This window comes from Bacillus thuringiensis, from assembly GCF_022095615.2.
Lineage (GTDB): Bacteria > Bacillota > Bacilli > Bacillales > Bacillaceae_G > Bacillus_A > Bacillus_A cereus_AG.
Window position 1 is genome coordinate 2382369 of record NZ_CP155559.1, and the last position, 115343, is coordinate 2497711.

Sequence of the window (115343 nt, forward strand, 5' to 3'; positions counted from 1 at the left end):
AAACATTTCGAGAACGGTTTCCTAACATTCAGCTTATATTACGCGAGATGACAACAGACCAGCAAATAAAAGCACTCTATGAAAAACAAATTCATATTGGATTTATTCGTTCTAAGCAGAATAATGAAATATTGTCTTCTGAAGTTTGTTCTAAAGAACGTTTAAAATTGGTTTTACATGAAGACCACTCATTAGTTTCGTTACCTAATATTTCTATTAAAGAACTAGTAGATGAACCATTTGTTTTATTTCCTCGTCATTTCGGTACTAACTTTTATGATTTAATTATTAGTTACTTTTGGGAACATGGAGTAAGTTTAAATATTGTTCAAGAAGCAATTCAAATGCAGACGATTGTTAATTTAGTTGCAGCAAGAATGGGGATTTCTGTCGTTCCATCATCGGTGGAAAGTTATAAAAAATCGGGTGTCATGTATAAAGACATTCAGGAACATACACCGGAGATAAACTTATACGCTGGATGGAGACAAGATGAAAAGTCTGTCGTTCTCGAGAACTTCTTAGTAGTTGTTAGAGAGATTTATAAGACTTCACAACTTGAATTTGAAAAGTAAAGGCCCATCTTGATTGGATGGGCAGTAGTGAATTTGGAAAGATACTATATTTATTGTTAAGTCACTGATGATTTAACCTGTTTTACTTGGATCATACTCAATGAAGCCTTTTAGCACACTATCAATTTGACCCATAATTTCAGGTGACAATGTAACACTAGAAGCAATTACATTTTCTCTTATTTGCTCCGGATTGGAAGCGCCAATAATAGCAGAGGAAACAGCTGGATTTTGTAGTACCCAAGCAACTGCGAGTTGAGGTAGGGTGAGATGGTTTTCTTGTGCAATAGGATTAAGTTTTTGTATAGCGGTAAGTACATTATCACTCATCCAACGTTGTACGAGTTTGTTAAAAAACGGTTTTCCTGCATCTGAATTAGCACGTGATTGGGCAGGGATTGGTTTACCTGGTTGATATTTTCCAGTGAGAATACCTTGTGCGAGGGGAGACCAAACCACTTGACCAAGTCCTTCACGTTGACATGTAGGTATTATGTCTGTTTCGATCACTCGCCACAACATCGAATATTGAGGCTGGCTAGCAATAAGAGGAATGTTCAATTCTCGGGCAAGTGCTGCACCGCGTGTGATTTGTTCCGATGTCCATTCACTTATACCTAAATAAAGGACTTTACCTTGTCTTACAAGATCTGAGAAAGCTAACATTGTTTCTTCAAGAGGAGTTGTTGTATCGAATCGATGTGCATAATAGACATCAATGTAGTCTGTATGTAGCCGTTGTAACGATGCATTACAATTTTCTATAATATGTTTTCGTGATAAACCTCGATCATTTTTTCCAAGTCCGGTCGGATGGCATACTTTTGTACAAAGTTCTATACTTTCTCGGCGTATTCCTTTCAAAGAGCGACCAAGTACTTCCTCGGCAATAGTGTCCGAATAAACATCAGCAGTATCGAATGTTGTAATACCGACATCTAGTGCGGCTTTCACACAATCATTTGCAGTATCTTCGTTTACTTTTCCACCATGGTTTATCCAGTTCCCGTATGCAATCTTACTTACTGTTAATCCACTGTTTCCGAGTTTGCTAAATTCCATTGTAGAATCCCTCCTTAAAAATGATAACTTTATTATAAGAACTGAAATGTAGTATGTATAATATAAAATTAATCATAAATTTATATAAAAATTATATAAGAGGTAGTGCGTAGAAGTTTATTATTAGGGAAATCTAAAGGAGTAGTACAACAAATGTAATGTATGCTTGTTTAATATGAAGTTAAGAAATGATAAATAGACCTAGAAGAAAGCAATCATTATTACAGCACATATAATTGCATTTACTCATACAGTACTATCATGGTACAATATGGTTACTAACGACGGAAAGGAATGATGGGTGGACGATGATTAACTAATCTTATTTTTAAATGTTGAAATGAAATAAATTTCAATTTCTAAAAAATAGGATTAGTCTGCCCAATTTCCATACAACGGTATTGCTATTTATGTTGCGCAATAGCTTATTTGGGTATAAATATTTTAATGACTAATCCTGCCAAATTTATTTGGGAGGATTTTTTTATTCTCCCTTAATGAAAGGGATCGGTATTATGAAAGAACTATTAAAATTAAATGATGTTTATGTTGAAATAAAAGAAAATACTTTGTTAGAGAAAATGAATGTGACAGTAAGACAAGGGGATGTTATCGGATTAATCGGTAAAAACGGGGCTGGTAAATCAACGTTACTTCAATTAATAAATGGGAAGATTGAACCATCAAAAGGTACTGTTGAATGGATGCAAATGAATATGACAACAGCATATGTTGAACAAGAAAAAGAATCTTTTGTTAGTAAGGATATGATTGCAAAAGAAGCCGAGCTTCTTGCAAAATGGGGCGTGCCAACGAACGATTTTCTAACTTTAAGTGGTGGTGAAAAGCTAAAAGTTCGATTAGCAAAAGGATTTGCCGGAAATCCTAATGTTTTAATATTAGACGAACCGACAAATCATTTAGATGAGATGAGTACGGAATTTCTCATTAAACAAATCAAAAATATGAAAGGTACAGTTATCGTCGTATCGCATGATCGATATTTTTTAGATGTTGTCGCAACAAGAATATGGTCAATTGAGGATAAGAAATTAATTGACCATAGCGGGAATTATACGAGTTATATGAAAGCTCGTGAGCATAAAAGAATGACGCAGCAGCGTGAATATGAAAAACAACAAAAAAAGATAGAACAAGTAGAAACTCATATAAAAGAATTAAGTTCATGGTCACAAAAGGCACATGCGCAGTCTACAAAACAAGAAGGCGTGAAAGAATTCTATCGTGTAAAGGCGAAGCGAATGGATGCACAAGTGAAGTCAAAACGAAAACGTCTCGAAAAAGAGCTGGAGAAAACGAAAGTAGAACGTGTGAAAGAGGAGTATTCAGTTGAATTCTCTATTCAAGCGAGTAAAAAAGTAGGAAAACGTTTCTTAGAAGTAAAACAATTGCGGAAAGAATTTAACAATCGGACATTATTTGAAAACGTTAATTTTACAATTCAGCATGGTGAGAAGCTTGCGATTATTGGGTCGAATGGTAGCGGGAAAACAACTTTACTGAAGATGATAATGGGAATAGAAACTGCCGAAGGAGAAGTATGGATTTCACCATCAGCAAACATCGGTTATTTAACACAAGAAGTTTTTGATTTACCGCTTGATAAAACACCAGAAAATTTATTCTTTAAAGAGACGTTTGAAGAAAGGGGAAAAGTCCAAAATTTAATGAAACATTTAGGGTTTCAAGCTTCTCAATGGAAAGAGCCGATTCAGCATATGAGTATGGGTGAACGAGTAAAATGTAAGCTAATGGCTTATATTTTGGATGAAAAAGATGTACTTATTCTAGATGAACCTACGAATCACCTTGATCTTCCTTCACGTGAACAACTTGAAAATACATTAGCTGAGTACAACGGAACACTCGTTATCGTTTCTCACGATCGATATTTTCTAGAGAAAACAACTAACACAAAACTCGTGTTTTTAAACAATACGATACAAAAGCAGCTAGAAGAACCTACGAAAACAAGAGATGAAATTGAAGAGTTACGTTTAACATTAGAAACAGAGAGACAAGAAGTATTAGGGAAATTAAGCTTTTTAACTTCTAAAGACAAAGAATATAAAGCACTGGATGAACGATTTATGGAACTTACGAAGCAGATTAAGGCGCTATAACGTAAGTAAGGGGGATTAACATGGGAGAAGAGAGTTCAACTAAGTTATTTAGAATAGATTGTGGATATATATACTTGCAAGAGTTTATGGTCAAAGATGTAGAGAGTATTTATAAAATAGCAAATCAACCGGAAATAGAAAAGTTTTTACCAGACTGGAAATCAACGAAAGAACAAAGGGTGGATTGGATTGCAAATTATGAAATACCAGCAAATAAAGCATTTCTTGACGCAGTGACAACTACGACTAACATAGATGATCATATATTAAAACTAGGAATATTTAAGAAAACCACAAATGAATTTGTTGGTTGGTGCTGTACTGGTATGAAAGATGAACCCCCTGCACCGAATAGAGAAATTATGTATGCTATCTCAAATGAACATCAAAATCATGGCTATGCTACAAAAGCGACTAAAGGCTTAATTGACTATTTGTTTAAAGAAACAAATTTAAATGACCTCAACGCAATCGCTTTAATTAACAATGTACCATCAAATAAAGTCATTAAAAAATGCGGGTTTACTTATTTGAGTGAACAGAAGATAGAAAATATTTCTCTGTAAAAGGAATTAAAACGAAATCATTAAAAAGCTTAGAGCTAAAACTCTAAGCTTTTTTACATGCATTTTATACCTGTTAACATATGAAGGATACAATTGTAAGGACATTTTGATGGAATTGCTGTTCAACAAAATAGGGAGATCAAGCTGTACATGTGATAACCAGTTTGAAAAATCATTTATGAAAAGGGAATTGGAATATTTTGTCGAATTCGTGTATCAATGATAATACAAATTTCTTACTCAAATCATCCTACAAACGAATTACTTTAAGCTCAATTAGAAGAATGGAAGGGGAAAAATGGGATGATATAAAGAAGAATTTGGTCTTAGTCAACAAAAAATGCCGGTAAGTCTATTAAAGAGCTGCATATAAAACTTACGGTTGATTGCTAGTAAATTAAATCTTTAAGCCAGGAATTAGTTTAAATGAGGGAGGGGAACACATATTATTATTTGGTTTCGTCACTTACCACAAATAGGTATGGATTATTCAGAATGGACGCCGTTTATACAGAATAATTGGTACCAAAAACATTATATGAAGTTTGTATATTTACTTCAGATTATCATTTTTATGATACCTTATTTTTTTGAAACAAGTTTCACTCATATTAATATATTCTATCTTATCATAATAGGTATCCTAGTCTTCATCATTCACGAATGTCTACACATTTTAGTAATAAGTAAAAAAGGGGATATTAGCTTAACATTTAGTGGGATATTCTTTTGGCTAAATACAAATGCAACCTTATCCAAAATTAGATTTTGGGTCTTTATGAGCTTGCCTGTTATTGTATTATCGGTAGTTCCTGCCATGATGTCTTTCTTTGTATCAGGAAATATTAAATCAATTTTATTATTTATATGTTGGATAAACACATTCATTTCCGCCTCAGATATTTACAATTCGTTTTTGATTGCAATGAAACCGAAGAACTCATTTTTTTGCAGAGGGTATTATCAAGTGAAATAGTATTTAATGGGTAACTCAAATATGCTTCAAATAATGCAATAGTTAAAAATATAATATTTGAAAGCAAAAAGACCGATAAAAAAATCGGTCTTTTGTTATTACTAAAATAAAGATTAGAAAATAGCATTGTAATTTAAACCAATATGCAAATATTATAAGATAGATATGCTTTGTTTATAGATTGAGAATAGGTTTGTTATCAGTTTTTTTAGAAATCTTACAAGCGTGTAAGATAAATGAAAGATGAATCAATATGAGCTGTAAGACAATTCATTTACACTCTATAGTGAGCAGTGGAAATGAAGGGAGAATAGAAATGGAAATTTTACAGGCAAAAAGTATTAGTAAAGTATATAAAGGGAAAGTACCTTATAAAGCATTAGTAGATATTGATTTATCAATTCAAGAAGGTGAATTTGTAGGAATTATGGGTCCATCAGGTAGCGGGAAAACAACGTTATTGAATATGGTATCTACTATTGATTCTCCATCATCGGGAGAAATTATAATTAATGGTACAAATCCTTTTCAATTATCATCAGAAGAATTAGCGTTATTCCGCCGGAAAAAGCTAGGGTTTGTTTTCCAATCATTTAATCTTCTTAGCACACTTACTGTAAAAGAAAATATCGTATTGCCTATGACATTAGATGGTGTTTCTGTGCAAGAAATGAACAAACGAGTGGAAGAGATTGCAGAGAAATTAAGTATTACAGATATATTAAATAAAAGAACATTTGAAATATCTGGAGGGCAAGCTCAGCGAACAGCAATCGCTCGTGCGATTGTTCATAAGCCGCAATTATTACTTGCGGATGAACCAACAGGGAACTTGGATTCTAAATCTTCAAATGATGTAATGGAGATGCTCGATACGCTTAATAAAGAAGAAAAAGCAACGATGATGTTAGTAACGCATGATCCGTATGCAGCGAGCTTTTGCAGCAGAGTAATTTTTATTAAAGATGGTCAACTATATAATGAAATTTATTGTGGCGAAAGCAGGCAAGCGTTTTATCAAAAAATTATGGATGTCCTTTCTTTGTTAGGAGGGAAAAGGCATGACTTTTCGTCAGTTCGCATGTAATAATATTTTTCGTAATAAGCGTACATATGCAGCTCATTTTTTGAGTAGTGCATTTTCTATTATGATTTTCTTCACGTATGCTCTTTTATTATTTCACCCTGATTTACAAGGGGAATTAAAATCGACAAGTGCAACAATAAGTGCATACGGTACATTGGGATTTTCAGTTTCGCAAGGCTTGATTTTTGTATTTTCATTTTTCTTCATTCTATATTCAGTCAGTTCATTTTTAAAGACGCGTAAGAAAGAATTTGGCATATTAATGATGCAAGGTATGTCAATGAGACAACTTAAGAAGTTATTGTTAATTGAAAATATGCTAATTGGACTTGGTTCAATTTGTATAGGGATTTTCATTGGACTCATATTTTCTAAACTAGTCTTATTGATAAGCGCAAGTGTATTAATGATTAATAATGGTTTACCTTTTTATATACCAGTGCAGGCTGTATTTTTAACAGTTATCACATTCCTTTTCTTGTTTTTAATCGTTTCACTTTTTACATTTAAAATGGTAAAAGTAACAGAACTTGTGGAACTTATTCAAGCGGAGGAAAAGCCAAAACCTGAACCGAAATCTTCAATTTTATTATCACTATTTTCTTTAATTAGTATAGGATATGGATATTTTTCAGTATTTCGTTTCATCCCAAGTTCCAATTTTATTACGCTTGGAATAGGTGTGATCCTAGTAATTATAGGAACGTACTTTTTATATACACAGTGTAGCGTTTATATATTGCATCTTGCGAAAAAGAGTGAATCTTTCTTTTTAAAGAGAACAAATATATTAACATTTTCTGAATTAATTTACCGTATGAAAGATAATGCAACGATGTTTTTTATAGTATCTATTGTTTCAGCAGTTGCATTTACAGCGATTGGTACAACAGCTGCAATTGGAAATAGGGATTTGGTAAGGATGACAAATCCCTATACCTTTTTGTATGGAAGTTTTGAAAACGACAAAGTATTAAATAAAAATCTTTCTATTATAAAAAAACACCTTTCTGATGCTAATATTCCGTATCGAATGGCTTCATCTTCAGATATTTACACAGAAAGTGGCGTACAAGTAATGAAGTTAAGTGAATATAACGATCTTGCTAAAGCACTAGGTTATCAACAAGAAACAATCGAAAAAGAAGATGAAATTTTATTAATTCCTGGAGTCGTAGCACAAAAACAAGAATTTAAAAATGGCGAGTATAAAAAGAATATAGAAGTCATTCAAGGTGACTGGACAAAGACATTTCATGTGAAAAAAGCTGTAGAAAATTTAGTTTTACCACATGATTCTAGAACTATTTATATCGCTGTTCAAGATCAGGTATATGATGGAATACCTTTAACTAGTGACCCAGTTAATCAAGATAGTCCATTTCGTACTTACGGATTTGTTGTAGACGATTGGATGAAAACGAAGAAAATTTCAAACGAATTAATTAGTACATTCGAGAAAGATATGAGAGAAGGTAATTTCCAATTTCGAGCTTTAACTATAGACTTGTTAAGTGCAAAGCAAACGAATGGGCTATTACTTATGGCAAGTGTTTTAGTCGGAATCGTCTTCTTTACATTCGCTGCTAGTTTTATTTATTTCAGATTATATACAGATTTGGATCGCGATCAACAGCAATATAAAATGATTTCGAAAATGGGATTAAGTAAACGAGAATTAAAAAAAGTTGTAACGAGACAGTTAGTATTAATGTTCTTCTTACCAATTATTGTTGCAGTAATTCATACTGTAGTTGCTTATATGGCATTACAACAATTAGTAGACTTTTCTATTTTAAATAGTTCTATCATGATTTTAATTTCATTTATATGTATACAAGTTTTATATTTCTTTATAACCCGTTGGCGTTATCTGCAAAAGCTGTATAAGGTTATGGAGCAATAGAGTATAGTAGCTTGTAAGACTACACAAAAGTACGTGAAAAAATGAACTGTATGATGAAAGGAAACGCGATGAGAAGAACTTTAACTATTTTTATGTTAACGATAGTATTTTTAATAAGTTTTAGTGCATGCACTAAAACGGAAAATCCATTTCCTGCAAACGGTTTATTAATCATTGGGGATGAGAATAAAACTTCGCCAATTATTAATCGTTATCAAGAAATTACAAAAGAAAATGAAGTGTTTTCTGTGAAAAAAGGTAAATTTGGAAATGGCCAAGTATTAATTTTAAATGAATCTACTGCACAAGCGATGATTAAAGCAAATGTTTTTCGTAAACGAGATAATGGATCCAATTTAAAACTAATAGATAAGTTACCGGAATTCCCGAAAGAGGGCTCGCTGTTGTTTACACATGAAGATGAAAAGAGTATGAAAAGTATTGAATTAGAAGGAAAAGAGATTCCTGTTTCATACGATAGTGACGCTTGGATAGGTAACACTCGTAAATATCCAACGCAATGGTATGTAATGGTATCAAGAAATAGTGTGTATAAAGAAATAAAGGCAAATGAAACGAAAATGCACCTTCTTCATTTGAAACAATCACTAGGTGACGAAAAGCCTAAAATGTCGACAGATAATACATTAGTTAATGAAAATGTTAAAGCAAAAAAGCTAATTAAAGGTTTGGAAGGAGAAGTATCTTTTCAGTTTGTAACAATTGAAGAAAAATCTTAAAAAAGAGTTCGAGGTTGATAGAAACTTTATCAACCTCGAACTCTTTTTAGTTTATAGGTCCGTTTATTACATTATTTCATTTAAATGGGTCTCATTCGTTTCTTCAATCGTATTTGAATGTTGAATTGAATTATTTTGAGCTTCCTTTTCTTTACGTACTTTTTGTAGCATTTCAAGGATGATCCATAAAGGAACACCTTTATCTTTTAACATTTTCCATAAATCTAATTCGTTAAATTTATGCTCAGGCTGTTTCATGTCTTTTTCAGATGAACGAATTTCGAATTTGATAGGATCATTTGCTTTCTTACCTTCAAGTTTAGTAGAAGAGATAGTATTATGCTCAAGATTAGATGGAGTTATTTTAGTAGGTTGAGATAATGTATGGATGTTTGATCCGATTTGCATGCTTTTCCCTCCTTTTCAAGTATTGAAATTATTTTTCTTATGATTTTTAAATCCTTATATCATGAGGAAACTATAACTAATTATAAATTCAAATAATCAGATTTACAAGTTGTATTGTAAAAAGTAATTGCTTACTTGAATTAATATTTATCAACATTTGTGTATGTTTTCTATATATACAATGTATATAAAATACTTTACATTATGTTTAAGTTATTAACGAATTGTGTTTTTCTTTTTTATAGAAAAATGTAAACGGTTTATTAGGGGGAGGAATCATGGGGAAATTATTATTGAAAATATGTTTATTTGCAATAGGGACTGTGTTTTTATTCACAGCAAAAACAATTTACGCTGAAGAGAGGCAACAAAATAATTATCCTATCATATTAGTGAATGGATTTGCTGGGTGGGGTAGAGAGGAAATGTTAGGGGTTAAATATTGGGGTGGTGTTCATGATATACAGGAAGATTTGAAACGCAATGGTTATACGGTACATACCGCAGCTGTTGGACCTGTTTCTAGCAACTGGGATCGTGCATGTGAATTATATGCGCAAATTAACGGCGGTACAGTAGACTACGGTGCCGCACATGCTGAGAAACATGGACATAATCGCTTTGGCAGAACTTATAGTGGTTTCACGCCGAATTGGAATGAAACAAATAAAGTACATTTAGTTGGGCATAGCATGGGTGGACAAACGATTAGAACATTAGTACAGCTATTAAAAGAAGGCAGTTTTGAAGAAAAAAATCATGTAAAAAATTACCCGAACACCAAAATATCACCACTATTTGAGGGCGAGAAATCATACGTTCATAGTGTTACAACATTAGCAACTCCTCACAATGGGACAACACTTGCGGATGGTAGTCTTCTACTGCCGTTTGTTAAAGATTTACTCATTACAGCTGCAAGTTTTGGAGGAAACAATAATTTATCGTTATATGATTTTAAATTGGATCAATGGGGTATAAAGAAGAATACTGGAGAGTCTTTTTTCCAATATACTGATCGCATCCTAAATAGTTCACTTTGGAAAAATACAAAGGATATAAGTCAATGGGATTTAAGTACAGATGGTGCAAAGGAGCTCAATAATTGGGTAAAGACGCAATCAGATGTTTATTACTTATCTTATAGTGGACATGCATCACAAGCGGCACCTATAACAGGTTTACATCTGCCTCATATAACGATGAATAAAGTGTTAATGGGTAATGCATTTTTCTTAGGTTCCTATGCAAGATATGAAGAAAATCGTCCATTAGTTGATACTTCTTGGTGGCAAAATGACGGTGTAGTAAATACAAATTCTATGATTGCACCCTCTTCTAATACTGCTGTAAATAGTAATGAGTCCTTACAGATTGGAAAATGGAATCATATAGAAACGAAAGCAAATTGGGACCATCTTGATATGGTAGGACTTAGTGTTTCAGACACGTTAGGTTTTTCTAGCATTCAAGAGTTTTATAGAACAATTGCAGAAAAGCTATCAAGATTACCGAAATAGGTAATAATAAAGCGCTCTCGATGGAATTCGAGGGCGCTTTATATTATATTGAAAGAGGGATATGGTAGAAAAATATGGAGGGATATTATGAAAATTCAAGTTGTATTATCAGGATATGGAACAGTAGGCAGAGAATTTATAAAATTATTAAACGAAAAATATTCATATATATATAAAACATATGGGATTCATTTAGTTGTAAGTGGCGTATTAGGGAGAAATATTGCAATACATAATGAAGATGGCTTATCTATTCACCATTTATTGATGTATGGTGGCGGTACCGCTGCAATTGAAAAATATTTAGAGTATCATCCGAAGGAACGTGCAACAAATGAGATAAATGGTACTGTATTAGTAGAATCAACTGTTACCAATCTTAAAGATGGAAATCCAGGGAAACAATATATGAAACAAGCGATTGAGAAACAAATGGATATAGTTGCAATTTCAAAAGGCGCACTTGTTACAAACTGGAAAGAAATAAATGAAGCAGCAAGAGGCGCAAATGTACGAATTCGATATAGCGGTGCAACTGCTGCGGCATTACCGACACTTGATATTGGTCAATTTAGTTTAGCTGGTTGCCATATTGAAAAAATAGAAGGAATATTAAACGGGACTACAAATTATATTCTTTCGAAAATGAATGAGGAAGATATTACGTTTGAAGAAGCATTGAAAGAAGCACAAAGTAAAGGAATTGCTGAGACAAACCCTATATTAGATGTAAGTGGTTCAGATAGTGCGTGTAAATTGTTACTTTTGACAAACAGCTTAATGGAAACAGAGAATACACTTGCCGATATACATATAAAAGGAATCGAGCACGTTACAAAACAGCAAATACGAAATGCTAAGGAACAAAATAAATATATTAAATTAATAGCTTCAGCATATAGGAATAAGGATGGAAAAGTGGCTCTTAGTGTGAAACCACACGAAATAGATAAAGAGCATCCGCTAGCAAAAGTAAATGGGACCGAAAAAGGAATTACGTTCTTTACAGATACAATGGGGCAAGTTACTACAATTGGCGGGGCTTCTAATCCACGAGGCGCAGCAGCTGCAGCTTTAAAAGATGTAATTAACTTATATCGAAAAGATTTGTAAGACCGTACCGCCCTTTATAAAAAATACATATGTCGTGGACCTTTTGAGAATGAAATAAATATGCAAAAATAATTGCAGGGGGTAAGGAATTGTTTAAAGATTTTAAAGTTGTCAAAGATCGTCCTGTTTATATTCAATTGAAAGATTATTTAAAAAAGATGATCATGAAAGGGCATTTGCTTGGGGATCAAAAAATTCCATCAACGAGGGAACTAAGTGATTTACTAAGTGTGAGCAGAAATACTGTACTCGCTGCTTATGCGGATTTAGAGCAAGAAGGACTCATTTATGCAGTTAAAGGAAAAGGGAATTTTGTTGCGAAGGTCGATATATCGAACACTTCGTCTGTTGAAATAGATTGGAAAAATAAACTTAATACGATTACCTTATTAGCGGATGAATTAGATTTAATGAAACATGGTGTTCGCTGGGAAAAAGGAATGATTGTTTTTAATAGTATTGCTCCGGACGAAAAGCTATTTGATGTGGAAAATTTCAAAAGGGCTTTTCTTACTCGTATGTCCATTGAAGGGGATGTCGTATTAAACTACGGATACGCAAAAGGTTATAGACCGTTAATGAATTATCTACTTCATTATATGGAAATGAAAGGTGTAGATATATCCAACAAAGATATTTTAATTACAAATGGATTTACAGAAGGATTGGATATTGTACTATCCTCGTTATCGAAGAAATCAGGGCGGGTTATTTGTGAGAATCCGACTCATCATGCTGCGCTAAAGCTTTTCCGCTTACATGGCATTGAAGTTCATGGTATTAATATGAATGAGGATGGTATTGATACGAATCAAGTAGAAAAAAATTTGCGTGAAAAAGAGTTTGATTTTGCGTATTTAATTCCTTCCTATCATAATCCAACCGGTATTGTTACGAGTTCAGAGAAACGAACGGAACTGATGAGATTATTTTCAAAATATAAAATTCCTATTATAGAAGATGGATTTAATGAAGAACTACGTTATTCAGGTTCACATTTAGCGCCATTATTAACTTTCGCAGGCGCTGGTAATAATGTGATTTATATTAGTAGCTTTTCAAAGGTGCTTTTCCCTGGTTTACGTGTAGGCTGGATCATCGCAGATAAAGAACTGATTCATCATTTAGAAAGTGTAAAAAGAGCTAGAACGATTCACACATCTACATTAGATCAAGCTGTTCTATTTCAATATTTACATGAAGGATATTTTGAAAAATATTTAAAAAAGGCAAGATCTGTTTATAAGAAAAAATATGAGTTAGCTGTCGGCGCGTGTAATCAGTACATTCCTTTCAAAAGAATGACTGGAGATGGTGGACTTCATTTATTTATAGAGCTAGAAGAGCATATGAATGCCCGCACACTTTTACAAAGGTGTTATGAGAAAGGCGTTACGTTTTCACCTGGAGATGTTTTTTACTCTGATGGAGAAGGAGCGAACACTTTCCGATTAGGATTTTCACGCTTGAAAGAAGAAGAAATAGTTCAGGGAATCAAAATCATTGGTGATACATTAAAAAATGAAATTTGGAGTTGAGAAAATGAAAATTGGTGTTATTATGGGCGGGGTATCGTCTGAAAAACAAGTTTCAATTATGACAGGGAATGAAATGATTGCTCATTTAGATAAAAATAAGTATGAAATAGTCCCAATTACATTAAATGAAAAAATGGATTTAATTGAAAAAGCGAAAGACATTGACTTTGCGTTGCTCGCATTACACGGAAAATACGGAGAAGATGGGACAGTTCAAGGAACACTGGAGAGTTTAGGGATTCCTTATAGCGGAAGTAATATGTTATCTAGCAGTATATGTATGGATAAAAATATTTCGAAAAAGATTTTACGTTATGAAGGTATAGAAACACCAGATTGGATTGAACTTACAAAAATGGAGGATCTAAAGCTTGATGAGTTAGATAAGTTAGGATTTCCATTAGTGGTAAAACCAAACTCTGGCGGATCGAGTGTCGGGGTGAAAATCGTTTACAATAAAAATGAATTGATCTCAATGCTAGAAACTGTATTCGAATGGGATTCGGAAGTAGTAATTGAGAAGTATATAAAAGGTGATGAAATTACATGTTCTATTCTGGATGGAAAACAGTTACCTATAGTTTCAATTCGACATGCAGCCGAGTTCTTTGACTACAATGCAAAATATGATGATACTAGTACAGTTGAGGAAGTTATCGAACTTCCAGCAGAAATTAATGAACGTGTAAATAAAGCATCACTTGCTTGTTATAAAGCATTAAAATGTAGTGTTTATGCAAGAGTTGATATGATGGTGAAGGACGGAATTCCATATGTAATGGAAATTAATACATTACCAGGGATGACACAATCAAGTTTATTGCCAAAAAGTGCAGAAGCAGCGGGAATTAGTTATAGCAAACTATTAGATATGATTATTGAAACTTCATTTAGAGTAAGAAAAGAAGAAGGATTTTAAGTAGCGGTAGCATGAATACTTTTGACAGTAACATGAAGTATGTTATGATGAATACAATACGAAAATTAAATATTTATCCACTAGGGGGGCCTATTATAGGCTGAGATCAAATGAAAATTTGAGACTCTTAGTACCTGATCTGGTTAATGCTAGCGTAGGGAAGTGGGAAGACATTGCTATTTTATGAATAAATACTGTCAATTTCACTTTCTTTACGCCTGTAAAGAAAGTTTTTTTGTTTTATAGATTTAATAATTGTGGGTAGATACTTAAATTTTATACATAATTGGAGGGATTTAAATGACTTTTTCACAATCATTACGTAAAGAAGTAGATTCAATTTGGGAAGCTAGTTTTAATCATCCTTTTGTAAAAAAACTTGGTGAAGGAACGTTAGATTTAGCGAGTTTTCGTTATTATGTGCTTCAAGATTCGTATTATTTGAGTCACTTTGCTAGAGTACAAACTTTAGGAGCTGCAAAAGCACTGGAATTAGAAACGACAGCTCGTATGGCACACCATGCTCAAAATACATATGAAGCGGAATTATCCTTACATGAGAATTTTGCGAAGAAACTAGGGATTACACAAGAAGAAAAAGATAATTTTATCCCTGCTCCAACTGCATACGCATATACTTCACATATGTATCGTGCTGCGTATGAAGGACATTTAGGCGATATCATTGCAGCAATTTTACCTTGTTATTGGTTGTATTATGAAATTGGTGAGCGTTTAAAAGGGTGTCAACCAGAAGAGCCGATTTATAACGAATGGATTTCTGCTTATGGATCTGATTGGTTCCGCATATTAGTTGAAGAGCAAATTACACGATTAGATGCAATAGCTGAAAAAGTAACAGAGGCAGACCGAAATCGAATGAAACAACATTTTATTATTAGCAGTCAATATGAATATTCATTTTGGGAAATGGCTTATACATTAGAAAAGTGGCCAGTGAATACAGCAGTGAAAAATGTAATAGGATAAAGTGAAGAGGTATTGCTATTCGCAGGTATGAATAATACTTATATATATGATTTCACAAAAGAAGTATCGAAAAAAGACGCATTAATCTAAGTGCGTCTTTTTTCAATTTATAAAAATGAGCCCAAGGAAAAAATAACCTAAAAATAGGTATATGAACAAGGTGCATCATCTAGTGATAAGTCATACTTTGTTGGTGTACGTATTGAACTTAGTTTATAGCGCTATTTCTACTTAGATATAACGAACAGAAATATAGGGAAGCATTGATGAGGTTATATTTTATAAACGGAGGTTATGAAAATGAATCAGTTTCAACAAGAACTACAAGCGTTAAGCCTTAATGATTACCGGTCTGGAAATATTGTGTATTGGGACCAGCAAAACCAATATCCATATTACTATATTGAAGATGCAGTTCGTCGCTGTGGCGGTTGTGGTCGTTGTGGCGGTTGTGGTGGAGGTCGTTGTGGAGGATTCCGTTGTGGAGGATTCCGTTGTGTTGGTTGCTTTGGTTGTTTTGGTTGTGGCGGTTGCGGCGGCTGTGGTGGCTGTGGTGGTTGCTCCAATTGTTTTAATGGTACTTCTGATACTACTGGTACCATTGTAACATATGAATATTGATTACATTTATCAATTAAAAAACATTAGCTTTATACAGGTATATGGCGACAAAGAATATAGCCATCGCTAATGGATATATTCAATCATTCAAGTGAAAGAGTAACTATTAGATATATAGGTGTAAATCAAGATGGGATAGATAAAGCAATGATTAGATTTAAAATCTAATCATTGCTTTTTTCTTATGGTTTTACCATCAAATGTCTGTCTAATTTAAGGATTGATTTCTTTTAGTTAGTGTGTAGCTCATCAAATTATTACAATTGTGTAAGGTTCATGTAATGTTAATCGATAGTAAATTAAGGTGCTTGAGTGTATTTTAAATAAGATTAAAAAATACTGATTATCTATAGAATATTGGGTAAATAATATTTAATTAGGAAGTGTATTAAAATGATTGAATTTAAATCTATTATCCATTCGTACAAACTAAAGAGAAAAATAGCTAAGGATTTATACGGAAAAAGAGATGAATTGACAATGTTATTAAATGAACTTAATAACATGAAATGTACTGTAACATCTGAAAAAAAGAAAAATAATCTATTATCTCGTTTACAATTCATTTATCAAAATATGAAATTAGATAAGCAGTATCCTCTTCCAGTTGTGTTTAATAATAAATTATTGGAGCGAGTAGAAAAAGAATCTCTACATACTATTGAGGATGGTGTAACATGTCTACATTTCATGTTAGATTTGAATTATGAGAAAATAAAACAATATGGATCGAGTACAAGTAGGTCATTTGTTCCATTATCGCAGTCTTCCATTTGTCTTGCTGATTGTATTTGTTTAACAGGATTTGTATTAGGTTTACTAGGAGCAATTTCAATTGGAGGATTCATGTTATCTATATGTTCAATTACATAATGGTTGATATTTGTAAGGAGAGCACCGACTTAAGGTGTTCTTTTTTAGTTTTATTGTAAAGTTATTGTATTGAAACAAAGATTTTAGGGGTGCTGTATAAGCGATTAAATGTCATTCTATTAGTTTGGTATTCTATTTTGCTTATAAATAATTTTAATCAATTAGGACATCAATTCCAAAAGGATATAAACCAACAGGAATGGTAGCAATTATAGAGTTAGTGTTGGAGTCAATGACAGACACAGTATTACTCCCGGTGTTAGTCACATAAAGAAGATTTGTTTTTGGATCTACTGTCATTTCTACAGGATTTGAGCCGACAGGAATAGTGTTAATAACAGAGTTAGTATTGGCATCAATGACGGACACATTATTACTATCATCGTTAACAACATAAATAAGATTGAATTTAGAATTCACCAGTACACCAAAAGGAGATGAACCGACAGGAATAGTAGTAATGACAGAATTGGTATTGCCATTAATGACAGACACAGTATTACCGCTTGGATTGGTTACATAAAGAAGATTTGTTTTTGGATTTAATGCAACTTCTGAAGGATTTAATCCAACAGGAATGGTATTAATAACAAGGTTAGTATTCGAATCTATAACGGATACATTATTACTGTTATTGTTAACAACATAAACAAGGTTAGTATTGGAATTCACTGTAATTCCTATAGGCATAGAGCCAACAAGAATGGTAGCAATGACAGAATTAGTATTGCCATTAATGACAGACACATCGTTACTACTTGGATTGGTTATATAAACAAGGTTAGTATTGAAATTTAATGAAACCCCTGTAGGATTTGCTCCAACAGGAATGGTAGCGATAACAGAATTAGTATTGGTATTAATGACAGAGACAGTATTACTGCCTTGATTGGCTACATAAACTCGATTTGTATTAGAATTTACGGCTACTCCCACAGGAGCTATCTCAACAGGAATGGTAGCAATGACAGCGTTAGTGTTGGTATTAATAACAGATACATTATTTGAGTTTCGATTTGCAACAAAAATCGTACTAGATGAAACCTCAGTTGGACCGGTAGCACCCGTTGGTCCAGTAAAGCCAGTAGGCCCTGTTGGACCGGTAGCACCCGCTGCACCCGTTGGTCCAGTAAAGCCAGTAGCACCCGTTGCACCCGTTGGTCCAGTGAAACCAGTAGATCCAGTCGGTAGTGTGAATGGTGGGATAGGTGGTAAAGTCGGACCGATTAAACTAGGATTGAGAGAAACGGAAGGTAAGAACTCATTCATCATATTTCACCTCTAATAAAAACGTATTATTAATAGTAAATGTAAATGTCAAACAAGGTGAAACGGACAAGTGAGGAATTAGGCAATGAAATTTCATAAAAGCGTTATTGAGTAACAAATAAAAAGAGCGCATTAGTATATGCACTCTTGGTAAGGTAGGTAAATGTCTCATGAGATATAAAAATTCGAAAATCGTAATCAGATTTTTACGAGTGAATTTTTAATATTGTATGCCTTACTTGGAATAATGGAGCCTGTCATTAAAGAATAAAGAGCGCCGTGGGAGAGAGGCGCTCTTTGACCAAGGAGTATATAGAAAATGATTAATAATGAATCATGATTATTGTATGTATATTTCTAATGTATGTATATTTCTAATGTATGTATATTTCTAATGTATGTGAGGTTTTTATATGCAATCAAAAAGAGCACACATATCAGCATGCTCTTCGATAAGAAAGGTAGATCTCTATGAGCGGAGAGACTACATACAATATCGTATGTTTGTTTCTTTTAAATGTGAAGAAAAAATCAACAAAAGGTCAACGAAAACTCAATGAAAATTCAACAAAAACGCTAATTGAATAAAAAGAAGTTAGATAAGGATGAAGAATAGTCATTTCTTATGTTGGAGAGGTTAACGGGTATCTAAATTAATTAAGGGTGAGTATATGTTAAAAAGTAAAGTGATTAGTTTGCTTTTTGGAATTGTAATGGCAGTTTCATTTTTAAATTCGTTAGATACCAAAGCAGTAAGTATTGATGATCAAAAGTTTTATGATTCTTATAATACTTTATTAGCACCATATGCAAGTCAAGTTATCAGAAAGAAGCTTGGACCAGGTCATCAGTATAGTTTAACTGACACAAAAATTATAAAAATTGAACGTTTCCCAGAAGAAAACTTTAATTTTTATGAAGGAAAACTTCACCGTTTTAGTTTTATTGTAAAGTTATTGTAAATGATAAATACAATACATTATATATATTGTATAATTCAAATGTATTAAATTAACGATTTTGGAGGTGCTGTATATGATAACTACTTTTAATTTTTAAAAGAGTAGTTTTGATAATTTTTTATTTGAATAATAGTTTTTACTTTTCTTTTAAAATACTTGATTTAAATTGATTAGATTAAGTAATTATTTTTCTAGTTTTTTGATAATCAAGAAAAATGAAGAAAGGAAGTAATCATTTTATGGAAAAATTAAAGTTGTTAACATTTGAAAATATAACAGAACCTCTTTTAAATGAAAGTGTATCATTTATATATTTTCCTATTGAATGGCTCGATATTGTAGAGATACATTATAAGACATTTTTATTAACGAGTAAGTTGAAACGATTGAATGAAAGATTATATGATATGTTTTCTGATATATTATTTATTCAGCATAATCCATATGTATTAAATGAAAATACACCATGTATTGTATCTAAAGAACCTATTAGAAAAGAACAACTTGATTATATTTTTCAAAGTTGGTATGAGATTATTCATGATTGGAAACCTAATAAATTAATAGAGTCGCCAAAATATGAATGGCATTACGATTTAATTTCTAATTTAACAGTATTACATGATAATGAAATATATTCTAAGTGGGTGCCCGCTTTAATTTCACATATTTTTTGTGAACAACCTGTACGATTAGAGAATATCAACGAAGAAGATATATATTTTTCTCCTCTTAGATCACAAAATATTTGTGAGGCAATGTCAGAGCCTATTAAAGATGAAAAAACTCAAGATTATTTCGCCTATGTATATCGGTTCGAATGTATCACGCGCGGAGGCGAAAATATTCCGTTATTAAATGTTTCAATAGGAATTCGGAGGTTTTATCAAGAATATAAGATGTTAGGTCAAACAAACCTTGATATAACAACGTTTGTTTGACTTATTTTTATAAAATGCAAACATTTTGCAAACATAAGTTATCCAAAGATGCTTTTACCGAAGTTTTTAACAGCTTCTTCTTGCATATTCGGTAAAATATGCGAATACACACTTAATGTCATTGAAATGTCTGTATGACCTAATCGCTCACTGATAATTTTAGGGTTAACTCCTTGTTTCAATAGTAGGGTAGCGTGTGTATGTCTTAAATCATGGAATTTAATTTCTTTTATACCCGCTTTGTGTGTATCTCTAATGAAGCTCTTTCTGAAATGTGCCTTTTTTATAATTCTTCCAAACTCATTACAATTAATTAAATCTTGATCTTGATAAGCAGAGCCAAACCTTAATTTCTCTTTATTAATTAAAAGCTTATGTCTTTTTAAGGATTCTATAGTTTCTTTAGGTACAGGAATGGTACGCTTTGATGAATTTGTTTTTGCTGTTTTTTTAATTTTATTGTCATGGCCAGATGTTTGGTTTATTGTAACGGTGTGTTTTTCAAAATCAACGTCCTGCCATCGTAAGCCTAGAACTTCTCCCATACGCATACCTGTAGTTATTGCAAGTAGATACCCAATGTGATATCGTGATTCTTGTGAATGCAAAAGAAACTTTTTTACTTCTTCCTCTGTCCAAGTCTGGATAGAGGTTCTTTCTTTTTTCGGTATCTCAGCAAAAGCAGCTGGATTTCGAGAAATAATATTTTGTTTTACAGCTAGGTTTAAAGCGCTCTTTAATATTCTATGCATAAGCAGAATAGAATTGTTTGCAATACCTTTATCTATCGCAGTTTTATAGCATTTTTGAATGTGCATAACATTTAATTTATGGAGCGTGACCATTCCAATGCTAGGTATAACATGTTGGTTGATAAATGCCCTATAGCCGACAAAGGTACTCCTTTCTATACTCATACTTTTAATTTCTAGCCAATGGTTTAGGTATTCTTTTAATGTAACTTTAGACGGTTCTATAAAAGTTCCTTCATTTAATTCTGTAATCTTCTTCGCAACATCAGCCTGTGCTTCTTTTTTTGTCTTATATCCAGAAAACCACTTTTGTCTTCTTTTTCCTGTCTCTGGATCAGGTCCAATGTCGACCACAATACAATATTTATTTCCTCTTTTTCGAATATGTCCTTTCACTTAAAACACTCCTTCATTTTGTTTTGAATCATGGTGTATAAGTCTAGTTGTAATTTTGCTGCTATAAAAATTACATAGTTGGACATATCAGCGATGGATACATTTTACCATATAAAAATAAATTCAGTTATAGAGTAGAGTTTTCATTTATTGTTAAAAAACAGTGAAATATCTATTCTGGTTATCAAATGCAATATTGCATATTTTATTGGATGGGTTAAAAAACAAGGCGTATATTAATATTTTCAACTTTCTCAAGTATTTTCAGAATATGAGAGAATAGATGTTTGGTTTATTTGTGATAGAATATTCTTAATAATATAATTTGACGGAACGAAAAAGACCCATAGCGTGTGTAATTGTGCTGGGAACACGTTTACACCGTTTAACCCTAATTGTAGTAGGGAAAACATTTGCCATGGGCCTTTCGGTTACGAGTTTTCGTAACGTATACGGCTAGTATAACACAGCTTTTGGATGTAATTCATCATTAAGGTGCGTTTTCATGATAGGGAAGTGTGTCTTGTTCCAATAAGGGGGACAAAGCATGTGGAAAGCTCTAGGTCAAATTGAAAAAGAATTATGTGTAGCTGGTATAAGAAAAAATAAACTAGCAGATCATTGGGGTGTTAAGCCAAGTACTGTTACAAAAGTATTTAAAGGTAACACAGATATTAGTTTTGGTTTTCTTTCTAAAACAATTATTCTATTAAATAAAGGCATACAGGTACAAGGGAATATATTAAAGAATTATATCGATGTCACAAATCCGAAATCAGAGAATTTACGTGAAGCGATGGAGGACTTAGCTTTAAGAGGTAAGTTCGATCTTTTGATTGAAGTAATAAATAGTGAAGCACAGTCTAAGGTGTCTGAAAATAAAGAATTTGCAAGTGTATATCTGATTATTTATAAACGATATATCGGTGAGTTGAATGCCAAACTGTATCATAAAGCGTTGCATATAGAAAGTAAATCAGTGAAAACAATTGAGATGGAAGTGTTAACTGAAATTTTATTATGTCAAGCGCAATATCAAACAGGAAATTATACGGCTTTAAATGAGCGTCTGAAATCAATAGAAACTAAAATTGATAAAATTAGTAATAAACATCTTCGTGAGTGCTTCAAATTACGTTACAGAGAAGCGATTGCTGTTACTTCATTGCAAGGAGGAGAAGTAGATGAAGCAAGAAACGTTTGTATTAAATTAATAGATGATCTTGAGTGGGATAACTTTTTTTCTTTTCCAAAAGTAAATGCGTACTTAAAGCTAGGTGAATCGTATGTTTTCTCAGTAGGTGAATATGAGTATTCAAAATATTACCTAGAGAAAACATTACAAGTGATTGGTGATAGAAAGGTTGAAGCTGTAGAGAAGAAGAAAGAAATGGTGCAACATACATTATCATTTTTAAAGATTCACCATGACAAAGAAATTAGTGAAACAGATGTTGTACATCCAAGTGAGCTGGCATATTTAATGATTAAACAAGGTAATACAACAGGAGCGAGGGAAATGTTAAATCAAATAAAAAGTTCTACAGGTGAATTAACAGACATACAGACCGCTTATTTAGCTTTAACATATGAGGGAGCTAAAAGAGAAGAGTTAATGAAACAATCTCTACTAATGTGTCAAAAATCAGGAAATATATTTTATTCGAATTTACCGAAAATTTACTTGGGTTTAATTTGAATATTTGTTATAATTAGCATCGGAAAGAGGTGATTAGGTGAAAAAATTAATTACAATTATTCCTGTACTATTATTAGCAATTACACTAGTTGTTAACACTGATTCTGCGAAAGAAAAGCCTAGTACAAATGACTCAAAACCAGTAGTTCAGCAAATGATGGTTGACCCTGGTGGCGGTTGGTAAGATACAAAATATAGGTTTACATATATAAATTTAAAATGACATCGTCTTAATTGACGGTGTCATTTGTGGTTTTAAGGGAGATTTCCTTTTTAGGTTTATGAGCAAAAAAGAAATTTATGTAAAAAAATAACAAAAGCGATAAGGGGATAAGAGAAGATGAAAAGTAAAGATGGGGAAGTTAATCTGATAAAAAAAGCGCTTTTACTTCTGCAAGAAGAAGATAATCCAAAAGAAACATTATTAGCTATTTGTTTAAGTGAACATGAAAGAGAAAAAGCAATTTAAAAGAGACTATCTAATTTTTTCGGATAGTCTTTTTTCATTAAATATTTCCTTTAGCTTTTTCGTAATTCACAAACATTTCTAGTTGTTCTAATGCTTTTTTTCGTTGTTCTTCAGGTAGATCATTTATGATTTGAAGAATTTCTTGAGCTTCTTTTGTAAGTTGTAGATCTTGGTCTGCTGTTAAATCTGGCGAATCAGATAACCCAAGTAGATAATCAGTAGTAACTTTTAAATGATTAGCTATTTTTTGAAGTGTACGTGTACCTGGTGATTTTTTTCCTTCAACGTAGTTATAAACAGAAACATGACTAACACCAATTGCATCAGCTAATTGTTGTTGGGTAATCCCTCTTTTTTCAATTAACAACTTTAACCTTTCATGAATAAACATAATTAAAACACCCCAAGTTTATTTTATCTATTTTATATGAAGTTATTTCTTCTTTATCACTGTTATAGTGTGACACACGGCACTACACGGCACTACACGGCACTACACGGCACTACACTATGCTACACTGTCATTATATATTAACTATCAGTTAAGTGGAAAGGTAAAATTTTTTAAAAAAGTTTTATAAAAAACTTGAACTTAACTTATGATTAAGTTATTATGTAATTAACAACAAAAACGGAAGAGAGGAGTTGCATATGAAAACTCTAAAACAGCTACGTGTAGAACAAGGATATACATGTAAGGAAGTAGCTGAGGCCGTTGGTATTACCGAAGTGTACTATTGGTACATAGAAAATGGCAAACGCCGTCCTTATTACGACTTAATTGTAAAAATTGCTGATTTCTTAAAAGTGAAACTAGATGCAATTAAAATTTTTTGCCCTAAACTTAACTAATAGTTAAGTTGGAGTTGGTTAAGTTAAATAGAAGGGAGCAAAACAAAATGGGATTAGATCAAATCATTAAAGAGTCAATCCGAGAAGTTGTTCGTGAAGAAATTCAAGCAGCATTAGCTTCACTCCAACTACAAGCACAACCAAACAAGGTATTGCGAGTAAAAGAAGCAGCTGCTTATCTTAACATCGCAGTTTGCAGAGTATATGAACTTGCAAACCATCCGCAATTTCCGGTTATCCGAGAAGGGCGCAAATTACTCTTCTTACAAAAAGATTTGGATGCATGGCTTGAAGCCCAAAAGGAGGCACCAAACGTTGGTTGAAAGTACATTCAGTCTTTTTATCACAGCGGTGTTTATTGTGTCATTCGTGGGTGGCGTAGCGCTATTTGATACATTTGAAAAGCTTATCAACGAGAACGAACAGCTAAAGCAAGAAAATCAGAAATTAAGGAAGGTGAAGAGAATATGAGCATTACAGCACCAGTTTTACAAAAGGACTTACAAAAGAAACAAACGTTAGATGAATTTTTAAAGTATTGCAATACGATGCAAATTGAAGCGTTAAAGCAACATGATCCGATCGCACTTTGCACATGGATTAAAGAAGCACGACTAGCTAGAAGGGAACTTGCAGCACTATATCGAGCGAAAGAAAAGCATGATGACGAGCGTGAAAGAGATCGTAAGAACATCTTAGAAATTATTCGGCGGTTGAAAAGTCAGGGGGTTAATGCATCAGTTGTTGAACGTGCCCATTATATTACCCTTTGTGAGGAGGTGAGCTGAATGTTAGAAAATCCAATTGTAATAGGAAATCAACACGACTCATACAAAAAACAATTCGAACATTATTGTAGCGATTGTGAAGGTGAATTGTACTTTGGGATGACGTATTACGAATTCGAAGGAAGTTTAATTTGTGAAGAATGTGCCGAAAAGTTTTTAGAACGGCATGCAACGAGGTTTGTTGCAGGGGAATAAAAAAGAACCCACGGCAATGGGTTCCCTTTAAAAAAATAAGTTAGAGCTAGTATATCACAGAAAGCGAGTGAATAGAACATGCAAGCAAAAGTATTGGTAAATACACTCAATATGAACCACGCTCAATGGTTGCAAGCACGTACGCAAGGTATTGGCGGTTCTGACGTTTCTGCAATTGCAGGTTTAAATAAATGGAAATCAGCAGTTCAAGTGTTCCTTGAAAAAACACAAGCGATTGAAAAGGAAGATATACAAAGTGAAGCGGCATACTTCGGTAACGTTTTGGAAGAAGTAGTTGCAAAAGAATTTTCCAAGCGCACAGATTTGAAAGTACAACGAAGAAATGCAATCCTTCAGCATCCTGAATATCCGTGGATGTTAGCGAATGTGGACCGATTAATTGTAGGTGAAAAGATTGGTCTTGAATGCAAAACAGCGTCGGAATATTTGAAAAAAGAGTGGGAAGATGAAGAAGTTCCATCAGCTTATCTCTTACAGTGTCAACATTACATGGCTGTAACTGGCTATGAAGCGTGGTGGATTGCAGTACTAATCGGTGGTAATAAGTTCGTTCATAAAAAAATCGCACGCGATGAGGAATTGATTCAGTACCTTATCGATATTGAAAAAGATTTTTGGCTCAACAATGTTGAGAAGAATGAACCACCGATGTTTGACGGTTCGGATGCATCAACAGAATTGCTTAAACATTTATATCCAGAATCCATTGCAGACAGCTTTGTAAGTTTAGGTAAGCAAGAAGAACTTCTCATTGAAGCTCGTGATCAAGTAGACCGAGAAATTAAAGTACTCCAAGAACAAAAGGCAGAGTACGAAAACAAAATCAAAGCCAAGCTCGGCACCAATGAAATTGGTGGAACTGAAAACTACAAAGTGTATTGGAAATCACACACTACAAATCGTTTTGATAGCAAGCGATTTAAAGCGGATCATCCAGATTTATATGAGCAGTATGCAAAAGAATCTCAAGTAAGAAAATTCACGGTTAAATAAGGGAGGAAATAAACAATGGCAACTAATCAAGAGGTGAAAAATCAATTAGCAAATCGTAAGGCGAACGCACCTGCAACACCAGATAAACTGGTTGAAGGTTATATGAAGAAAATGGCTCCACGTTTTGCGGAAGTATTACCAAAGCACATGAGTATGGAGCGTATGAGTCGTATTGCACTTACAACAATTCGTACAAATCCAAAATTACTAGAATGTGAAGTTCCTTCACTTATGGGGGCTGTCATGCAAGCAGTGCAATTAGGATTAGAACCAGGACTACTTGGTCACTGCTACCTATTACCATTCAAAAACAAAAAACAAAACAAAATGGAAGTTCAGTTCATTATCGGCTACAAAGGGATGATTGATTTAGCAAGACGTTCTGGTCACATACAAAGCATTTACGCCCATGCAGTGCATGAAAATGATGAGTTCGAATATGAGCTTGGCTTGCATCCACAGTTAAAGCATAAGCCATCATTCGGTGAACGTGGTGAATTTATTGGGGCCTATGCAGTCGCGCATTTCAAAGATGGTGGACATCAAATGGAATTTATGCCGAAGAGTGAAATCGAAAAGCGCCGTCAACGTTCAGCAGCTGCTAATTCTAGTTATAGTCCATGGGCAAGTGATTATGATGAAATGGCGAAGAAAACAGTGGTTCGTTACATGTTTAAATACTTACCAATCAGCATCGAAGTACAATCACAAGCACAGCATGACGAAGTGGTGCGCAAGGATATCACGGAAGAACCGGAATTTATCGAAGCGGATCCAATCGAAATGGAACAGTCAACTGAAGGAGACGGGCAAGGCGATTTCGTGATTGAAGGTGAGTAACAAATCAAAGGTGCTACTCTCTCGCAAATTGTGGGAGAGAGCACAATCAAAAGATGAGTTGAAACAGTCGATTGCACGTTATATACACAATAATTATCCAGGCTATCGGATAGAGAAAGTCATTAAGGAAAATGAGTCTTACATCGCGATTTGCACAAGGGGGTCATAAGATGGGCATCTTTCGGGTTAAAAAGGATACAAATTACTCGGTGATACACAACACGCCTTTACATGATGAGAATCTAAGTTGGCGAGCAAAAGGATTATTAGCATACATGTTGTCTTTGCCGGATGATTGGACTTTTCATGCAACAGAACTAAGTCAACACGCCAAAGATAGCGAAAAAATAACGACAAGCACTCTCAAAGAATTAAAGGCTGCAGGATATTTGAAACGCTATCCAGTTCAAGATCCAGAGACAGGGAAAATATCACATTGGGAAACTGCGGTTTATGAAGTGCCAACCATAGATAAGGAAAACCACCCTATGGAAAAACCACCAAGTGGTAAAACCAGTGACTGGAAAACCACCCGTATGGAAAACCACTCAGTGGAAAAAGGCCAACTACTAAATACTAATGATTTACTAAGTACTGAAATACCAAGTACTAATCTAACTAATGATGATGTAGATAAGCATCCTCTGATAGATGAAGAATTTCAAAAAAGTTATAACTACCTTTTACAAAATAATATTCCATTAAGCGACACGGCTATGCAGGACCTTGGAGAATTCAGTGATGTATTAGGAAGCCAAATTATTATGGAGGCTGTCGATAGAGCAGTTGATCAGAACGCAAAGCGATGGAAATACATTAGCGGTATTTTATTCAACTGGCAAAAAAGCAACGTGAAAACATTGGCAGATGTTATCAAGCTTGATGAGGATTATAAAAACCAAATAGGTGGTGTTGGAAATGCAACACGTAGGGCACGCACTGGCAGAGGTTATGGTACGAGCAGAAGCTATGAGGAAGAAAATGCAAGCCGAGAGCGCAACATGCCAAGCTTCATTAAACGAGTATAGATGTTTAAAATGTCAGGATTCAGAAGTAGTTTTTTACGAAGAAGTAAATCAGTTTGGTATGCGAGTGTCTATGCAAAAAGATTGTGAGTGCAAAGCGCAACGAGTAATGGAACGCAGATTGAAAAACGCGATGATTCCAGAAGAATTTACAGATGCTCGGTTTGATTCGTACAAACGAAAAACAGAAGAACAAAAGCTTTTATATAGCACAATGGGAAATTACTTGCAGAACTTCAATGAGATCAAGGATACAAAACAAAATAGCCTGGGCTTCATCGCAACATTTGGAGAGTTACGAATTAAGCAATTAGAACCAGCAAAGCGAGCGCAAGCAAAGAGAGAACATAACAGTTTTGGACTTGGTAAAACACATCTCCAAGTGGCTGCAGCAAAGTACCTCATGAAACGAGGGCATAGTGTACTACTTATTTCAGACGGAACTTTCATGGATGATCTCATTGCGGCCAAGATGATGAACGATGATAAAAAAGAATTTAACCGATTGTTAAACCACGCAAAACAAGTAGAGGTCCTCATCTGGGATGACTTAGGGAAGTCAAAATGGTCAGAAGCGAAAGAGAACCTCTACTATCAAATCATTGATTATCGGTATCGTCATAATTTGCCGATTTTATACAGCTCGAATGAAGATGATGAAACATTACCTGAAAAGATTGGTTATGCAGCAAAGAGCCGTTTGTTTGGAATGAGTAAACATTATTTAATCGCTGTAGAAGGCGATGATTATCGTGAGAAGGAGTGAAGAAAATGTGCATGACATGCAGTAACACTGGCGTAGTTCATACAGAAATTTATCCTGGGATGATAACGATTGAGGGTTGTAACTGTGAGGTAGCAGAGCAACAAGCAGCAATGCAAAAAGAAAATTGGGATGCTTGGATAGAAAAATTTGAAGGATGGAAAAGAGGGTTACTGTATGAGCAACGTGTCGGTTGAGAAAAAGCGTGAGTTTATTAAGTGGTTCTTGAACAATTTTCAATGTAAGTGGCGCGAAAGTGTATGGATTTTAAATTACTTAATGAGTCACGATCAGTTATTGCAACAAGTTCATTTCGTTGAAAATGCAAGAGGAAATTATTCAAGAGCTATATTCATTTCAACAACATGTGCGGAAACGAAGCCTTTTGTATTCTATCGAAATGGTTCATCCGGTACTGATCCAGACAAAGCATTTCAACATATCCGACATAATCGTGATGAAGATATCTATATCGAATTAAACTTTGCTGATAAATATAAATTCCCGCAGTTCGTTGATGTATTAGAAGGCGAGGTATCTGATGAAACAGAGCTACCGTTTACTGAACGATTGGAACTGGCACAGGTAGTTAATGATTTGGAGAAACTTGCTAAAGCACAACTCATCGATTACGCACTAGACACAAGAAACGAAAAACTGTTCCGTAAGTTGATTGCGAATTAAGGGGGGAAAGAATGGCGGTCCTTTACAAATTCAAACTCACTACCATTTTCGAACAATGGCCGAACGAGAAAATTATTGTTGCAGAAAATGAAAGCAAAGCAAGTTATCTGTATTGGCAAGAGTTCAGAACCAAATTTTTAACGATGTCGATGGCTGAATTCATGAAGTTTGTAAAGTGTGAGAACGAAGGTGTTTTAGATATAAAGCAATTGTACAGCGCGGAGAAACATTTCAAGAAAATGCAAAAGATTCGAGGGCTAGATTTCGCTTACATGGGTATGCGAGTAAACGTAGCTGGCATGTGGGGTACGATCGTCGGAAACTGGAAAACTAATTTGTTCGTTTTGTTCGATGGGAAAATTGAGAAGCACAACTGCCATCCTTTTTGGGAAATTGCTTACTACGATGATGAGGGCGAATTGGTGCGAAGCTACCAGAAGGGGGAATATGCGATGTAAATAAAAAAGGACGAACAGTCGTACCTGTCGTCCTTTATAGGAGAAAAATTATTCTGGATTAGAACTACGAATAACCAGAAAACGCGCTTTAAAACAGTGTTGTCAAAGATGTAATAATCTATGCAACAAAAACGCTTAGTCGGAATTCAAAACACCAAATGGCTTGCATTGGTAACAGGCTCAAAAGTAGTATATGTAAAATGAAAAATTCCATACAAAAAGCAGACAACATTTTTGGTTGTCTGCCAGTTAGTCGAATGAGTTAGCTAATTGTGATAAATTGCATTCCCATTACGTGAAGAGTGAAGCTGCTAGTTCAAACAGCTTGTTGGTATTATTTTCGATATTTTTAAAAATATACAGAGAAAGCAGATAAGTGAAGAACCTACCTGCCTCTTACTGTAAAAAAGAAGAAAGTACCAGCCGTGGATTAAGCGGCTTGAAAATAGTATGTATTGATTTTTGAAAAATATTCAAGGAGGGAATAAACATGGAATGTTTGATAAACGGTGTCTATGAAATTACTCAGTTAATCAGTAAAGCAAAAGAGAAAAACAATGAGTAAGTACAATAATAAGAAAGTTAAAATAGATGGCCATGTTTTCGATAGCAAAGCAGAAGCAGATTATTACTCCGGATTAAAAATCCGCCAAGCTGCAGGTGAAATTACGAGCTTTGAATTACAGCCGAGATTTACATTGCAACCGGCATTTACAAAGAAGGGTATGAAATTTAAGGCAATTACATATAGTGCAGACTTCATGGTCTATTTGCCAAATGGTGATGTGGAAGTCTTAGACATAAAGGGTATGGTGACGGCAACATTCGCGGTGAAAAAGAAGATGTTCGAATATAAATACCCTCACTTACAACTCATTCTTTTAAAGCATGTTATCAAATATGGCGGATTCATCACACTAGATGAGTACAACAAATTAAAACGTGAAGAGAAAAAACTTAAAAAAGCGAAATAAAGGGAGCGGATCATATGTCATATATCGAATTCAAACCAACTTTAAAGAAAGTGAATCTTAAGCCGGATGGCAAGAAAGAAATTGTTTTGGAAGTAACGGATTCATCATTACGCGGTAAGTTGGATGTACTTTCCGAAATGATTGATACAAAGGTATTTATCTCACTGGAATCCATGCAGGTTAATTTCAATGTTACTGTAAACGCGAAAACGAACGAACCACTAACACAGTATGAAGTTGATGATAAAGGAGTTGTGAAAGAAGTAAAGGCATCGTTTGAACAATTAGAAGCTAATTTCGATATTCCAGAAGAGAAAATTCCAACGCGTGAAGAGAAAGAGCAAGCAGATCGTGAAATTGTAGATGCATTTATCATTAGTGGACTTGCTCCAGGTTTAGATGATTTACCACATGATTTTGCTTACATCGTAAAACGAAAACTCGAGGGAGAGTCTTATCTGAAATTAGCGAATGAGCTGAAAATCTCTAATGTGAAGCTGATTGAAATGATTGATGATTACCGTGCTCGTATTGCGCCAATGGCAATCAAATGGCACGAATGGAAAGAGAACCAGCCGGATGTAGGGGAGCAACCAAAGGTAGAAGAGAAAACGAAGGAAGAAACAGAGACAGAAGAACTGGTTGTAGCGGAAGAAGAGCAAGTGCAAGAACAAGAGTCGAAATCTTCTGATGAATATGAAGTCACTGGTGAGGACAAGCCTTTTGATGAGACATTAGAAGACTAATAAAAATAGGTTGGTAGTATGGCGGTTCTGTTGTGCTACCAGCTTCCTATCTCATATGGGGTGATGGATTGAACAAAAAGGAGAAACGGCAAATCCGACTTAGGATTTTAAATATACAAGATGATGAGTGTAAAGGCTGTACGAAGGTTCCGAAATACAGTGAGACAAGTACAAATCATAAAACTTCTTGGTGTGCTGAAAATTGTGAGGTTGGCAAAAAACTAAAAAGACTAGGTGAAAGCCTACTTGAGGGGAGAACGGAACATATGGCTGAACAAAGAAATTGGGATCAATTATGTGCAACAGCAAATAAGTTACGTGAGGCAGATTCAGTAAAGTGGACTTGGGTAAAAATCGCTAGTTATCTTGGGGTAAGTGAAAAGAACTTGTATTACCATATTTCTAAAAGACGCGAAGCAAACGGAACGTCTATTAAACGTGTAGGCGCATCAAAGAATCCACAGAATACAAAACCATCACCACAACCTCAAAATGTTCAGAAAACGAAATCCGAACCGCCAAAATTAAATTCTGTAGTAGCATCTCATATCCCATCAGACCAGAGTTGGCAGAGACAATTAACTACAATCATTGATGAAAGAGAGGCGCTTCGAAAAGAGTTAAGCGAAGTATCGGAAATGTACGAGGGATTAAAAGGTTTAAAAGAAAAGTTAGCGCAAGATTTTATTGTAGAAACAGAAGCTCGTTTGGAAGCGGAAGATGCACTCAAACTCATGCAAGATCAGCTACAAGCTCGTGAAGAAGATTACAACACATTACTTAACGAATTTAATGCGATTACGGAAAAGAACCATGAATTGGGGCATGACCTGCAAAAGATGCATATCCAAGTTGGCGCCGCAAATGAAACGGCTGCAAAAGAACGTGAGCATCGTTTAGAACTACAAGGTAGAGCACAAGCGCTTGGTATGGCGCTCAAAGTAGTCTTGTAGGTGGGCGATATGAAACTGACAAAAGAAGAAAGAACTCAAATCACATACCAAATTGGCGATATTATCGAGCAGAAATGCAGACGTTGTTATTATAATCGCACATCAAACGAGTGTTTTAGTGTTAATGAATGTAAGGCATGCCCGACAGGTGAAGAATTACGCCAGTTGGGTAGGTATTTCGATACACAGCCTAAAAAGAATGGTGGGCCAAGAAAGAGGATTCCTGTTGGATTAACACCTGAAATTGTAAGAAGTTTGAATCAAAAGGGAATTCCAGATAAGGAAATCAGCATTATGTATGACCGTAGTTTTACTTACGTCGGAAAGCTCAAGCAGAAGTGGGAACGCGAAGGGAAATGGGAAGGTCCAACTAATATGAGAGAAATCAAAAGGGGTGGAGCGAATGCCTGAAACAGTTGATGTGAAAGGGATGTCGGATGATGAATTTATGAAGAAATATAAAAATCTAGTTTATAAGTTTGTATGGAGAAAGTACGGAGCAGTTTTAGAATCGATAAAAATGACTACTGGTTTAGATATAGAGGATTTAATTCAAAGTGGCATGATTGGGTTGCTTAAAGCAAGAAGAGACTTTAATCTTGCATATGGGTGTGAGTTTTCCACTTTAGCAATTCCTAAAATGCATGGAGAAACTACCAAAGCAATTATAAATAATCAAAAAGTTAAGGTAACAAGTGAGATATTCCACTTGAAAAGTAAAATCATTAGAAAAAAATTAACAGAAGAAAAATCGGAGGTCATTAGTCAACAATTAGGCGTATCTGTTGAAGTTGTAGAAGAAGCTTTGCAATATCAACAAATTCCAAGTTCTTTAAATGAATTAGCATTTTCAACAGGGAGTGGAGATACCGATTTAACACTTGAACAGATGCTGATTGATGAACGCTCAACGAATGAATCTGAGAAAGTTGAACATGCAATAATAGTTGGTTCTTTTGTTCAGACATTACCAGATCGAGAAATGATTATATGGGATATGTATTCAAACCACATGTCGCAAGAAAGTATAGGGAAGAAAGTTGGAGTTAGTCAAACTCAAATTGGTCGCATATTAAAACGAATCAAGGGAAGAGCTGCAGCTTTTGGAAAAGCGCAGGGAGTTGCAAAGTAGTATCAATTTTGAATGTTATACAGAAAGGTGGAGTTAGATTATGTTGTGGTTATGGTGTCTTATAGGCTATTTAGCGGTTACAGTTACCGCTTTATGCTTACTATACAAAATAGGGAAAATGAATAAAGCAGAAAGACGTTGGTATGAAATTAACTTTATTGAGCAATCAGCAAAGAAGGAAACGGAGCAACTGAAAGAGAGAAAGAATGATGTGAAGAAAGCACAATAAAATTTGAATTTTATAGAAAAAGAGCACTATTAGAATAGTGCCCAACTTCAATTTGCAGGAGTATTATGAGGAAACTTAAGTAGGTGGCTTAAGTTTCTCTGTAATAATTATGAATTTAGGATTAGAAAAATACCTATATTTTAAAGTGATGTTAGGGGGTATTTGTAAGTAGTGAAATCTTCTTTAAAGATATCTTTAACTAGTTGAATTGTTTCTTCGTCATAAAAACTATCATAGGTCGGATGCCTTGGGAATAAGGGATCTGTAATATCACCATCTGCATAGTTACCTTCGTAATTTGCTAAATTACTTTGGTGGTGCCATGAGTTAATTAATGCGTTTAATGGGGATTTTTTTAAGCGATGTTTGTCTTCTATAGCAGATAGATGGGCGGAGAAGTTTTCAAGATAAATGTAATTTGTAACAAACTCTTCTTCTCCTTGTATATATTGAGGTGTGAAGTGTGGGTTTACACCTTCAAAATTTGGTGAATGCGCTTTTAAATAATATAAATACAGTTTAAAGGAAATTTTTTTATTACAAGATTCATCACCATAAAGATAACGACGGATTGGCTTCCACTCAGTGGATTCGTAATATGGCGCTGGTATAAGAGAAATAAAAGAGCTTACAGCTCTTTTGAAAGGGTTTCTAACCAATTTATAGGTGTCTTTTTCTTTTGCTTGTAATGCGTTGGCTAAATCAGTGAGATATAGTATAGAGTTTTTATAAATTTCAAATTCATAATTATGAACAAAGGAGCTATATTTTACAGCTTCTTTAAACAAATTGATGTGATAAAAGAACCAATATGCGAGTGAAGTACAGCCGCTTTTTTGACTCCAAAATAAGATTAAAGGGAAATCTTTGTGAAAGTGAGGTGGACGCCCGTACTTGGCAATAAAATCATAAATATTTGTGATAGGCATTTTTATCCTCCCTTCATATTTTTTAATCGCATTTTAGTGTATGAAGGAAAATTTTTAAATATGAAAATGCCTAAATGAACTTATGTAAAAGCGTTATTTAAATAAAAAAGCCATGTTTCAATGACTTTTAAAAATCAGGTAAATATTGAAATAGATATGGAACTAAGTATAAAAGAATGCAACCTATAACAGTTAGGGATATAACTTTAGTTAAATCTTTCATTACCTTTCTTTCCAAATGAAAACACCTCCGTATTATTTATTTAATAATATCATTATTTTGGGTATTTATGAATTATTTGGAGTAAATTGTAATTCGGAAACATAGGTGAATACATCGGTAAAGAGTTCGTTATCACTGTTTGTAAGCTGCAGTTAATTTACCTAGAGAAACCTAAGCAAAAGCGTTATTTGAAAATAAATAACCACAAAAACGTCAAGCAACCAATTAAGTTGCTTGCTACGTTCTTGCATGTTAAATGATAGATTTCTCAATAAGAGAGAAAATAAAGAAAAAGGTTTTTAAATGAAATTCATGATAGCTTGATAGGCGCTACCGAGGGAAAATACCGTTGCTACCGCATGGGCAGTCCATTCAGGCATATTTAATTTTAATATAGTTTTGTATAAGATTCCATATACGATACAAATGGTTAACACAAATGCAATTAATTGAAGTGCTAACAGAAATAGTGGCTGTTCTAAAGCACTAAATTCAAGTTGTTCCATTAATTGATCACACCCTTCATTTAATATATTAATATAATTAAATTGAAAGTAAAGGGTTTTTTTCTATAAAGTTCCAAATGTATAGGGTTATAGCGGTGGAAAGTGAATTTTAACAAAAACGCTATTTAAAATAAAAGAACAGCTAGTGAAATCTAACTGCTCAGTTCTTTGAAAAATAAGAATTAGAATTTGTGTTTAAAATGGTTTACATCAATTAACGAAATTGCTGTAGAGAGATTAATAAATCTTTATGAATACGCAATAATGTTTGAACATCATCTTCTTGAAGTTGTTGTAGTGCTAGTTCCATTGCCTTGTAGGAAGTAGAGTTTTTAATGGATTTTTTCGATGCTTCTTGTCCTTGGTTTGTTACCTTTAATTTTATTTCTCTACGATCTTCATCTGATTGTTTTCGCTCGATGAACTGTAGATTAACTAATTCATCTACATTCACACTCACTGTACTTTTAGGAACTGAAAGACGTTCTGAAATCTCTTTAAGAGTAACATTAGGGAGTGCATAAATTGTATTTAAGATACCCATTTGTTGTACTGTTAATCCTAAACTGGAGGCGTTTTGATGTGTGAACTTTATAATTTCTTTGTTTATTGTTACAAATGATTGGACAACTTCTCCTGCTTGTTTGAAACTTTGATTTTTTAAACTCATAATACTCGTCCCTTTTCTTTTTAAATTTAGTTTAACACAGAATAGTTCATCGATGAACTATTTATCTCTAAATTAATTTAGAAAAGAAATCAATATACGTTATTAATAGAAAACTTAATAAAAATTTCATTTTGTATTAATTTAGAACACCAAAAAGAGCACCTTTGAAAGATGCCCTTTAAGAAAAAGTGAAATGTTGAAAAGAAAATTAGGGTTTTTACTTCAAGATAATATATGACCATTTCATCATAATGTGACGATGGATTACAAAAGAGCAGCTAGCAAAAGCTAACTGCTCACCCAAGAAAAACAGAGGAAAGATAACCATGTGACTTTAGTATTTACGGAATATTGAGTTTTATTCAGGGGTAGATGTATATATTGTAAAAAAATTCAAGGTTAAACCCAATAAAAAATAAGCATTGCAGTAAAACAAGATAGAGTCGTCAACAAGGTAAACTTTGCTGCATCTTTCCATTGTTCACGTTTAATATTTGAAGAGGAAAAAATATATTTTCTAGCTCCAAAACCTAATAAACAACCTCCGCATACTAAAGTTAACAGTCCAATGAGAAATCGTGAAGTTGGAAAGTTAGTAGTAGGATCCGTAGCGGTTAAAATCAACATTTTAAATGATAGATGGAGAACGAGTGTTAAGACAAAAAAGTAGCTAATAGCTAGTACTCATTTATTCATACTTTTCATAAAAGCCACCTCATTTCTTTTGGGTTAATAAAGTGAATTCTTCTAATTAACTATATTATATCATCTGGGAACACTCGGCTTTGGGTATGTTTAAAACTTAATAAAATAATCCTTTTAAAGCGAGGTTAGGAGAATGGAAGATAACGTAAAGCTTTTAGGTGAAGATGGGATGTTAGGGATGGAGTTTAAGGAACAAGCGATTCGTGTATATAACACAGAAGGTAATGTGATGGAATTACTTTCAACAAAAGAACAAGTTCAAGAAACTATCGATTATTTACAAGAATGCCAAAAAGAAATGAAGTAATGTCCTAAAGAGTAATTAGATCGAACGGAGGGGAACCGTATCGTATGAATCAACCTTCTAGGCATGTAAATGAAAAGGAAATACGGCCTTTCGTGATAGAAGAGTTACAGGAATACCGCGTGTTAAAAGTGAAATTTAAAAATATAGAAGAGCAAGCGGCGTTCGGAGTTGAACTATTATTTCCAGAACTGAGAAAATGTACGGAAGATGAAATCAGATACAGACAGTTAAAACGAGCATTTGAAGAAGCTTTGGATGAGGACGAGCAACAAATACTCAAAATGAAATATATGAGTCGTAAAGAGTTAAATGATGAATACATTTATACGGTGCTTGGGATGAAGAGAGGAAAGTATTATAGAAAGAGGAAATCAGGTGTTTTACGGTTTGCAAAAGCGCTTAGTATGACATAAGAATGGAACTTTTCGGGTACCATTTAGGGCACTGTTTTGGGCACTAAATCAGGTACCTTTTCACATTGGAATCGGCGATACGATATTCCTACAGTTACTTGTTCTTTGAAAAGAGCATAACGTGGGGATAACGTATCTATGCGCTCATAACCAATGATCATAGCCCCTTTATCAAAACGTTACCGGAGAACGGGCATGGGCGGTAAGAATCCGTAGGAAGGACGAAAAGACAAATTACATTTATATATTCAGCCACGGTGCGTGAGTGTCGTGGCTTTTGTGTTTCTTATTGAGCTCAGTTAAATTGCTGGGGTGATTGGGGACATGAACGTTTAATATTTAAGAGTTTTTTCCATTATTGTTGAGGATTTTTATATTTAACTAAAATATACTTTTGTTAATAATTGTTATATAATGTTTTTATAATTACGAGAAAGAAGGTTTTGATTCTGGAAAACATAGCAAGTTTTTTTATGATTTAACAATGGGGTTACTTTCCGGTTTGCTATCTGGTCTAATAGTAAGTAGGTATTATAAGTCTAAGGCTGATTATGAATTAGTAAGTAAACAAATTAAGGATGAAAGACAAAAATTGGGGAGGTTTTTTGATGCCTTGCAATTGGAGTTAGAGCTTGTAAAAAAAGACTTAATATCTTCTCAGCCTGTAGATTACACTCATATTTTGAGGACAGTAACTAAAGATCGTCCTATTACTCCTAGTTTAGTTAAAGAAAATATTAACGAGATGTCATTAAAACACTTAAGTGGAGCGGTTAATGTAATCGATGAAGTAATCAAGGTAGTAGATGAGGAATCGTTGACAAAGGACAATATTTATCATTTGGAGAGTCGTTTGATTAGAGCAAAAATTAATGTGTTAATGATAGATGAAAAGTAAAGTATGTGTAAGCATCCCAATGGGTGCTTTTTCTTTTGCGCAAAACAAACTCGAACGTGAGGTGCAGGTAAAATGTAGGTGGGGAGGTGTTGTAGCTTTTGTAATCTATATTGAAACAGATAAATTTAAAATGGACTTAATAAAACGGAGCAGTGCTTTAGCGTTGCTTAATAATTGAGAAGAGAATGGCTACTCAGTAAAGAAGATGTGTGAAATAATAGTTGTAAGCCACGCGGTACTTTATAAGAGAGATTAAGTAGGAGGTGCAATACGTGATAAATATAAAGATACCTCAAAATGAATTTAAAATTGACTTAAGCGAAAAAGATTTCGAAAATGGATTAAAGAAAAAGCAGGGTATATACATGTTCCACAACGCTAAGGGTACTCTTATGTATATAGGTAGAAGTCAAGATATTAAGAATCGCATTAAAATGCACATGAGTAAAACATTAAGAAACCCTTTCAAAGCATATAATCATAATTTTCATTATGTATCTGGATTCTACGTTGAAGATGCGCTAGAAGTGGTTTTATATGAAATATACGCAATTAATAAATATAAACCTAAATTAAATCGAGAGCATGTCATTTTATATGAAACGGATTGGTATAACGATAAATGGAAGGATCAGATGTACTTAGAATTAGAAAGACAGAAAGAAAAAGAGATGCAAGCAAGAATGGACAAAATGATGCAAGATTTTAATATCTAAAGTAGCGAATCCGCTGCTTTTTTATTTTATAAAAAAATCACTTTAAACATTTCTCGTTGCATCGAATACTTATGTAAATATGGAAAACAGATTTTGAGTCTTGGAATGAGGGTATCGTTGTGGACATAACTCAAAGTGTGGCAAGAATAGCAGTTAATGGGAAAGACCTTCTATTTACTTCAGTTCAAACCTCTGCATGGAATCATGGACCTGTAAATGATTTAATCGTTTCGACGAATCAGAGAGTGAATGAGCTGTATCAATTGATGTGGTCACAGGTACCAGTTACGCTCCAAATGTATTTCCTTCAGGGGATGGACTTAATGAGATTCGCTAGGATTGCTGGAATTAATGAACGTGTAACGGGACAATATATATATCATTTCATTTGGGGATAAGAAGAATTCAAAGTAGCCTAAAAGCTGCTTTTTTATTTTATAAAGCACTTAGCGCAAGGAAGAGTTAGACAAGTTACTTCCTAATTGTATAGAAGGTGGTGGGTGATATGAATGGCTAAGGAATACGCAAAGAAGTTTTATAAGTCAACAGCTTGGGAGAAGTGCAGAGAGTCATACATTGCTACAACCTTAGATGGTATGTGCGAGCATTGTAAAGAAGTACCTGGTTATATCGTTGACCATATTGTTGAGATAACGCCAGAGACTATAGAGAATACAGATATTACATTGAATCATGAGAACCTACAGTATTTATGCTTACCTTGCCATAACACTAAGACGTTTGGTAAAGCTGTATTGATTAGAGAAGATGTGATGTTTGATGAACATGGTGATTTAATTAGGAGGGATAGCTAATGGAATACTTTGAAGTATTTTTAGTATTCTTTGTATCTACTTTAGGTATGTTAATTCCTTTAGCTTTGCTTGCTTGGTTTATTTTTTGGTTAGTCGATAGATATTGATAGATTGAGATTGAGAAAGTAATTGAGTAAGTTGAAAAAACTATAACCCCCCCTATCAAAAACCAAAACGAGGTGGCTTAGGGGTCCGAATGGGGAGCTTCATAAAATAAATTGGTCAGTTCGCGTGACCCCCCTACCCCAATACGTAAAAGTGAGGTGTTATTGATGGCGATAAAAAAAGAGCTAACAAAAGAAGAGCGTGTTAAAAAGGAAATAAACAGACTTAAACGGATTTATAAAGAGATGCCAAAAGATACTCTCATGGTTGTAGAGGGGTTAATTGTTGAAGCGGCAGACTTACGTGTACGACTAGAAGACATACGAAAAGATCTCGATGAGAATGGCTATGATGAAATGTTCTCGCAATCAGAGAACCAGGACCCATATGAAAGAGAAAGGCCAGCAGCTAGAAGATACATAGCAATGAATAAAAGTTATCAAACTATCATGAAACAATTGGGCGATTATATTCCTAAAAAACCAGTAGAAACGAAATCTCAAAGTGATGGATTTGAGGAGTTTGTGGCGACACGTGATTAGGTATCCTTTGTCATATAACCCAATATTAGAATACTGGTACAAAATCAAAACAGGAAAAGAAGTTGTATCAGACAAGGTAAGACGGGTTTATAAAAAACTAGTTACAGATTTAAGTAGTACTAGAAATGAATGGGAATATAGTTCAAATCGTGCCAATCATGCAATAGAATTTATAGAGAATTTTTGTAAACATTCGAAAGGAAAATGGGGCGGAAAACCAATTGAATTAGAATTATGGCAGAAAGCGTTTATTGCCGCATCTTTTGGTTTTGTCCATAAAATAGACGGGACTCGGAAATATAGAGAAGTATTATTAGTGGTAGCGCGTAAAAATGGAAAGTCAACTGTCGGTTCGGGAATCGGATTATATTTACAAATAGCTGATGGTGAACCGGGTTCTGAAGTTTATGCCGTTGCTACAAAGAAAGATCAAGCAAAATTAGTTTGGTTAGAGTCAAAGCGCATGGTGAAGAAATCACCAGCATTATTAAAACGTATAAAACCTTTAGTTTCTGAGATGGTATCTGAATGGAATGATAGTACATTTAAACCTCTTGGTTCTGATAGTGAAACGTTAGATGGTCTTAACGTTCATGGTGCAATGATGGACGAAATTCATGCCTGGAAAGATAAAAATCTATACGATGTTATTGTAGATGGTACTTCATCAAGGGAACAACCAATGATATTTATGATTACCACAGCAGGAACTATTCGTGAATCCGTATATGACATGAAGTACGAAGAAGCAGAAATGCTTTTGAATGGTTTCGATGACCCAGATGGTTATAAAGATGATCGTTTCTTACCAATTATTTATGAATTGGATAAGCGAGAAGAATGGACAGATCCATCAAAATGGGCAAAAGCAAACCCCGGACTTGGTACTATTAAAAGGATAGATCAACTAGAGACGAAAGTTAACAAAGCTAAGGCAAATTCTCTTCTCGTTAAAAATTTATTAACGAAAGATTTTAATGTTAGAGAAACATCATCAGAAGCATGGTTAACATTTGAACAATTGAATAACATCGCTACTTATGACATAACAGAATTGAACCCTAAATACGGTATTTGTGGAGTCGATTTAAGCAGCACAACTGACTTAACTTCTGCTTGTGTAATTTTTAAAGTTCCTAATGACAAGACGATTTATGCTAAACATATGTATTGGTTGCCGGAGGATTTATTGGAACAGAGAACCAATGAAGATAAAATTCCATACTCAACATGGAGAGATATGGAGATATTGAGAACAACACCTGGTAACTCGATACATTATAAATTTATTGTAGATTGGTTAGTGGAATTGAGAGAAGAATACGGTCTGTACTTACCTTGGATAGGGTACGATAGTTGGTCAGCAAAATACTTTGTTGAAGACTTGAAAAATGAGTTTGGAGCAGATGCGACTATTCCTGTAATTCAAGGGAAACGAACTTTGTCATCTCCGATGAGAAAACTTGGGGCAGACTTAGAATCTAAAATCATCAATTACAGTAACAATCCTATCACAAAGTGGTGTCTTTCAAATACGGCTATTGAAACAGATAAAAATTTAAACATACAACCTTGTAAAACTAGTAATCAGAGACGAAGAATCGACGGCACCGCCGCCCTATTAAATGCCTATGTAGTATTGCAAGATAAATGGAACGATTATCATAACATGATTTAAGAAGGAGGTGAGATATTGGGATTATTCGATAAGATATTCGGAAAGAAACAAGCCCCTACGACAACCCGTTTTGAAATGATAAACGATAATGGAGGGGGATTTTTTGCTTGGAACGGTGACATATATCAGAGTGATATTATTCGAGCTTGCATACGACCTAAAGCGAAAGCTGTTGGCAAACTCATAGCCAAGCATATTCGAGATAACACTAATGAATTTAAGGTTAATCCAGAACCGTATATGAAGTTTTTGTTGGAAGAGCCAAACCCATTAATGACGGGACAAATGTTCCAAGAAAAAATGGCTGTTCAATTGGAACTGAATCACAATGCATTCGCTTATATTAAGCGTGATGATATCGGATACGCTACTGAGATATATCCTATTCCATGTACAACAGTAGAAGTTGTTGAAGGGGCACAAGGAGATATCTTTTTAAAGTTCTATTTTAAAAGTGGAAAGCAAATGACGATACCTTATACAGATGTAATTCATTTACGAAAAGATTTTAATGATAATGACTTCTTTGGAGAACATCCAGGTAATGCTTTGGCACAATTAATGGAGATTGTTACAACTACAGATCAAGGTATTGTTAAAGCAATTAAGAATAGTGCGGTAGTAAAGTGGATTCTTAAATTTAAATCGGTATTGAAGCAAGAAGATATTGATAATCAAGTTAAAAACTTTGTAAACAACTACTTAAATATCGCAAATGATGGTGGTGCAGCGTCTTCTGATCCACGTTATGATTTAGAACAAGTTAAACCTGAAGCGTTTGTGCCGGATTCGAAACAAATGCAAGAAACTGTACAGCGTATTTACAATTTCTTTAATACAAACGATAAAATCATCCAAAGTAAATATAACGAAGATGAGTGGAATGCGTACTACGAGTCAGAGATAGAGGTTTTTGCAATGCAGCTTGCTGGAGAATATACCAGGAAGCTTTTTTCGCGTCGAGAAAGGGGATTTGGTAACAAGATTATCTTTGAATCTTCTTCTCTTCAATACGCTTCAATGAGTACAAAGATGAATCTTGTTCAGATGGTAGACCGAGGTTCATTAACGCCGAATGAATGGAGAGCAATTCTTTCACTTGGCCCAATTGAAGGTGGAGACAAGCCAATTAGAAGGTTGGATACAGCCTTAGTCAAGGAAGGGAATGTTGCAGGTGAAGGAGGTGAAGACAGTGAACAAGACGGAAAAGAGGGAACTACTGAGTAGTGCTCTTGAAATTAGAGAATCTGAAAATGGTCTTCGGACAATCGCTGGATATGCAGTTAAATGGGAAATGAAATCTGTAACAATGGGGTATTGGCAAAGATTCAAAGAACAGTTTAAAAAAGGTGCTTTTACAGATTCTTTAACGCAAGACGATCAATTAGCTCTTTGGAACCATGATACATCACAAGTATTAGGTCGAACAAAAAATGGCACACTTCGACTGTTTGAGGATGAAGTTGGTCTACGATTTGAATTAGATTTAGCTGATACAACGCTTGGCGATGACACATACAAAACGATTAAACGCGGTGATGTTGACGGCGTTTCTTTTGGTTTTCAGATGGTGAAAGAAGAATGGGATGAATCAGATCCAGATAATGTTGTGCGTAGTGTTACAAAAGCAAAATTGCTTGAAATTAGCCCTGTTGCATTCCCGGCTTATCCAGATTCTCAAGTTTCAGCCAGAAGTCATGATCCATATAAACAATTCGTGGATGAACGTAATCAAAAAGATTTACGAAAAAAACTAATTTTAAAAACTTACTTATAAGGGAGAGATTTATTTGAAAACATTACAAGAAATTTTAGTTAGAAAAGCAGAAATTCGTTCTTTACTACAAGGTGACCAAGAGGTAGATTTAGCAGCACTTGAAACTGAATTACGTGAACTTGACGAAAAGCAAAAACAAATTGAAACTCGTCAGCGTTTACTAAAAGAAGCTGAAGTTATTAATAACAATGCTGAACCAGAAACACGTACAGTAGTTGAAACGTTTAATAATGAACCACCGCAACAAGATGTGGAGTTAGAAGCATCAGAAAAACGTGGGCAAGCATTGATGGAAAATCGTGCTGTAACTGTAGGAAGTAGTAATGTAGTGCTTCCGAAGCATAGCGCTTCAGATATTCGCCCTACATTTAACGAAGTATCTACATTAATTGATCGTGTCTCTACGAAAACATTAAAAGGCGGAGAAAGCTACCAACAACCATATATTAATGGATATGGTGAAGGTGATTATACTGCCGAAGGAACTGATTACACATCAGCTGAAACGACGTTCGGATATGCAGACATTACAAAAGCAAAGGTTACAGCTTACTCAGAAGATACTGAAGAACTTCAAAAGTTACCAGCGGCAGACTATGATGCTGAAGTAATGAAAGGTATTACTGTTTCAACACGAAAAAAACTAACTCGTGAGATTTTAATCGGAACAGGCGCAACTAATCGTCTTGTTGGTATCTTCTCTACAGCAGCTAAAGCGATCGATGTAGCAACAGATTTAGAAATTTCAAAGATTGATGCTTCTACACTAGATGAGATCGTCTATAGCTATGGTGGAGATGAAGATGTTGAAGATGCAGCTGTTTTAATTCTGAATAAAAAGGATTTAAAATCATTTGCTAAACTTCGTACTACTGATGGTAAAAAAGTGTACAACGTTGTTTCACAAGGTAATTCAGGAACAATTGATGGTGTACCGTTCATCATCAATAGTGCTTGTAAAGCTGTATCTGATGCAAAAACAACAGCAGGTCAATACAACATGGCATATGGTCCCTTATCAAACTACCAACTTACTATTTTCTCTGACATGGATGTACAACGTTCTACTGATTTCAAATTCAAGCAAGGTATGATTGCACATAGAGGGTCTGTTTTTGCTGGCGGCAACGTAATTTCTAAAAATGGATTCTTACGTGTTAAGAAAGTGACTACTGTATAATAGTCGCTTTTCTTTATGGTCTAAGGAGGTTAAACAGTGAGTGTGAAGCCATTGAATAAATATGTTGTAAAAAGAGCCTTTCGAGATAAATTCACCTTCATTCATTATAGTATTGGAGATTCGTATGAATCTAATGACGTAGAACGAGTGAAGTACCTACAAGATGAAGGATTCTTAAATGAAGAACAAATTACAATTCAACATAAAGAAACCAAAGATCCTGTTCATGTAGGCGGAGGATATTACGAGCTTCCAAATGGTGAAAAAGTCAAAGGGAAAGATGCCGCACTTGAAGCTTTAAAAGAACTAGATCGAGTGGGTGAATAGTCATGATGCTCGAAACTGTTAAGAAAGCATTGCGTGTCTCACATAATGCTTTAGATGATGAAATTGATGATTTGATTGAAGCGGCCCGAACTGATTTAAAGTTATCTGGTGTTTCTGGTTTCAAATCAAATGACGATACAGATCCGTTAATTAAACGAGCAATAATCATGTATACAAAAGCTAATTTTATTGCTGACGTTAAGGAAGCAGAGCGATTTCAATTATCGTATAACATGCTTAAGAATCATCTTACTTTAGCGGGTGATTATAAATGAACGATATTCTACACTTCCCAATAGTTACAGTCATTGAAGATGATTTAGGACAAAAAGAGGAAGTAAAAACGTTTAATAGACAAGTATTTTGTAAAAAGAAATCTGTCCCTCAATCAGAATTCTTCCAAGCTGGTCAAAGTGACATTAAAGCGAGTTGTGTTTTAATCGTCCATGTTCTGGATTATCAAGATGAACGTGAAGTTAAGTACCGCGAAAAAGAATATAACATATACCGCACATACGAAAGAGTTGATGAAAAAATCGAGTTGTATTGTGAGGTGGACATTGGTGGCTAGTATTAATGATTTAGCTAGTGAAATTACTAGGGAATTACAAAGGTACACTCATTTAGCAGAAGAGGACCTTGAGGTTGCTAAAGAAGAAATTTCAAAGAATCTTGTGGACGAATTACAGCAAAAAAGTCCAAAGAATACAGGTAAATATCGTAAAGGGTGGCGTAAGAAGAAAGTTGGCAATGCAATTGTCGTTCATAATGCATTAAAACCACAACTTACACACTTGCTAGAAAAAGGACATGCAAAAGCAAACGGTGGACGCGTACCGGCTCAAGTTCATATTGCTCCAGCTGAAGAAAAAGCAATAAACGAATTTACTGAACTAGTTGAAAGGGCGATTCAGCAATGAATTTAATTGAATTAAAGAAGATTCTTGATGCTACAGGGTGTCCTGTGGCTTATTCTCATTTTACAGCAACACCAAACAATCCAGTTCCAGCGCCACCGTATATTTGTTTTCTTGTGGATGGATCAGCAAATTTAATGGCTGATAACAAGGTCTACCACAAGATAAATGACTTAAACATAGAGCTTTATACAGTCAGAAAAGACTTAGTAGCAGAAGCGAAACTTGAAAAAGTCCTAGACGATCATGAGATTCCTTATGACTCGTATGGGACGTTTATTGAATCTGAGAAAATGTATCAAAAAATATACGAAACGAGGTTGTTATAAATGACTAAAGAAAATAAAGTTACGTTTGGTTTGAAGAATGTACATTATGTCCCAATTGATGTTAAAGATTTTTTAGTAAAGTTTGGTACGCCAATCCCGTTGCCTGGTGGGGTGGAGCTAACATTTGAGCCACGCGGTGATTTAATTGAATTCTATGCGGATGACATGCTTTATTACGCAGCAAGTAATAACCAAGGTTATGACGGAACGCTATCTATTGCAACTATTCCGGAGCAATTCGCTGTTGATGCATTAGGTGAGCAATTAGATGAAACAGACGGTGTATTAAATGAGTTAGCTGATGCTAAAGGGAAATCATTTGCATTACTATTTGAATTCGATGGCGATGTGAACGCAACTCGACACGTTATGTATAACTGTGCAGCGAGTCGTCCGACAATCGCATCTAAAACAAAAACAAATTCAGCCGAACCAAATACAAATGAATTGAAGTTTGTTTCTAGTCCAATTGTTTTAGCGCCTGGTGGAAGACCAATGGTTAAAACAAAAACAACTTCTAAAACAACTCAAGCAATTTACGATAACTGGTACAAAGAAGTGTACGTTAAAAAAACAGCAGCACCAAAAGGAGCGTAAGTAAATGGAAAAGACAATCACAATAGACGGAAAACAAGTCCGACTTAAAAGTACAGCAGCAACAGTCAAACGTTATAAGGCTCAATTTAGACGTAATTTATTTGCAGACTTGATGGGATTAGGAGCAATTAGCGCATTAACTTCATCGGATGGTACGGAACAACCTATTGATATGTCTAATGTTGATTTAAGTAATGTGGATTTTGAACTTATTTATGATTTAACTTGGTTATTCGCTAAAACAGCGGATCAAAGTATTCCTGATCCTATGGTGTGGTTAGATGGATTTGAAGAGTTCCCAATTGAAGAAATTATGCCGGAAATTATGGATTTAATCCAAGTTACTATGGGAGCAAAAAAAAAATAACAGAAAATAATGAAGAACAAGGGACTTTCGGTGATGAAGAATTAACATCCGATACGTTCCTTGCTCTTTGTTATAAAGCTAAATTAACGCGTTGGGATTTAGAAGACATGACAATCGGTGATTGTTTTGATTACATTGCTGAATTCGCTGAAATGGAGAATCCAGACAAAGAAAAAGTTAGAAAAGCAAACCAAAAAGACTTCGATTCATTTTAAGAAAGGGGTGAGAAAATGGCAGGAAGAATTAAAGGGATTACAATTGAAATTGGTGGAGAAACCACGGGACTACAGAATGCTTTAAAAGATGTCAATAAACGAAGTAAGGATTTAACAAAAGAGTTGAAAGATGTTGAGCGGTTGCTAAAGTTTGATCCTGGGAATATTGAGGCACTTTCTCAAAAACAACAGTTACTTACACAACAAATTGAAAATACAACACAAAAGCTAGACAAGTTAAAAGCAGCTGAACAACAAGTACAAGCACAATTCCAAAACGGTAAAATTTCCGAAGAACAATATCGTACTTTTAGGCGCGAAATTGAATTTACAGAAGGATCGCTTAATGGTCTGAAAAATAAACTTGGAAACATGAAAGCAGAACAAGACAGTGTAGCCAGTTCCACCCGACAATTAGAAACATTATTTAGTGCTACAGGGAAAAGTGTCGATGATTTTGCAGGAGCATTAGGAAATCGTCTTGTGAATGCAATTCGAAATGGAACGGCTACAAGTAAACAGTTAGAGCAAGCGATTGGGACTATCGGCCGTGAAGCATTAGGAGCCGAAACAGATATCGAAAAATTACAACGTGCGTTACGATCTGTGGATGACGGCAATTCAATCCGGCAAGTACGAAATGAATTAAGAGATTTACAGCAAGAAGCCGAAAGAACGGAGAAGAAGTTTGAGGGGTTAAAAGTAGGCCTTGAAAATGTTATCGGTGGTTTGGCAGCTGGCGGAGGTATCGCAACAGCTGTTGAACAAGCACTTGATATGTCCAAGCTAAAAACAAAAATTGAAATAGGATTTGATGTTCCTGAGTCCTCAAAAAAATCAGTAGAGGATGCAGTGAGAGGTATTTCGGCCTATGGATTAGATGCAGAAGAAGCACTTGAGGGTGTAAGAAGACAGTGGGCTTTGAATAATGGTGTTAGTGATGAAGCAAATGCTTCTATTGTAAAGAGTGCAGCTGTTATTTCTAATGCTTATGCTGGAATAGATTTTACTGAATTAATTCAAGAAGCAAATGAAATTGGTAATGAACTAGGCATTTCACAAGAAGGCGCTCTTGGTATGGCTGATGCCTTATTAAAAATGGGTTTTCCACCGGAACAATTAGATATTATCGCTGAATATGGTGGTCAACTTACGAGAGCAGGCTACAACGCTGAAGAAGTACAAGCTATTATGGCCGCTGGCGTTGAAACAGGAACCTGGAATTAGATTATAGTTCCCTTGTATGGCGACATACAATGAAAAACTCCTTTAATTCAGTGAAACTCTCAAGTGAGACAATACTGAGCGAAGCCTTTTAATTAAGGAACGTGCAACGACTAGTCGAAAGACGTAGGGTGTAAGCATATGACACTCGAAACGGGGAGCAACTCTAGTAGTTGAAGATATAGTCTAATCTATGCGGTGACGTATAGCAGTTCATAAGAGAACGGGCGTGACGTTGCGAGTTACGTTGAATATAAATGATTGATAATCTCTTAGATGGTCTAAAAGAAGGGCGTGTTAAAGCCGCTGAGTTCGGTCAAGGTGTCGATAAAGCTATGACAGAAGCTCTTGAAGGAACAAAAATTTCAGCAGAACAAGTTGAAAAATGGGGTCAGGCAGTAGCTAATGGTGGTAAAGAAGGTTCAGCAGCTATGACTGAAATTGCACAGGCTTTATCAGAAGTTGATGATGAAACGAAACGTAATGAATTAGGTGTTAAGTTTTTCGGTAGATGATGAATTGTGCCGAAGTAAAATTGCGGTATAAAGCAAAGAGGGTGAGAATCCTAATTTGAACCGAAGGCTATACGAAGTATAGTCAGGGGCAGAGCATAGAGGGTGAAAAGATATAATCCCTCCACGAGACCGCGACACTTATTAGTGAAAACATATGCCGAACTTACAGGAAATGAACTGTAAGAAGTAGAGGATAAAAAGCCTTTACGATAACAAAATGACAATGTATGAAGATCAAGGACAAAACATCATTAATACTTTGCTAGGTGCGAAAGAGAAAACAATTGATTTTGGGAAGCAACAAGATAAACTGAATGATTCCATTAAGAAAATGGATGCAAACCCCGCAGTTAAATTTCAAAAAGCGATGCAGGATTTACAAGTTGCACTTCAGCCAGTTCTTAGTGTCATAGCGGATGTCATTTCTAAAATAGCTGAATGGGTTTCAAACAATCCAAAGTTAGCAGCCACATTAACAGCTGTTGCGATGGCTATTGGTATAATCTCAGGTGCAATTATGGCGCTTGCTCCTATAGTCATGGCGGTCATGAGTGTATTTGAGATTGGAGCGGCCGCAGCACTAGGAATAGTTGCTGTTGTTCCTCTTATTATAGCGGCTATAGTTGCTCTAGGAATTGCCATTTATAAAAATTGGGATGATATTAAAAATTGGACAATAGAAACATGGAATTCTATTAAGGAATATTTAATAGAGCTTTGGGATGGTATTGTTCAATCCTCTAGTGAAGCGTGGATTTCATTTTTAGAAACTATGCATTCATTCTTTGATCCAATAGGTCAGTTTTTTAGTGATTTATGGACAGGGATTGGCGAAATATGCAGTAGTACATGGAATTCTATTGTTGAATTCTTTTCAGGTGCTTGGGCTTCATTCACTGAAATGATGCATAGTTTCTTTGATCCTATAGGTGAATTCTTTAGTAGTTTGTGGTCAGGTATTGTGGAAACAGCGTCTTCTTGGTGGACTTCTTTAGTTACAACGGCTTCAGAATTGTGGGGGACACTCGTACAAGCTTGGCAGGAAACATGGAATACTATCGTTACCGTATTAGATCCAATTATTTCATTTATGGCAGCCGTTTTAGAAGCAGGGTGGTTACTCATTCAAGCAGGAGCGCAAATTGCATGGGCAGCCATTTCACAATATATCATTCAACCTATTCAACAAGTTTATGATTGGGTAAGTACAAAAATAGGTGAATTAGTTACATGGCTCGGTACACAATGGGAAATCGCAAAAGCTGTGGCCCAAGTTGCATGGGGATTATTTAAACAATATATTACCCAGCCTGTACAGGAAGCTTGGAACTTGGTAAAAGAGAAATTTAGTGATTTAATCTCTTGGTTAAGTTCTCAGTGGGAACTTGCTAAATCATACACCCTTATGGCTTGGAATTTGGTTAAACAATATGTAATTCAACCAGTTCAAGAGTTGTGGAATACAACAAAACAAAAGCTTTCTGATTTAGCCAATTGGATATTATCAAATTGGGATTCTATAAAATCCTATACGCTTACAGCTTGGAATTTAGTAAAGCAATATGTGATTCAACCAGTAACAGATACTTATAATCAGGCCAAACAAAAATTTACTGATTTATATAATTCAGCTAGAGAAAAATTTGATTCAGTGAAAAATGCAGCACAAGAAAAATTTGAAGCGGCAAAAAGATTTATTATGGATCCAATAAGAGATGCGGTTGATGGAGTAAAGGGCTTCATCGATAAAATCAAAGGATTCTTTGAAAATCTGAAGTTAAAAATCCCTAAACCTGAAATGCCACCTCTTCCACATTTTAGTTTACAAACTAGTACTAAAAATGTTTTAGGTAAAGATATTACATTTCCTTCTGGACTCAATATAGATTGGCGCGCCAAGGGTGGTATTTTCACTAAGCCAACTATATTCGGAATGAATAATGGACGTTATCAAGCAGCGGGCGAAGCAGGGGACGAAGCGGTACTTCCGCTAAATAAAAAGACACTTGGCGATATTGGGGCAGGAATAGTGGCAGCTATGCCACGTGGACAATTTACTATGCCTGGTGAAATCAATCAATTAATGAGTGATATGAGCCGTGTGATGGCTAGTTCTGTAAGTCAATTATCAGGATTAAAGACTGTCATGAGTGGTGTGTATGGAAGTATGTCAAATAGTAAACAAGCCATGACAAGCAGCGTATCAAATCAAATATTTAATCACTCTTCAGGATCATCTGATGGTGGAGTACTTCCAATGCTTGGTGGCGATTTAGTTGTTGAAGTTCCTGTTGTTTTAGAGGGACGAGATGTGGCGCGTGGCACGTATCGATATACAACCGAGTATCAAGAAAGAGAAACAAAAAGAAACTCAGACTTTTAGGTTTGGGTTTCTTTTATTATATAAAAAAATGAGGTGTCAACATGAGTTCTTTTACATTTAATAACGAACGAAAAGACTTTATTCAAATCGCAAAAGGATGGAAAAGACCAGCTTGGGCGCCATTAAAAAGGAATTTCCTAAGTGTTCCTGGATATCCAGGCGCAAGACTATTAAACACACAAACGGAAATGCGTGTTTTATCTATCCCTGTAGGAATCATTGTTCCTGATGGATCGGATTTAGAAATTATAAAAGAAGAAATTGCAGATTGGCTGATTACAGATCAGCCAACAGAGCTTACTTTCGATGTAGAACCAAATAGAACATATTTAGCTGTTGTGGACGATAGCTTTGATCTAGATGAATTTGTAACGCTCGGAATCGGTACAATCAAATTTGTTTGTCCGATACCTTATAAACTAGGGAAAGTACAAACCCACACATTCACTCAAAATTGGTCTACTGAGATTACTTCTAATTTCACGAATAAAGGTAGTGTAGAATCTCCACCATTAATTGAAATGACTGTAAAAAAACCAAGCACTTTTTTAGATGTATGGTTTGGTAAATATCCTTTAGAACGAAACTATTTCCGTATTGGTTACCCCCTAACTGTGGAGGAATCAACGGTACAAGAACGTGAGCGTGTGTTATGGGATGAAATGGCTTCGCCTATAGGCTGGACTCCTGTTACTGGACAATTTGACGATATGATAGGGACAGGTAGTTTTAAATCAAAAGGCGGTTACGCACTATATTGTGAAGAATACGGAGAAGGGAAAGGGTTTTACGGTGCAATAGCTAAGAAAAGTATTCCAGGCGGTCCATTACAAGATTTTGAAATAGAGGCATGGATGACTTTAAAATCCAAAAATATTGATGAAATGGGTCGTTGTGAAGTTCTCTTATTGGATGAGGCAAGTAATCTGGTAGCTCGTATTAACATGAATGATTTATACGTAACGGCAGAAATTACAAAAGCACATATGAAAATCGGGAATAGCGGAACACCTAATAGCATTCGTAAATTAGTAGATACAAGTGGCTATTACTTATCTACTTTCAATCAATTTCGGGGACGCCTGCGTATTGCTAGAAGAGGGACAAAATGGTCTGTATATGTAGCTAAATTTATAGGTGGTAAAGAGATAGACGGAGCTTCCCTAGTTGAACAATGGAACGATGTTGACAACAGTAATCCAATGACAAACCGAAAAATCGCACAAGTTATGATTGCGCTTTGTAAGTGGGATAATCACCAGCCTATTAACGAAATGCAAATTGATGACTTAAAGGTTTGGAAGGTAAACAAAGTCTCTTCTAATACAAAACCTTATATTTTCGATGCAGGAGATAAAGTAATTATTGATACAGAAAGAAGCCTTGTTACGATTAACGGGAAAGATGCTATTAATATTAAAGATATATTTAGCGAGTTTCCTAAGATCATACGTGGAGAAAATCGTATTGATATTATGCCACCGGATTTTACAGCTACAATCAGTTACAGGGAGCGATATAGATGAGAACGCCAAGTGGTGAATTGCATGTTGTTGATTTTAAAACAGAACAAATCGTAGCATCTATTCAGCCTACAGATTATTGGGATGATAAAAGACATTGGGAAATCAAAAATAACATTGATACATTAGAGTTTCGAGTATTTGATAATACAAGTCATGCATCCACACTTATGCAGCAAAACTTAGTATTAAAAGAAGTGCGTGATGGTCGTATTGTACCTTATGTAATTACTGAAGCGGAAAAGGACTCTAATGAAAGATCAGTAATTACATATGCGTCTGGTGAATGGATTCAACTTGCAAAAGCTGGCATTATTCCTCCACAGAGATTTGAATCGAAAACAGCACATGAATTAACGTCTGTAGCTTTAGTAGGGACTAAGTATGAAATAGGGAATATTGAGTATTCCGGGTTCCGCACAATGATTATTGATGAATTTATTGACCCATTAACCTTTCTTAAAAAGATAGCATCATTATTTGAACTAGAAGTTCAATATCGTGTTGAAGTAGTTGGTTCGAAAATCGTGGGCTGGTATGTAGACATGGTGAAGAAAAAGGGAAGAGAAACAGGGAAGGAAGTCACGTTAGGTAAAGATTTAATGGGGATTAAACGTATTGAGAACTCTCAAAACATCTGTACAGCCTTATTAGGTTTCGTAAAAAAAGAAGGCGGAGAGTTCATTACCATTACAGAAATAAATAACGGTGTCCCTTATCTTGTGGACAACGATGCTTTTCAAAGATGGAGTGAGAAGGGACAGCATAAATTTGGATTCTATAGTCCAGAGACAGAAGACCAAGATATGAATCCAAAGCGTTTATTGACCCTTATGAATACAGAGTTAAAAAAACGTGTAAATTCTTCTGTTTTTTATGAAGTTGAAGCACAATCAATCGGTCGTTTATTCGGACTAAATCATGAATTAATCAATGAGGGCGATACGATTCGAATTAAAGATACTGGATTTAAACCTAAACTTTATTTGGAAGCAAGAGCAATTGCTAGTGATGAATCATTTAAAAATCCATTACAAGATAAATATGTATTTGGGGATTACCATGAAATTGTTGATCCCAATGAAGAACTAAGAAAGATTTACAATCGTATTCTTAGTTCGCTTGGAAATAAACAAGAAATGATAGATCAGCTAGATAAATTAGTAAAAGAAGCTAATGAAACCGCTAGTAATGCAAAAAAAGAATCAGAAGCAGCGAAAACACTTGCTGAAAAGGTGCAAGAGAATATTAAAAATAATACCGTTGAAATTATAGAATCAAAGAATTCACCAACAACAGGTCTTAAACCTTTTAAAACACTTTGGCGTGATATCAGCAATGGAAAACCCGGTATTTTGAAGATATGGACAGGTGCAGCTTGGGAATCGGTTGTACCAGATGTAGAATCAGTAAAAAAAGAAACCCTAGACCAAGTAAGTAAAGATATTGAGTCCACAAAAAACGAGCTAAATAAAAAGGTCCAGGAAGCGCAAAATCAAGCAACAGGACAAGTAAATGAAGTGAAGGAAAGTTTACAAGGTGTTAGTCGTACGATTTCAGATGTACAAAATAAACAAGGTGAAATTGATAAGAAGGTAACTAAGTTCGAACAGGATTCTAGTGGATTTAAAACTTCTATTGAGTCGTTAACGAAAAAAGATACTGAAATTAGCAGTAAATTAAATACGGTTGAATCAACTGTGGAAGGTACAAGAAAGACTATTTCTGATGTGCAACAAACAACAAATGACCTTAGGAAAGTAACAACTGAAATGAAAGATGAAGCTGGGAAAACCAGTGAGAAGTTAACAAGTGTAGAAACAAAGGTGAATAGCGATAAAACTGGTGGACGCAACCTTTTATTAAAATCAAATGTTAAATATGAGAAGACCGGTTATTTAATCAATCAATACAATTCTACTGAAAATTTCTCTACAGATGAGGAATATACCTTTGTAATTAAAGGGAATGTACCACAAGGTCAGAAATTTGGAATTTGGATGAATGGCGGGTCTAGCAATGTTGGATATGCAACAAGTGTTTACGCTAATGGAATAACTTATGTAACTTTCAAGGCTGTTGCGGCTACAAGTGGAAATGAACGAAAGTTAAGTTTATATAACTATCCGAGTAGTACTACAAAATCTATTGTGGAATGGGTTGCCTTGTATAAAGGGAATAAGCCACAGGATTGGACGCCCCCTCCTGAGGAGCAGGTAACAGCCGATGAATTCACAAAAAAAACAACCGATATTGAAAAAAGTGTGGAAGGTGTTGCTACCACTGTAACAAATGTTCAAAACAGCCAAGCCGGATACGAAAAGCGTATGACTACTGTAGAACAAACAGCAAGCGGATTATCTTCCACAGTCAGTAATTTAAACAATGTAGTATCAGATCAAGGAAAGAAGCTTACTGAAGCAAATACAAAACTTGAACAACAGGCAACCGCAATCAATGCAAAAGTTGAGCTTAAACAAGTAGAAGATTATGTTGCTGGGTTTAAGATACCTGAGCTGAAACAAACAGTTGATAAAAATAAACAAGATTTATTGGGTGAATTAGCTAATAAACTTGCAACTGAGCAATTTAATCAAAAAATGACTCTAATCGATAACCGCTTAATTATCAATGAACAGGGGATTAATGCAGCAGCAAAAAAGACAGAGGTATATACTAAGACGCAATCGGATGGACAATTTGCAAAAGATTCTTATGTAAGAGATATGGAGTCGCGCCTTCAACTAACAGAAAAGGGCATTAGCATATCTGTAAAAGAAAATGATGTCATTGCAGCCATTAACATGAGTAAAGAAAATATTAAGTTAAATGCCGCACGAATAGATTTAATCGGTAAAGTTAACGCTGAGTGGATTAAAGCTGGATTGCTGACCGGTTGCCAAATTAGAACATCAAACACCAATAACTATGTTAGTTTAGATGACCAATTTGTACGTCTATATGAAAGTGGAGTTGCTAGAGCGTTTCTGGGGCATTACAGAAGAGCAGATGGTGCAGTGCAACCGACTTTCATCTTAGGTTCAGATGAAAAGACTAACGCTCCAGCAGGCACGTTATTTATGTCTCAAGCAGGTGCGGGATGGCCTGGGGCTTATGCGAACATTGGTATTAGCGATGGCATAGAAAATAATGAAATCAAAAAATCTGTGTATTGGGAGTTGCAAAGAAACGGACTAAGTGTTCTAAACGCTAATGACTACCATGTGTTTTATGCTGGGAATGGGAGTTGGTATTTCAGACGAGGAAAAGTTGGGTTATATCAAACTTCGTTAGTCGTTGAAGATAATGGTACAGATTCTGATTTAAAATTACCTAATATCACTTTACGTAACAGCCGTGCAGCAGGATATACAGGTATCATTCAAGTCAAGTCATCCGTTACACAGAATGGATGGGGATCTGTTCAAGGTAATTTCATGAGTCCCTCATTACGGGAATATAAATCTAATATTCGTGATGTATCATTTTCTGCCTTAGAAAAAATCAGGAATGTACGAGTGAGACAATTTAACTATAAGAATGCGGTAAACGAGCTTTACAAAATGAGAGAAGAGAGAGATCCTAATGAGCCGCCATTGACAACAGATGCTATTAAAACATACTACGGGGCAATTGTAGATGAATGTGATGAATCATTTATTGATGAAAGTGGTAAAGGGATTCACTTATACTCATATTCGTCACTTACAATCAAAGCTTTACAAGAACTAGAAATTCAACAAGATCAAAAAATCCAAGCTTTAGAAGAAAAACATGCTCAAGAGATGCAAGCATTAAAAGAACAGCATGAATCAGCTATGGAACTGATGAATCGTAGAATTACAGCTATTGAACAATTATTAGTTCGATAATTTAATATATAAAAACCGGAGCAGCCATAAGCTGGTCTTTTTTTATTGCCTAAAAAGGGGTGGTTAACGTGGAAGGGTTACAAGATGTGCGAAGTGATGTTCAAGAAATCAAGCAAGAAATTAAGGAAATAAGATTAGAAGTTAAAAGCTTAGAAATGCGAACAACGGGTAACGAAAAAGACATTATTAATATCAACAAACAATTAGATAAAATCAGCGCCAATACTACTTGGATTTTACGACTTATAGTTGGTGGAATTATCGGTGGGATTCTCACTTTCTTAATGAAAGGAGGTGGTATGTAATGGTTAGTTTAGCTGTAATGATTGGAATTGTAGTTGGTCTTTCACAAATCGTAAAAACAATTGGATTACAAACAAAATATATTCCGTTATTAAACTTAACGCTTGGCATTTTGCTAGGCGTTTTATTTTTGGACGGAGATATCAAAACAAATGTATTTCAAGGAATCATCATTGGGTTATCAGCAAGTGGCTTATTTGACCACACAAAAATTATGAAAAAGGATGCTGATGTAAAATGAAAAAGACATTAAGACATATTTCTTCTGTAGTCTTTGCTGTTATTTTAGCTTTATCTGTTGCAACAAGTGCTTTTGCGGATAGAACACTTATTATTCCTGATTTACCGAAACAACCATACCGTAATGGTGTAGGTGCTTATGAGGGCGTTGTAGCACATTCGACAGCAACACCAGAAGCGCCAGCTATTAATATTCAAAAATATGAGTCTCGTACATGGCGTTCAGCATTCGTACATTATGCAGTTGATTGGAATGAAACAATCCAAATTGCTGATACGAAATACATTTCTTATGGTGCTGGACCAGGGGCAAATAAACGATTTGTTCATGTGGAATTATGCGAAACAAAGGATTATGAGAAATTCAAACGCAGCTATGATAAATACATTAAGTTATTAGCTAAAATTCTTCGTGATCGTGGATTATCTGTAGAAAAAGGGTTATGGACTCACTACGATGTGACTAAATATCTTGGCGGTACAGATCATGAAGATCCACTTGATTATTTAAAGTCTCATGGCGTTTCAGAAGCGCAATTTAGAGCAGATGTACAACGAGCATACAATAATTCTAGTGCAGACGTTTCTGTCCCTGAGAAGCCATCTAAACCAGCAGAAGTTCCAACAGCTGTAACAGACGGGATCGCGTATATTGAAGGTTATAATGTTAACTTACGTAAAGGACCTGGTACAAGTTATTCTAAGATTCGTCAGTTAAACAAACCAGAAGCTTATACTGTATGGGCTGAAAAGGATGGTTGGTTAAACCTTGGCGGTGAACAATGGATTAAAAATGATCCATCTTATGTGAAGTTTAGTAAGAAAAGCACGGTGGATTCTTCTATTGTAGGGAAGCGTGTTGTTTCAAAAGTTAACAATCTACGATTCTACAATGCTCCATCTTGGCAGGATAAAGCTGTTGCGGGTTCTTTAGATGCAGGGTTAGGGTTTACGATTGATGCAAAAGTAAGTGTTAATGGTTCACCACAATATAAAGTACACAATAGCAAAGGGAAAACATACTATGTAACAGCAAATGAAGCCTATGTGTATGTGAGGTAAGAAAATGAAAAAAGAGCATTCCTGGTTGGATGGGAGGAATACTCTTTTTTTTATTACAGTATTGGCATTTTAATTATATGTATCCACTATATACAATATGACTTGAAAATAATAAAGACACCTTCCCCAGCTGAAAGTGTCTCACGTGATGATTCTCCAGATGTATAAATAGTGTATCCAATATTAGTGAAGGATAGAACTTATTATTGACAGATAAATGTTTATGCTAAATTTTTTTCACAAAAGAATAGTTTGATGAAAATATACGAGCTGTCATAATGATGGCTCATATATTTGTTTATTTTTTCTCGTTGTCACTTTACTCATAAGTTTGCCGCAGTTGGAAGAATAAACTTGCCGAACATTGCTTATTTTAGAAGATATTCAACTAATTATCTAAAAAAAAATGGAAGCATAACTTTACCGTGAGTTAATAATTAACCCATAAGTTTGCCGTTAGTTTATGCGGAATTTTATACATATGGGGTATAGGAAATAAAGTAACTGATAGCTTATAGCCACTGATATAACGGGATGAATAAGAAACTGCATATATAGGTAAAGAGGATGCTTCGCAGCATGTTAATAAGCCGGGGATTGTTGGTGAGGAGAACTTCTGATAATAGGACGTTATGTTAACTAAGTGTGTATAGGATATACGAGAATAAAAGGGTTTCCTTACTTTAATCAAGAATATATTTATGTTCTTGATTTGTTAATTATAAGGGAGAGTTAATAATGAAATTTAATAAATTATTTTTATTTATTATTGGAGTATTTGTATCTAATTTAATATTTAATTTTGTTACAGGTAAATTCGAATGGAGTATTTTTTTCTTATTGACACTAGGAGCAATCTTAGGTTATCAAATCGGAAAAAATGAAGTCAAAAATAAGTAAACAATATAAATTTTAAAAAGTAAGAGAGGGGAATAAGTGAAATATATTAATGGATTGTACATATCACTTATATTGATAATGTTTATTAATTTACTCAATATTACAGCGTTTGATAGTAAATATTCAGGGATAACAATGTATCTTTCTTCCGTTATATTCATAATTGGAAGCGCATTTTTCGGAAGTGCAAAACGGCTTAAAATTAGTGAGAAAAAATAAAAAAAAGCAACGTCCAATAACGATAATTATGTGAACACGAAAGTCTTCTAAATACATTGAATCCCGATAATAGGACGTTATGTTAACCAAACATGTATGAAGTATACATAATGTTATACAGTATTTCTTTTGATAATATAGGATTAAAAGGAAGTGGGTTTCATGGCTAGAATATTATTGGCTATTAGTTCTTTCATTACAATCGGTTTTTGTATTTATAGTTACAATGATCCTACTCAATCAAATACAGCTATAACTCAATTATTATTAGCAATTACTATGTTTTTGTTAGGTATATTATTTTTTTTTCAAAAAAGGGGAAGTAAGAAAACAAATAAAATTATGGCTATTTCTTTTTTTATTGTTTCCGGGATAAATTTGTTTGTTTATTTTAAAATCATGTTTTGACAAGAAAATTAACTTTTGGTGACACAAATTATGTGAAGAAAAAAGTCCTTCAGATCTTCTGAAGGGCTTTTTTCTAGGTTTCTAGACAGATTGACTGCTGATAACGAGAATTATGTAACCTACTAATGATGGTCTATTGAGCTATCTTTTTTTGTTGTGTGCATATTAGAAGTATAAGTTTGCCGTTCCGGCAAACTTATGGTTCATATCACACTCGTTTCTGGGTTGTTCTTTACGTTCGACTATAACGTAAACCCCGTAAAATAACTCATATGCTTCTTTAAAAACATCTTCAATTCTTCGATCTCCATATTTTTCTACAATGGTAAAACCTTTGTAATTAATTTCTTTTGTCATATAAGTCACTCCTCTTCTTCAATCCAAATATCTTCTAAACGCATATCTAACACTCTAGCTATTCGGTATGCAACAGGCAAGGTTGGAAATCCACCTTTTATTAAATTAGTCATTGTAGAGGTTGCAATTCCAGCTTTTTTAGCAATAAAACTGTATTTAATCCCGCGTTCATCTAAGATTTCTTTCAAACGACTTTCCATATTCTCACCCTTTTTTTGTTTGTCCTACGAATTTTTTCTCGAAGGACAGGCAAAATCCTTCTTTCTAGGTCATATACCTTTATCAAGACCACGAGGAATACCAAGTGGAATCAAGGACATCAAGAGGGGAGAGGGCGCATATGCGTTGGCAATATTCACATTTGAATGAAACGCCTTACCTGTATCCATCAAAAGAATTAAGAAGTATGTATAGAGCTTCTAATGGTAAAAAAGAAACGAATGCAATTGTGGATCACATGGAAAGACATGAAATTTTTAACAAACATGAGTATAAAGGATATTACCGTCTATCGAACGATATAATGGATGATTTATACGAAGATGAGGATGAAGCGCTTGATTGGGGAGATGTCATTAATGAGTATCAACCGGTTATGACACCGAAGGGATTACAACTCATTCGAAAAGAGGGATTCAAATGACAATCGTAGGAGAAGCGATAGTAGTATGGACGGCAACAGGCTTGTCAGTGATTACGATGAAGATTGCAGAAAAAATGGGGCAGAGTGTGCCACGTTGGCTTCCACGTATGACCATGTACACAACGCTCACAGGCTCGTTCTTGTATCTTCTACGTTATGTTCTTTTCGTATTTCTATAAGGGAACGCCAACATGGAATTACTGGACATTTACAGGGCGTTGACATATAGCACGTACAGTAGTCTTCCAAAAATAAGGGATATATACCCTTATAAAGGGTATATGGGGAGTGGAGAAAATGATTGAATTATTACTCGTTCCAGCTGCAGGTTTGACAGTGGCATTATTTGGTGAAAAGTTCAAAAGAAAAAATGATGATAAACGAAAGATACAAGTATTTTTTGAAGTAGCAGGTATTGCGATTAAAAGAAACAATGAAGAAAAATTGCAATACCCGAAGTTCCAAAAGCAAATCGAGGATGATCGTAGTACGACTTATGTATATACCTTACCGCTTGGCATGCCGAGTAAAATTATTCAAAAGGTAGAAGACGTTGTTTCTGAGGGGTTAAATAAACCAGTACGTATTCAGTACGATAATTATAAATTGAACATTCGCGTATTCCGCAGAGAAATACCAAAAAACTGGTCATGGTCAATGGATTTAGTGACGAAAGGAAAGTGGCGTATTCCAGTTGGCCAGAGTCTAGAAACAATTGTATATCACGATTTTGATGAAACACCGCATATGGCTGTAGGTGGATTAATTCGTATGGGGAAAACTGTTTTCCTTAAAAATATGTTTGCTTCCTTATCATTAGCAAATCCAGATCATGCACATTTTTATTTAATTGATTTAAAAGAAGAAGGGCTCGAATTTAGCGAATATAAAAAACTGAAACAGGTTGAACAAATCGCAGAAACATCAGAACAAGCATATGGCATGCTGTTGAAAGTAATGGAGAAAATGCATGAGCGTGGGAAGTACATGAAAGAACGTGGTATCAAGAATATTGTTCACACGAAAGAAAAAGACCGATATTTCATTGTAGTAGATGAAGGAGCAGTACTCGCACCTGCAAAAGGATTACCGAGAGCTCATAATAAAATGCTGGAAGAGTGCCAATACATGCTGAGTCATATTGCACGTGTTGGAGGGGCACTTGGGTTTCGTATTGTCTTCTGTACACAGTATCCAACAGGAGACACATTGCCAAGGGTAGTCAAACAGATGGCGAATGCAAAACTTGGTTTCCGATTACCGACTCGTACCGCATCAGAAGTTGTAATTGATCAGTCCGGATTAGAACAACTACCATCTATTCCAGGAAGAGCTATTTATACGAAGGAAAACTTCACCGTATTGCAAGTGCCATATATCGATGACAAGGTCATGTGGGAACATCTAAAAGAATATGAGGTGGAAAAACATGAACATCCAGAGTCACATGAAAATCAACCGTCAGATGGCGATACTTGCGACGATTAGGAAATTGCAGTTTGCAACAAGAAGACATGTAATGAGTGTGCATGATATGGGCGGTATTCGAAATGCAAACAGAATTATGGGCGATTTGAAGCCGTATTTGAGTAAGACGATGCTAGGGAAAGAATATGTGTATTATCTCAATAAAGAAGGGCATGCCATGTTTGGTGATGACGGTAAAGTTGTTTCGAGAGGGAAGCTTGCACATGCATTATTACGGAATGAAGCGTGGTTACATTTGTTTTGTCCGGATGATTGGCAAATAGAAACGGATATACGTTATATAAAGAATAAGGAGAAAAAGAAAATAGTTCCTGATGTGAAGTTTCGGGATGAAGAAAGGATTCTCCATGCGGTTGAAGTAGATCGCTCACAGAAAATGAAAGTAAATGAAGAGAAGATAAAAAAATACGAAGAACTTACGCAAATTTATAAACAAAAGCATAACGGGAAAGTACCAGTTATTCATTTTTTTACAGTGACCAAATACAGAGAAAAGAAACTGGAAGAGTTGGCAGCTAAATATGATGTTTTTGTGAAGGTGTATGTAATAGAAGATATATAAAAAGTAATAACATGTTTTAAAACGACTTGGTTAACATTTGAAGTAAGAGTTCTGTTGCATATGTAACAGCAAATGAAGCCTATGTGTATGTGAAGTAAGAAAAAAGCCGTCCTATGGCGGCTTTTTTTAGTTTATATTAACTAATTCATCGAATTTAAATTCCGTATTTAGTCCAAATGCATCTGTGCAATAAACAGTTTTGAGCATTGGCTCTATATTTAAAACACTTATGTACATGTCATGAGTCAGACCATCGCGGTAATATGAAATTAGAATTTCTTCATGAGTTTGCATTGAATGAATAAGCCCCCGTTCAATCTGTTCTCGCATATCTTCGCTAACAATCGGTTTGGGAACCTTATTTAAATCGTTCAGAATTTCGTTAATTCCTATGAATTGTTCCGGAAGTGAAGCAAATGGTCTCCATTTTATCAAGGCATTTTTAAATTATTGTAGCAATATTAATCCCTGTATCTTTGTACACATATTTTCATACATAATTCTCCTTATAATAATTTTTTTATATTTGATAAGTAATTATTCTGTTTCAATATGTCTAGAATATTAAGACTTTAGGCAGGAATATAGCCAGCATTTCTGAAAAAACTAGCCCACACAAAAAAAGGCTAGTTAACGTAAAATTCGTTATTGGAATTTAATTAATATCAGCATTGAAAGTAAAAATTACTACTATAAATCTGGAAATAACCTTTTATATTCTGTGTTTAAGCGAAGGTCTTGAGTTTCTTTAGCATAAGGTTTATAAAGTTGTTCTAAATGATCTAATGAAGTTCCGTAATAAGCTTTTAAATTGAATTGTTGAGCGCTAGCTTCTGAAAGAGTGGGAGCAATTTGAAGTTTTCGTTTTTTCATAGCATCAGTCCATGGACTATAAAAAAATTTTAAAACAAAAGCAGAAGGGTAAGTTATAAATGGAAGTGTAGTTGCATGTCTACCAGGTCCATAATGTCCATGTATATGGCTATGAATAAACCTTCCAAAAAAAACACCAATAGGTGTATCGGCAAAAATACCATGATATCGTTGTTTAACTAAAGGAAGTCCATATCTTGGGTTTTTATAACCATAATTAGGGTCATCTATCATCATAATCATTCTAATCAAATACATATTTTTCCCTAAAATATTAAGTGCTAAAAAAAACTCTTCTTTATCAATACAACAAAGAAATTCAGTGGTATTTAACACCATTTTCCAACCATTCACTTCTTTTTCAATATCCATTACTTCCTGATCAACTAATATTGCGTCAAATTCTGGAACTTTTGAATCACGTACCTCCCAATTAGGAGCAAATTGACGACATAGTTCAACGGATCGGTCCGTTGAACCTCTATTAATTAAAATGCCATGATCGAATAATTTGGTATGATGCATTAACCACCAAGGAAGTAAATATTCTTCATTATAAAAATGGGAAATTAAAATTGTGCGAATATAAATTTCTCCTTTCAAAATGAAATAATATTTTTATACATTACTTATATTCAGGTTTAACAGTTGTAATCCTCTTACGAATATATTTATCTTTTTTATAAAAAAATAATGTATACAGTATACATGTAAAGTTAACATAACACCCTATTATTGGCAGCGAGGAAAACGCACAAAATTTTGATACAATTGGGGGGGCGTTTTTTTTGTATTATCCTATGCATCATTTTATGCACTCCTATCCTGGCGTGGAAATACTGGCGGTACCCTAATCAAGTCTTACCTTAAGGCTATAGAGATTACATAAAGTTAAAAATATAGTGTTAAGCCTAAAGAAACACCATAACAGTTAGTCATGGTGTTTTCCATATTAAAAATTTATTGGTATTCATGAATGAGTACTCACCACAGAAGTAAATAAATTCATTATGAAACTTGCATTATTGTCAATGTAGCACCAGCACTTCCTGGTAATAAAATAGCAGCACCAAGTAACCCAAATAATTGTAATGTTATAGTACTTCCTGCGGTTAATGGTACTATAATAGTATTATTAAACTGACTAACTGAAAGTAGAGGAGCAATTGTAGAAGCTGTATTACCGACGCCATTAATAAGTAATTGTGTACTTAGTAATAAGGCAGCTTCTAAATTGACTTCATAATTAATGAAATAGCGTCCAGTATTTGGTACAGTGAAAATAGTATTCGTGCCATTAACTGTTATACCACCAGAAAGAGTTTGACTACTAGGAAGAGGCACTGGGGTTCCACCTAAAACTACAGCAATTGTTGCGCCGGTAGTGTTGGCAGCAAAACTTGATACATCTGTAGTACTAGTACCCGTCGGTCCAGTTAGACCTGTATCTCCGGTTGGTCCAGTTGGACCGGTTAGACCTGTATCTCCAGTTGGTCCCGTCGGTCCAGTTAGACCTGTATCTCCGGTTAGTCCAGTTGGTCCAGTTAGACCTGTATCTCCGGTTGGTCCAGTTGGACCGGTTAGACCTGTATCTCCAGTTGGTCCCGTCGGTCCAGTTAGACCTGTATCTCCGGTTGATCCAGTTGGTCCGGTTAGACCTGTATCTCCAGTTGGTCCCGTCGGTCCAGTTAGACCTGTATCTCCGGTTGGTCCAGTTGGACCGGTTAGACCTGTATCTCCAGTTGGTCCCGTCGGTCCAGTTAGACCTGTATCTCCGGTTGGTCCAGTTGGACCGGTTAGACCTGTATCTCCAGTTGGTCCAGTTAGACCTGTATCTCCGGTTGGTCCAGTTGGACCGGTTAGACCTGTATCTCCAGTTGGTCCAGTTAGACCTGTATCTCCGGTTGGTCCAGTTGGACCGGTTAGACCTGTATCTCCAGTTGGTCCCGTCGGTCCAGTTAGACCTATATCTCCGGTTGGTCCCGTCGGTCCAGTTAGACCTGTATCTCCGGTTGATCCAGTTGGACCGGTTAGACCTGTATCTCCAGTTGGTCCCGTCGGTCCAGTTAGACCTGTATCTCCGGTTGATCCAGTTGGTCCAGTTGGTCCGGTTGGAAGTGTAAATGGTGGGATAGGCGGGAATGTAGGACCAATTAAGTTTGGATCTATATTAGCTGCGGATAATAATTCCTTAGAATTAAATTGTTTTGATTTTTTTTTATTTGACATAAATTCACCTCCGATTTATTCCTTTAAAAAGGCTTTACTATTTCTAATAAATGCACAAAGAAAAGAAATGCTCCTGGTATACATTCCGTCTGTAGATAAATGGAATAAATTTTAATTTTATACAATAGGACATATATTCAATAAAAAAGATTACATAAGATTCCATCTCTTTTTTTATACAATCAGATGTGTTTCAGATATGAAACTTTGCTAAAAACAAGATCACTCCAAAAAAAAATTCTTTTCCCACTCATAATAGATATTTTTACCGATAACTTAGCATATGTTAATAGCAAGCAGATTGCTTCAGGAATGTCATACACCATTCCAGTTTAAAGTAACTAAGAGTTTCTTAGTTACTTTTTTATTTTAAGGAGCCCTCGAGATACGTGTAAAAACGGGATATAAGCTACAATCACATCTTATCTTGAGGTTAAACGGATTACATAAAGTTAAAAATATAGTGTTAAGCCTAAAGAAGCACCATAACAGTTAGTCATGGCGTTTTTCTATATTAAAAATTTATTGGTATTCATAAATGAACATTTGCTAGAGATGCTGTACATGTTATTAATAGACGCCTTCACCATGAGACAGATTTAGCGATTGAAGAACATTATACAGATACAGCTAATTATACTGATCAAGTTTTTGGTTAGCCCATTTACTCAGTTTTCGTTTTGCACCGCGTTTAAGAGATTTAGCTGACTCAAAGCTTTAGACGATGGGAAAATTAGCTCAAAAGATGGCTTATAGTTTTGGATTAGATTGTTTGGAGAATGACATAATTCCATATTGGGATTGTATGGAATTGAACAAGCCTTCAGTTACAGAAAATACAGGATTCACAAATGCATATAATTATGTTGGATATTATTTTCCTTCTTAAGTTTATGGGCATGTAAAGGTCAAACCATACATAAGTTTTTTCAATACGTTAGGGTTTTATGTATAAACTTAAGTACTTTTACAGTGCTACTTAAATACAATGGTATGAGTAGTTACCATTGTATTTAAGATTTCAATAAAACTTTGGTTTTATGCCAGTACGAAATATCATGAATAACGAAGGGACTCTTGCTGATGGAAGACAATATTAAAGAATTGATTGAATATAGCGAACGTATTCCACATTTCCATAAGGATTTTCCTATAATTTTATTTTGGAGTCACCGAAGTGGCTGCACGTCCCTGGCGAATTGGTTTTTATTCCAAATTGGCTTATATGAGACAGCAATGAGGTATAATCCATTTGTCCATTATTATGAATTTCAAATATATAAAAATACAACCAGTTATTATACAGAATTAGAAATGGAACTTTTAAGCTTAAAAAAAGAGACTATAAAGCTCGTGCGGAATCCCTATAAAAGGGCAGTCAGTTCATTTTTAGTACTTTATAACAATCCTTATGCCTTGAAACAGTGGAAAGATATTAAATCGTATTTTTATAATGATGAGCATATTGAAAAAGGAATTTCATTTAAACAATTTTTATATTATGTAAAAGAAATAGGGGCTAAATCCAGTCAGTTAGATCAACATTTTTCACAACAATATATTGCAGGGGAAGAAAAGGTCATCAAACAAAATATAAAACTAGAGAATTTTAATAAAATAATTCCGAAGCTGGAGAAAGAATTTGGATTACTTTCTTCTGATATATCACTCCTTACAAATTCCTCTCATCACAGGTCACACCAAATGATTCATAAAGGAAACTATGCAGATAGTGATATTACAAATCCACAATTTCCTTCATTACCCACCTATCAAAGTTTTTATGATGATGAATCTCTAAAACTTGTTTCAGAAATATATAATGATGATTTTGAAGTATATGGATATAAAAAAAATGAAATTAATTTTTAACTCCTATCCCTATAACTCCCACTATGTATAGAGTCTATTTAAAACGACCACAACTATTAAAAGTTAGTGGTATGGAAGGGGAACTATAATGAGTATTTCTATTATAATGATAGGTTTCATCATAGGGGGATTGGTTGGAGTAACAGGGATAGGTGGAGCCGCATTAGTGACTCCATTTCTTCTAACATTAGGTATAAGTCCTTCTGTAGCTGTTGGAACTGATCTATTATATAACTCTATTACTAAAATGTTTGGAATATCCCAACATTGGAAACAGAAGACTATCAATTTTAGATTAGTAAAATATCTAGCTATAGGGAGTATACCTAGTGCTATTATCGCAGTAGTAACGATTCATTTCTTACCGATTTTTCACTATAGTCGAGAGGGAATTATAAAGTATATATTAGGATATGTTTTAATCCTTGCAGCAATTTCTATTTTAATAAAGACATTCTTCTATAATGAATCTAAACAAAATTATTTTCAAAAACAGACTATAGTGCAAAAAAAGAGCCTAACAATTTTTATTGGTGCAGTACTCGGTTTTATTGTGGGACTTACTTCTGTTGGATCAGGCTCTTTATTCGCTATTGCAATGATCTATTTATATCAACTAAGACCAGCCGAATTAGTAGGCACAGATATTGCACATGCTTTTTTATTAGTAACTGTTGCAAGCATACTAAATATGAATTTAGGAAACGTAAATTATCTTTTATTAATTCACTTACTTATTGGTTCTATCCCAGGTGTCATACTTGGTAGTAAATTCTCCACTAAGATTCCAGTTAAACCACTTCAAATATTTTTAGCTATCATTATTGGTATTAGTGGATTAAATTTAGTTATCACTTATTAATAAAATTTTATGTTTTTACTGTATAAGAATGGAGGTTGAAAATGAATCATACAGAACTATATAATTTTATATATAAGCAGGGCCGTGTCCCTCATTTCCATAAGGACTTTCCAATAATCTTATTTTGGAGCCAAAAAAGTGGATGCACCTCGCTAGCTCACTGGTTTTTCTATCAAATTAATTTATTTAAAGAAGCGATAAAATATAAATCGTTCGTTCATTACTATGAGTTTGAAGTATATAAAAACTCTACACATTATGTAACACAATTAGCCAGTGAATTACAAGCTAAAGAGAAAAATACGTACAAATTAGTAAGAAATCCTTATAGAAGAGCAGTAAGTTCTTTTGTTGCTCTGATTCCGCCACCACATATCGAGAATCCCGCATGGAAGCCCATTCGAAAATTTTTGTACGGTGACGAAACCTGCAATAAACCCATTTCCTTTAAATTATTTTTGTATTATTTAAAAGCACACATGACCAAATTAGATCAAGTAGACCCTCACTTTACACAACAATATATACAGGGAGAAGAAGAATTCGTTACAGACTATATTTATCTGGAAAATTTCAACACGGGCATTTCGAAACTAGAAGAAGAATATAAATTTAAAAAATCACCATTAGATCTATTATCTAAATCTTGGCATTATCAAGGAAGTAATATGATTTACAAAGGAGTTTGTGCAGACGCTGATATTACAACTCCTCTTTTCCCACGACTACCTACTTATGATAGTTTTTATGACGCGGAAACGATTCAATTGGTTCAAGAGGTATTTGCAAAAGATTTTAATATGTATCAGTATAATTTAAATTCTACTTCTTAAAAAAACAGATAATTCTTACCTTTGTTGGAGAGCTTCAGTTTGCTACAAGAAGACATTTGATGAGTGTGCATGATATGGGCGGTATACGTAATGCAAACCGTATTATGGGAGATTTAAAACCATACGTGAGTAAAACCATGCAAGGGAAAGAATACGTGTATTACCTCAATAAAGAAGGGCATGCCATGTTTGGTGATGATGGAAAGGTTGTATCGAGAGGGAAACTAGCTCATGCATTATTATGGAATGAAGCATGGCTGCACTTATTTTGTCCAGACGATTGGCAGATTGAAACGGATATACGTTATATAAAGAATAAGGAGAAAAAGAAGATAGTTCCTGATGTAAAGTTTCGGGATGAAGAAAGTATACTCCATGCGGTCGAAGTAGATCGCTCACAGAAAATGAAAGTGAATGAAGAAAAGATAAAAAAATATGAAGAGCTTACACAAATTTATAAACAGAAGCATAACGGGAAAGTACCAGTTATTCATTTCTTTACGGTAACAAATTATAGAGAAAAAAAGCTTGAGCAGCTTGCCGTAAAATATGACGTATATGTAAAGGTTTATGTGGTTCTAGGTACTTCATGATTCAAAAGGGGACTGCAAAAGAAGTAGCGGATATACTTTTTTGGTACTCTAAGTTTGATAGTATATATGGATGTGATACGTCTTTAATAATTAAGCTTTTAATTGAAAAGAGGAACAAAGTAATAACTAACATTTTTCTGGCATAAAAATTACAATTACAAATCTTAAAATGTCTACCTTTTCTATAATCGTTTTTTAGGCACTTTGAATAAATTAATAAAGAGAAGCATTATTCAGTATGAGATTCAAATCAAAAGACAGTATAAATGGGGTAGAAACAGATGAGATTTACTAAAACTGATCGGTTAGCATTGAAGTTTATAGGAAATAAATTCAGTAATGCATGCGAATTTTCATTACAGCCAACTAGCTATACTCTCCATGCAGAATTAATAGTAGTGACTGACTCACCTTTACGTACGAATATAGAAATAAAGGTATACGGTCAGACACATATCATACCACCTACAGACGAACAGTACCGTAAACATGGTTCAAGTTATGTGCGCACTATAAATGTTACCTCCTTTGTCCCGTATAGTGGTGCCACTAACTTCGTTGTAGATTTTTCTGACCATAGTGATGAATATACAGCAAAGCGAGACCCGATTTGGGGCTTAATGGTCATATACGGGGACCCTAATTTTCCTGTCCGCCATGTTAGCCTTTTTATTAATGAACAATTATATCCATGTATCTTCTCTCATCTATTAACACCATCACTAGGTCCAACTCAGGGAACCCTCTATTTATTTGGAGAAATACAGCAGATATTATCTTCTACTCCACGCATATCTTTTGGATCGTCTATAAAACAAGCAATATCCACTTATCCTCTAAATAGTATAATGAATCAGATAAACAACCAATCTCAGTCAATACTAAACGAAGAGATTGATATTTCTTCAACATTGCTATCAGAACAAACATCGGTGATACTCCATCTGCCATTTGAACAGGTGAATTCAATCAATTTTCTTGCAGTTGGATTACAAGTTAATGCGTCCGAACCAAAGATGACTATTGTTCATTCAGCGGATAAAGAACATGTTTCCGTTGGTGATGTTGTTACTTATACAACGACCATCATAAATAATGGCACGACAACTGCAGAATGCGTTCAATTTCGAACAGGCTTTCCAGACGGAACGATGTTTATCTCGGATAGTGTAACAGTTAATGCCGTACGTGTTGCTGTAAATCCAAGCGAAAGACTACTTCTAGGAAATTTGCCTATAAGTGATACAATAACGATTGCTTATAAAGTAAAAATCACACACAAACCTTCTCGAAGTTTTATCCTTCATCAACCTGTGCTGGATTATAATTTCACTCCTATAGAAAATACGATATCAGTTGGTAACCAACCTAGTAATATTAGTACCGTGAATATATTTTCATAAAATATTTATTTGAGTCAGCAAATAAATATCAAATTCTCGCCCTACATACAAGTAATTTTAAGTTCATTATAATTTCACCTATTTTGCCATTTCGGTGCTCATATTCAGTAGGTTAGTACTTTTGTGCTTCATAATTTTATGTTCTCGGACAAAATCAAACTTATCTTTGATTTCGTATTATATAAAGCACTGGCCAAAAGGTCATGTAGTTTGCACACACTCATAGCTCTCATTTCGTTTTCAAAAGAGTGAATCAGGAGTAATACTTTATGTTACGCCTATTAATAAAACCAGCCCCGAATACTATTTCGGGGCTGGTTTTTATTTACTGACAGTGAAACTATATAAGCTTAATAACAGTAACAGATGGTGCAGCTATAGTTGTCGCCGTACCAAAGGCATTTTGTAGAGTCAGAATATTTGGCCCCGCACCAGTATTAAACACGGTACTGCCGCCAACTGCAGGTTGGATATCGTTGTTGGTTCCAGTATTCGCAACGGATTGTAGCGATGCTGTTAACTGAGTTCCGTTCAGGTACAAGGCGAAAGCTCGTAGTTGACCAGCTGCTAGTGAATTTGCATTTGAGTTCCAAATCGCATAATATGTTTGATTCGGAGCTAGAACTATATCAGTGGATCCCGCAGTGTGTGATATTGCTGTCCCATTGATAACATTGTTGGTAACAAACGGAACACTAGCGTTGCCTGCAACAGCTACGTTTGCAAGATTGGAAACTGTTGCATTGTTTGCAACAGTAAGTGGCCCAGTAGGTCCAGTGGCACCAGTAGGTCCAGTCGCTCCTGGATCACCAGTTGGCCCAGTAGGTCCAGTGGCACCAGTAGGTCCAGTCGCCCCCGGATCACCAGTTGGCCCAGTAGGTCCAGTAGCACCAGCAGGTCCAGTCGCCCCTGGATCACCAGTTGGCCCAGTAGGTCCAGTAGCACCAGCAGGTCCAGTCGCCCCCGGATTACCAGTTGGCCCAGTAGGTCCAGTAGCACCAGCAGGTCCAGTCGCCCCCGGATTACCAGTTGGCCCAGTAGGTCCAGTAGCACCAGCTCCGGCTCCAGTAGGTCCAGTAGGTCCAGTCGGTCCGATAGCACCAGTAGCGCCAGTAGCACCCGTCGTTCCAGTAGGAATTGGAGTTACATTTATTAATTGAATTACTAAATTTAAAAGAAGTTGTAATGTTGTAGGAGCAATAATTAAGGTGAAGAAAAATGCTACAAGAGCACTGTAAAATTGCTGTAGTAATATCGCTATTTGAGTTAGGGAAATTGTAGGTGATTGCAGTAGTAATAAAATACTTTGAATTAGTTGAATTAAATAATTACCTTCTGGTGAAGGAGCTAATGACTCAATTAAAACTAAAAGTTGATTAAATAAATTAATTACTACTAATCGATTTGCATCACTTGGATTTGCAAAAAATATTGCAATAGCCGCTATTAAAGAATTTAACAAGAAAATTAATTGAGTTATTTGTTGGCTAGTAATTGGAACTGTTTGTGGATTATTGCAACAATCTGGTGTAAAAGAAATATGATTACATTGATTGTTGTTAAAGCAATCATTATTTTTCATTTGTTTCCTCCTTTGGTATCTGAATTTTGAGTATTTTTATATTCTAAGAATCCTCAAAAACATAATTGTATAAAGTTTTTGTAAAACAATATGATCCTGAGAATAGAAAAACCTGACTAATAAAATAATTTTATTTTTGTTCAACTTCTATGTTAATTATATGCTTGTATTAATTTAATGCTTAAATAAAATACCTATAAAAAGGAATCTATTTTAACTTCTTTCATATATTTCAAAGTTATTAGTATAGGTGCAAAGTACTTAATTTAATAGTAAGGTTTACATAAAAGTAATGTCTATGATAAAGGTACAAAGCAGGTTATATTCTTGAAAAGAACAAATTGTATGTTGCTACATATATATAAAGAGAGAAAATTTAATGGATATAAATTGCTCCTGTTGCTCCTGTTGCTCCTGTTTAAATATTAGGAGGGTCATATAAATATAAACAAAATGTATCTCCTATTTAGGAGGTGCATTTTGTTTTTGAAATGTAGGTGTCTATACTTTGAAATTTTTGTCCATCATCTTAAAAAGAACTGATTAAGAGAAACAGGAATACAGTATAGAGATAAATTATTTTATTAGAAGAAATATAAAAAAGTGCTAACAAGTTTGCAAACGAACTTGCTAACACCTATACGGAATAGACATAAAACATCGCTGATATGTCGTCTTTGAAACTAGTTTTAATCAGTTAAATCACACTTATACGAAATGCTCATAAAAACAGTCTTAATATCAAGAATATAATCATCCAGATATTCCTTTGCTATTAAGACGAAAACGGGGCATGATATTGGTTTCTACTCCTGAGTTTGCATCAAATAATAAGAAATTACGGTTTGTAAAACTAAAAGTTCAACAGGCTACAAACGGCATAAAATGGATTAAGATATTTAGAGATTTAAAAGATGATTTTCGTATAGGTGGAGAAGTTGAATTAGGGCATATTCTTCAATATCCGAAAGATTATATGCTAGGAACAAATATTAGGGTGTTGCTTCCATACAATGAGAGAATATATAAAGTTCAAGGTACTAAAATAAAACCTGGTATAAAAGTAAAAGAAAGAGAGTATCTATTTAAAGGGTTTCAACAAAAATTCTCTTATTTCACATTACTACCAGAATGTAAAAAGATAGCAACAAATAATGAAAATGAATTATTCCCTTTCATTGCACCAAAAGGATTAGAGGCTATAACGTTAGAAATATGGTCTGAAAAAATATCGTTGGAAGTTGAACAAGCGTTATTTGAAAGTGAAATTGTGTTAGCTCAAATCGGTGAGTCGTTATATGTATTAAATGCAGATTCTCCAGTATTGTTAAAAATAGTAAGATATAATATTGAAAAAGTATTGCAAAATCCATATAAAATGCAATATTGCCAGAAATACAAAACAAATTTAGTAGAGGATGTTATGAAAGCGGTTTATGCTACTGCAGGTGAGCGCAATGATGCGACATTGGCGTTAATCGCAGTGAAAAATTGTGATGGGCGTGAAAAAATTGATCCAAAGCAAATCGTTAGAGAAGGGTTTGCACGAACAAACCGTATTTCAGCATTTATTAATTTATTTATAGGCCAAAGTGTAACCCGTAAAACAATAATAAATTGTATTCTTAGTTTATTAGAACAAAAAGGATTTTTGAAACGTAGTTGGAATAAAATAAATTTACCTTGTACATATGTTAATTTATCAATTGAACGAATTTCGAAATTTGATTTCTTACCTATTGTTTCACAAATAAAAGGAAAAGAAATTTCATATAAATTATATGGGAGTACAGAGTGGCAAACGCTAGATCGCTTATTATTAAATATAAATAAACATAATACCTTTTTACCGCAGCCTTCAAAAAGAAATGATATGGGAATTCAATTTAAACAATTTGTTTTTGAAACATTAAAGGGAATTTTACAACGTGCAAAAGAGAAAAATGAGCAAGTGTATTTCATTGTAGATGCAAATTTAAGAAAATATTGGATAAAAGAGTTGCAAAATAAACAAATTGATGTAGATATTTTGCCGGAGATTGTTCCTGATGTGCTAAAGGTTCCTAATCTAAACGTTATAAGAATAAATACAGCTTTTGATACACCAAAATACGGTGTGATAGAACATGAGGATGTTCCTGAGGGCACAAGTTTATATGTAGATCAAAAAGGGATGTATTATAGCACTGGCGAATATTCGCTAAATGGTAGTGAAACATTGCAGCGATACATACTTGAAATATTAACGCTAGGTGTAAAACCTGTAGAAAGGAATTACATCGCTAAAATGATACACTATATGTGCTGTAATTCAAGTATGCTTTTGGAAAAGAATATACATATGCCGTATTCTATGCATATGGCGAAAGTAATAAAGAGCTATATGACTGATATAGATGCAAGAGAGTTTAAAGAGTTTGATGATGAATTGGATGTAGATACAATGAAAATAGAAAAGAAAGATTCAATTATTCTGCTTTAAATAATTGTAGACAAATCTTGCTCGTAATATCGATCAGGATTTGTCATTTTTTCATGTAAATAAGGATATCCTTTGTCATGTATCTTGTCTTTTATGTATTTACTTTATTTACATACAGGATTAAGATATTTTTTAGAAATACAAAATCTACATCATATGGAAAAGCAATATGAATTGATTCAAAAGAAATTTGAAAGGAATGAGGAATTGTGAAGAAATTAGATGTGCTATTAATGCTATTAAGCGGCCTCTTTCCAGTTGCAGGAATTATGAAGCAAATCCCACTTGAACAATCTTTATATATTGGAGGCCTATTATTTTTTACTAGTTTCGGTAGTTATTTTGCGAAAAAAATATATTCACGCATATGTAGCTGGATAGCGTATGCTCCATTTATAACACTACTGTTAGTCATTTGGCATCAAGATATTTCGACAAGTTCAATCATAGCGAATGCAAAAATTGCCGCTTGTATCGCTTTAATTCCATGTTTATTCCGTTTTCGTACATATGGACTTACTTTCGGTTTATTGTCATTATGGGCCGCTTTACTTTGGGATATTAAAGAAGTACAGTCGTTAGTCATACTTGAACGTATGTCGAGTTTAATGACAAGCAATTTCAAATACCTCATGCTTTTAGTTGGCGGACTTATATTAGGTGGATTACTTGCGATGTTATTACATCGTAAAGAGCAGGATGATAATAAAGAAAATATAAATCTATTTCAACAAAAAAAGAAACGTAAAAAATTATCATTTAAGATTCCGCTTCCAAGATTACCGAAATTTAAGATAAAATTATTTAAGTTTGGTGGAAAAGCATCAAAACGAAAAACGCCAGAAAAAATACGTGAGCATAATTACGAAGAACCAGCTTCAGCTGCAACATATGAAATGATAGAGCAAATACAACAATATAAAGAAGGTACAGCTCAAGGGCAAACAAGGATGGAACGTCGTAGAAATAGGTACAATATATAAGAAATTTCAGTAAACCCTTTAATGATTTATCATTAAAGGGTTTTTTATGTAATTAAATATATATTGCTAATGCGGAATTCATAGCATACTCTAAAGTTGAGGACTTAAATAAAATAATGGGAGGACAAAATGCTTATTATTACATATATTTCTGTCTGTATATTATTTTTAGTTAGCTTTTTACATGTTTACTGGGCTTTCGGAGGTAAGTGGGCAACAAATAGTGTTATTCCAACAAAATCTGGAGAAAAGGCATTTATACCAGGTACAGGAATGACATTGTTCATTGCATTATTATTAAGTATGGCAGCTATAATTTTATTACAAAAAACAAACGTTGTTCATTTCGCAGTTCCTAATATATTTGTTCAATTTGGAGCCTGGATTTGTATGATTGTTTTTTTCATAAGAGTAATTGGTGAGTTTCATTATTTTGGTATCTTTAAGCGAAAAAAAGATACGCAATTTGCTAGAATGGATACTGTTTTATATATACCACTTTGTGCATTTTTATCTTTATCATTCTTACTAACAATAATAACGTGAACATAAAATAGTACTTGCTTTCTTTAAAATAAATAAACGTGAATTAGCAAGGAGTAAAAGTGATAAATCTAGTAGGAAATAAAAAGGATGTAAGCGTCTTCTTATCGAAATATAGATTATTATGAAAGGCGGTGACACTATGAAGTATGTAAAAGTCTGTATGAATGGCGGAAGTGAACACAAATTTTCGATGACTCTAGATCGATTTGAAGAACTTATTACTACAGAGAATGGACTATTAGAAAATAAATTAGTTAGTATTGAAAATGTAATGATTAATCCTACTAATATATCTTCTGTAGTTGAAAAAATTGGTGTACCGGCTAAGTTTATGGAAGCTTAAAAATCGGTAAATAAAAAACATCCATAGGGATGTTTTTTATTTATAAATATGATAATTGTACAATGAATATATGAGAAAAATTTTTAGCAATACGTATGTATTTGATGTGTAATAGATGCACAATAAAATAAGTACAAGCATATATTATCTAGTAGGACAAGACCTTCGTGTCCTACTTAATACTCAGAAAAAACCTCTATCACATGAGAGCATCTAATTACAGGGTGCTCTTTTTTTATCCTGCTTTTGAACTTTCAATTTTAAACATATCTTTGATGTTAATAAATATTAAAAATAATATAATAGCAAAAAGTAAGTTAGATAAATAGAAATCTTGATGAAATAGTAATTCGAAGATGACATCGAAAACATATAATAAGGCGATAACAGGTAATATACAAATAAATATAAATCTCCAATTTTTTAAATAATGTTTATAAGTAGTAAATACTTTCCCCATACATATAGCTCCTATATTTTTATTTTCTATATAATTATACATTTAAATAAAAGGATTTACAAAGGGGTATTTAGTAATTAAGAATTGTAGGGAGAGATTTTGGCGGAAAAGTAGATAGCTGTAGCAATTTGATTAATAACTGCCTTTACTTAAAAAAACTTTTAAAGGACGATACTAAAATGATACACTATAATCTACGTTATTTATGAAATGAATAGAGGGATTTATGTGATAGATAAAATCAAAAATGTTGTAGAAGATATGTACGAAGATGAAGCAAAACATTTACTTCAAAGTATTCTAATTCAGTTAAATTTGTTAGAAGAAAACTATAGTGAAGATACCATTAAAAATTTGATGGATATTCCTAAACAACTAACGAGTAATACATCTTATAAAAGAAATGTTAAAGAAAGCTCACATATACATATTGCTTTTGATGATTCAACAGCTGGATGTTTAAAACATATGCTGGGGCAAGAAGAACGATTGGAAGAGAGGGTTGTCGTATTTTCTGAATTCTTTTCAATTGGACCGATAAACAAGTTACATATGAATGAGGGACAACTTGCAAGACAGAAATGGTTAGTAAACAACTTAACCGCTTATGATAGTTATTTTGAAGAGGAATACTTACCGCGGTTTCTAGAAACTATGGAAGAACTACACGCTATTCCTAGTGAAACGCCTATTACAATTTGGAAAGCTAATAATGCACATGAACATGTAGGCCTATGTTTTGTAATGGCGCAATTAAAAGATAAGCAAAACATTCGCGTTATTAATACGTCTGAAGCAAGTAAAGAAATATTAAAAAAAGAGTATGCTATTCGTGGAACAGGGGAATTATCACCTGACAGTTTATCTCTATTCCAAAAAAGTTTTGCAGAATTTCCTTATGTAACGGAAGAAAAACGAATACAGTATGAATATGAATGGGATCAATTATCGAATAGCACGGAGTTTTTAAGAGTTTGGATAGAAAATGAAGTGCATTCTGTACAAGAAGATTATTTTGATCAATTTATGATTGAATGTGCGAAAAGTGTAGGTGCTGATTGTGACTTCCTAAAAGCTCCTAGAGTAATTGGTGAGGCGCTTGGTCTTGTAAAGCAATCAGTTGGCGATACGTTTTTAGAATATCGCTTAAAGGAATTAATAAAAAAAGAAGTTTTTGAATTTGAAGGTTCGTTAAATGAAATGCGCTTTTATAGTGTGAAGTTGAGAAAATAATATATCTATTCTTTTTATGAAAAAACTCGTATTTTAAAAATACGAGTTTTATTTTTTATTGAATTTAGGCTATACATAAGCTTCCTATAGAGGGCATATCACATATAAATGTTAAAGGTAATGAATGAAAAGAAGGTGATTTGTTAATATGTATAACCAGCAAAATTATCCATATGATCAAGCAATGTATTATAATCCACAACAATACAATTATGAATCTTTAAATGAAATGAGAGATATGGAACAAGAAGATTATAGACCCGATGATGCAGAAGATGCTCCAACTTCACCACCACCGTCACAAGCGCCATCGTTACCATCTACATTTGCTTCTCCAGCACAAGCAGGCAATATGAAATCATGGATGTGTAACTGTCTAGGAAGATGGGGATATTTACGTTTACATCGTTCTGGCCCTTTCGGAAGGGACTTATGGTTCTTCCCGACTGAAGTAAGAAGAAACGGGGTATCAGGTTATACTTGGCAAGGTGGTCGTCGCCGTAAAGTAAGCTACCGCTATCAACAAATTAGTAATTTTATGTGCTTCGCATAAAAAGAAGTGAGAGAGTAAAATTATTCTACTCTCTCACTTTTTTATTTTTCAATATACGAAGTAAGATTTTGGGTGAAAATTTACAATTTTCACGTTTTTATTAGAGTATAATGCATATGTTGGTTGGTTTTCAAAAAACAAATGAGAGTGAGGGAATACAATGTCAATGAAAAATAAAGTTGGCCGAAGAATAGAAGATGGCATTAATTTAGCTTCAGCTCAGTTTAAAGAAGATGCATATGAAATTTATAAAGAATCGCGAAAAATGCAACCTTTATTGTTTGTAAATGAAGTCGAACTCGGTAAAGAATGGCTGATTACAAGATATGAAGATGCTCTGCCACTTTTAAAAGATAATCGTTTGAAAAAAGATTTGGCAAATGTGTTTCCCAAAGATACAACGAACATGTATCTTTCCGTTGATAATAGTGATCATTTAACAACACACATGTTAAATTCAGATCCACCTAATCATAGCCGGTTACGATCTTTAGTTCAAAAAGCTTTTACACCGAAGATGATTACACAATTAGACGGAAGAATTCAAAGAATAGCGGACGATTTAATAAATGAAATAGAGCGAAAAGGCACATTAAATCTTGTGGATGATTATTCGTTCCCATTACCGATAATTGTAATAAGCGACATGCTTGGCATTCCAAAAGAGGATCAAGCGAAATTTAGAATTTGGTCTCATGCTGTCATTGCATCGCCAGAAACACCTGAAGAAATAAAAGAAACCGAAAAACAACTATCTGAGTTTATTACATATCTTCAATATATAGTTGATGTAAAACGAAAAGATCCAAAAGAAGATTTGGTTAGTGCGCTAATACTTGCAGAAAATGAAGGGCATAAACTTAGTGCTCCAGAGCTATATTCAATGATAATGCTGTTAATCGTTGCAGGACACGAGACAACAGTGAATTTAATTACAAATACAGTATTAGCTTTTCTTGAAAATCCAAATCAATTACAGTTATTGAAAGATAATCCGAAATTAATTGATTTAGCTATTGAGGAAGGATTACGTTTTTATTCTCCAGTTGAGATTACAACTGGAAGATGGGCGGCTGAGCCTTTTCAAATTCACGAACAAACAATCCAAAAAGGAGATATGGTTGTCATTGCATTAGCTTCGGCAAACCGCGATGAAACAGTATTTGAAAACCCAGAAGTCTTCGATATTACTCGGGAGAATAATCGTCATATTGCCTTTGGACACGGTAGCCATTTCTGCTTAGGCGCTCCACTTGCTCGTTTGGAAGCAAAGATTGCTATTACTACTTTGTTTAATCGAATGCCTGAAATCCAAATAAAAGGGAATCGTGAAGACATTAAATGGCAAGGTAATTATTTAATGCGTTCTTTAGAGGAATTACTATTAACATTCTAGAATATTTATTTTAAGACATGCATACATCGAAAATGATTTACATAGAGTATCTATGTGTTATTTAAATTCGAAACGGAAGGGTGAAAACATCCCAATGATCAACTAATTCTATTTGTAAGAGATCTTCGTTAAAAAACGAAATATTCTTCTGAATAGGATTAGTCTGTACATGTATAGAAAAGGGATGTATTTCGCTCTGCGAATATATAGTCTTTTTATATGATTTGTGCTGCCTCCTGTTCAGAACATGAAATAGGAGGCTTTTTTATGTCGACAAATGTAGAAACGAAACAAAATCATGGGGTATCACAAGTATTGAAAAATAGATTTGTACAGGGAATTTTAGCATCAGCATTATTTTTACAAATTGGTATATGGGTTCGGAACTTTGCGGTATTACTGTATGTAATGGAAATGACGAAAGGTGATGCTTTTGCTATTTCAATGATTTCGGTTGCTGAGTTTGCTCCCATTTTTATTTTCTCATTCATTGGTGGAACCTTTGCTGATAGGTGGAAGCCAAAGAAGACAATGATATGGTGTGAGACGTTAAGTTCTATCTCCGTATTCGCTGTATTAATTACACTTATGTTTGGAACATGGAAAATCGTGTTTTTTGTTACGCTTATTTCTGCAATCCTTTCGCAGTTTTCTCAACCATCAGGTATGAAATTGTTTAAACAGCATTTATCAACGGAACAAATCCAATTAGCGATGTCAATATATCAAACAATATTTGCGATTTTTATGGTATTAGGACCGATTCTTGGAACATTTATCTTTCATAGTTTTGGAATTTACATTTCAATCATCATAACAGGTATCTCGTTTTTACTTGCGGCAGTTGTATTGTTATTTCTTCCGAAAGATCTTGAAAACGACGTAGAAAAGAAAGATATCACTCTGTGGCAGGAGATGAAGGATGGTATTAAGTATGTCAAAAAGAAAAAAGCATTAACTTTGCTAGGGCTTTGTTTTATGGCAGCAGGACTCGGTATCGGTTTAATTCAACCACTTGGTATATTTATTGTAACTGAGCAGTTAGGGTTATCTAAAGAGAGTTTACAATGGTTACTAACAGTAAATGGTGCAGGAATGATTGTTGGCGGCGCTTTAGCGATGGTATTTGCGAAAAATGTTGCACCGCAAAAGATGTTAATTGTAGGGATGCTCGGTCAGGCGATTGGCATTGGTATAATAGGTTATTCGACGAATTTATGGGTGACACTTACAGCACAACTTTTTAGTGGGTTAGCTCTTCCGTGTATCCAAATAGGTATTAATACGCTCATTATTCAAAATAGCGATACTGATTTTATTGGTCGTGTAAATGGCATTTTAAGTCCACTATTCACCGGTTCAATGGTAGTAACAATGAGTGTAGCTGGTTCATTAAAAGAGGTGTTCTCATTAAGTACGATGTATGAGGGCACAGCTTTACTATTTATAATTGGATTATTATTTATTTTACCTATATACAATTTAAAGCCAGTAATAGCGGTAGAAAGTGAAATGAATGGTAAAGGAAGTGCTGTGCAACATGAATCCTAATCCAAATGTAAAATACCCAATTGAAGGAAATCAAAATGTTCATTTTATAAAAAATACAATAACGAAAGCTAATATACTCGTTGGTGACTATTCTTATTATGATGCGAAAGATGGAGAGACATTTGAAGATCGAGTATTACATCATTATGAATTTCTTGGAGATCATCTTACTATTGGAAAGTTTTGTTGTATTGCAAATGGAGTTACTTTTATTATGAATGGAGCAAATCATCGGATGGATGGATTTTCGGCATACCCATTTAATATCTTTGGAAATGGGTGGGAGAAGTATACACCTGGTTTGTCTAATTTGCCATATAAAGGTGATACAGTTATAGGAAATGACGTTTGGATTGGTATGGATACCACGATTTTGCCCGGAATAAGAATAGGCGATGGTGCAATAATAGCAGCTAAATCTGTTGTGACTAGAGACGTTGCACCATATACAATTGTTGGTGGAAACCCTGCAAATAAAATAAAGGAACGATTTACAAATACAATAATAGAAGAATTATTGCAAATTCAATGGTGGCATTTTGACATTGAAAAAATAACTGAAAATATAGATGCTATTGTACGAGGAGATATTGAACCATTAAGAATACTAAAAAGGGAATAAAAAATGCATTCTAAAGAGTATCATACCTCCGAATTTTGTTAATGATAATAGAACAAGGAGGTGTGATACTATGGCACAAGACGTTTTATGTGAAGTAAACAACTGTAAATTTTGGGCTAACGGCAATAAATGTAGTGCAGATGCAATTTATGTAGTAAGTAATAAAGGGAAACAAGCATCAACTACGGAAGAAACAGATTGCAAAACTTTCGATCCAGAAATATAAAATTTTAAAGGGTAGCCAAATCGTGGTTGCCCTTTTATTAATACTAGTATTGATAATAAATCTCATTTTCATTCATTATTTTTAACTTTTCTTGTTAATTTTTATATTTTCTTCATAAGTGATGCAATCCAATGTAATTCATGTTCAATACGCGATTTACTAAATTCAATGACTTCTGTAATAAAAGAGGAGCTAATATTTAAAGATTGAATAGCAGTAAGCTGTTTATGTAGTACATCTTGGCGTATTGTTAAAATTTCTTTTCTAGCTTCGTAATTAAGTTTTTCAAATAGCGCGATACGCACAAGGAATTCAGCGTTATTTGTCGCAATCTTTTCGGGAAACTCTCTTAACATTTCAGAAAAAATTTCTTCTCCTGTTTCAGTTATGTCGTACATATTTCGGTTTGGTTTTCCGACTTGTTTATGTATTTTTTTCGTTATAGCACCCATATTTTCGAAGCGCCGAAGTGCGGGATACAGTGTATTATGATTTAATTCGAAATTCTCACCTAACCGATTTTGAACATTTTTCTTTATTTCATATCCGTGTTTTGGTCCAGTCGTTAATTCTGCTAGTAATAAAATGTCAACGTACATAAAAATCCCCCTTATATATTTCTCAAGTTCTCCAATGAAAAATCCCCTTTAGCATATGTTAAAATAACATATGTTAGATTATACAACTTTGAACTACCGACCTATCACTTTTATTGTAAAAGAAAAGGGAGGAAAGAACTATGGCTTCGCCTGAAAATGTGATTTTAGTTCATGAAATTTCAAAGCTGAAAACAAAAGAAGAATTGTGGAATCCGTATGAGTGGTATCAATTTATGAGGGACAATCATCCGGTTCATTATGATGAGGAGCAGGATGTATGGAATGTTTTTTTATACGATGATGTAAATCGAGTTTTATCGGATTATCGCTTATTTTCAAGTAGAAGGGAACGAAGACAATTCGCAATCCCACCTTTAGAAACGAGAATAAATATAAACTCTACTGATCCACCAGAACATCGCAATGTACGTTCAATAGTTTCTAAAGCATTTACTCCAAGAAGTATAGAACAATGGAAACCTCGAATACAGTCTATCGCAAATGAACTTGTACAACATATAGGAAAATATAGTGAGGTTAATATCGTTGAAGAGTTTGCTGCACCGTTACCTGTTACCGTCATATCCGATTTATTAGGAGTGCCAACAACGGACCGTAAAAAAATTAAAGAATGGTCTGATATTTTATTTATGCCATATAGTAAAGAAAAATTTAACGATTTGGATGTAGAAAAAGGAATTGCGTTAAATGAATTTAAAACGTATCTGCTTCCAATTGTTCAAGAGAAAAGATATCATTTAACCGACGATATTATTTCAGATTTAATACGAGCTGAATATGAAGGCGAAAGATTAACCGATGAAGAAATAGTTACTTTTTCTTTAGGCTTATTAGCGGCAGGTAATGAAACAACTACAAATTTAATTATTAATAGCTTTTATTGCTTTTTAGTGGATTCACCTGGAATATATGAAGAGTTAAGAAAAGAACCTACATTAATTTCAAAAGCGATTGAGGAAGTATTACGCTATCGCTTTCCCGTTACATTAGCTAGGAGGATTACAGAGGACACCACTATATTTGGACCTTTAATGAAAAAGGATCAAATGATTGTTGCATGGGTAAGTGCAGCAAATGTAGATGAGAAAAAATTCTTACAAGCTTCTGAGTTTAATTTACACAGAATAGGAAATGAAAAGCATTTAACCTTTGGTAAAGGTCCTCACTTTTGCTTAGGGGCACCACTTGCACGCTTGGAAGCTGAGATTGCATTAAAAACTTTTATAAATGCTTTTGAAAAAATAGAGTTATCTTCATCTTTCAATTTAGAAAAATGTATATTGGAAAATGAACAAACTTTAAAATTCTTACCTATTAGCTTAAAACTTCAATAAAACTGTGCAGCAAGGTACAAAATTATTGTACCTTGCTTTTTTATTTCTCAATTGTAAACTTTTGGTAGGTTGTTTAGTATGGAGGTGTGTGAAAAAGAATAGAGGAGGACGTTTATGTTAACGTGTAATGGAAGTAAAACGTTTCAAACATTTATTAAAGCTGTAACGGATTTAATTGATAGTAATTTATTAGAAGATCAAATTGTTTGTGCGATTGAAAAATTACTAGAAGAACTTTTAGAAAAGAAAACATGGCTTCCGTTAGAAAAACAGAAGGCGAATTCGGCTCAGTATGCACGACACTTGTTATATGAAGATCCTTTAAATCGTTTTGAAGTATTAGCTCTTGTATGGAAAGATGGACAATCTACACCTTTACATGATCATGATGGTACATGGGGAGTAGAAGGAGTTTTTACAGGAAGGATAATGGTGCAGAATTTTATACAAACTAAGCAGCTTGAAAATTCACTTGTTTATTTAACACATACAGGAAATCTTTATTTGGGAGAAGGCGAAACAGATAAAGTCATTCCACCAGCTGATTGTCATATTCTTGAAATATCCGAAAATGAAAGCGTTGTCACAATTCATGTTTATGGAAAACGTTTAGAAAAGTTTAAAATATATGTCCCAACTGAAGAAAAGAATGTGTACATGTGTGAGACAAAATATATTAGTTATAGTTCATAGTTTAAAATCAAAAGCTTTTCTTTTTATAGAAAAGCTTTTGATTTTATTTTTAATTATTTCTTGACCTGAAACGCTTTTCATAGATTATAAATAAGGAGTACTTCACGAGATCAGTATGAAAACGATACCTTTTGTTTAATAAGAACTCGTGTATTTATAGAAAGTGGTGAAGAAATAATGAAATTAATCGCAATTGATTTAGATGGAACTCTTCTTTCGGGGAATAAAATGATTAGTAAAGAAAATGCAGAAGCAATTCGAAAATGTCAGGAAGCTGGTCATGTTGTTGCAATTTGTACAGGACGTTCTATCGTCGACATTGAACGATTGTTGTTAGAAGTTAATTTAGATTGTCCAATTATCGCGGAAAATGGTGCACTTATATATAAAGATAAAAAAATGATGAAGAGATATCCAATTCAAAATATGCAGGCACTTGAGATTGTAGACTATCTTGAAGAGAATGGCTTATATTATCAGCTTTATACTAATAAAGGTGTATATGTACCAGATTATGGAGTAGAGAGTGTGCGTAATGAGATAGAATATGTGAAGAATTCAAAAGAAAATTTTGATTTGAAAGAGTTAGAAACGATTGCAGCATTATATCTTGAACATACAGCATTTCATAGTGCAGAAAGTTGTAAACCAATTGTAGAAACTGATATACATGTGCATAAGCTTTTACCATTTTCTTATGACATAGAAAAATTAAAAAAGTTAAAAGCAGCGTTTCTGCATAATACTGATTTAGCAATTACATCTTCGTATTGGCATAATTTAGAGATTAATCACCGAGACGCTCAAAAAGGAAATGGATTATATACTTTAGCAGAACATCTGAATATTCCAGTTGAAAATACTGTAGCGATAGGTGATGGGCTAAACGATGTATCGATGATGGAAAAAGCAAACATATCAATTGCAATGGGGAACGCAGTCGAAGAAATAAAAGCGATGTGTCAATACGAAACCTTATCAAATGAAGAACATGGTGTTGCACATGCTTTATATAAATATATAATGTAATAAAAAAAGAAAAAAGAATCTACATAGATTCTTTTTTCTTTTTATTAGGGGTAAGGTATTCTATGAGATTCATAGAAGCCTTATTACATTTTATTATATAGAATATACTGGAATAAATGTTTATATTTTTCAAAATAATTGTGAAAATTTTATGAACTTTATATTTTTTGTATTTTTATACTACTAAAAGTGGTGTATATGACTCTTATATCAAAACCATGTGTAGCTGAGCAAAATACAAATGAATTGAAGGTTTATTTTTTATACAAATTTTTTTGGTTTTTAATTGAAAAATAAAATTTGTTCGAATAATTATTCTACAGCTATATACCTATACGCACATTCTTCGTATAATGGAGAAGTATAAATTTTGAATTTGTATTAATTTTACATATTGAGGTGAAAAAGGAATGAATGCGCGGCTAATGGAACTTATTGATGTGAGTACAATAGAAACCATGGCAGAACAGTTTTATAAATTAACCAACATATCACATCAACTTCTTGATGCTGAAAAAGAATGTATATTTTCTTTTGGAATAAATGAGACGAAAATATGTAAACTTCCCAAAATTGAAATCCCCATTTTTTTATACAATCAACATCTAGGATCTTTTGTAGTATGGTCAAACAAAAGCGAAATTTTCAATTGTCAAAAATACTTTGAAATGCTTTCAAATCTAATTATTGATGGATCAACAAAGGTATTTCAAAGTCAAAATACCACGTTACTTTCTAGAAAAGAGGAGGAACTACATACGATTTTACAAAACATGCCTGTTATGGTTGATGCGCTTGATTATAATGGAGATTTTGTTTTGTGGAATCGGGAGTGTGAAATTGTAACAGGTTATACGGCCGAAGAAATAATAGGGAATCCAAATGCACTTCAGTTATTGTATCCTGATCATAATTATCGTCAGCAAATACAAACGAAATTTTTAACTTGTGGAAAAAATTTCAGAGATTGGGAAATGCACTTAACATGTAAAAATGGTGAAACCAAAACAATCATGTGGTCCAATATATCAGAACAGTTTCCTGTAACGGGATATAGCTACTGGGCTGTCGGTGTAGATATTACACATTTAAAAGCGATAGAAGAGCAGTTAAAACAACAAACGTCTGAATTGGAATTGATTTTTAAAGCGTTACCAGATTTATGTTTCTTAACAGAAGATGATGGCACAATTATAGATTATAAAGCCGGATCCCCTTCAAAGTTTTACGTTCCGGCAGAAGCTTTTATGGGGAAAAAGTTTTTCGAAGTATTACCATCTCCAGTTGCACAGCAGTTCCAGGAGGCAATTCATCAAGTGAAGGAAAAAGGAACGAATGTCATTGTTGAATATCCACTTACAATTACTGGGAGCGTCGATTTCTTTGAAGCTAGATGCTTACCATTATTACATGATAAAATTATGATCATTGTACGCGATATTACAGAACGGAAAAAGACAGAAGAATTGCTAAATAAATCAGATACACTTGCAGCAATCGGTCAATTAGCAGCTGGTGTTGCTCATGAAGTGAGGAACCCATTAACAGTCATTAAAGGGTTTATACAGTTATTCCAAATTAATAAAGAGGATCAAGAAAAATATTTTGATCTTATGCTTTCTGAAATTGAAAGAATAGAAGCGATTCTCCAAGAGTTTTTATCAATTGCTAAAACAGATGAAATGAATACAGAACAAAAAAATATTTATCAAATTTATAAAAATGTCGTATCGTTAATGAATACAAAAGCAATTATGACAAATATTCAAGTCGAATTATATGCAGAATCCAACGATATAAATATTGAATGCTCAGAAAATCAATTGAAACAAGTATTTATTAATATTTTGCAAAATTCTATCGAAGCTATGCCAAATGGTGGAAAGATTACAATTCACATAAAAGAAATAAACGATGATGGTGTCATTATTCATGTAATTGATGAAGGAATAGGAATACCTGAAGAAAGAATTAAGAGATTAGGTGAGCCTTTTTATAGTACGAAAGAAAAAGGTACTGGTATTGGATTAATGTTAAGTTATAAAATTATTGAAAGTCACCAAGGGAATATAAGTATTATGAGTGAGGTTGGTGTCGGTACAACAGTAACGATTTACTTGCCGAAAGTTCAGAGTAAAGAATCTCTATCAAATTGTGATGATAGATGTATATCGATACGTTCTAGTATTAACTCTTAAATAAACGATTAAATACCCAATGAAAAAAACTTTTTTCATTGGGTATTTTTATATTTAATTTAGTAAACTTTACCTTTTCTTAACCTTTGTTTTAATTTCTATTAAGTTTTTATCGGTATATTAATATTTGTGCAAAGTAATGCATAGAAAATGTGCATTATTTTTAATATATAGATTCAATTATTATTAGAAATACTGTAAGGAGGAGATTATGACAAGGTGAAAAAGCAAGAAGGGAAAACAGGTAGAGCAATACCGACGCGGTTAAATATTTTATTTCTTTGTGTATTTTTATTGTTTTCTACAATGATTATAAAGTTAGGGAAAGTACAAATTATCGATAGTGAGACCTATAAAAATGAAGTGAAAAAGAGAGAAAATGCAACTGTGAGTCTTTCCGTCCCGCGCGGGAAAATATTTGATCGCGAAGGGAATCCAGTTGTTGACAATAAATCTTTACGCACAATCACGTACACGAAGATGAAAGGCGTAAAATCAGAAGATATATTACAAACTGCAAGACAACTTGCAGACATAATTGAAATGCCACAAGAAGATATAGATAAACTAACTGAGACGGATAAGAAAGATTTTTGGATGCAATTAAATCCGACACTAACCGAAGAATTAGTATCTAAAAAAGAAATAAATAAGTTCAAAGATAAAGATATTACCGGGAAAAATCTAGATAAAAAAATAGAAGAGTTAAAAAGAAAACGAGTTACAGATAAGAATCTTCAGGAATTAACAGATAAAGATATAAAAGTATTAGCTATTAAAAGTAAGATGACTTCTGGTTATCAAATGGCTCCTCAAATTATTAAAAAAGATGTTAGTGAAAAGGAATTTACTATAATTAGTGAAGGTTTAGCGAATTTCCCAGGTGTAGATGTATCGGTTGATTGGGAGAGAGTGTATGTAAATGATGGATTATTCCGATCCGTTCTTGGAAATGTTTCTAATTCCGATGAAGGGTTACCAAGTGAACGATTAGATTATTACTTGGTACGTGATTATAGCCGAAATGATAGGATTGGAAAAAGTTACATCGAGCAGCAATACGAAGATGTACTTCATGGTACAAAAAAAGAAGTAAGAAGCGTTGCCGATAAACAAGGTACTACAATTAGAACGGAAACAATTTCTGAGGGAAAGAGCGGTAAGAACTTAACTTTAACAATAGATATGGAGCTGCAGAAAAAAGTAGAAGAAAGTATAGAAAAAATATTAAAGGCATATAAAGGATCAGAATCCATGTTGGACCGTGCTTTCGTTGTAATGATGAATCCGAAAAACGGACAAGTATTATCAATGGCCGGGAAAAGACTTGTAGAAAAAGACGGGAAAACAGAAGTTGAAGACTATGCATTAGGTACAATGACTAGTTCATATGAGCTGGGATCAACAGTGAAAGGTGCGACAGTTTTAACTGGATTTGAAACGAAAGCGATATCACCAGGTACTAATTTTTATGATGCACCTATGAAGTTTAAAGGTACTAAGGAGAAGAAGTCTTGGAAAAATTTTGGGGATATAGACGACCTAAGAGCGCTACAAGTTTCTTCAAACGTGTATATGTTTAATATAGCATTAAAAATTGCAGGTGTGGATTATGTGAAAAATAGTTCATTAAATATTAAACAGGAGTATTTTGATAAAATGAGGTATTATTTCAGGCAATTTGGATTAGGTGTTCCAACCGGTATCGATTTACCGAATGAAACAGCTGGACAAATTGGTAAAAAAGATAATCAGCCTGGTTTCTTATTAGATTATTCTATTGGACAATATGATACATATACACCACTTCAGCTTGTACAGTATATTTCAACAATCGCAAACGGTGGATATCGTATGAAGCCACAAATTGTTCAAGAAGTAAGAGAGCAAACGTCGCAAAAAGATGAGATTGGTAAAGTTGTGCATGCAGTAGAACCAATCGTTTTAAATAAAATTGATATGAAAGAGGAATATATAAATCAAGTAAAAGAAGGATTTAGAAAGGTATTCCAAGAGGGTGATGGAACAGGAGTAAGGGCGTTCCAAAAAGCATCGTATAAACCAGCAGGTAAAACAGGGACAGCACAGACAGTATACGGTGGAGAAAGTGATATTGGAAGGAATGAAAAGGGAGAGAGAAGAGAATGTTATAATTTAACGTTAGCAGGATATGCGCCATATGATAATCCGGAAGTAGCATTTTCTGTAGTTGTGCCATGGGTTATTAATGATAAATCTGGCATTAACTCTGATATCGGAAAAGAAGTTTTAGATGCTTATTTTGAATTGAAAACCAATCGATTATCTGGGGAAGTGTCAAAAGTAGAAAATTAAATACTGTGAAACGTCTCTAGTGTGTATATAAACTAGAGACGTTTTAATATAGAAATAGACTGAAAATTAGGTGTGAAATTAATCTATTAATTATTCACGTTTTATAAAATAAATCATATATTGATAGCATAGGACAAGCTGAAATGCTTATTCTAACCTCACAGAACACTCCTTATCACGGTTAGGCATCTACTTATGTAGATGCCTTTTTTATGTTAATAACTGATAATTATTTATCAACCTAATGTAGTAAGTACATTAGGACTATTAGAGCAAGATTGACTGTAATAATTACAGTATGATTAATAAGATCATTGAATTGTAAGGAGTGAGAAATAAGTGCTAAATATTTTAGTGGTTAATTTTCCGGCAGAGGGACATGTAAATCCTACATTAAGTTTAGTCAAAGCCTTTACTGAACGGGGGGATCACGTACATTATGTTACAACAGAACACTTTAAAGGCAGAATTGAAGATTTGGGAGCTACTGTATATACCCATTCAGATTTATTAAAGGATATTTCTATTGATACTGAAACTTCAGATGGACTGAACTCTTTCTTTCATGTACACGTTCAAACTTCTTTATTTATATTAGAAATTACGAAACAATTATGTGAAAGTATAAATTTTGATTTCGTAATTTATGATATATTTGGTGCTGGAGAGTTAGTAAAGGAGTATTTACAAATTCCAGGTATAGTTTCTTCTCCTATATTTTTAATTCCTACTGAATTTTTGGAGACTTTACCTTTTCATCCTAATGCAAAAAAACAATTCCGACCTGATGAACTTTCTAAAAAGTTACTATATCAAATGGAAAGTGAGTTTGGAGTAAAGCCTAAAAATAATCTTCAATTTATGCATAACAAGGGAGATGTTACTCTCGTGTACACAAGTCGTTATTTCCAACCTAATAGCGATTTGTTCGGAGAAAATAACATTTTTATTGGGCCGAGTATTTCAACGCGTAAAACAAATGTTGAATTTCCACTTGAATCGCTTAAAGATAAGAAAGTTATTTATATTTCAATGGGAACACTGCTTGAAGGAATCGAACCATTCTTTAATACTTGCATTGATACTTTCTCGGATTTTGATGGGATAGTTGTAATCGCAATTGGTGATAGAAATGATCGTTCTAAAATTAAGAAAGCGCCAGACAATTTTATAATTGCTTCATACGTACCTCAATCAGAAGTATTAAGTGAAGCAGATGTTTTTATTACACATGGCGGCATGAATAGCGTACACGATGCTATTTATTTTAATGTCCCATTTGTTATAATTCCACATGATAAAGACCAGCCAATGATAGCACAAAGATTAACCGAATTAGAAGCAGCACATAGGTTATTGAAAGAGTATGTTAATGTGCAAACTTTAAAAGAAGCAGTAACAGACGTTCTTTCAAATGAAAAGTATAAGCATGGTATACGAAAACTGAAAGATAGTTTTTCAGAATGTGGTGGTTCAAAAGAAGCGATCGCAGTTATTAAATCTCTTTTAAATAAATAGTGTGGATAATATAAAAGCATAGAGGCTCTACCTTTATGCTTTTATATTATTATCCTGCAAATTGCACAGCAGTATTTGCATGTAAAAAAGCAGTATCAAAAACAGGTACAGTAAGGTCGTTTTGAGAAATAAGCAAAGGAATTTCAGTACATCCTAGTAATATGCCTTCTGCACCATTTTGAATTAATGATTTTGTAATTTGTAATAGCTTTTCTTTAGATGTTTCTGAAATAATTCCTTTACTTAATTCATTTAAAATAACATGATGAATAAAATTTCTTTCCTCTTTATTTGGAATGATTGTCTCAATATTATAATTCGCTAGACGTGATTTATAGAAGTCTTGTTCCATCGTTTGTTTCGTTCCTAATAGTCCAATACGTTTTATATTCTGTTCTACCATTTTCTTTGCACTTACATCACCGATGTGAAGGAGCGGTATTGATATTGCCTGTTCTACGTCTTCAGCAAATAAATGGACCGTATTGGAACACATTAATAAACATTCAGCTCCCGATTTTTCAACCTTTTTGGCAACTGTGACTAACTCGTTTTTCACTTCTTCATATTGATGGTTTTGTAATAAAGTAGTTACTTCACCAAAGTCCATACTATATAAAACAAGCTTCGCATTTTGATCGTATTGAGAGAGTGTAAGTGTATTAATATGTTTATAGTATAACGATGTAGATTCCCAACTTAGTCCACCAATTAAACCGATTACTTTCATCGTACATTCCTCCCGTAACTATTTTGAATTTATTATTTCATAATTCCGATAAGAATACAATGATTTAAATGTGCCGTTAAACGAAAAATAAAAATAATTAGAAAAGTGTTGAAATTTACACTTATAAGTGCCATAATACGAATTACAAATTAATACTTATCCAGAGAGGTGGAGGGTACGGCCCTACGAAACCTCAGCAACCCCTATGTAAATTTATAGGAAGGTGCTAATTCCGCAAAGGACACAATGTGTTTTTTGGAAGATAAGAGGATTCTTGAACGTGAAAGAAAATGACCTCTTATATAAGAGGTCATTTTTTGTTGTATAGAAAGGGAGTGTCAATGCATAATTCATTTTCAAAATAAATATAGAGTAATAAAAGTTGACTAATACGAGAGGGGAATTGTAATGAACAAATTATCAACAAAGTTAGTAGTAGCAATCGGAATTGGAGCAGCATTATACGGCATATTAGGTCTTTGGGGATTTTCTATTGCACCAAATACATTTATTAAACCTGCATTAGCTATTTTAACTGTTTTTGGAGCGCTATTCGGTCCAGTGGCAGGATTGTTAATAGGACTTATCGGTCATACCGTAACGGATACAATCGCTGGTTGGGGTATTTGGTGGGGGTGGGTTATTAGTTCAGGCATTATCGGATTTGCAATGGGACTCATACAAAAAAGAGTTGGCTTTAGTGTAAAAAACGGGACGTATAATAAGGGAGATATTTCTTATTTAGCTATCGCTGGGTTACTTGGTATTGTCTTTGCTATTATATTTGCTGGCGCATTCGATATTATTGTGATGGGAGAACCGTTTGACAAAATTGTTATACAAGTATTAGGAGCAACAATTGCGGATGTTATTGTATTTTTAGTTCTTGGATTGCCGATTACAATAGGTCTAGCTAAGTCTAATAAGAAACATACAAATTTAAAAATTGAAAAGTAGGGATGTTAACATGCAACCAATTATTTCTTTTGAACAATTCAGCTTTCAATATGAGCATGCGGCGCAGCCTACTGTAAAAGACATTACTTTTCATATATATCCTGGGGAAAAAGTATTAATTGCTGGACGTAGTGGTTCAGGGAAGTCAACGTTAGCTCATTGTATCAATGGGCTAATCCCGTTTTCTTATGGGGGGATTAGTACTGGTAATATTTTAATTGCCGGAAAAGACCCAAGGAAAGGGAGTATTTTTGAACAGAGTAAACAGATAGGAACAATTTTGCAAGATCAAGATGCTCAATTTATTGGTCTTACAGTAGAAGAAGATGTAGCTTTTTATTTAGAAAATGAATGTGTAAATCAAAACACTATGAAAAAAATTGTTTCAGACTCATTAAAAAAGGTAAAGATGCATTCTTTTCATAAACAAAGTCCACATGTATTATCAGGGGGGCAAAAACAAACTGTTTCTCTAGCAGGGTTGTTAACAACAAATGCCGATATATTATTATTTGATGAACCTTTAGCGAATTTAGATCCTGTAAGTAGCGTACATACAATAGAACTTATTAAAGATATACACAAACAATATAATAAAACAATTGTAATTATTGAACACCGAATAGAAGAAATGTTAAATCTGGATTTAGATAAAATCATTTTAATGGATGAAGGGGAAATTGTTGCGATAGGCACTCCAGAAGAGATTTTAACGTCAAATATATTACCATCTATCGGCTTAAGAGAACCTATGTACATAGAAGGATTAAAGAGATTACCTTTTGATAGTAATAATGCCGTAATATATCCACTTGAAAATCTTCAAAGAGAAAGTGTAAGTAGCGCAATAAATGAGTGGATGGAGAAGCAAATTTTTTGTAAAAGCACTCCTACAGACAAAGAATTATTGAAAGTAGAAAATTTGTCGTTCTCCTATCCTAATAAACAAAAAGTATTAGACAATGTAAATTTCTCAATAAAAGAAGGGGAAATTATAGCACTTTTAGGTCATAATGGAGCTGGAAAATCAACATTAGCTCATAGTCTTATAGGTATAAACAAAACAAAAAATGATAGGATTATATTTGACGGGGTAAATATTAATTCTTGGTCTATTCGTAAACGTGGTGAAGTCATATCTTATGTGATGCAAAATCCAAATCATATGATTACGCAACCTACTGTTATAGAAGAGGTTTCATTCACATTAAAATTAAAAAAGGTTTCAAAGGAAGAAATTAAGCTTAGAACGGAAGAAACGTTAAAAATTTGTGGTTTGTATCCATTTAGAAACTGGCCAATCCAGGCATTAAGTTATGGACAAAAAAAGAGAGTAACGATCGCATCTGTACTAACAACAAATCCGAAACTGATCATTTTAGATGAACCGACAGCGGGACAAGATTATTATCATTATAAACAGTTTATGTCGTTTATTAAAAAACTAGCTGCAAAGGGAATATCTTTTATTCTTATCACACACGATATGAATCTCGCATTAGAATATGCAGACAGAGCAATTGTTTTACATGAAGGGGAAATTATTGCGAATAATACCTCGTCTATCGTATTAGGACATTCAGAAACGTTACAAAGAGCGAAACTTAGGGAAAGTTCTTTATTCAAGCTAGTTAAATTTAGTGGGGTTGCATACCCTGAAAGGTTTATAGAACTTTATTTTGAGGTTACTAGGAGGGAGGAAAATGTATAGTACATACTTTCATCGTATGGATGGAGCAGTGAAATTGTTGTTATTTATTTTTTGTATGACGTTTACTTTTTTGTTTTTTGATTTTCGCATATTGTTTATTGTATTTATGATTGGCTGTATCGGAATTTTAATTGCAAAAATTCCATTTCGTAAAATTTTCATTGTTTTTAGTGTTATATTTACATTTAGTTTATTAAATTCTCTCATGATTTTATTTATTACACCAACCCATGGATCTGAATTAACTGAATCATATACTTCTTTTTTACATATCGGATATGCGACAATTACTTATGAAACATTATTTTATGCAGCTACACTTTCATTAAAATATTTTACGTTATTACCATTTACACTTATTTTTATTTATACGACTGATCCAAGTGAATTTGTGAGTAGCTTAAGTAAATTTCGAATTCATTATAAGATAACCTATGCAATAAATATTGCGTTACGTTATATACCTGATATTCAGTCCGAATATAAAGTTATTAAACATGCACAAGAGGCGAGGGGAGTAGCTTTTGAAAAAGGAGAAGCAAGTTTATGGATTCGTATGAAAAACCGTGTCTTAATTTTCTGGCCTTTAATTATTCATTCTTTAGAGAGAATCGATACAGTTTCAAATGCAATGGATTTAAGAGGATTTGGAAAAAAGGATAAACGAACGTGGTTTTATACAAATAAAGTGAAAAGTGGGGATTTCATTGCTTTATTTGTGGGTGCTTTTATATTAATTGTAGCAGTATATTTAAAGTTACATGTATTTCAAAACTTTTGGTATCCATTTTAAAGCACTCTCAAATGAGTGCTTTTACTTATTTTTATGTAGACATGCTCAAAAAAAGGGTATTTACATAATGTATAATACGAACCAGTTAAAATGATCAACGACCTATTAGTTTTCAAACCAAAAGGAGGAGAAAGTATGAGTTACGGTGGTTCTTGTGGTTTTGGTGGAGGTTTCGCTTTATTAGTTGTGTTATTTATTTTATTAATTATCGTTGGATGCAGCTGCTGGGGCGGAGGGTACTAATTTCTAATTAGTCTCCACACATGTAAACTTAAAAAACATAGAAGATACTTATGTATCGAAACAAATAAAAAAGGAGCATTTATGCTCCTTTTTTATTTGTTTTCAGATGGGTTCGTATTCCATTTTGGGAATGTAATTGCCAAAGTTGTACCTTTATTAATAACGCTTCGGATTTTTAAACTACCTTGCATCGTTTCGATGATCTTAACAGCAACCATTGTACCTAAACCTGTACCCTTCGTTTTTGTACTAAAATATGGTTCGCCAAATCGATTTATTTGCTCTTGTGACATACCAATTCCGCTATCCTCAATTCGTATAATAACTTTATTATTACTAATAGAGGAGGAGATATTTAAAGTACCACCATTAGGCATTGCTTCAATACCATTTTTTATTAAGTTTAAAAAACATTGTTGAAAGTGCTGTTTATTACCAACTATTGTTGCCTTAGAGAAATCTTTTGTAATATGTATTGTATTCATATTACATAATGGTAAGATCATATTTAAAACTCGATTTAACTCTTGTTCTACTGAAATATGATCTAATTTTTCTGAAGCAGGTTTGGCAAACGTTAAATAATCATCAATAATTCCCTGGGCGCGATGTAACTCTTCAAGTATATGTTCAATATACTCGTCTCTTGATTCTGGAGTTAAATTTGGTGTTTTTAAAAGTTGAGTAAATCCTTTTACGACAGTTAAGGGATTTCTTACCTCGTGCGATATACTAGCAGCGAGTTGGCTAACTATCTCCATTTTTTCCATTTTTATTAACTTCGATCGCATACATACGGCGTCTTTTAAAACTTCATTAAAATAAATGACAAATAACATCAAAAAAGTTGGTAGTATGATGAAATAAATAATGTATAAATTATTCACTTCAAAATCTGATAAAGTTAATACAATTACAGTTGTAAATATCGCTAGAAAAAATGTTAAAAACATTCCATAAGCTACTTTAATTTTTCTATTATACTTATTAAATTTTGTGGATGCGACCGCTGTAATGATAAACATTGTGCCATAAACTAGTATTGTTAACATGCTAAATCCATAAAATGAAAACCTTGTAATTAATAAAATAGCAAACAATGTTATACCGACAGGGAAGCCACCATAAAGTGTACCTATTATAACCGGTATTTGTCTTAAATCATGAATACAACTTTCATCCATATAAATAGGATAGCGCATACATAAAATAAGAGGGACACTCGTACAAAGTATAATAAGTAGTTTTTTATATTTCTTCAAATAACGACCGCTATCATATATAAAATAAAAAATAAATATACTACTTAAAATGTAAAGAAGATTATTTAATACGTTTTGATTAATATAAACAAAGTCCATAATATTTGCCCCATTATTTTGAATTTCCTTTTCATATATATTATACATGATATTAGTATAAACTATATATTTGTTTAAATAATATAGGTTTATATCTTTTCAGCATTTGCCACGTTTAGCCACTCTTCATAAAATTCTTCAATTGATGCATATCGTTCAATTCGGTTTTCATTTACAGCACGATACGCTATTTCATATAAATCTTTACTTGCTTCCCATTTTGTAAAGGCGCGATCTTTTCCACCACCCAAGAGAGTAAATGCCATTGCCCCCATATTAAATACATTTGTTCTTGCATCAATTATAGCATTTAGCTCGAATTCTTCAGGAGACATAAAACGCGAGGAACCCCATAATCTTCCCATTTTATTTACGTATGGTTTTTGGGAATATAAATCAATATCACAAATCTTCGTCTCATTTGTATGAAAATTATATAAAATACTACCGTCATAAAAATCTATTGCTACATAGTTTTTCTTTTCGACAAATGTATGGAAAGAAAAAATGGAATGTAATGATTGAATTCGTTCCATAACTGATAAATGCTTAAATTTATAAAATGGAGAGCTTGGATTAGTATATTTTTCAGGAGGCGGGAAACTCCAATGCGAATGAAGACATTCACCATCAAACCAATCGAAAATTAATACATATCCAGATTGAACTGGAAAATGTTCAATTAGTTTTATAAGCACATCATGCTTTAATGCCTCGTATAGGGAAACTGAATTTTTTAAACTATCAATTGCATCACTGATCTTGTCGTTATATGCAATTGTATTTACTCCTGCATATTTAATAAATTTTTTATGCCCATTTTTTTCTACACCGAAAGATAGATTACCTGAATCTTGCTGGTCAAAAACCGCAAATACGGTTCCTAATTTCGTAAGCCAATCAAAATTATGATGTTCTTTTAATTGGAATGTTATTTGATTCAACTGAATTTCAACTGGATTAGCTTTCATAATATACCTCACATTTATTATAATTATGTTGTATATTTCAGTATTCGACATATTTTGTAAAAATCCTATGTTAACCACATGAAATTTTATAAATATAATAATAAATAATTATAAGAAGGTGGATAAAATGGAACAACAAATCGTTATTAAACCATATCAAAATGACTGGCATGAAGAGTATGTAATAGAAAAAAAGAAATTTATTTCGTTATTCGGAGAAGATTGTATTGCTGTTGAACATATAGGAAGTACATCCGTAGAGGGATTAGGAGCGAAACCTCTAATAGATATGATGATTGGTGTAACGGATTTGCAAATTACCGAAAAGTAGATTGAAGCGCTATTAAAAATTGGATATGAGTATTTTCCAAAAGAAGCACCTAATTGGCGTTTTTTTAGAAAGGGAAAATGGAGAGCGGGTACTCATCATCTGCATGTTTAATTTTAAATAGTGACGAATGGAAAAACAATCTTTTATTTCGAGATTTTCTAACAAAACATGAATGGGCACGTAATGAATATAGAGAATTAAAAGAGAAACTCGCAGCTACATATCCTTTTGATCGAGTTTCATATACAAATGCAAAAGCGCCGTTTATTCAAAATATAATAAAATTAACTAGAAATGATTACTAGAAAATATAAGTGACCTCGAAATTCTCATTTTATTTTAATCTTTCTCTCATGTTCCTTTCTTTTTAATTTGATATTCTGCTTGTTACAGAAGGTTTATAAGGAAGGAGCTTGAATGAGTTGGAGAAGCTACTAAGAAATAAATATTTTCATTTGCATGTTAAAATTATAGGCGTTACTATTATTTTTTGTAGTATAGCATTGTTATTTATTAATGTAATATACGGCAACGCATTAAATGTAAAATGGTTAAATAAGAAATTAGGTTCTTTAGGTGAATACGGGGCAATGTTAGCTGCATCGTTATGGATTTTACGTCATGTATGGCTATTTTTAAAAAAGAAAAATATAATTGGGTTTAAATTGATAAAGGATGTATATCTTTTCATTAAAAAGTTTCACGTATTAATTGGATATACTGTATTAGCTGTATCAATTACTCACGGCATTTATTTTTTATTAAAAGGAAGTCGGCATATACTTATATTTTATAGTGGCATATTCTCTCTTTTCATTTTAATCATACTAGGAGTGGTCGGGTTTTTCTTACAGAAACATAATAAAAAAACAAACTTGATATTGTATAGAAAAGCACATCAAATCATTGCAATTATATTTGGGATAGGATTACTCATTCATTTAACTGTATAGGAGGAATTACTGTTGCAACACATATTAATTATTGAGGATGAGGAAAGTTTAGCTGATTTTTTAGAATTAGAATTAAAGTATGAAGGATATAAAGTAGACATACAGTTTGATGGAAGAAAGGGATTAGAGGCCGCACTTGAAACAAATTATGATCTTATTTTACTTGATTTAATGCTACCTGGATTAAATGGACTAGAAGTGTGTCGTAGATTAAGGGCAACTAAAAATACACCTATTATTATGCTGACTGCACGCGATAGTATTATGGACCGCGTGACAGGATTAGATAGCGGAGCTGATGATTATCTTCCGAAACCATTTGCAATTGAAGAGTTGTTAGCACGTATGAGAGTTATATTTAGACGAGAAGAACATATAGAAAACAAACATGTTTCATCTCTTACGTTCAAAGATTTACAGCTCCAGATTGAATCGCGAACGATTACGAAAGGAAATGAAGAAATCGAATTAACAAATAAAGAATTTGAACTATTACTGATGTTTATGAAAAATATTAATAGAGTACTTACCCGTGATGTTTTATTGGATCAAGTATGGGGATATGATGCATTGGTTGAGACAAATATTGTAGATGTATATGTTCGTTATTTACGTAACAAGTTACATAGTGTGGATAAGGAGGAATATATCCAAACGGTCCGCGGTGCTGGATATATAATGAAATGATTAAAAATATTGTGCATCGAATTCGAAATCTACCTATAAAATGGAAATTAACACTTTGGTCCACTACTCTAGTATTTATTTTATTCATTTTATATAGCGCTCTGCAGTTTATAGTAATTAATAAGTGGACTATAGACTATGAACAGAAACAAATAAATAGACAAGTGACAGAAATAGCGGCCTATTTCCAAGATAAAAATGATACCTTGTCGAGTAAAACGTTTGAAAACAGTAAAGGTTTCTTAAACAATATGATTGATAAACATCAAATGATTCGTATTATCGGTATGGACGGGAAAACAATTGTTACTGTTTCACGAGATTTTAATGAAACATGGATAAAACCGAAACAAGTTACACAAGAGGAATTATTTATAAAAAGGCATCTAGAAGATCGCATATTAGTTAAGCGTATACCAATTCAAACAAAAGACTTCACGGGTACTATTGAACTTACGAAAAACTTAGAGGCTTTCGATCATTTATTAAAAATTATTCTAGTGGTAATGGTTAGTGCCGGAATATGTGGATTAATCTTTAGTTTTTTAGGTGGACTATTAATCACAAAAAAACTATTATCAAGTGTTCAAAATATAACGGATACGATGAAACGTATTAAGAAAAATGGACTAAATGAACGGGTTCCAGTACGTGAAAATAATGATGAACTTGCAAAATTATCGTTTCTTTTTAATGAACTGATGGATGAGGTAGAAACTTCTTTTACACAACAGAAACAGTTTGTGGAAGATGCATCCCATGAACTGAGAACTCCATTAACAATTATTCAAGGACACTTATCGATGTTAAATCGGTGGGGGAAAAATGATCCAGCAGTTTTAGATAAATCGCTTCAATCCAGTTTAAAGGAAGTTAATCGTTTAAATAAGTTAGTTTTAGAATTACTAGAACTGTCAAGAGCTGAATCAGAACAGATGCATCCAATCGCAGCTGAGCCAGTCCATGTAAATAACATATTAAAACAAGTTACACAAAATTTTGCTGTACTTCAAACTGAATTTCAATTTGATATGAAACTGGATGGAGATGCGGCATATGTCTCAATACCGTCATCTTACTTAGAACAAATTATTATTATCGTAATGGATAACGCAGTGAAATATACAAAAGAAGTTAATAAATATATTTGTATTGAATCTAGTGTACAATCAGGGAAAGTTAAAATTCGTATCATAGATCGTGGAGCGGGAATACCCGATGCTGATTTACCTTTTGTTCTTAACCGTTTTTATCGTGTGGACAAAGCAAGAAGTCGAAAACAGGGTGGAAACGGTCTAGGATTGTCTATTGCAAAACGACTTGTAGAGAAATACAATGGAACGATTCAAATAGAGAGCAAAGAAGGCAAAGGAACAATCGTTACGATTACACTGCCTACCGTTTCACTTAAATAATTCGGAAAGAAGGGATATTTTGTGCATTCCTTCTTTTTTACGGTCAAATTATTTTGTTTATTTCGAACTTTCTAGTACATTAGAATTATAAAGGGGGAATAATAATGAAAGCTATCGTACAACAATATAAATCTGGATTTGAAGGGGTAGAATATAAAGTATTACCAGAGATAACACCCAATGCTGGAGAAGTGAAAGTGAAATTAAAATCAGCCGGCTTAAATCATCGTGATTTATTTATAATGAATAATAGAAAAGAAATGCAATTACCGTTAGTTCTAGGATCAGATGGTGCAGGTATTGTTATGGAAATTGGAGAAGGGGTTTCAGGTGCTTTATTGCAAACCGAGGTTATTATTAATCCTAGTATTGGATGGGATAATATTGCTGAAATACCTGAGTTACCAGAGGTGTTAGGTGGACCGAAAGATGGAACGTTTGCAGAATATGTTATTGTGCCAGCTGAAAATGTAGTGGCAAAACCGTCATATCTTACTTGGGAAGAGTCTGGGGTTTTATCTTTATCGGCACTAACTGCATATAGAGCGCTTTTTACAAAGGGTAGATTAAAGTGTGGAGAACATGTTTTAATTCCGGGGATAGGCGGCGGTGTAGCGACATTTGCCATGTTATTTGCAAAAGCAATTGGTGCAAAAGTAAGTGTTACTTCAAGAGTAGAGAGTAAAAGAAAGTTTGCCGAAACATACGGCGCAGACTTTTCTTTTAATAGTTCTGGAAATTGGGAAGAGAGTTTAAGCGGAAAGAAAGTAGATTTAATAATTGATAGTATAGGTCCAGCAACATTCTTAAAATACTTTGATGTATTAAAACCAAATGGGAGAATTGTTAATTTTGGTGCAAGCTCAGGAGATAAAATTGAATTACCATTACGAGCATTATTTTATAATCAAATCGATATAATGGGAACATCTATGGGTAGCCGTGAGGAATTTCATGAAATGGTTAAGTTTATAGAGAAACATAAAATTAAACCAATTATTGATAAAGTATATTCATTAGAAGAAGCCATTCAGGCGTTAAATCGTATGGAACAAGGAGAACAATTTGGTAATATCGCACTTCGTATGTAATAAAAATGATTTCGCAACTAGTATATTTACATAACTATGTTATGTATTCTGTATATGAAAAGTATGTAATTCGTCTTGTTTTAAAGGTTTTTCAGCTTTATACATAATTAGCCGTTATAAATAGTCTTAATATTGTCAAATGAGTACTAGTAAAATGAGAATTAGATGAGAAAAGTTTAAGTCCATTTTCATATTGATGTTGTATACTGTGTAAATCAAGAACGCTTTTATTTAAGGAGAGAGTATTATGAATTACACAGTATTTCAATGGTTTAATAATTTTGCTGGATCGTCCAAACTACTAGATACGCTAATGATTGCTATTACAAATAGTGCTGTATATGTAGCAATTTTGTTTATGTTTATCTTATGGTTTAATAATGGAAAGAAAGTCAATGCCATTAAAAAACAATACACAGTGTTATATACGACACTTTCAGTTATTATCGCATTACTAGTAAATGTTGTGATACATGCAGTATATTACCATCCACGTCCGTTTGTATCACATGATGTACATCAATTAGTGCCACATGCAGCAGACTCATCATTTGTTAGTGATCATTCTGTACTTGTATTTTCCATTGCATTTGTATTTTTACTTAGAGGAGAAAAACTTAAATATGTCGCTCTTATTTGGGCAGTATTAGTTGGTGTATCACGTATGTACGTAGGAGTTCATTATCCTCTAGATATACTTGGTGCAGCTTTCTTAACATTTATTACGAGCGGTTTAGTAGTGCAAAGTACACGTATATTTGAACCGATAACGAAACTTGTATTTAAAATGTACGCATTGGTAGCAAAACGAATTCCTTTTTTAGCGAAATATAATCATATAGCTTAATTCTTATAAATAACTATTTGTAAGTTTGTTTAAAAGTTCCCCTTTGGAAATCCAAAGGGGAACTTTTTTATTGTGCATAAGAAGAGGACATATGCATTAAATGAGTGGCGAAAGAACAGCTGAGTTAGCACCTATTAAATTTGTAAGTTTATTATAAGTTAATTATCATGTGATGGAATATTCGTAAATTTCACGCACCGTACTGTAAATACAAAAATAAAAACAGAAACAATAACTACTTTCAGAACGATTTAAAGGAATTAAAAGGAAAAGTTCGAAACATATAGTATTGAAAGCAAAAACTACATAATTTCTAGCACACTTTTGCCGTAATTAATTGTGAAAGAAAGGAGATAAATATGCATAAACTTCAAACGAATAAAGGCGCGCGGTATTTTATGGTTGCTTTTATTATTTTATTTTTTACTATGATTTTGCGTATATTTTATATTCAAGCAGTAGGGGTCGTGCATAATGTGAACGTCAAGGATCTTGCAACTGAACAACATAATAAAAATGGTGTTTTGGAAGCAAATCGTGGCACAATATATGATCAAGCTGGAAAGGTGTTAGTACAAGATTCCACAACGTATCGTGTTGTTGTAAATTTAAAAGGTGAAGATAAAGTGAAAAATAAAGATGAAACCGCAGGGCAATTAGCTGATGCGCTTGAAATTGATAAAGAGGATGTATTAAAAAATTTTCATGATGGACGTACGCAAGTTGAAATCGGAAAAGTTGGTCGGAATTTATCTAGAGAATTGAAAGAACAAATCGGGAAAATGAAAATTCCGGGTGTTTCTTTTATGCCAGAGAAAGCAAGAGTGTATCCAAATGAAGATTTTGCATCTTATATTCTTGGTTTTGCTAGACCTGACGATAAAGGAAATACAGAAGGGAAATTCGGACTTGAAAAGAGTCTGGATAAATATTTGCGCTCGACAAATGGGAAAATAGAATATGTGGGAGCACGAAGAGGCATCCCTCTTACAAATGATATAGGAAAAATAGAACCAGCTAAAAATGGAAATAACGTGTACCTTACTCTTGATAAACAAATTAATAGTTTTTTAGAAGAAGCGATGAATAAGGCACAAGAGCACTATGATCCTTCTATGTTAGTAGGAATCATAGCGGATCCAAAGACAGGGAAAGTTTTAGCAATGTCTAGTAAACCTAGTTTTAATCCTAATAAAGGCGATATCGAATATTTTTTAAATGATCCAATCGCAAATGCATACGAACCAGGTTCAACAATGAAAATATTTACGCTAGCTGCTGCAATTAATGAAGGTGTATATAATGGGAAAGAATATTTTCAATCCGGAAAATATTCCGTTGGTTCATCTGATATTAAAGATCATAATGGTGGATTTGGATGGGGATCTATTACATTTGATGAAGGGTTTGAAAGATCATCAAACGTAGCTTTTTCTATTTTAGAAGATCAGTTATTGAAACCAGATAAATTTAAGCAATATATGAATAAATTTGGATTCAACCAAAAAACCGGAATAGATTTACCTGGTGAAAGTAAAAATACTTTATTATTAAATACACAAATTCAACAAGTTACAACTTCTTTCGGGCAAGGTTCTACAGTAACTCCGATTCAATTAATCCAAGCGGCTACTGCTATAGCTAATGACGGGAAAATGATGCAACCATATATCGTTGACAAAGTTGTAAATCCAACAAACAAACAAGTTATTATGGAAAATCAACCGAAAGAAACTGGAAATCCGATAAAAAAAGAGACAGCGGACAAGGTAAGGAACTTAATGGAGCGTGTTATTACATCTTCAAAAGGTACCGGTACAATGTATAAAGTGGATGGTTATCCAATAGGAGGTAAGACAGGAACAGCACAAATTCCGAATCCTGAAAATGGACGTTATATGGAAGGGAAAGAAAATTATATTTTTTCATTTTTAGGAATGGCTCCGATTGATGACCCAGAGTTAATTGTATACTTAGCTATTAAGCAGCCAAAGTTAAAGGGAGACGAGTATGGAGCTCAGCCACTTGCTGAAATATTTAAACCAGTTGTGAAAAATAGCCTTGAATATTTAAAGGTGAAACCATACACGGAAAAACAAATGGCAGATGCAACGAAACGATCCCAATTAAAAGTAAAAAAATATGTCAATCAATCAATGGATACAGTAGAGAATAGTGTAAAAAAAGAGAAGCTCCAACCGGTAATTTTAGGAGAAGGAAAAATAATAAAACAATATCCCCAGTCTGGCGAAGTAATGAGTGAAGGAGATCGTATATTTTTATTAGGAAATAACGCAAAAATGCCAAATTTACAAGGGTGGTCCATGCGTGATGTTATGTATTTTTCTAAACTATTAAAATTAGATTTAAAAACTACAGGTACGGGCTATGTAACAAAACAAAGCATTGAAAAGGGGCAAGCGATACAAGAAGGAGATGCGTTACAACTAGACTTAGAACCACCATTACAACCGTTAGCAGAAGCGAATACAAATTAATTAAGACAATTTGAAGGGCCTATATACAGTAGGTTCTTTTTTAAAAGATTTAAATAATTTCACGCACCGTAATTTTTATAAAAAATAATAAATAAGAGAATTAACAGTGATGTATCATCAAATATCTGATTATTTTTTATTTACAGTCAAAATAATTTGTGATAATATGGAAAAAATCAAATGCAATGAAGAGAAGAGTAAATAAAATGAATTTTTCACAGAGAGCTCCATTTAGCTGAAAAGGAGCAAAAATTCTTTATTGAACCAAGCCTCTGAGCTGCGCATCGGAACCTATTATTCGGGGATGGTGTGACGGGAGCTCCCGTTATAGAGCTATGGTATAAGCATGAACTAGAATGCAGTACCTGATAAGGTTAATATGGCGACATATTAACAAACTAGGGTGGCACCGCGATGATAAATCTCGTCCCTAAGACTAAAAGTCTTGGGGGTGGGATTTTTTTATTGTTTTAAAACAATTTGGAAAGCGGGGGCCTAAAATGAAAAACTTACTTAAAGATTGGAAATATCCATTATTACTACTGTCTGGCGTTGGTATTGCGAATTTAGGGGCATGGATATACTTAATAGCACTGAATGTACTTGTCTATCACATGGGAGGCTCAGCCTTAGCTGTTGCTACTTTATATGTAATTAACCCATTAGCTGCTTTATTTACAAATGCTTGGTCAGGAAGTATGATTGATCGTTTAAATAAGCGGAAATTAATGATTCACCTCGATATATATCGCGCGGTATTTATCGCTATTTTACCTTTACTTCCGTCACTTTGGATGGTTTATGTATTCGTATTCTTTATTAGTATGGCCAATGCGATTTATGAACCAACTGCGATGACGTATATGACGAAATTAATACCAGTTGAACATAGACAACGTTTCAACTCATTACGTAGTTTAATAGGGTCTGGTGCTTCTGTAATTGGTCCAGCGATAGCGGGAGTATTGTTAATAGCAAGTACACCAGAGTTTGCTATATATATGAATGCTATAGCATTTCTCGTATCAGGAGTAATTACATTGCTGTTACCTAATCTTGATAAAAAATCCGATATTAATACGTCAAATGTCAAGTTATCTTTAGCTATAATAAAAAAAGATTGGAACATCGTTTTAAATTTCAGTAAAAAATCTTTATATATCGTTTTTGTGTACTTCTTATTTCAAGGGATGATGGTATTAGTTGCCGCAAATGATTCACTTGAATTATCATTTGCGAAAGAAGTTTTATTGTTAACAGATAGTGAATATGGCTTTTTAGTTAGTATCGCTGGAGCTGGGTTTATTTTAGGAGCCATAACAAATACAATTTTATCAAAAAAATTAACACCTTCATTTTTAATTGGAATAGGATCGTTATTCATTGCAATCGGTTATTTAATTTATGCTTTTTCAAATGAGTTTTTAATGGCTGCTATCGGATTCTTTATTTTATCTTTCTCTATGGCGTATGCAAATACAGGATTTAACACCTTTTATCAAAATAATGTCCCTGTCCATATCATGGGACGGATTGGGAGTATATATGGGCTTGTGATTGCGGGCATCACCATTTTAATTACGATTCTATTCGGAGTTGCCACTCAATTTATTTCTATACAACTTGTCGTTATCGTAGGGTCATTGGTAATGCTACTTGTAACTATCATATTGTGTGTATTTACTTTATTGCCCTCATATTTTAAAGTGCATTCCTCTGAGTCAATTAATTCAAAATAGTTCTCTTGGTTTTGATTTACGGTATTCAATAGGAGGGTTCACCCTCCTATATATGGAAATATACGAAGGGTGAACAATATTGATAAACGAGGGTGGTTTTTGTAATGAAAACAAAAGATCGAATAGACAGTATTGTAAAAGAAATGCAGCGGCATATAGATTTCTCTGGGGTAATTTTAGTGAAAGAAGAAAAAGGCATAGCCTATGAAGAGGCGTTTGGTTACGCAAATCGAAATGAATGTATAAACAATATGCTACAAACAAAGTTCGGAATTGCCTCCGGTTGTAAAATATTCACTGCCATCGGTATCTGTCAACTTGTTGAAAAAGGTGTAATTACTTTTCATACAAAGTTAAAAGATTGTTTAAGTATTAAATTTCCAAATTTTAATGAAGATATTACAATACATCATCTTCTGACACATAGTTCGGGTATTCCGGATTATTTTGATGAAAGTATTATGGATAACTTTGAGGAGCTTTGGAAAGAAACTCCTATGTATCTTTTAAAAAGTTTAAAAGACTTTTTACCACTATTTCAAGACAGAGATATGAAGTTTGCACCAGGAAGTAAGTTTCACTACAACAATGCAGGGTTTATCATACTTGGATTAATAATCGAAGAACAGACAGGGCTTAAATTTACGGAGTATATAGAAAAAAACATATTTAAACCAATCGATATGAATGATTCTGGCTATTTCTCTTTAGATAGATTACCAAGACACACAGCTCTCGGATATATACAAGATGAAATTAGCCAGACTTGGAGAACAAATGCTTACTCTATTCCGATAAAAGGTGGTTCTGATGGTGGAGCTTTTATTACTGCGCCAGACATGCTGAAGTTTTGGGAAGCGTTATTTAACTATGAAATCATAAGCCGAGAATATACAAAAATACTTTTAACTCCTCATATCCAAGTAAATAATAATCAATCTTACGGCTATGGAATATGGATTGAAACAAGAGAAAACAAGATATTTAAATTTCATGTAATGGGATATGATCCTGGCGTCAGTTTTCGTTCGGCCGTATATCCAGGCTTAGGAATTACATTAGTTATTCCATCAAATAAAGGAGCAGGACCCGAAAAATTAATGACAGAAATAGAAGGAGCTTTTTAATTATATGGATATAGAAATTAGAGCGTATAAAAAATCGGATGAAACAGGATGGCTTCGTTGTCGTGTGTTATCTTTTTTAGATACAGCATATTACGATAACGTATTTAGAGAAAAGGAAAAATATGAACATCCTGCTATTGAATTAGTAGCTGTATATGAAAATCAAATTGTGGGTTTAATAGATATCGAATATGAATTAGAAGAACGTACAGTTTGTTCAAGAGGAACTGGTCTTGGCGGTATGATTTGGCATATTGCAGTTCATCCGGATTTCCGTAGAATGAAGATTGCTAATCAACTATTAAATGAGGCAGAGCAGTTAGCGAAAGAACTTAACCTAAATCGATTTGAAGCATGGACTAGGGACAACCTATGGGTACATGGATGGTATGAAAAGAACGGATTTGTAAACGTAGATTCATATTTACACGTATACTCCGATCATACAGACGAGATCAAAGGTGTAATGAAAAGTAATATAAATCAGCTATTTCCAGTTCAAACATTTGCTCATTATACAGGTGAAAATAAAGAAGAGATAAGAAATCAATTTAAACGAGTTCATGATTGTTTTTGTTTTGAAAAGTATTTTAGCTAACTAAAGTACCTTTATTTATAAAATAAAGGTACTAAAGACGTACGAGTAAAAAGTACGTCTTTTTATTTTTAAAAATAATTCTTAAGACTGATGGGAAATCACATTCCACATCATACAATTGAAAGTAGCTATCGTATTTCAATTATGAAATGAAAAGAAGCAAATATAATTTTTAAAGGTAAACAACTATATAGGAGGACTTTAAATGGACATTGTACTTGTTATTCTTATTATTGTTTTAATGCAAAGTAAAGAACGAAAAGTAAAAGTAAATCGCATTTGGCTTGTTCCAGCTTTATTGTGTTTTGTAACAGGTCAGTCCCTTATTCATATGGGGCAAATAACTTTGCTGCAAGGACTATTGTTAGTTATAATGCTTGGAATCGGCTTATGTCTTGGAATTATACGGGGAAAAGCTCTGGAATTTCGATTAGATAGTGAAACAGGTCATGTATTACGAAGAGGAAACTGGTTAAGTACATTGATTCTTCTTGTTGTTTTAGTTGCGAAAATCGTAATTAAGCAAAGTATGTTTTCAGGTAGTACGCACCAGACATTAATGTTTGTAACGAATGCCTTTTTATGTATCACATTAGGTACCGTGATTAGTAGACGTTATTACATTTGGAAAAAATATAATGAATTAACTCAAAAAGGATAAAATATACATCCCTTGTTTATCAATACAGTGAACGGTAATACTAAATAACATTGAACTTTTACAACAAGGGATGATAATATGATATTCATTTACACAGATTTCGGCGGAACACATTCAACTTCGCTCGCTGCAGCTTATCATTTAAATAAATTGCCAACGGATCGTAAGTTAACGAAAGAAGAAATATTAAATGTAGATTACTTTAATAAATTGAAAACAGAGGATATGGGAAAGATTATTTTCCATGGTCAAGATGAATATGAGAATCCTGTATACACAATTGGATGTGGGGCATCCAAAGTCGTTGTACCTGCGATGAAGCATTTAGGAGAGATTTTGCAAAAACATTATCACAGTAATGAAAAGATTATTTTTTCTAATACATCACCAACAGTCCCTTTACCTATGACTTTTGGTGGACTGTTTTCTAGAAGGTTCCACATCGACTTTATCGGTGTACCATTACTCGTATGGGGAGCAAAACTTAGCTGTGATAACATACAAAGACTTGTTAGTTATACGAAAGAAGCCGGGCGATTGACGAATGATTATGTTGTAATTTTAGATAATGAAACTTTTAAATAATTGTATGATAAAAGAAAATCGAGCAAATTCCTTGATTTTCTTTTTAATTTGTGAAAAAGACAAGAAATAGTCACATTTATTATCTATCTACTATAGCCAAAACTATAAAGTCCTGTTACTATTACAGGGATATTCTCTTTTCGTAACATAAATATATAGAAAAGTCAGAAAAGAGGAATTGAATTAAGGGAGGAACAACATGAAGCGTGTTGCTTGGATTACTGATAGTACAACTGCGAGTTTTACAACAGAAGGAGATAACTTTGTTATCCCGATTGAAGTTATTATTGATGGTGTGTCGTACAAAGATTGTGAAGAAGGTGTGCGTGAGCGCGTCTATAATGCGTTGAACGAAGGTAAAACTGTCACTACATCACAGCCTAACATAGGGGAAATGGTAGAGTTATTTTCGAAATGCAAAGAAGAATATGAAGAGGGATTTGCAGTTGCTATTAGCGGAAAAGTAAGTGGAACTTATCAAAACATGAAGTTAGCTGCAGAAATGGCAGGTTTCCCATTAACGGTATTGGATAGTGAAACAACAAGTTATCCAATGGATGAACTAATTAGAAAAGCGAAATCGTTATACAATGATGGTATGACTTTACAAGATATACACAAAACATTAGTAGATGAAAAAAGAAGACCTTATTATGTATTCCCAAAAAGTTTAAAAGGTCTATATGCAAGTGGGCGTGTAAAAGGAGTTCAATTTTTACTTGGAAGTTTATTAAGTGTCAACTTAATATTAGAAGTAAAAGCTGGAGAGCTTTTACTTGAAAAGAAAGTTCGCAAAATCCAAAAATGTCGAGAATACATTAAAAATGAGCTTGAAAAAGAATTACCAAAAGTACTTCATATGTTCCATGCTAACGATAAAGATGGAGCTGAAGAATGGATTTCAGATATTAGACAAGCATTCCCTGAAATGGATTTCAAATTATATCCATTACCAATTTCATTTGCGGTTCATGCAGGTGAAGGTACAATAGCAATTAGTTATTAAGAGGAAAACCCGTGAATGATTCGCGGGTTTTTTATGTAATTAAATTGAAATTGGAGGCATATCACGTCGCCATCAAGCAAAAAGCTCATTTTATCGTTTTGAGGAGCAATCAATCCCTCGACTTGATTTAAAATTAAAAATATAAACCTTTACCTACTGGCTGGACAGTTTCTAGCACAGTATCAACCATTGCTTCATTAATTAGGGTTCTTATAATCCAAGCTGAGAGATCTTGAGCAGCAAAACAACCCGCAGCAGTCGAAATATTTCCTTCGTTTACGAAACTTTGTTCAATAACGTCTACATCAAATTCTTTAAGCTGTTCTACAACGGATGGATATGTAGTTGCTTTTTTACCAGTTAACAACTTTTTAGCTCCTAGTAGTAATGAACCAGAACACATAGATCCTATTAATTGTCTTTGAGGATCTACATGAATGCTATTAAGATACTCTTGATTTTTATATAAATCTTGGACTCCCTTACCACTTGCAAATATTACAGCGTTAGCAGACGGAATATCAGATATACATCCCGTCATGGGAATACGTAAGCCAGACATGGATATATGTGTTTT

124 protein-coding genes, 9 pseudogenes, 2 riboswitches and 1 other annotated feature (2 of these 136 cut by a window edge) are annotated in these 115343 nt (G+C 33.8%); of the genes and pseudogenes, 112 read left to right on the top strand and 21 right to left on the bottom strand.

Going from position 1 to position 115343, the window contains the following annotated elements; all coding sequences use genetic code 11:
• Window positions 1-575 carry the 3' portion of a LysR substrate-binding domain-containing protein gene (locus KZZ19_RS12210; protein ID WP_237981807.1) on the top strand. The gene continues 325 nt to the left of window position 1, outside the view, so only the last 575 of its 900 coding nucleotides appear in the window; the start codon falls outside the window, past its left edge; it ends in the stop codon at window positions 573-575.
• A gap of 72 nt (window positions 576-647) precedes the next feature.
• Here the strand turns inward: KZZ19_RS12210 and KZZ19_RS12215 are convergent, their stop codons facing one another.
• Entirely contained in the window at window positions 648-1637 is a 990-nt protein-coding gene (locus tag KZZ19_RS12215) for an aldo/keto reductase family protein (RefSeq protein ID WP_237981806.1), read from the bottom strand.
• Window positions 1638-2152: 515 nt separating this feature from the next.
• On the opposite strand from KZZ19_RS12215, the gene abc-f reads away from it, so the two are divergent.
• The 6 genes from abc-f (at window position 2153) to KZZ19_RS12245 (ending at window position 9056) form a co-directional block, all read left to right on the top strand.
• Window positions 2153-3781, top strand: a complete 1629-nt coding sequence (gene abc-f, locus KZZ19_RS12220) for a ribosomal protection-like ABC-F family protein (protein WP_237981805.1) — start codon at window positions 2153-2155, stop codon at window positions 3779-3781.
• A gap of 20 nt (window positions 3782-3801) precedes the next feature.
• Window positions 3802-4347, top strand: coding sequence for a GNAT family N-acetyltransferase (locus KZZ19_RS12225; RefSeq protein ID WP_237981804.1), 546 nt, complete (start codon window positions 3802-3804; stop codon window positions 4345-4347).
• A 481-nt stretch (window positions 4348-4828) separates the two neighbouring features.
• Window positions 4829-5323, top strand: a complete 495-nt coding sequence (locus KZZ19_RS12230) for a DUF3267 domain-containing protein (RefSeq protein ID WP_237981803.1) — start codon at window positions 4829-4831, stop codon at window positions 5321-5323.
• A 316-nt stretch (window positions 5324-5639) separates the two neighbouring features.
• Window positions 5640-6410, top strand: a complete 771-nt coding sequence (locus tag KZZ19_RS12235; RefSeq protein ID WP_098342407.1) for an ABC transporter ATP-binding protein — start codon at window positions 5640-5642, stop codon at window positions 6408-6410.
• Entirely contained in the window at window positions 6385-8316 is a 1932-nt protein-coding gene (locus KZZ19_RS12240) for an ABC transporter permease (RefSeq protein WP_237981802.1), read from the top strand. The genes KZZ19_RS12235 and KZZ19_RS12240 overlap by 26 nt, the downstream gene beginning before the upstream one ends.
• A gap of 68 nt (window positions 8317-8384) precedes the next feature.
• Window positions 8385-9056: a lipoprotein BA_5634 family protein gene (locus tag KZZ19_RS12245; protein ID WP_237981801.1), complete on the top strand. Its 672-nt coding sequence runs from the start codon at window positions 8385-8387 to the stop codon at window positions 9054-9056.
• A 66-nt stretch (window positions 9057-9122) separates the two neighbouring features.
• Here the strand turns inward: KZZ19_RS12245 and KZZ19_RS12250 are convergent, their stop codons facing one another.
• Window positions 9123-9464, bottom strand: coding sequence for a DUF3914 domain-containing protein (locus KZZ19_RS12250; protein WP_237981800.1), 342 nt, complete (start codon window positions 9462-9464; stop codon window positions 9123-9125).
• Window positions 9465-9742: 278 nt separating this feature from the next.
• Between KZZ19_RS12250 and KZZ19_RS12255 the strand changes: the two genes are divergently transcribed.
• The 8 genes and pseudogenes from KZZ19_RS12255 to KZZ19_RS12290 all read left to right on the top strand — a co-directional run bounded on the left by KZZ19_RS12255 (window position 9743) and on the right by KZZ19_RS12290 (window position 17038).
• Window positions 9743-10984 carry an esterase/lipase family protein gene (locus tag KZZ19_RS12255; RefSeq protein WP_237981799.1) on the top strand — a complete coding sequence of 414 codons (1242 nt, stop codon included), beginning with the start codon at window positions 9743-9745 and terminating at the stop codon, window positions 10982-10984.
• An 87-nt stretch (window positions 10985-11071) separates the two neighbouring features.
• Entirely contained in the window at window positions 11072-12097 is a 1026-nt protein-coding gene (locus KZZ19_RS12260) for a homoserine dehydrogenase (RefSeq protein ID WP_237981798.1), read from the top strand.
• Between the two features lie 89 nt (window positions 12098-12186).
• Complete coding sequence (locus KZZ19_RS12265) at window positions 12187-13635, top strand: PLP-dependent aminotransferase family protein (protein WP_237981797.1); 1449 nt, start codon at window positions 12187-12189, stop codon at window positions 13633-13635.
• Window positions 13636-13639: 4 nt separating this feature from the next.
• Entirely contained in the window at window positions 13640-14554 is a 915-nt protein-coding gene (locus KZZ19_RS12270) for a D-alanine--D-alanine ligase (protein WP_237981796.1), read from the top strand.
• A 72-nt stretch (window positions 14555-14626) separates the two neighbouring features.
• A riboswitch (TPP riboswitch) is annotated at window positions 14627-14732 on the top strand.
• Between the two features lie 122 nt (window positions 14733-14854).
• Window positions 14855-15544: a thiaminase II gene (gene tenA, locus KZZ19_RS12275; RefSeq protein WP_237981795.1), complete on the top strand. Its 690-nt coding sequence runs from the start codon at window positions 14855-14857 to the stop codon at window positions 15542-15544.
• A 300-nt stretch (window positions 15545-15844) separates the two neighbouring features.
• Complete coding sequence (locus tag KZZ19_RS12280; RefSeq protein WP_237981794.1) at window positions 15845-16165, top strand: heterocycloanthracin/sonorensin family bacteriocin; 321 nt, start codon at window positions 15845-15847, stop codon at window positions 16163-16165.
• A 38-nt stretch (window positions 16166-16203) separates the two neighbouring features.
• Window positions 16204-16333 (top strand): annotated as a pseudogene (locus KZZ19_RS12285) (site-specific integrase); the annotation flags it as partial.
• 225 nt (window positions 16334-16558) lie between these two features.
• On the top strand, window positions 16559-17038 hold the full coding sequence (locus KZZ19_RS12290) for a homoserine dehydrogenase (protein ID WP_237981793.1): 480 nt from the start codon (window positions 16559-16561) through the stop codon (window positions 17036-17038).
• Between the two features lie 153 nt (window positions 17039-17191).
• Here the strand turns inward: KZZ19_RS12290 and KZZ19_RS12295 are convergent, their stop codons facing one another.
• The gene (locus KZZ19_RS12295; protein ID WP_322349769.1) at window positions 17192-17974 is read right to left on the bottom strand and encodes a YVTN family beta-propeller repeat-containing protein; all 783 of its coding nucleotides are present in this window, start codon (window positions 17972-17974) and stop codon (window positions 17192-17194) included.
• A gap of 36 nt (window positions 17975-18010) precedes the next feature.
• Window positions 18011-18310, bottom strand: a pseudogene (locus KZZ19_RS12300) (exosporium leader peptide-containing protein); the annotation flags it as partial.
• A 668-nt stretch (window positions 18311-18978) separates the two neighbouring features.
• On the opposite strand from KZZ19_RS12300, the gene KZZ19_RS12305 reads away from it, so the two are divergent.
• Window positions 18979-19269: a hypothetical protein gene (locus KZZ19_RS12305; RefSeq protein ID WP_237981791.1), complete on the top strand. Its 291-nt coding sequence runs from the start codon at window positions 18979-18981 to the stop codon at window positions 19267-19269.
• A 239-nt stretch (window positions 19270-19508) separates the two neighbouring features.
• A complete protein-coding gene (locus KZZ19_RS12310) occupies window positions 19509-20210 on the top strand; it encodes a pPIWI_RE module domain-containing protein (protein WP_237981790.1) in 702 nt (233 codons plus the stop codon).
• 38 nt (window positions 20211-20248) lie between these two features.
• Here KZZ19_RS12310 and KZZ19_RS12315 read toward each other — a convergent pair whose 3' ends face one another.
• Window positions 20249-21358 (bottom strand): tyrosine-type recombinase/integrase, encoded by a 1110-nt coding sequence (locus KZZ19_RS12315; RefSeq protein ID WP_237981789.1) that lies wholly within the window; start codon window positions 21356-21358, stop codon window positions 20249-20251.
• Window positions 21359-21905: 547 nt separating this feature from the next.
• On the opposite strand from KZZ19_RS12315, the gene KZZ19_RS12320 reads away from it, so the two are divergent.
• From KZZ19_RS12320 to KZZ19_RS12330, 3 genes are all read left to right on the top strand, one after another.
• Entirely contained in the window at window positions 21906-23057 is a 1152-nt protein-coding gene (locus tag KZZ19_RS12320; protein WP_237981788.1) for an AimR family lysis-lysogeny pheromone receptor, read from the top strand.
• A 37-nt stretch (window positions 23058-23094) separates the two neighbouring features.
• Window positions 23095-23241: a hypothetical protein gene (locus tag KZZ19_RS12325; RefSeq protein WP_000733986.1), complete on the top strand. Its 147-nt coding sequence runs from the start codon at window positions 23095-23097 to the stop codon at window positions 23239-23241.
• A gap of 156 nt (window positions 23242-23397) precedes the next feature.
• Window positions 23398-23526: a hypothetical protein gene (locus KZZ19_RS12330; RefSeq protein WP_265413125.1), complete on the top strand. Its 129-nt coding sequence runs from the start codon at window positions 23398-23400 to the stop codon at window positions 23524-23526.
• 37 nt (window positions 23527-23563) lie between these two features.
• Here the strand turns inward: KZZ19_RS12330 and KZZ19_RS12335 are convergent, their stop codons facing one another.
• The gene (locus KZZ19_RS12335; RefSeq protein WP_237981787.1) at window positions 23564-23917 is read right to left on the bottom strand and encodes a helix-turn-helix domain-containing protein; all 354 of its coding nucleotides are present in this window, start codon (window positions 23915-23917) and stop codon (window positions 23564-23566) included.
• 260 nt (window positions 23918-24177) lie between these two features.
• Between KZZ19_RS12335 and KZZ19_RS12340 the strand changes: the two genes are divergently transcribed.
• The 19 genes and pseudogenes from KZZ19_RS12340 to KZZ19_RS12430 all read left to right on the top strand — a co-directional run bounded on the left by KZZ19_RS12340 (window position 24178) and on the right by KZZ19_RS12430 (window position 34179).
• Window positions 24178-24378, top strand: a complete 201-nt coding sequence (locus KZZ19_RS12340) for a helix-turn-helix domain-containing protein (RefSeq protein WP_098537861.1) — start codon at window positions 24178-24180, stop codon at window positions 24376-24378.
• Between the two features lie 47 nt (window positions 24379-24425).
• On the top strand, window positions 24426-24701 hold the full coding sequence (locus tag KZZ19_RS12345; protein ID WP_237981786.1) for a helix-turn-helix domain-containing protein: 276 nt from the start codon (window positions 24426-24428) through the stop codon (window positions 24699-24701).
• Entirely contained in the window at window positions 24694-24849 is a 156-nt protein-coding gene (locus KZZ19_RS12350) for a hypothetical protein (protein ID WP_237981785.1), read from the top strand. Before KZZ19_RS12345 ends, KZZ19_RS12350 begins: the two co-directional genes overlap by 8 nt.
• On the top strand, window positions 24846-25166 hold the full coding sequence (locus KZZ19_RS12355) for a hypothetical protein (RefSeq protein ID WP_237981784.1): 321 nt from the start codon (window positions 24846-24848) through the stop codon (window positions 25164-25166). The genes KZZ19_RS12350 and KZZ19_RS12355 overlap by 4 nt, the downstream gene beginning before the upstream one ends.
• Window positions 25167-25361 (top strand): hypothetical protein, encoded by a 195-nt coding sequence (locus KZZ19_RS12360; protein ID WP_237981783.1) that lies wholly within the window; start codon window positions 25167-25169, stop codon window positions 25359-25361.
• Between the two features lie 78 nt (window positions 25362-25439).
• Window positions 25440-26375, top strand: coding sequence for a YqaJ viral recombinase family protein (locus tag KZZ19_RS12365; protein WP_237981782.1), 936 nt, complete (start codon window positions 25440-25442; stop codon window positions 26373-26375).
• Window positions 26376-26390: 15 nt separating this feature from the next.
• Entirely contained in the window at window positions 26391-27215 is an 825-nt protein-coding gene (gene recT / locus KZZ19_RS12370) for a recombination protein RecT (protein ID WP_237981781.1), read from the top strand.
• 170 nt (window positions 27216-27385) lie between these two features.
• A complete protein-coding gene (locus tag KZZ19_RS12375; RefSeq protein WP_237981780.1) occupies window positions 27386-28243 on the top strand; it encodes a DnaD domain-containing protein in 858 nt (285 codons plus the stop codon).
• Window positions 28197-29006 (top strand): ATP-binding protein, encoded by an 810-nt coding sequence (locus KZZ19_RS12380; protein ID WP_237981779.1) that lies wholly within the window; start codon window positions 28197-28199, stop codon window positions 29004-29006. Before KZZ19_RS12375 ends, KZZ19_RS12380 begins: the two co-directional genes overlap by 47 nt.
• A gap of 5 nt (window positions 29007-29011) precedes the next feature.
• Window positions 29012-29200 (top strand): hypothetical protein, encoded by a 189-nt coding sequence (locus KZZ19_RS12385; protein ID WP_237981778.1) that lies wholly within the window; start codon window positions 29012-29014, stop codon window positions 29198-29200.
• Window positions 29181-29687 carry a YpiB family protein gene (locus tag KZZ19_RS12390; protein ID WP_237981777.1) on the top strand — a complete coding sequence of 169 codons (507 nt, stop codon included), beginning with the start codon at window positions 29181-29183 and terminating at the stop codon, window positions 29685-29687. Before KZZ19_RS12385 ends, KZZ19_RS12390 begins: the two co-directional genes overlap by 20 nt.
• Window positions 29688-29698: 11 nt before the next feature.
• A complete protein-coding gene (locus KZZ19_RS12395; protein ID WP_237981776.1) occupies window positions 29699-30145 on the top strand; it encodes an MFS transporter in 447 nt (148 codons plus the stop codon).
• 557 nt (window positions 30146-30702) lie between these two features.
• Window positions 30703-31119, top strand: coding sequence for a DUF1064 domain-containing protein (locus KZZ19_RS12400; protein ID WP_237981775.1), 417 nt, complete (start codon window positions 30703-30705; stop codon window positions 31117-31119).
• 14 nt (window positions 31120-31133) lie between these two features.
• Window positions 31134-31865: a 2-methylcitrate dehydratase gene (locus tag KZZ19_RS12405; protein ID WP_237981774.1), complete on the top strand. Its 732-nt coding sequence runs from the start codon at window positions 31134-31136 to the stop codon at window positions 31863-31865.
• 32 nt (window positions 31866-31897) lie between these two features.
• Window positions 31898-32098: pseudogene (locus tag KZZ19_RS12410) on the top strand (zinc-finger domain-containing protein); the annotation flags it as partial.
• 33 nt (window positions 32099-32131) lie between these two features.
• A complete protein-coding gene (locus KZZ19_RS12415) occupies window positions 32132-32818 on the top strand; it encodes a hypothetical protein (RefSeq protein WP_348638042.1) in 687 nt (228 codons plus the stop codon).
• 9 nt (window positions 32819-32827) lie between these two features.
• Window positions 32828-33229, top strand: coding sequence for a hypothetical protein (locus tag KZZ19_RS12420; RefSeq protein ID WP_237981772.1), 402 nt, complete (start codon window positions 32828-32830; stop codon window positions 33227-33229).
• The gene (locus KZZ19_RS12425) at window positions 33222-33950 is read left to right on the top strand and encodes a sigma-70 family RNA polymerase sigma factor (RefSeq protein WP_237981771.1); all 729 of its coding nucleotides are present in this window, start codon (window positions 33222-33224) and stop codon (window positions 33948-33950) included. Before KZZ19_RS12420 ends, KZZ19_RS12425 begins: the two co-directional genes overlap by 8 nt.
• Window positions 33951-33990: 40 nt before the next feature.
• On the top strand, window positions 33991-34179 hold the full coding sequence (locus tag KZZ19_RS12430) for a hypothetical protein (protein WP_237981770.1): 189 nt from the start codon (window positions 33991-33993) through the stop codon (window positions 34177-34179).
• A gap of 140 nt (window positions 34180-34319) precedes the next feature.
• Here KZZ19_RS12430 and KZZ19_RS12435 read toward each other — a convergent pair whose 3' ends face one another.
• From KZZ19_RS12435 to KZZ19_RS12445, 3 genes are all read right to left on the bottom strand, one after another.
• Window positions 34320-35108, bottom strand: coding sequence for a sulfotransferase family 2 domain-containing protein (locus KZZ19_RS12435; RefSeq protein ID WP_237981769.1), 789 nt, complete (start codon window positions 35106-35108; stop codon window positions 34320-34322).
• A 522-nt stretch (window positions 35109-35630) separates the two neighbouring features.
• Window positions 35631-35837, bottom strand: coding sequence for a hypothetical protein (locus tag KZZ19_RS12440; RefSeq protein WP_237981768.1), 207 nt, complete (start codon window positions 35835-35837; stop codon window positions 35631-35633).
• Window positions 35838-36051: 214 nt separating this feature from the next.
• Window positions 36052-36507: a MarR family winged helix-turn-helix transcriptional regulator gene (locus KZZ19_RS12445; protein WP_237981767.1), complete on the bottom strand. Its 456-nt coding sequence runs from the start codon at window positions 36505-36507 to the stop codon at window positions 36052-36054.
• A gap of 838 nt (window positions 36508-37345) precedes the next feature.
• Between KZZ19_RS12445 and KZZ19_RS12450 the strand changes: the two genes are divergently transcribed.
• From KZZ19_RS12450 to KZZ19_RS12590, 29 genes and pseudogenes are all read left to right on the top strand, one after another.
• Window positions 37346-37519, top strand: a complete 174-nt coding sequence (locus KZZ19_RS12450) for a hypothetical protein (RefSeq protein ID WP_237981766.1) — start codon at window positions 37346-37348, stop codon at window positions 37517-37519.
• 44 nt (window positions 37520-37563) lie between these two features.
• The gene (locus KZZ19_RS12455; RefSeq protein ID WP_073535939.1) at window positions 37564-37932 is read left to right on the top strand and encodes an ArpU family phage packaging/lysis transcriptional regulator; all 369 of its coding nucleotides are present in this window, start codon (window positions 37564-37566) and stop codon (window positions 37930-37932) included.
• A 502-nt stretch (window positions 37933-38434) separates the two neighbouring features.
• Entirely contained in the window at window positions 38435-38830 is a 396-nt protein-coding gene (locus KZZ19_RS12460; protein WP_237981765.1) for a hypothetical protein, read from the top strand.
• A 272-nt stretch (window positions 38831-39102) separates the two neighbouring features.
• Window positions 39103-39546 (top strand): GIY-YIG nuclease family protein, encoded by a 444-nt coding sequence (locus KZZ19_RS12465; RefSeq protein WP_237981764.1) that lies wholly within the window; start codon window positions 39103-39105, stop codon window positions 39544-39546.
• A gap of 119 nt (window positions 39547-39665) precedes the next feature.
• Window positions 39666-39944: a hypothetical protein gene (locus tag KZZ19_RS12470; RefSeq protein WP_322349767.1), complete on the top strand. Its 279-nt coding sequence runs from the start codon at window positions 39666-39668 to the stop codon at window positions 39942-39944.
• 111 nt (window positions 39945-40055) lie between these two features.
• Entirely contained in the window at window positions 40056-40361 is a 306-nt protein-coding gene (locus tag KZZ19_RS12475; protein ID WP_237981763.1) for an HNH endonuclease signature motif containing protein, read from the top strand.
• Window positions 40362-40633: 272 nt separating this feature from the next.
• Entirely contained in the window at window positions 40634-41008 is a 375-nt protein-coding gene (locus KZZ19_RS12480; protein ID WP_237981762.1) for a hypothetical protein, read from the top strand.
• Window positions 40974-42686, top strand: a complete 1713-nt coding sequence (locus KZZ19_RS12485) for a terminase large subunit (protein WP_237981761.1) — start codon at window positions 40974-40976, stop codon at window positions 42684-42686. Before KZZ19_RS12480 ends, KZZ19_RS12485 begins: the two co-directional genes overlap by 35 nt.
• Before the next feature lie 15 nt (window positions 42687-42701).
• A complete protein-coding gene (locus KZZ19_RS12490; protein ID WP_237981760.1) occupies window positions 42702-43913 on the top strand; it encodes a phage portal protein in 1212 nt (403 codons plus the stop codon).
• Window positions 43879-44463 carry an HK97 family phage prohead protease gene (locus tag KZZ19_RS12495; protein WP_237981759.1) on the top strand — a complete coding sequence of 195 codons (585 nt, stop codon included), beginning with the start codon at window positions 43879-43881 and terminating at the stop codon, window positions 44461-44463. The genes KZZ19_RS12490 and KZZ19_RS12495 overlap by 35 nt, the downstream gene beginning before the upstream one ends.
• Window positions 44464-44476: 13 nt before the next feature.
• Entirely contained in the window at window positions 44477-45643 is a 1167-nt protein-coding gene (locus KZZ19_RS12500; protein ID WP_237981758.1) for a phage major capsid protein, read from the top strand.
• Between the two features lie 36 nt (window positions 45644-45679).
• Complete coding sequence (locus tag KZZ19_RS12505) at window positions 45680-45970, top strand: hypothetical protein (RefSeq protein WP_237981757.1); 291 nt, start codon at window positions 45680-45682, stop codon at window positions 45968-45970.
• A 2-nt stretch (window positions 45971-45972) separates the two neighbouring features.
• Window positions 45973-46245, top strand: a complete 273-nt coding sequence (locus tag KZZ19_RS12510; protein WP_237981756.1) for a head-tail connector protein — start codon at window positions 45973-45975, stop codon at window positions 46243-46245.
• On the top strand, window positions 46242-46541 hold the full coding sequence (locus KZZ19_RS12515) for a phage head closure protein (RefSeq protein WP_215573316.1): 300 nt from the start codon (window positions 46242-46244) through the stop codon (window positions 46539-46541). The genes KZZ19_RS12510 and KZZ19_RS12515 overlap by 4 nt, the downstream gene beginning before the upstream one ends.
• Window positions 46534-46890: an HK97 gp10 family phage protein gene (locus tag KZZ19_RS12520; protein WP_237981755.1), complete on the top strand. Its 357-nt coding sequence runs from the start codon at window positions 46534-46536 to the stop codon at window positions 46888-46890. Before KZZ19_RS12515 ends, KZZ19_RS12520 begins: the two co-directional genes overlap by 8 nt.
• On the top strand, window positions 46887-47216 hold the full coding sequence (locus KZZ19_RS12525) for a hypothetical protein (RefSeq protein ID WP_237981754.1): 330 nt from the start codon (window positions 46887-46889) through the stop codon (window positions 47214-47216). The genes KZZ19_RS12520 and KZZ19_RS12525 overlap by 4 nt, the downstream gene beginning before the upstream one ends.
• Entirely contained in the window at window positions 47217-47813 is a 597-nt protein-coding gene (locus KZZ19_RS12530) for a major tail protein (RefSeq protein WP_237981753.1), read from the top strand.
• A gap of 4 nt (window positions 47814-47817) precedes the next feature.
• Window positions 47818-48180, top strand: coding sequence for a hypothetical protein (locus tag KZZ19_RS12535; protein WP_237981752.1), 363 nt, complete (start codon window positions 47818-47820; stop codon window positions 48178-48180).
• 230 nt (window positions 48181-48410) lie between these two features.
• Window positions 48411-49619, top strand: a pseudogene (locus tag KZZ19_RS12540) (hypothetical protein); the annotation flags it as partial.
• A 257-nt stretch (window positions 49620-49876) separates the two neighbouring features.
• Window positions 49877-50134, top strand: coding sequence for a hypothetical protein (locus tag KZZ19_RS12545; RefSeq protein ID WP_237981751.1), 258 nt, complete (start codon window positions 49877-49879; stop codon window positions 50132-50134).
• A gap of 220 nt (window positions 50135-50354) precedes the next feature.
• Window positions 50355-52517 (top strand): annotated as a pseudogene (locus tag KZZ19_RS12550) (hypothetical protein); the annotation flags it as partial.
• Window positions 52518-52558: 41 nt separating this feature from the next.
• Window positions 52559-54043 carry a distal tail protein Dit gene (locus KZZ19_RS12555; RefSeq protein WP_237981749.1) on the top strand — a complete coding sequence of 495 codons (1485 nt, stop codon included), beginning with the start codon at window positions 52559-52561 and terminating at the stop codon, window positions 54041-54043.
• Window positions 54040-57912 (top strand): phage tail spike protein, encoded by a 3873-nt coding sequence (locus KZZ19_RS12560; protein WP_237981748.1) that lies wholly within the window; start codon window positions 54040-54042, stop codon window positions 57910-57912. The genes KZZ19_RS12555 and KZZ19_RS12560 overlap by 4 nt, the downstream gene beginning before the upstream one ends.
• A gap of 68 nt (window positions 57913-57980) precedes the next feature.
• Window positions 57981-58217 (top strand): hemolysin XhlA family protein, encoded by a 237-nt coding sequence (locus tag KZZ19_RS12565; protein WP_097845066.1) that lies wholly within the window; start codon window positions 57981-57983, stop codon window positions 58215-58217.
• Window positions 58217-58456 (top strand): holin, encoded by a 240-nt coding sequence (locus KZZ19_RS12570; protein ID WP_098239327.1) that lies wholly within the window; start codon window positions 58217-58219, stop codon window positions 58454-58456. The genes KZZ19_RS12565 and KZZ19_RS12570 overlap by 1 nt, the downstream gene beginning before the upstream one ends.
• Window positions 58453-59517, top strand: coding sequence for an N-acetylmuramoyl-L-alanine amidase (locus KZZ19_RS12575; protein WP_237981747.1), 1065 nt, complete (start codon window positions 58453-58455; stop codon window positions 59515-59517). Before KZZ19_RS12570 ends, KZZ19_RS12575 begins: the two co-directional genes overlap by 4 nt.
• Window positions 59518-60255: 738 nt before the next feature.
• A complete protein-coding gene (locus KZZ19_RS12580; RefSeq protein WP_100248486.1) occupies window positions 60256-60417 on the top strand; it encodes a D-alanyl-D-alanine carboxypeptidase in 162 nt (53 codons plus the stop codon).
• Window positions 60418-60453: 36 nt separating this feature from the next.
• Complete coding sequence (locus KZZ19_RS12585) at window positions 60454-60636, top strand: hypothetical protein (protein ID WP_237981746.1); 183 nt, start codon at window positions 60454-60456, stop codon at window positions 60634-60636.
• A 162-nt stretch (window positions 60637-60798) separates the two neighbouring features.
• Window positions 60799-61044, top strand: a complete 246-nt coding sequence (locus tag KZZ19_RS12590) for a hypothetical protein (RefSeq protein WP_237981745.1) — start codon at window positions 60799-60801, stop codon at window positions 61042-61044.
• Between the two features lie 165 nt (window positions 61045-61209).
• On the opposite strand, the gene KZZ19_RS12595 is transcribed toward KZZ19_RS12590, so the two are convergent.
• Together KZZ19_RS12595 and KZZ19_RS12600 are read right to left on the bottom strand one after the other, a co-directional pair.
• A complete protein-coding gene (locus KZZ19_RS12595) occupies window positions 61210-61401 on the bottom strand; it encodes a hypothetical protein (RefSeq protein WP_237981744.1) in 192 nt (63 codons plus the stop codon).
• A 5-nt stretch (window positions 61402-61406) separates the two neighbouring features.
• Entirely contained in the window at window positions 61407-61601 is a 195-nt protein-coding gene (locus tag KZZ19_RS12600) for a helix-turn-helix transcriptional regulator (RefSeq protein WP_237981743.1), read from the bottom strand.
• Between the two features lie 140 nt (window positions 61602-61741).
• On the opposite strand from KZZ19_RS12600, the gene KZZ19_RS12605 reads away from it, so the two are divergent.
• From KZZ19_RS12605 to KZZ19_RS12620, 4 genes are all read left to right on the top strand, one after another.
• A complete protein-coding gene (locus KZZ19_RS12605) occupies window positions 61742-62044 on the top strand; it encodes a hypothetical protein (protein WP_237981742.1) in 303 nt (100 codons plus the stop codon).
• Complete coding sequence (locus KZZ19_RS12610; protein WP_237981741.1) at window positions 62041-62223, top strand: hypothetical protein; 183 nt, start codon at window positions 62041-62043, stop codon at window positions 62221-62223. Before KZZ19_RS12605 ends, KZZ19_RS12610 begins: the two co-directional genes overlap by 4 nt.
• A 118-nt stretch (window positions 62224-62341) precedes the next feature.
• Complete coding sequence (locus KZZ19_RS12615; protein ID WP_237981740.1) at window positions 62342-63532, top strand: FtsK/SpoIIIE domain-containing protein; 1191 nt, start codon at window positions 62342-62344, stop codon at window positions 63530-63532.
• 31 nt (window positions 63533-63563) lie between these two features.
• Entirely contained in the window at window positions 63564-64094 is a 531-nt protein-coding gene (locus tag KZZ19_RS12620; protein ID WP_237981850.1) for a replication-relaxation family protein, read from the top strand.
• Window positions 64095-64220: 126 nt separating this feature from the next.
• Here the strand turns inward: KZZ19_RS12620 and KZZ19_RS12625 are convergent, their stop codons facing one another.
• The 3 genes from KZZ19_RS12625 to KZZ19_RS31175 form a co-directional block, all read right to left on the bottom strand.
• Window positions 64221-64529: a YolD-like family protein gene (locus KZZ19_RS12625; protein WP_237981739.1), complete on the bottom strand. Its 309-nt coding sequence runs from the start codon at window positions 64527-64529 to the stop codon at window positions 64221-64223.
• A 255-nt stretch (window positions 64530-64784) separates the two neighbouring features.
• Window positions 64785-65570 carry a glycosyltransferase family 2 protein gene (locus KZZ19_RS12630; RefSeq protein ID WP_237981738.1) on the bottom strand — a complete coding sequence of 262 codons (786 nt, stop codon included), beginning with the start codon at window positions 65568-65570 and terminating at the stop codon, window positions 64785-64787.
• 405 nt (window positions 65571-65975) lie between these two features.
• A complete protein-coding gene (locus KZZ19_RS31175) occupies window positions 65976-67196 on the bottom strand; it encodes a BclA C-terminal domain-containing protein (protein ID WP_432442721.1) in 1221 nt (406 codons plus the stop codon).
• Between the two features lie 581 nt (window positions 67197-67777).
• Between KZZ19_RS31175 and KZZ19_RS12650 the strand changes: the two are divergent.
• The 7 genes and pseudogenes from KZZ19_RS12650 to KZZ19_RS12680 all read left to right on the top strand — a co-directional run.
• Window positions 67778-67914, top strand: a pseudogene (locus KZZ19_RS12650) (Tn3 family transposase); the annotation flags it as partial.
• A 12-nt stretch (window positions 67915-67926) separates the two neighbouring features.
• A pseudogene (locus KZZ19_RS12655) lies at window positions 67927-68085 on the top strand (GNAT family N-acetyltransferase); the annotation flags it as partial.
• Between the two features lie 194 nt (window positions 68086-68279).
• Window positions 68280-69068 (top strand): sulfotransferase family 2 domain-containing protein, encoded by a 789-nt coding sequence (locus tag KZZ19_RS12660; protein WP_237980537.1) that lies wholly within the window; start codon window positions 68280-68282, stop codon window positions 69066-69068.
• Window positions 69069-69156: 88 nt separating this feature from the next.
• Complete coding sequence (locus KZZ19_RS12665) at window positions 69157-69930, top strand: sulfite exporter TauE/SafE family protein (protein ID WP_237980534.1); 774 nt, start codon at window positions 69157-69159, stop codon at window positions 69928-69930.
• A 41-nt stretch (window positions 69931-69971) separates the two neighbouring features.
• Window positions 69972-70763, top strand: a complete 792-nt coding sequence (locus KZZ19_RS12670) for a sulfotransferase family 2 domain-containing protein (protein ID WP_237980533.1) — start codon at window positions 69972-69974, stop codon at window positions 70761-70763.
• A gap of 11 nt (window positions 70764-70774) precedes the next feature.
• Window positions 70775-71356: a replication-relaxation family protein gene (locus tag KZZ19_RS12675; RefSeq protein WP_322349756.1), complete on the top strand. Its 582-nt coding sequence runs from the start codon at window positions 70775-70777 to the stop codon at window positions 71354-71356.
• 281 nt (window positions 71357-71637) lie between these two features.
• Window positions 71638-72759 carry a DUF11 domain-containing protein gene (locus KZZ19_RS12680; RefSeq protein ID WP_237980528.1) on the top strand — a complete coding sequence of 374 codons (1122 nt, stop codon included), beginning with the start codon at window positions 71638-71640 and terminating at the stop codon, window positions 72757-72759.
• A gap of 340 nt (window positions 72760-73099) precedes the next feature.
• Here the strand turns inward: KZZ19_RS12680 and KZZ19_RS12685 are convergent, their stop codons facing one another.
• Complete coding sequence (locus tag KZZ19_RS12685) at window positions 73100-74341, bottom strand: collagen-like repeat preface domain-containing protein (protein ID WP_348638040.1); 1242 nt, start codon at window positions 74339-74341, stop codon at window positions 73100-73102.
• A 739-nt stretch (window positions 74342-75080) separates the two neighbouring features.
• Between KZZ19_RS12685 and KZZ19_RS12690 the strand changes: the two are divergent.
• From KZZ19_RS12690 to KZZ19_RS12705, 4 genes and pseudogenes are all read left to right on the top strand, one after another.
• Window positions 75081-76823, top strand: a pseudogene (locus KZZ19_RS12690) (RNaseH domain-containing protein); the annotation flags it as partial.
• Between the two features lie 209 nt (window positions 76824-77032).
• Window positions 77033-77806, top strand: a complete 774-nt coding sequence (locus KZZ19_RS12695; protein ID WP_098344244.1) for a DUF3959 family protein — start codon at window positions 77033-77035, stop codon at window positions 77804-77806.
• A 129-nt stretch (window positions 77807-77935) separates the two neighbouring features.
• Window positions 77936-78352 (top strand): DUF3995 domain-containing protein, encoded by a 417-nt coding sequence (locus tag KZZ19_RS12700; RefSeq protein ID WP_237980525.1) that lies wholly within the window; start codon window positions 77936-77938, stop codon window positions 78350-78352.
• Window positions 78353-78491: 139 nt separating this feature from the next.
• The gene (locus KZZ19_RS12705) at window positions 78492-78695 is read left to right on the top strand and encodes a hypothetical protein (RefSeq protein WP_000878362.1); all 204 of its coding nucleotides are present in this window, start codon (window positions 78492-78494) and stop codon (window positions 78693-78695) included.
• Window positions 78696-78930: 235 nt separating this feature from the next.
• Here KZZ19_RS12705 and KZZ19_RS12710 read toward each other — a convergent pair whose 3' ends face one another.
• Window positions 78931-79155 carry a hypothetical protein gene (locus KZZ19_RS12710; RefSeq protein WP_088096482.1) on the bottom strand — a complete coding sequence of 75 codons (225 nt, stop codon included), beginning with the start codon at window positions 79153-79155 and terminating at the stop codon, window positions 78931-78933.
• Window positions 79156-79383: 228 nt separating this feature from the next.
• On the opposite strand from KZZ19_RS12710, the gene KZZ19_RS12715 reads away from it, so the two are divergent.
• The 6 genes from KZZ19_RS12715 to KZZ19_RS12740 all read left to right on the top strand — a co-directional run bounded on the left by KZZ19_RS12715 (window position 79384) and on the right by KZZ19_RS12740 (window position 84736).
• A complete protein-coding gene (locus KZZ19_RS12715) occupies window positions 79384-80388 on the top strand; it encodes a DUF1835 domain-containing protein (protein ID WP_237980486.1) in 1005 nt (334 codons plus the stop codon).
• A 148-nt stretch (window positions 80389-80536) separates the two neighbouring features.
• A complete protein-coding gene (locus KZZ19_RS12720; protein ID WP_237980484.1) occupies window positions 80537-80941 on the top strand; it encodes a hypothetical protein in 405 nt (134 codons plus the stop codon).
• A gap of 160 nt (window positions 80942-81101) precedes the next feature.
• Window positions 81102-82337: a cytochrome P450 family protein gene (locus tag KZZ19_RS12725; RefSeq protein WP_237980482.1), complete on the top strand. Its 1236-nt coding sequence runs from the start codon at window positions 81102-81104 to the stop codon at window positions 82335-82337.
• 267 nt (window positions 82338-82604) lie between these two features.
• Window positions 82605-83888, top strand: a complete 1284-nt coding sequence (locus KZZ19_RS12730) for an MFS transporter (protein ID WP_088096486.1) — start codon at window positions 82605-82607, stop codon at window positions 83886-83888.
• Entirely contained in the window at window positions 83878-84510 is a 633-nt protein-coding gene (locus KZZ19_RS12735) for a Vat family streptogramin A O-acetyltransferase (RefSeq protein WP_237980480.1), read from the top strand. Before KZZ19_RS12730 ends, KZZ19_RS12735 begins: the two co-directional genes overlap by 11 nt.
• 70 nt (window positions 84511-84580) lie before the next feature.
• A complete protein-coding gene (locus KZZ19_RS12740; RefSeq protein ID WP_000046093.1) occupies window positions 84581-84736 on the top strand; it encodes a DUF1540 domain-containing protein in 156 nt (51 codons plus the stop codon).
• Window positions 84737-84837: 101 nt separating this feature from the next.
• Here the strand turns inward: KZZ19_RS12740 and KZZ19_RS12745 are convergent, their stop codons facing one another.
• Entirely contained in the window at window positions 84838-85335 is a 498-nt protein-coding gene (locus tag KZZ19_RS12745; protein ID WP_088096488.1) for a PadR family transcriptional regulator, read from the bottom strand.
• 140 nt (window positions 85336-85475) lie between these two features.
• Here KZZ19_RS12745 and KZZ19_RS12750 point away from each other — a divergent pair, with 140 nt between their 5' ends.
• From KZZ19_RS12750 to KZZ19_RS12775, 6 genes are all read left to right on the top strand, one after another.
• Window positions 85476-86690 (top strand): cytochrome P450, encoded by a 1215-nt coding sequence (locus tag KZZ19_RS12750; RefSeq protein ID WP_088096489.1) that lies wholly within the window; start codon window positions 85476-85478, stop codon window positions 86688-86690.
• Between the two features lie 114 nt (window positions 86691-86804).
• Window positions 86805-87383, top strand: a complete 579-nt coding sequence (locus tag KZZ19_RS12755; RefSeq protein WP_237980478.1) for a cysteine dioxygenase family protein — start codon at window positions 86805-86807, stop codon at window positions 87381-87383.
• A gap of 177 nt (window positions 87384-87560) precedes the next feature.
• Complete coding sequence (locus KZZ19_RS12760; RefSeq protein WP_237980476.1) at window positions 87561-88412, top strand: Cof-type HAD-IIB family hydrolase; 852 nt, start codon at window positions 87561-87563, stop codon at window positions 88410-88412.
• Between the two features lie 410 nt (window positions 88413-88822).
• Entirely contained in the window at window positions 88823-90610 is a 1788-nt protein-coding gene (locus tag KZZ19_RS12765) for a PAS domain-containing sensor histidine kinase (RefSeq protein ID WP_237980474.1), read from the top strand.
• A gap of 219 nt (window positions 90611-90829) precedes the next feature.
• Window positions 90830-92944, top strand: a complete 2115-nt coding sequence (locus KZZ19_RS12770) for a peptidoglycan D,D-transpeptidase FtsI family protein (RefSeq protein WP_237980472.1) — start codon at window positions 90830-90832, stop codon at window positions 92942-92944.
• A gap of 339 nt (window positions 92945-93283) precedes the next feature.
• Window positions 93284-94462, top strand: a complete 1179-nt coding sequence (locus KZZ19_RS12775; RefSeq protein ID WP_237980470.1) for a macrolide family glycosyltransferase — start codon at window positions 93284-93286, stop codon at window positions 94460-94462.
• 49 nt (window positions 94463-94511) lie between these two features.
• Here the strand turns inward: KZZ19_RS12775 and KZZ19_RS12780 are convergent, their stop codons facing one another.
• Window positions 94512-95192 (bottom strand): aspartate/glutamate racemase family protein, encoded by a 681-nt coding sequence (locus tag KZZ19_RS12780; protein ID WP_088096494.1) that lies wholly within the window; start codon window positions 95190-95192, stop codon window positions 94512-94514.
• 153 nt (window positions 95193-95345) lie between these two features.
• Window positions 95346-95461: riboswitch (SAM riboswitch) on the top strand.
• A 139-nt stretch (window positions 95462-95600) separates the two neighbouring features.
• Here KZZ19_RS12780 and KZZ19_RS12785 point away from each other — a divergent pair.
• The 4 genes from KZZ19_RS12785 (at window position 95601) to KZZ19_RS12800 (ending at window position 98896) form a co-directional block, all read left to right on the top strand.
• Entirely contained in the window at window positions 95601-96149 is a 549-nt protein-coding gene (locus tag KZZ19_RS12785) for an ECF-type riboflavin transporter substrate-binding protein (protein WP_088096495.1), read from the top strand.
• A 10-nt stretch (window positions 96150-96159) separates the two neighbouring features.
• Window positions 96160-97860: an ABC transporter ATP-binding protein gene (locus KZZ19_RS12790; RefSeq protein ID WP_237980468.1), complete on the top strand. Its 1701-nt coding sequence runs from the start codon at window positions 96160-96162 to the stop codon at window positions 97858-97860.
• Window positions 97853-98653 carry an energy-coupling factor transporter transmembrane component T family protein gene (locus KZZ19_RS12795; protein WP_237980465.1) on the top strand — a complete coding sequence of 267 codons (801 nt, stop codon included), beginning with the start codon at window positions 97853-97855 and terminating at the stop codon, window positions 98651-98653. Before KZZ19_RS12790 ends, KZZ19_RS12795 begins: the two co-directional genes overlap by 8 nt.
• Before the next feature lie 135 nt (window positions 98654-98788).
• Window positions 98789-98896 (top strand): YjcZ family sporulation protein, encoded by a 108-nt coding sequence (locus tag KZZ19_RS12800; protein ID WP_000120182.1) that lies wholly within the window; start codon window positions 98789-98791, stop codon window positions 98894-98896.
• Between the two features lie 92 nt (window positions 98897-98988).
• Here the strand turns inward: KZZ19_RS12800 and KZZ19_RS12805 are convergent, their stop codons facing one another.
• Window positions 98989-100257, bottom strand: coding sequence for a sensor histidine kinase (locus tag KZZ19_RS12805; protein ID WP_088096498.1), 1269 nt, complete (start codon window positions 100255-100257; stop codon window positions 98989-98991).
• An 89-nt stretch (window positions 100258-100346) separates the two neighbouring features.
• On the bottom strand, window positions 100347-101228 hold the full coding sequence (locus tag KZZ19_RS12810) for a protein kinase domain-containing protein (protein WP_237980463.1): 882 nt from the start codon (window positions 101226-101228) through the stop codon (window positions 100347-100349).
• A gap of 127 nt (window positions 101229-101355) precedes the next feature.
• Here KZZ19_RS12810 and KZZ19_RS12815 point away from each other — a divergent pair.
• From KZZ19_RS12815 to KZZ19_RS12875, 13 genes and pseudogenes are all read left to right on the top strand, one after another.
• A pseudogene (locus KZZ19_RS12815) lies at window positions 101356-101864 on the top strand (GrpB family protein).
• Between the two features lie 117 nt (window positions 101865-101981).
• Complete coding sequence (locus KZZ19_RS12820; protein ID WP_237980461.1) at window positions 101982-102512, top strand: hypothetical protein; 531 nt, start codon at window positions 101982-101984, stop codon at window positions 102510-102512.
• Between the two features lie 12 nt (window positions 102513-102524).
• Window positions 102525-103199, top strand: a complete 675-nt coding sequence (locus tag KZZ19_RS12825) for a response regulator transcription factor (protein WP_088096502.1) — start codon at window positions 102525-102527, stop codon at window positions 103197-103199.
• Window positions 103196-104614, top strand: coding sequence for a HAMP domain-containing sensor histidine kinase (locus tag KZZ19_RS12830; protein ID WP_237980459.1), 1419 nt, complete (start codon window positions 103196-103198; stop codon window positions 104612-104614). The genes KZZ19_RS12825 and KZZ19_RS12830 overlap by 4 nt, the downstream gene beginning before the upstream one ends.
• 104 nt (window positions 104615-104718) lie before the next feature.
• On the top strand, window positions 104719-105705 hold the full coding sequence (locus tag KZZ19_RS12835) for a zinc-binding dehydrogenase (protein WP_237980457.1): 987 nt from the start codon (window positions 104719-104721) through the stop codon (window positions 105703-105705).
• A gap of 247 nt (window positions 105706-105952) precedes the next feature.
• Window positions 105953-106552: an undecaprenyl-diphosphatase gene (locus KZZ19_RS12840; RefSeq protein WP_237980456.1), complete on the top strand. Its 600-nt coding sequence runs from the start codon at window positions 105953-105955 to the stop codon at window positions 106550-106552.
• A gap of 359 nt (window positions 106553-106911) precedes the next feature.
• Window positions 106912-109050, top strand: coding sequence for a penicillin-binding protein (locus KZZ19_RS12845; protein WP_237980454.1), 2139 nt, complete (start codon window positions 106912-106914; stop codon window positions 109048-109050).
• A 176-nt stretch (window positions 109051-109226) separates the two neighbouring features.
• Window positions 109227-109485, top strand: a binding site (T-box leader).
• A gap of 65 nt (window positions 109486-109550) precedes the next feature.
• Entirely contained in the window at window positions 109551-110789 is a 1239-nt protein-coding gene (locus KZZ19_RS12850; protein WP_237980452.1) for an MFS transporter, read from the top strand.
• Between the two features lie 104 nt (window positions 110790-110893).
• Window positions 110894-111916 carry a serine hydrolase domain-containing protein gene (locus tag KZZ19_RS12855; protein ID WP_237980450.1) on the top strand — a complete coding sequence of 341 codons (1023 nt, stop codon included), beginning with the start codon at window positions 110894-110896 and terminating at the stop codon, window positions 111914-111916.
• A 4-nt stretch (window positions 111917-111920) separates the two neighbouring features.
• The gene (locus KZZ19_RS12860; protein ID WP_098342116.1) at window positions 111921-112514 is read left to right on the top strand and encodes a GNAT family N-acetyltransferase; all 594 of its coding nucleotides are present in this window, start codon (window positions 111921-111923) and stop codon (window positions 112512-112514) included.
• A 205-nt stretch (window positions 112515-112719) separates the two neighbouring features.
• Window positions 112720-113175 (top strand): DUF1453 family protein, encoded by a 456-nt coding sequence (locus tag KZZ19_RS12865; RefSeq protein ID WP_088096510.1) that lies wholly within the window; start codon window positions 112720-112722, stop codon window positions 113173-113175.
• Window positions 113176-113253: 78 nt separating this feature from the next.
• Window positions 113254-113760 carry a DUF3189 family protein gene (locus KZZ19_RS12870; protein ID WP_088096511.1) on the top strand — a complete coding sequence of 169 codons (507 nt, stop codon included), beginning with the start codon at window positions 113254-113256 and terminating at the stop codon, window positions 113758-113760.
• 199 nt (window positions 113761-113959) lie between these two features.
• The gene (locus tag KZZ19_RS12875) at window positions 113960-114766 is read left to right on the top strand and encodes a DegV family protein (protein WP_088096512.1); all 807 of its coding nucleotides are present in this window, start codon (window positions 113960-113962) and stop codon (window positions 114764-114766) included.
• Window positions 114767-114899: 133 nt separating this feature from the next.
• Here the strand turns inward: KZZ19_RS12875 and KZZ19_RS12880 are convergent, their stop codons facing one another.
• A protein-coding gene (locus tag KZZ19_RS12880; RefSeq protein WP_088096513.1) for a DJ-1/PfpI family protein crosses the window boundary here: on the bottom strand, window positions 114900-115343 show its 3' portion. It continues 129 nt past the right edge of the window; 444 of the gene's 573 nt are visible here — the last part of the coding sequence; the start codon falls outside the window, past its right edge — the gene reads right to left on this strand; its stop codon occupies window positions 114900-114902.

Bases quoted from the DNA above. Each gene is read 5' to 3' on its own strand.
- KZZ19_RS12215 (WP_237981806.1), bottom strand. From the start codon at position 1,637: ATGGAATTTAGCAAACTCGGAAACAGTGGATTAACAGTAAGTAAGATT.
- abc-f (WP_237981805.1), top strand. From the start codon at position 2,153: ATGAAAGAACTATTAAAATTAAATGATGTTTATGTTGAAATAAAAGAA.
- KZZ19_RS12225 (WP_237981804.1), top strand. From the start codon at position 3,802: ATGGGAGAAGAGAGTTCAACTAAGTTATTTAGAATAGATTGTGGATAT.
- KZZ19_RS12230 (WP_237981803.1), top strand. From the start codon at position 4,829: ATGGATTATTCAGAATGGACGCCGTTTATACAGAATAATTGGTACCAA.
- KZZ19_RS12235 (WP_098342407.1), top strand. From the start codon at position 5,640: ATGGAAATTTTACAGGCAAAAAGTATTAGTAAAGTATATAAAGGGAAA.
- KZZ19_RS12240 (WP_237981802.1), top strand. From the start codon at position 6,385: ATGACTTTTCGTCAGTTCGCATGTAATAATATTTTTCGTAATAAGCGT.
- KZZ19_RS12245 (WP_237981801.1), top strand. From the start codon at position 8,385: ATGAGAAGAACTTTAACTATTTTTATGTTAACGATAGTATTTTTAATA.
- KZZ19_RS12250 (WP_237981800.1), bottom strand. From the start codon at position 9,464: ATGCAAATCGGATCAAACATCCATACATTATCTCAACCTACTAAAATA.
- KZZ19_RS12255 (WP_237981799.1), top strand. From the start codon at position 9,743: ATGGGGAAATTATTATTGAAAATATGTTTATTTGCAATAGGGACTGTG.
- KZZ19_RS12260 (WP_237981798.1), top strand. From the start codon at position 11,072: ATGAAAATTCAAGTTGTATTATCAGGATATGGAACAGTAGGCAGAGAA.
- KZZ19_RS12270 (WP_237981796.1), top strand. From the start codon at position 13,640: ATGAAAATTGGTGTTATTATGGGCGGGGTATCGTCTGAAAAACAAGTT.
- tenA (WP_237981795.1), top strand. From the start codon at position 14,855: ATGACTTTTTCACAATCATTACGTAAAGAAGTAGATTCAATTTGGGAA.
- KZZ19_RS12280 (WP_237981794.1), top strand. From the start codon at position 15,845: ATGAATCAGTTTCAACAAGAACTACAAGCGTTAAGCCTTAATGATTAC.
- KZZ19_RS12290 (WP_237981793.1), top strand. From the start codon at position 16,559: ATGATTGAATTTAAATCTATTATCCATTCGTACAAACTAAAGAGAAAA.
- KZZ19_RS12305 (WP_237981791.1), top strand. From the start codon at position 18,979: ATGTTAAAAAGTAAAGTGATTAGTTTGCTTTTTGGAATTGTAATGGCA.
- KZZ19_RS12310 (WP_237981790.1), top strand. From the start codon at position 19,509: ATGGAAAAATTAAAGTTGTTAACATTTGAAAATATAACAGAACCTCTT.
- KZZ19_RS12320 (WP_237981788.1), top strand. From the start codon at position 21,906: ATGTGGAAAGCTCTAGGTCAAATTGAAAAAGAATTATGTGTAGCTGGT.
- KZZ19_RS12330 (WP_265413125.1), top strand. From the start codon at position 23,398: ATGAAAAGTAAAGATGGGGAAGTTAATCTGATAAAAAAAGCGCTTTTA.
- KZZ19_RS12335 (WP_237981787.1), bottom strand. From the start codon at position 23,917: ATGTTTATTCATGAAAGGTTAAAGTTGTTAATTGAAAAAAGAGGGATT.
- KZZ19_RS12340 (WP_098537861.1), top strand. From the start codon at position 24,178: ATGAAAACTCTAAAACAGCTACGTGTAGAACAAGGATATACATGTAAG.
- KZZ19_RS12345 (WP_237981786.1), top strand. From the start codon at position 24,426: ATGGGATTAGATCAAATCATTAAAGAGTCAATCCGAGAAGTTGTTCGT.
- KZZ19_RS12355 (WP_237981784.1), top strand. From the start codon at position 24,846: ATGAGCATTACAGCACCAGTTTTACAAAAGGACTTACAAAAGAAACAA.
- KZZ19_RS12360 (WP_237981783.1), top strand. From the start codon at position 25,167: ATGTTAGAAAATCCAATTGTAATAGGAAATCAACACGACTCATACAAA.
- KZZ19_RS12365 (WP_237981782.1), top strand. From the start codon at position 25,440: ATGCAAGCAAAAGTATTGGTAAATACACTCAATATGAACCACGCTCAA.
- recT (WP_237981781.1), top strand. From the start codon at position 26,391: ATGGCAACTAATCAAGAGGTGAAAAATCAATTAGCAAATCGTAAGGCG.
- KZZ19_RS12375 (WP_237981780.1), top strand. From the start codon at position 27,386: ATGGGCATCTTTCGGGTTAAAAAGGATACAAATTACTCGGTGATACAC.
- KZZ19_RS12380 (WP_237981779.1), top strand. From the start codon at position 28,197: ATGCAAGCCGAGAGCGCAACATGCCAAGCTTCATTAAACGAGTATAGA.
- KZZ19_RS12385 (WP_237981778.1), top strand. From the start codon at position 29,012: ATGTGCATGACATGCAGTAACACTGGCGTAGTTCATACAGAAATTTAT.
- KZZ19_RS12390 (WP_237981777.1), top strand. From the start codon at position 29,181: ATGAGCAACGTGTCGGTTGAGAAAAAGCGTGAGTTTATTAAGTGGTTC.
- KZZ19_RS12395 (WP_237981776.1), top strand. From the start codon at position 29,699: ATGGCGGTCCTTTACAAATTCAAACTCACTACCATTTTCGAACAATGG.
- KZZ19_RS12400 (WP_237981775.1), top strand. From the start codon at position 30,703: ATGAGTAAGTACAATAATAAGAAAGTTAAAATAGATGGCCATGTTTTC.
- KZZ19_RS12405 (WP_237981774.1), top strand. From the start codon at position 31,134: ATGTCATATATCGAATTCAAACCAACTTTAAAGAAAGTGAATCTTAAG.
- KZZ19_RS12415 (WP_348638042.1), top strand. From the start codon at position 32,132: ATGGCTGAACAAAGAAATTGGGATCAATTATGTGCAACAGCAAATAAG.
- KZZ19_RS12420 (WP_237981772.1), top strand. From the start codon at position 32,828: ATGAAACTGACAAAAGAAGAAAGAACTCAAATCACATACCAAATTGGC.
- KZZ19_RS12425 (WP_237981771.1), top strand. From the start codon at position 33,222: ATGCCTGAAACAGTTGATGTGAAAGGGATGTCGGATGATGAATTTATG.
- KZZ19_RS12430 (WP_237981770.1), top strand. From the start codon at position 33,991: ATGTTGTGGTTATGGTGTCTTATAGGCTATTTAGCGGTTACAGTTACC.
- KZZ19_RS12435 (WP_237981769.1), bottom strand. From the start codon at position 35,108: ATGCCTATCACAAATATTTATGATTTTATTGCCAAGTACGGGCGTCCA.
- KZZ19_RS12440 (WP_237981768.1), bottom strand. From the start codon at position 35,837: ATGGAACAACTTGAATTTAGTGCTTTAGAACAGCCACTATTTCTGTTA.
- KZZ19_RS12445 (WP_237981767.1), bottom strand. From the start codon at position 36,507: ATGAGTTTAAAAAATCAAAGTTTCAAACAAGCAGGAGAAGTTGTCCAA.
- KZZ19_RS12450 (WP_237981766.1), top strand. From the start codon at position 37,346: ATGGAAGATAACGTAAAGCTTTTAGGTGAAGATGGGATGTTAGGGATG.
- KZZ19_RS12455 (WP_073535939.1), top strand. From the start codon at position 37,564: ATGAATCAACCTTCTAGGCATGTAAATGAAAAGGAAATACGGCCTTTC.
- KZZ19_RS12475 (WP_237981763.1), top strand. From the start codon at position 40,056: ATGGCTAAGGAATACGCAAAGAAGTTTTATAAGTCAACAGCTTGGGAG.
- KZZ19_RS12480 (WP_237981762.1), top strand. From the start codon at position 40,634: ATGGCGATAAAAAAAGAGCTAACAAAAGAAGAGCGTGTTAAAAAGGAA.
- KZZ19_RS12485 (WP_237981761.1), top strand. From the start codon at position 40,974: ATGGATTTGAGGAGTTTGTGGCGACACGTGATTAGGTATCCTTTGTCA.
- KZZ19_RS12510 (WP_237981756.1), top strand. From the start codon at position 45,973: ATGATGCTCGAAACTGTTAAGAAAGCATTGCGTGTCTCACATAATGCT.
- KZZ19_RS12515 (WP_215573316.1), top strand. From the start codon at position 46,242: ATGAACGATATTCTACACTTCCCAATAGTTACAGTCATTGAAGATGAT.
- KZZ19_RS12525 (WP_237981754.1), top strand. From the start codon at position 46,887: ATGAATTTAATTGAATTAAAGAAGATTCTTGATGCTACAGGGTGTCCT.
- KZZ19_RS12530 (WP_237981753.1), top strand. From the start codon at position 47,217: ATGACTAAAGAAAATAAAGTTACGTTTGGTTTGAAGAATGTACATTAT.
- KZZ19_RS12535 (WP_237981752.1), top strand. From the start codon at position 47,818: ATGGAAAAGACAATCACAATAGACGGAAAACAAGTCCGACTTAAAAGT.
- KZZ19_RS12545 (WP_237981751.1), top strand. From the start codon at position 49,877: ATGATTGATAATCTCTTAGATGGTCTAAAAGAAGGGCGTGTTAAAGCC.
- KZZ19_RS12555 (WP_237981749.1), top strand. From the start codon at position 52,559: ATGAGTTCTTTTACATTTAATAACGAACGAAAAGACTTTATTCAAATC.
- KZZ19_RS12560 (WP_237981748.1), top strand. From the start codon at position 54,040: ATGAGAACGCCAAGTGGTGAATTGCATGTTGTTGATTTTAAAACAGAA.
- KZZ19_RS12570 (WP_098239327.1), top strand. From the start codon at position 58,217: ATGGTTAGTTTAGCTGTAATGATTGGAATTGTAGTTGGTCTTTCACAA.
- KZZ19_RS12575 (WP_237981747.1), top strand. From the start codon at position 58,453: ATGAAAAAGACATTAAGACATATTTCTTCTGTAGTCTTTGCTGTTATT.
- KZZ19_RS12580 (WP_100248486.1), top strand. From the start codon at position 60,256: ATGAAATTTAATAAATTATTTTTATTTATTATTGGAGTATTTGTATCT.
- KZZ19_RS12590 (WP_237981745.1), top strand. From the start codon at position 60,799: ATGGCTAGAATATTATTGGCTATTAGTTCTTTCATTACAATCGGTTTT.
- KZZ19_RS12595 (WP_237981744.1), bottom strand. From the start codon at position 61,401: ATGACAAAAGAAATTAATTACAAAGGTTTTACCATTGTAGAAAAATAT.
- KZZ19_RS12600 (WP_237981743.1), bottom strand. From the start codon at position 61,601: ATGGAAAGTCGTTTGAAAGAAATCTTAGATGAACGCGGGATTAAATAC.
- KZZ19_RS12605 (WP_237981742.1), top strand. From the start codon at position 61,742: ATGCGTTGGCAATATTCACATTTGAATGAAACGCCTTACCTGTATCCA.
- KZZ19_RS12610 (WP_237981741.1), top strand. From the start codon at position 62,041: ATGACAATCGTAGGAGAAGCGATAGTAGTATGGACGGCAACAGGCTTG.
- KZZ19_RS12615 (WP_237981740.1), top strand. From the start codon at position 62,342: ATGATTGAATTATTACTCGTTCCAGCTGCAGGTTTGACAGTGGCATTA.
- KZZ19_RS12620 (WP_237981850.1), top strand. From the start codon at position 63,564: ATGAGTGTGCATGATATGGGCGGTATTCGAAATGCAAACAGAATTATG.
- KZZ19_RS31175 (WP_432442721.1), bottom strand. From the start codon at position 67,196: ATGTCAAATAAAAAAAAATCAAAACAATTTAATTCTAAGGAATTATTA.
- KZZ19_RS12660 (WP_237980537.1), top strand. From the start codon at position 68,280: ATGGAAGACAATATTAAAGAATTGATTGAATATAGCGAACGTATTCCA.
- KZZ19_RS12665 (WP_237980534.1), top strand. From the start codon at position 69,157: ATGAGTATTTCTATTATAATGATAGGTTTCATCATAGGGGGATTGGTT.
- KZZ19_RS12670 (WP_237980533.1), top strand. From the start codon at position 69,972: ATGAATCATACAGAACTATATAATTTTATATATAAGCAGGGCCGTGTC.
- KZZ19_RS12680 (WP_237980528.1), top strand. From the start codon at position 71,638: ATGAGATTTACTAAAACTGATCGGTTAGCATTGAAGTTTATAGGAAAT.
- KZZ19_RS12685 (WP_348638040.1), bottom strand. From the start codon at position 74,341: ATGAAAAATAATGATTGCTTTAACAACAATCAATGTAATCATATTTCT.
- KZZ19_RS12700 (WP_237980525.1), top strand. From the start codon at position 77,936: ATGCTTATTATTACATATATTTCTGTCTGTATATTATTTTTAGTTAGC.
- KZZ19_RS12705 (WP_000878362.1), top strand. From the start codon at position 78,492: ATGAAGTATGTAAAAGTCTGTATGAATGGCGGAAGTGAACACAAATTT.
- KZZ19_RS12710 (WP_088096482.1), bottom strand. From the start codon at position 79,155: ATGGGGAAAGTATTTACTACTTATAAACATTATTTAAAAAATTGGAGA.
- KZZ19_RS12720 (WP_237980484.1), top strand. From the start codon at position 80,537: ATGTATAACCAGCAAAATTATCCATATGATCAAGCAATGTATTATAAT.
- KZZ19_RS12725 (WP_237980482.1), top strand. From the start codon at position 81,102: ATGTCAATGAAAAATAAAGTTGGCCGAAGAATAGAAGATGGCATTAAT.
- KZZ19_RS12730 (WP_088096486.1), top strand. From the start codon at position 82,605: ATGTCGACAAATGTAGAAACGAAACAAAATCATGGGGTATCACAAGTA.
- KZZ19_RS12735 (WP_237980480.1), top strand. From the start codon at position 83,878: ATGAATCCTAATCCAAATGTAAAATACCCAATTGAAGGAAATCAAAAT.
- KZZ19_RS12740 (WP_000046093.1), top strand. From the start codon at position 84,581: ATGGCACAAGACGTTTTATGTGAAGTAAACAACTGTAAATTTTGGGCT.
- KZZ19_RS12745 (WP_088096488.1), bottom strand. From the start codon at position 85,335: ATGTACGTTGACATTTTATTACTAGCAGAATTAACGACTGGACCAAAA.
- KZZ19_RS12750 (WP_088096489.1), top strand. From the start codon at position 85,476: ATGGCTTCGCCTGAAAATGTGATTTTAGTTCATGAAATTTCAAAGCTG.
- KZZ19_RS12755 (WP_237980478.1), top strand. From the start codon at position 86,805: ATGTTAACGTGTAATGGAAGTAAAACGTTTCAAACATTTATTAAAGCT.
- KZZ19_RS12760 (WP_237980476.1), top strand. From the start codon at position 87,561: ATGAAATTAATCGCAATTGATTTAGATGGAACTCTTCTTTCGGGGAAT.
- KZZ19_RS12765 (WP_237980474.1), top strand. From the start codon at position 88,823: ATGAATGCGCGGCTAATGGAACTTATTGATGTGAGTACAATAGAAACC.
- KZZ19_RS12780 (WP_088096494.1), bottom strand. From the start codon at position 95,192: ATGAAAGTAATCGGTTTAATTGGTGGACTAAGTTGGGAATCTACATCG.
- KZZ19_RS12785 (WP_088096495.1), top strand. From the start codon at position 95,601: ATGAACAAATTATCAACAAAGTTAGTAGTAGCAATCGGAATTGGAGCA.
- KZZ19_RS12790 (WP_237980468.1), top strand. From the start codon at position 96,160: ATGCAACCAATTATTTCTTTTGAACAATTCAGCTTTCAATATGAGCAT.
- KZZ19_RS12795 (WP_237980465.1), top strand. From the start codon at position 97,853: ATGTATAGTACATACTTTCATCGTATGGATGGAGCAGTGAAATTGTTG.
- KZZ19_RS12800 (WP_000120182.1), top strand. From the start codon at position 98,789: ATGAGTTACGGTGGTTCTTGTGGTTTTGGTGGAGGTTTCGCTTTATTA.
- KZZ19_RS12805 (WP_088096498.1), bottom strand. From the start codon at position 100,257: ATGGACTTTGTTTATATTAATCAAAACGTATTAAATAATCTTCTTTAC.
- KZZ19_RS12810 (WP_237980463.1), bottom strand. From the start codon at position 101,228: ATGAAAGCTAATCCAGTTGAAATTCAGTTGAATCAAATAACATTCCAA.
- KZZ19_RS12830 (WP_237980459.1), top strand. From the start codon at position 103,196: ATGATTAAAAATATTGTGCATCGAATTCGAAATCTACCTATAAAATGG.
- KZZ19_RS12835 (WP_237980457.1), top strand. From the start codon at position 104,719: ATGAAAGCTATCGTACAACAATATAAATCTGGATTTGAAGGGGTAGAA.
- KZZ19_RS12840 (WP_237980456.1), top strand. From the start codon at position 105,953: ATGAATTACACAGTATTTCAATGGTTTAATAATTTTGCTGGATCGTCC.
- KZZ19_RS12845 (WP_237980454.1), top strand. From the start codon at position 106,912: ATGCATAAACTTCAAACGAATAAAGGCGCGCGGTATTTTATGGTTGCT.
- KZZ19_RS12850 (WP_237980452.1), top strand. From the start codon at position 109,551: ATGAAAAACTTACTTAAAGATTGGAAATATCCATTATTACTACTGTCT.
- KZZ19_RS12855 (WP_237980450.1), top strand. From the start codon at position 110,894: ATGAAAACAAAAGATCGAATAGACAGTATTGTAAAAGAAATGCAGCGG.
- KZZ19_RS12860 (WP_098342116.1), top strand. From the start codon at position 111,921: ATGGATATAGAAATTAGAGCGTATAAAAAATCGGATGAAACAGGATGG.
- KZZ19_RS12865 (WP_088096510.1), top strand. From the start codon at position 112,720: ATGGACATTGTACTTGTTATTCTTATTATTGTTTTAATGCAAAGTAAA.
- KZZ19_RS12870 (WP_088096511.1), top strand. From the start codon at position 113,254: ATGATATTCATTTACACAGATTTCGGCGGAACACATTCAACTTCGCTC.
- KZZ19_RS12875 (WP_088096512.1), top strand. From the start codon at position 113,960: ATGAAGCGTGTTGCTTGGATTACTGATAGTACAACTGCGAGTTTTACA.